Consider the following 115,343-nt stretch of genomic DNA (forward strand, 5'->3'; position numbering starts at 1 on the left):
AGTTCCATAGCCATTACATAAGCATCGTTATCCTTCATGACCTTTGCTTGTATTAACTCTTCGAATATACTCTTTTGACCTGCTATAGGCATATCTATAAAGATCTTCTTATATAGCTCTGCAATCTTGGGATTTCTGAATTGTTCAATAATTAATATCTGCCTAAAATGCTGAATCCACGGGTCCTTTGTCTGATACCGAAACATCATCATACAAGAATCTACTAGATTGTCAGAATTCAAATGCCTAATATCCACTTTCGTATATTGTTGTTTAAACCGCTCGATACTCTGTTCCACAATTGTGTCAAAGATTGCTTGCTTGCTGCTAAAGTGTTTATATAATGCACTATCTCTTACGCCTACCGCAGCCGCAATTGTTCTAACAGATACACTTTCAAACCCATTCACAGCAAACAGTTTCAATGATTCTTCTATTATTCTTTCTTTAGTTGACATGTCTATCCTCCTCTAGATAAAGGTGAGCAAGTGCTCACATTTATTATATGTTAGCACTTGCTCACTTGTCAATATCTTTTTATTCAATTTATTTACAATCATTCTATAATTTACTTGACTATTTGTGTGAAGCTAAGCTAGAACGAGTTTTACGTTGAATATAGCAGCTAGTTACGTCTCCAAATCTTAGAGTGCGAAGATTGAGTTATTGAATTGTACTCAATACTTTTTTGTTATTATCGCGATATACTAGTAATGTTAACAATCCTAATACTACAATTGTAATTAACATAATACTATTTGAATCCATATTACCTAATACAGCAATTAATACACCTGGAACTGCTATGATTATCAAAGATACGAGCATAGAAATGAATCCTGCGCCACTTTGTTTCACGACTACAGCTTCTGATTCCCAGTTAAACATCGGCATCCGCAAATTGATTGCTATCCCCACAACTGACATAAACAAGATATACACAATTGGAACTAACACCAGCATGATATAACCAATTATTGAAGTTCTTATCGTAAAAAACAAAATAATTGCTGACAAGAATACAAAAGGATATCCAATCGTCAGATTCACTAGAATCTTACTATCTAATACTGTTTTCGTACTAACTGGCATGGACTTTGGTATCCACCATTGCTTACCTTCCAAGGAGATAGAACATATCGTTGTAGGTATAAGGCAGCACATACCAGCCATTACAAGTGGCAATGCCTTGTGAATGACTCCCGTCATTTGTAAAGTCTCTTCTAATTCATCAACACCCATAACACGCATCGCAATACATGCAACGACCATCATAATATAACCAATTGCAGTATTCATTACATAGATACTGGAAGAAAAATATCTTCGTAATTCTTTTTTATAAAATGCCATCAATGCTGAACTCGCTTTCATCTCTTTCATAACGAAATTATTCTTTGTGGCCCTTGCATTTATCGCACTACAGATTTCAACAAACTTCCACTGCACAATTAATACTAATAACAAAAACACACCTATCGATATAAGAACAAATGCTAAAAAGGATACCATATCCTGATTGATTATCCCTTGGGAAAACAGTCGTGCCGGAGGATATAATGCATAGATTTGTTTTGTTAGAATCGTTGACAATTTAGCCAAAGCTCCTGTATCAATATTCGTTGATTTTGATGACATACCAAAGGATGCTACCAGTGCTGCCATTGTTAACATCGTTGATAGTACTATTGTAACTAGGTTTTTATGTTTCATCCTTGAGCTAATAGCAATGATTAATGCACCAATTGCAGTTGCTATCGTCATAGGAATTAATGGTAACAAAAAAACACTAATAGCCATCATTACATAAAACCAACTATTGGGTCTTTGATAGATTCCATACACGATCGAACTGGGAACTACCGTAAGTAAACTTAGAACTACATTACCGATGTACATACTGATAAAACGACTTGCAACAATCGCCGCTGGTTTAATTGGTAGCGAAATAAGCATCTCGTAGGACTTCATCTGGAATAAGATGCTTCTTGCTTTCAGTATAGAGAATACTAAGATCACCAAACTTGTTATCATTAATATGTAAGCAGGTATGATATCAGCTAAACCAATCTGATTCAAACCATATGCAAGCATAGTAATATAGGTTACTCCCATACAGGCAAGTATTAGGAATGAAATTGCCAACATCCACACGTTTGTTACCTTCTTCTTATCCTTTGAATATCTCGCTACATTAATTCCCCATGTATTGCACAGTGTTACGCCTACCAGCTTTCTAATCTGCTTAAGCATGATCAGCTACCTCCATGAATACATCTTCTAGTGACTGCCCCTTGGTAAGTTCGTTCGTGTTGCCTGATGCCATTAGTTTTCCATTCTTAATAATCGCAATTTTATTACAAAGTTTCTCCGCTACATCAAGTACATGGGTAGAGAAAAAGATTGCGCTACCTTGCTCACATAAGCTACGCATGGTATTCTTAAGAATAATAGCCGCCTTAGGATCTAAACCAACGAATGGCTCATCAAGTATTAGTAATTTAGGGTCATGTATCAATGCAGATATGATTGCTAATTTTTGTTTCATACCATGGGAATACGATGAAATTAAATCGCCTAATACACTGGTAATTTCAAAATCATTCGCATATCTTCTAATCTTATCTTCCCTGTCTTTTGCTGATACCTCGAATATATCACCAACAAAATTCAGATATTGAATCCCGGTTAGATGCTCATACAAATCTGGATTATCGGGTATATAGGCTAACTTCTTCTTACAATTAATTGGGCTCACACGAATGGATTCACCATCAATTAATATGTCACCTTCATCAAAATCAATAATTCCAACAACAGCTTTGATTGTAGTCGTTTTACCCGCTCCATTATGCCCGATAAAACCGTAGATATCACCCGCCTGAATATCTAGGCTTAAGTTTGAGACTGCTTCTTTACCACCCTTATAACGCTTAGTAATATTCTTAATTTGTAACATGATCTCTCTCCTCTTCTTTCTAACTTTCTTTCAAAACATCTAAATTAACTATCTTACTCTTCTTCACATGGGGATAGTATAAATGTAAACCTACGTTCTTTTCTGTCCTTAGAAGGTTTATTATCTACTCCCCGTTTAATTACCTGTCCTATCTCGTCTAACATCTCGCGCAATTCATCATCGGATAATAATAAAGTCGATGTGGATAACGATAAGATATCTTTAATTGGATCAGCCTCTTCATCTTCAAAATAATGTTTAAAAGATCCCATTAATGATAATAAAGTAGATTGAATCAAACCCGATACTTCATCCTTTTGATATCCACCGTATGCCTCCTTTGCAAGCCCATACGTCTTTTCAATGGTTCCTCTAATTTTGTTTTCTTCCACAACGGTGATACACTCGGCCTCTAACAAGATTCTTAGATGACGATATAAACTAGCCTGAGGTATATCTTGTAATTCCTCTAACATCTGACTTGTAGTTGCTGTTCCTCTCCTAATCAACAATTGAATTACACGTTGCCTAATTGGATTCATAATAACTTTAGTAAAATCTTTATTCATATAATCTTTACACTACTTTCTCATTAACTTTTTATTTTATTGTTACCACTTTTGATTATATTATCATTTTTAATAATATTCAAGTACTTTTTATAGAAATTACCAAAAATGGTATTTAAACTATGCACTTGCTTGTTTTATTATTTTTTATATTGCTATATACATAAATAAGCAAAGAATGATGCTACCAAATGATCATTTTTTTGGCATCTTTCTTTGCTTATTTATGTTTTATTTTTATTTCATTCATGGTACAAATATAGTCTACTTCATGAACTTATCAATTGCTTCAGATAGTTGATGAATGGCTTGATGATCCTCTTCTTCAATGGCTTCTACAATACAATGATTGATATGATTCTTCAAAACTACCTTACCTGTATTATTAATGGCCGAACGAACTGCTGCTAATTGAATTAAAACCTCGCTACAATCCACATCATTCTCCACCATTCTTTTAACTGCTTCTAGATGGCCGGCTGCTCTAGATAATCGATTCACGATAGCCTTTTTCTCTTCTGCACTATGAACATGCTTATGAACGTGCGTATGACCATGCATCTGATTATCCTTATGACCATGGCTATCTTCATGCGATTGCATTTGCTCATGAATATGCGTATGCATTTTATTATCTTCCATATCGTCTTTATGGATTTGAGTTCCCTTTGTCTGTACTTTTCCCATATTACCCCCCTGGTTCTCTTTACCTTAATTATACTGGTTTTTACCTATTAATCAACCAAATTCTCATGGGTTTTAAGTAATCTACTCTAGTAGATAACCAGAAACAATACCAATTAATCCAGACACGCAAATCACCCAAACTGGATTTGATTTTTTGTACAACATAAATATGGATACTATAATAATACCGATTGAAGTTAACACCCCGCTACTGGAAACTATTGTTTCTGTACTGATATGAAATACCGATTTCCCAATTGATAGCGCTGCTGCTGCAATTAGACCAACTACTGCTGGATGTAGACCATTCATGCAACCATTCACTATTTTGCTTTCTTTGAACTTGTCGTAACATTTTGCTAATAGAAGTATGATGATAAAGGATGGTAATACAACACCTAGTGTAGCTGAAATCGCACCAAAAACTCCTCCTACAACACTACCTACATAAGTTGATACATTAACGGCAAAGGGTCCTGGTGTACTTTCACTAACTGCTACGAAATTAACCAGCTCATCAAGTTCCATCCACTTATTATTCATTACCTCCTTCTCAATAAGAGGTAGCATTGCATAACCACCACCGAAGGTAAACAATCCTATTCTAAAAAACGAAATAAACAACATAAAATATATCATTGTGAATCCTTTCTAGCCATAATACTGCTAAAACAAAACCCAATTATAGCGCATAGAATAAGAATCAAAATTGCACTGGCGTTAAAAAAACCTACACTGATAAACGCAGCCACCATGATACTATAGCTAAACCAATTTTTCTTACATTGTTTATACATAGAATAGCATGCGCTTAAGATAAGAACGAAAACTCCTGCACGAATCCCTGTAAATGCATATTGTACAGCACGGAATTCTTCAAATTGCTTCAAGACAAAAGAGATGGCTAATATAATTAAAAATGATGGCAATGTTACTCCCAGTGTTGCCATCATTGCTCCAAAAACACCACCCAATTGATATCCTACGAAAGTAGCCGAATTAACCGCAAAAGCCCCAGGCGTTGATTCTGATACCGCAATGATGTCCATCATGTCTTTTTCGTCAATCCACTTTCTCTCAACAACTTCTCTTCGTATCAATGGTATCATTGCATAGCCACCACCGAAGGTAAAGGCACCTATCTTAAAAAATGTTAGGAACAGTTGCCCATATTGTTTCTTCAGCCCCATTTGATAAACCTCCTTATTCGAATAAACACAAGACACATTCTATTCATGTATAAGACATAGAGCGATTCCGCCATCGTCTAAATGAATAAAGCTGTTAATTGTTATCAGATAAGTATCTTTTCTTATCTAATACCAAATAACAGCTTTCTTTATTCCTAATTATCTTCAATTTTTAGAATACTATCCATTACACTATATGCATTGAGAAAAATTGCTGGTCAATGGGACATATTCTCCACCAACCTTATTCATTATTATAGCCCCGTATAAGAGAGCCAATTAAAATCAGCAAAACTATTGCTCTCTCTACCTTTTGACGTGATATACATGCCAATCGTACAACCTACAAATCCACCAGCCACTTCTGTACTCAGGGTATTCGTGTTAATGTTCTGTGCAAGAACCTGTTCTTTCCCATCTTGCTTATAACGGATCGAAAGTACTTGATCTTGTCCCGATACTGTAATTACTAGTGGTCTAGGCATAATTTCTTTCCTACCAAGTTCAAAACTCTCTTCGTTGTTTCTCATCAACGCTTTCATATAGGTCTTATCGTCCTCTTTCACCACTGTAACTGTTAAATAATATTCATTACTTTGTACAATTGCCATACCAGCTTCTTCACCTTCCACGATGTTACAAGTTAGACGAGTAGAGGCTTGGAAACGATGATGTTGCTGTCTCACACCTACATAAGTAGAGCTAACTAAATCATCAATTGTTTCCTTACGGGCATGCATTCTTAGAATCCCTTGTTCTGGAAGAATCTCATATGCCGATTCATCAGGGTTGTGTAAGAATACGAAGTGTGGATCCCACTTTTTTTCATAGAAGTGATAACAGTGATTATGATATGTTTGTTCTTGTTCTTCCAATGGCACCTCAATTTCATCTGTTATGATTCCGAATCCTTTATTCACCACCGGCCATCCATCTTCCCAATCTACTTTAGCCAAGAAGGTTTCTCTTCCCATATTACAATAGCCTTGTTTTGGTCTTGATGCTAATAATACCATATACCATTCACCGTTCTTATCCTGAACCAAATCACCATGACCTGTATTAATAATGGGATTATTCTTTCCAAGGTGTCTATGAGTAACAATCGGATTTCTCGGACAGGATTCATACGATCCAAACAATTCCTTACTTCTTGCGATGGTTACGGAATGCTCAAATCCTGTTCCACCTTCTGCAATCATTACATAATAATAGTCACCTATTCTGTATAGATGAGGTCCCTCTACCCAATTGGAAGGATTCATAGAACCTCTCCAAAGGACACGAGAGTTGCCTAATAAGATACCTGCTTTTAGATCTAATTCCTGAATCCATATTTCACAGTCTCCCCAGTAAGCTTCACCGTCAGAATTGGCTCTTTGTCCCACATAATACGCTTTACCATCTACATCAAAGAATAACGTTGGATCAATTCCATCGGCACCCACTAAGAAATACGGTTCTGACCAAGGACCAGCTGGGTCTGTTGCTGTAACATAGAAGTTACCACCACCGCCTACATTGGTGGTTATCATATAGAATGTTCCATCATGATAGCGAATACTAGGTGCAAAGATACCACCAGAATGCCATTGATCATCAAGACTAACTTGACTCTTTCTTGTTAATACGTTACCTATTTGAGTCCAGTTTTTCAAATCTCTACTATGAAAAATCGGTACTCCAGGGAAATATGTAAATGTAGAATTCACAAGGTAAAAATCTTCTCCAACTGCACAGATGGATGGGTCTGGATAATAACCAGGTAGGATTGGATTTGTCACTTTCATATAAATAACCATGCCTTTCTTAAAACCTGCGAACTTTTGGTCGCAGGAACAAATTTGCTTGTTGTTATATTCAAAAGTATAGCGATTTTCACCTTGTAATTCTTCAATTGACTTGCTAATAACTAGTACAATTCTGCTTTGCTTATCAATTCTTGACTAATTAGTTGTCTGTCTCATCCCATGGATAGATTACGCCCCACTCTTTACGAAGAGAATCCATTAATTCCATCACCTTAATTGTTTCTGCATGTGGCATCTGTGGGCATTCCAAAAGACCATTTTTCATCGCTTCTACACAAGCTTCCACCTGATACTCATAGCCAGTTATTTGATCCTTAAACGTTTCTTTCTTAAGTAATTCATCATTACTATTATACACTCGAATCTCTTCACAGTTATTTATGTTCTGAATCTCCATATAACCTTGTGTCCCACTAATGATTCCCATTCGATTGGTTCTTGCCATGAATGTGCTATGAAGAGAAGCCATCTTCCCGTCTGCATAAGATAAGGTAATTGTATTCATGCTGTCCACATCAGTGTCCGTTATTATCGCAGTTGAAGATACCTCTGAATAATTAGAACCAAGAACCATACAAGCAAAATTAATCGGATACACTCCCAGATCAAGTAACGCTCCACCTGCTAATTCTGGTTTAACTAAGCGCTCCACTTGACCAATCGCATAGCCTAGATTCGCAGTTACAGAAGTCACATCACCAATTATTCCACTATCAATAACTGCCTGTATTCTTTCTCGACTTGGCATATATCTTGTCCAAATTGCTTCTGTAATAAATACTTTCTTTTCCTTGGCAAGCGAAAGAATTTCCTTTGCTTGTTTTGCATTGGCGGTGAAGGCTTTCTCACATAACACAGGTTTCCCATGTTCAATACATAGTTTAGCATGTGCATAATGATGGGAATGGGGTGTCGCAATATAAACCAATTCTACCTCATCATCTTGCACGAGTTCTTCGTACGAACCGTATGCTTTCTCAAATCCATTCTTTGTGGCGAACTCAGTGGCTTTATCTAAATCACGAGAAGCTACCGCATAGCTTTCAATACCTGTCATCTTACTTATCGTACTCGCCATAGTCTGCGCAATATTCCCTGCTCCAAGAATTGCAAATTTCATATTCTTATACCTCCTTTTATCTATATACTACTTATTATACACGTATATCCTGTGTATTACTATAAAAACACGCTATCATAAACTCACTTTTTCGTACATTCACTTTATCTTAAACTTACGTAATATATATTCTAATAAAGAAAATATGCTCCTCCTTGTAGTCAGTAGTAGTTACAATCGGTATTGCTTATCATAACTAACTACCACAAAGGGAGCACATCAACTTGTGAATGTTTTCTACCAATTACCTATTCCTGTTACATAGCTTCACGTAATTTTTTAGCAAGCTCTTCACACGTTTCATCATCAATCATAACTTTACCACTATTCATGGTAAATGTTCCACCCCATTCGCTTCCACCTTCGTATTTGGGAACTAGGTGAAAATGTAAGTGGTGCCCAGTATCACCATATGCACCATAATTGATTTTGTTTGGCGAGAAAGCTTTATGCATAGCACCAGCTACTTTAGCAATTTCAGCAAAATAATCATTTCTTTCTTCATCTGTTAAGTCAATTAATTCGCTTACATGTTTTTTATGAGCTACTATTACACGACCTGGATTGCTTTGTTCCTTAAAGATAAATACCAGACTATTCTCCATCTCAATTGCTAAGTATCCAAATGTAGCTACTAGCTCGCCCTGCATGCAATAGGCACAATTCTGATCTTTCATACTACTCTCCTTATGTAATTCAATTCGTATTTTGCCAAAAGAATCAGATAATAACTCCTGCTTTCATAATAACATAAACCAAAGAAAATAACCATCTTGTTAAACAAGTTTTGGTCGTAAGTTTACTTAGAAATATGTATTTACTTCCATTCCCTAGGATAATTCTAAGTATTCGTTACTTGTAACTTTGAAACATTGTGGCTTTTTATGCGTAAGTTCTTCGCTCCGCCTATCTGGTTGTGAATCACCAACATAGATCGAATAGGTTCCAGGTAACACCACTCGTTTGCCTTCCTCATCACATAAGGAGAAGGCTTCTATTCCCAAATGAATACCTATATGTTTCGTTCCACCTATAGCTAATGCTACTTTCTTAAAGGCTTTAAGTCCTGCATTTGGCGTATTCTCACGCTCTGCTTTCACATAAACTTGAACGGTTTCTCTTGCATCCATATTTCCTGTATTGGTTACATCACAAGTGATTTCAACGCCCTCCTTTGTTATTACATCTGAAGATAAAGCCACATTTTCAATCTCAAATGTAGTATAGGATAGTCCATAACCAAATGGATAAAGTGCCTCGTTCTTCATATAACGATAGGTTCTATTCTTCATAGAATAATCCGTGAAAGCAGGTAATTCTTCTGTGGTACGATAGAATGTGATTGGTAATTTAGCTTCTGGTGAGAACTCACCGAATAACACTTCTGCAATTGCCTTACCACCTTGTGCACCTGGATACCAGCCTTGAATAATTGCCGGTATGTGTTCCTCTGCAAAGTTAACTGCTAATGCACTTCCTGATAAAATCACTAAAACAACTGGTTTTCCTGATTCATACATTACCTTTAATACTTCTTCTTGTAAACCTGGAAGACTCAGATTCGGTTTATCTCCACTTGCGTATTGATTACCTTCGTCCCCTTCTTCTCCTTCTAATCCAGAATCTAATCCAAGGCAGGCAATCAAGACATCACTTTCCTTGCAGATTCCTCTTACTTCAGCAATTCGATCATTTTCTTTTCCCAAACCGCTAATTCGGTCTTTATATAGATGGCAGCCTTCTGAATATAAAACACGAACATCATCACCAAGATAATCCTGAATCCCTTCATTAATCGTTACATAACGAGATGCTGTTCCTTCATAATTACCAACTAGTGCTCTTCTGTTATCTGCATTCGGACCAATAATCCCAATAGTCTTAATCCCATTCTTATCAAGAGGTAGTAAGTTTCCTTCATTCTTTAGCAATACTAAGGTCTTTCTAGCCGTATCAAGATTCTTTTCCTTCATTGCTCTAGAATCTACAATTGTATAATTAATTGCGTTGTATGGTACTTTCTTAGGCTCATCAAACAATCCTAACTTCATTCTAGTTGTGAACAGACGCTCCACAGCAGTCGTTACTTGTTCCTCTGAAACCTTCCCTTCCTTAACAGCTTGCGCTAGATATAGGAATATATTCCCACAATTTAAATCGCAGCCCATAGAAACAGCTAAAGCTACCGAATCAACTGCGGAGTCCGTTACATGGTGATATTCATGAAAATCTTTAATTGCCCAACAATCCGATACTACATGACCATCAAATCCCCATTGCTCTCTTAAGGTATCTTTTAATAAAAACTTACTTCCACAGCAAGGTTCGCCGTTCGTCCGATTATAAGCACCCATCACGGTTTCCACTTTGGCTTCCTTCACACACGCTTCGAAGGCTGGTAGATACGTCTCCCACATATCTTGCATGTTAACTTCTGCATTAAACGAGTGACGAATATCCTCTGGTCCTGAATGTACTGCAAAATGTTTTGCACAAGCAGCAGTCTTTAGATAATTCTCATCCTCTCCTTGAAGACCTTTTATATAACTAACTCCTAATCTAGCAGTTAAATAAGGGTCTTCCCCATAGGTTTCATGACCGCGTCCCCATCTTGGATCTCTGAATATGTTTACATTTGGAGCCCAAAAAGTAAGTCCTTTATAGATATCCGTATCACCAAATTCTTGTTGCATATTAAACTTCGCTCTGGCTTCCGTTGAGACAGCATCTGCAACCGATTCAAGTAAGTCCTCATCAAAACTTGCTGCAAGTCCAATGGCTTGTGGGAAAATCGTTGCTACTCCGGCTCTTGCAACTCCATGTAATCCTTCATTCCACCAGTTATATGAATTAACACCAAGTCGTTCAATTGCTGGTGCTCCATGTAACATCTGAAAACATTTTTCTTCTAGTGTCATCTTACTTACAAGTTCTTTTGCAAGTTCTTTATATTCTTTGATCTTTTGGGTATTATGTACTAATTCTGCCATAAAATTCACCTTCCGTATTCGTTTTTTTATCATATATTAATAAATTCCAATATAATATCCTCACAAACATTACTGCTCACTATCTAAATCAACACAAATCCTTAATAAATCGTTCTATTTTTTGTGTCTATAATTCCTGATTTACGATAAAAATACGTGTTAATCTGATCTCTCCATTCCTTTGCGAGGCGTAATTGCTCCTCTAGACGAGGCACCATTCTATTATAGACTGCTAAAGGTAAATACTCTTTAATCTTATCCAAAGCCTTCATCATATTTTCTACATTTTCAACTCCATCAAAATGTGTATCATAGATATGTTGAATTACGGACTTTCCGCTTTTTAATATATGGGTATATGATACATGATGAAAGAATAAGAGTAATTCATCAGGGCATGTTTCAACTGAATTGTAGGTGCTTGCCAAAGGCTCTTGATACGTAATCGCATACCCTGTTCCCCTCTCACTTCGGTCCACTCCAATCCCTAGATGATCTGCTCGGTGGTAAGTTCCCCAACGATCATATTCATAACCATCTACATTAGGACCATAATGATGATTGGGATTTACCATCCAACCGATTCCAAGTGGTGCTGTATATTGTTCATAGATAGGCCATGACCTCATTAATATATCTGTTATTGTAGTAATCATCTCTTTATTGGAACCAAAAGTCACTTCTACCCATTCCCTAGCGATATCCTCTGCAGTACAATCCTTTTGATAGGCTAATCTACCAAAACCATATAGATTCGCTGCTGCCAAATCATGTCCTGTCCAGTTTGAATCATTCCCTGTATTAGCAACTGCCGCAATACCGCAATTCTTCTGATTTAATGCTTGACCGCTAATGATTTCTCGAATCGTGTCTTTCTGATCTTGTAGATATGTATGGAACTGTAATATTTGTTCAAACATCGGTATAAGATAGCAAATATGTTTCTGTTGTCCTGTATATTCTTGTGCTATCTGCACTTCTAACATTTGATTTGTATGATGTAATGCCCCAAACAGTGGTGTAATCGGTTCCCTAACTTGAAAGTCCATTGGTCCATTCTTAATCTGCAAAATCACATTGTCAAGAAACTTACCATCTAACGGTTTGAAATTATCATATCCTGCTCTAGCACGGTCTGTTACTTTGTCTCTCCAATCTTGCTGACAATTATATACGAAGCATCTCCATATGATTAACCCTTCAAAAGGTGCTACAGCTTCCGCTAGCATATTGGCGCCGTCGGCATGAGTCCTTCCATATGTAAAAGGCCCAGGTCTTCCCTCTGAATCTGCTTTTATTAAGAAACCTCCAAGGTTTGGAATATTCTGATAAACTTCCACCATCTTTTCTTTCCACCAAGTTCTTACTTCTTCATTTAAAGGATCTGCACTATGCAAACCACCAAGTTCCATAGGTGCTGCAAAATTCAAACTTAGAAATAATTGAATCCCATATTCTTTGAAGATACTTGCCATTGCACGAAGTTTATCAAAATACATATCACTAATCAAATCAGTTGCACAGTCCTTCACATTTACATTATTAATAACTGTGGCGTTGATCCCAACCGAAGCTAGTAACCTAGCATACATTCTTGTTCTTTCATTCACCATAATTTCATTGTCCTGAAAGAAGAAAGAATTCCCTGCATATCCTCTTTCAATACTACCATCTAAGTTATCCCAATGGTTTAACATTCGATATGGAATATCTGGTTCCATCTTATAATCTATGTTTCTAACAGACTGATTTCTTTGTAAATAACGAATTAATTCGAATACACCATATAAAAAACCTTTACTATCTCCTGCTTGTATTACGATAACCTGTTCTTTCGCATATATATGATACCCTTCTTTTTGAATACTTTGATCAGCCACGAAATAAATACCCGAATTCATATTGTATTCTTCCCGCCCATTAGGATTATGTATTCTATCACAATCAATTCCAAGAATTTCTTTAACTGCTAGTTGTAATTCCTTAATTGCGGTTTCTATTACCAAATCTGATTCTCTAACATAGATGCAACAAAAGAATGTACAATCCTTATAATTACTTAATCTATGGTATTTTAGCCAAGCTTTTTCATATTCCATAATACTTTGTTTACTCCTTTTCACATGAATAAATGGTTGACTCTCCTTACATTTGATTTAGTTTGTATTTCAATTTTTATAAGATTGAAGTATAATAAAAATAATGTAGCATTAATAATTAACAAAGTGAGGACAATCTATGATTGAAACATTACATGGCATACGCGAAACCGTTAAGTATCATGATTTGCCTGGTATTAAGTTATATCTAAATAGAGAGGCTGAGAATTATCCTTCTCATTGGCATACTGCTTTGGAGATAATTATGCCGTATCATAATTCTTACACCATTATAGTTGATGACACTTCACATACAATCAGAGAAGGTGAACTCTTTCTCATTGCACCAGGAACTATTCACCAATTGCAAGCACCTTTAACTGGAGAGCGTCTGATACTTCTCATTGACTATTCACAGATTTGCAACGTGAATGGTATGACAGCTTTACTACCTTCCTTACGCCCTTATGTTTTAATTAACTATGAAGAATCGAAGCAAACTCTTCAAACTTTACAAGGTTCTCTTAATGCCATTTATCAAGAATATGTACAACCTTCTCCGTATAAAGAAGCAAGTCTCAAAGCACTCATCATTCAGTTCTTTGTTTCCATTGGTCGTTATAAAATGAATGCTACAGAGAAGTTTCCTGGAATTGCAATCACAAAACAGTATGAATATATCGAGAAATTCATGCAAATCTGTGATTTCATAACTGCTCATTGCACAGAAAATCTTACTGTGGATGAGTTGGCTGTCTTAGCAGGTTTTAGTAAATTTCATTTTATTCGCTTATTCAAGCAATTCACCAATGTTACTTGCTATGAATATTTGATACAAAAACGAATTGAACTTGCAGAACGCTTACTCATCGAACCAAACTTAACAATTACGCAAGTTGCTCTGCAATCTGGTTTTGGAAGTCTCTCCTCTTTTAATCGAGTATTTAAGGTTTCTAAAAATTGTACACCAACCGAATATAAAAACTTGAACTTACATAAGAGCATATAATAAGCTTAATCGATACTTCTTGCAAAAGGTGCCATTGGTAAACCTACTTCATTATAGAGAAGGGCACCTTTTGCAGCATTAGAATGACAATATCTAAGATGTCTTGGTCTTCCTTCCCTCTCCCATTGTAAATAAATTCTGTCCCCTGCAACTTTTGCTTGAACGGTTTCATAAACTGCCTCATCACCTGCTACTTGAAAATCAATTAAATCTTCTACCGGTCTATGTTTTCCACTGATTCGATCCTTTATTAATAATTTACTAACATGGCCACACGTAATTATAATCTCTGTCTGTTTCTCTTTAGAAACGACATCAATTTGTTCAATGGTTGGTCCACTATATTCCATATTCATTCCATATTGTTTTGCACAGACAAGTCTCGCAAGACGTTCACCAACCTCCTTTTTATTCAAAGGGTGGAGATCATTATCTTCTCCTAAATCAATCGCACAAACCATTCCCGTGTTCTCAATTTTTAATAGACGTTCTTGTTCTTCTCTAAGCTCAGGCCACCCACTATTTACTTCATCTAAATCAATAGTAAAATTAGGCAACTGTACATAATAAAATGGAAAGTTACCATGATTCCATCTTTCTCTGTAACCACGAATCATCTTAGTGCCAAGTGCCTCATAATTATAAGGATCGTCTGTATTCCCTTCTCCTTGATACCATATTACACCATTTATAGCATATCTATGACAAGGAGCCATCATTCCATTATAGAGTCCGGTTGGTTTCCAGTTCACAAAATCGGTTGGTGGTATCTTACCAGCATACGCACCGATTCGGTAACACCATGTACCAGTAAGATCAATAAACTCCTCCATCTTATGGTGTTCTCCAGTGAATATCTTGTATTCCTTATTTGGAGTAAATCGACCTCCTCCATTCTCACATTTAACACGTATTGTAATAGTATTTACACCTTCATGAAGAACTTCCTCTGGTATGTTATATTTTCTAGGTGGATATTGATACTCTGTTTTTCCAATTAAAACTCCATTTATATAAACCATATCACTATCAACTATTGTTCCAAGGCATAAGTTTACCTTCTTACCAACCATACTTTTTGGTATCATTAAGTCTTTCTTAAACCATACGACTCCGATGAAATCTTTTAATGGAGTATACTCAAAAAATCCAGGTAACTCCATCTTATCCCATTCGTTTGTATAACAATGATTTTTATACCATTTTTCTTTCACTCCAATGTCACGCTTATCCAAATCGTCATGCCATTCCGTCATCTGTTGTTCGTTTTTGTTTTGTTGATGCTTTACAAATGAATCATCAGAATAGGTATCTGCTAAATCTAAATCTTTTTTAAAATTAGCTAGCATATCCCGACTCATCCATGATTGTATTCTTGAACCACCATAACTAGCATTAATCAAACCTATTGGTACATTAGAATTCTCATATAAGAATTTACCAAAGAAATACGCAGTAGCTGAGAACTCTCTAATTGTATCTACCTGCGCTTCCTTCCAATTGCCACCTAGAAGTTCTTCCTTTTCCTTGTGAAAATCACAACATTCTAAAATCTTAAACTGTCTTACATATGGCATACTGACATTCTCAATTTCCTCTGGATATTGATCTTTCACCCTCTCCATAGGCAATTCCATATTGGATTGGCCGGCACAGATAAACACATCACCAATACATACATTTTCAATGCAATATTCTTCCGCTTCAGAATCTCTTATTATAAGTTGACATTCTGTCGATTCTTCCTTTGTATCAATCCATATCTCCCAATATCCCTCTTGATTAACAATCGTAGTACTAACTTGTTCCTTCTCTTCTAATAGTCTTAATAAAATTACAGTAATCTTCCTACCAGAACTATCATATCCCCATATACGTACCTGGGCATTTCTCTGTAAAATCATTCCATCACTAATTAAACTTGGTAACCTTAAACAACCCATAGTAACAAATACTCTCCTTAATTTTTATGTGTATAGTATTAATGGTGCCCATTAGTATCTATGGACCTTAGTAACACAGGCATTCCTATATAGCAATGTCTGCTTTGTATAATTATATCTGATATTTAAAATGTTTAAAACATGCCGCTTGTTCTGATTCTTCTCCATTGGCTGTCGCATACAATCCTACTGTACACCCAACAAATCCACCTGCAACTTCTGTCGAAAGTACATGAATATCCACAGCTGAAACTACCGGAACTTCTTTTCCATTCTCAACGATTCCCATAGTTGCCTGTAATCCTTCTAATCGAATATAGATTTCCGTTACTCCTCCTGCTATACTGCATTCTCCTAGCAGACGATCCTCACTAAATTCACATACAATCATATATGCATGTTCTTTATCTAACTCTATTCGTAAATGATATGCATTACTTTGCACCAATACCATTCCTGCTCGTTCATTTCCTTGCAGATTGTCGGTAACAAGTTTTACTGCAGCTTGAAAATTATGATGTTCTTGTCTAATACAAATATAGGAAGGACTTGCTTCTTCTTTTAATGTTTCCTTCCCACAAGTTAACCATAAACCTTCCTTTTCTTTCAATTGATACATATCCTTGTGTGGATTACGAAGAAATAAGAATTCGTGTCCCAATTTGTTAATCGTAGTAAAATCATAATCTTTCGCTTCACCAAGAGCGGCAACCGAATCCTTATTACGATATGTGTATGATTCCTTGTCAGTCATTGGATTCCATTCTGGCAACGCAATCTCTACCTCTTTAGTCAACATACCTACGAGAGGATTTACAACTGGCCAATCGTTTTCCCATTCAACTTTAGCAAGGAAGGTTTCTCTCCCCAAAGTTGTATAACCATTTTGTTGCCTAACGGCTAACATAACCATATACCATTCACCATTCTTTGTTTCAAACAAATCTGCATGCCCGACATAACGAATTGGATACTCTTTCCCAAGATGACGATGTGTCAATATAGGGTTACAGGTATTATTCTCGTAAGGGCCGAATAGATCACGGCTTCTACAAATCGTCACGGCATGATCTGGACCAGTTCCCCCTTCAGCATGCATAATGTAGTAATAACCATTTTTCTTATATAGATGTGGACCTTCTGGCCAAATAACATTTCTCATAGCGCCATTCCACACATCCATTGGTTCTCCAATTAGTTTCATCTCATTTATATCAAGTTCTTGTATCCAGATATACCAATCTCCATTGTACTTACAACCATCTGGATTTGGACGTGTCCCTGTATAATAACATCTTCCATCCTCATCAAAGAATAAACTTGGATCAATTCCTTGTGCCCCTTCCAGATAATATGGTTCTGACCATGGTCCTTCCGGATTTTGTGCAGTCACTATGTAGTTCCCACCATGTGATACATTAGTACAGATAACATAAAACATGCCTTCATGATAACGAATGGTTGGCGCAAACAAACCTTGTGAATGTCCACTTCCCTGCAAAGGAAGTTGCGATTCTCTATGCATTGCATTCCCAATCTGTTCCCAATGTACCAAATCCTTACTATGAATAATTGGTAAGCCTGGAAAATAAGCAAACGTTGAGTTCACTAAATAGTAGTCCTCTCCTACCGCGCAAATCGATGGATCCGGATAGAATCCTGACATTATGGGGTTTTTTGCAATCACTGTCATCTTCTTTTATCTCCAATCTATTGTATTTATCACTTTACATAAATATTTACTTACCATATTCTATAATTCCCACTTAATGCAAGGAATGCAAAGAAGTAGAGGCAATTGTCATAATATCTTCTCTCACCTGTTCTTAATGGCATATCAAAGAAACGTTGCACCCATTCCTTATAATGTGTATCCTTTGCAGCAAGAGAAGCCTGCGCTATGGTAGCAGTAATTCCATACGGATGCAGTGCCTCCTGTTCAATTACGGTACCATCTACTTCGTATATCTTATATGTTTCTCCCTTTCTTACCACACCAAGATAATGTTGAATACGATCTACTGCTATTCTCTGTCCACAGTCAATACCAAACCATTCATAGTCTAAACCAATGTTCGCAGCTGTACGGTATGCATCACTGTAGAACCAGTCATGTCTTTCTTGTCCCCATGCCAGTTTCCTACTCATTGGACTGCCATCAAATTCAGCATACTCAGCACTAAATCCAGTAACGGGGTGGCATGCTTTAGCTAGATATTCACGACTAGCTGCCGTTGCCTTCTTCCAAAATTCACGATCTTCTTCATAAGCCCACTGTGAAAACAATTCATAAAAATGTGGCAAATGATAAGAAGGATCTGTAAAATCGATACCAGGAACAAACAGTATTTGATAATTGTCTCTATTCCACATTGGATGTCCTGCTCTGCCATTCTCCCCTTTGTGGATACAAGCTCTTAAGATTTCCTTAGCTTCCTTAGAATACGCAAAGATTTCCTCACCGTCTCCCCATCTATGAGATGCGAAGAACAACGCCATTGCAAAGAACTCTTCTCCATCCGGTGCAGGACCATACGCATTCTTCCTGCCGTCGATAGCACAAGACCATGCAAAATATCCTTCATTCTCACCAGAATCCATCCACATAAACGTCTTCGCCCATTTCCATAGGCGGTCAAATTCTTCTTTCATATTCAACTGAACACAAATCATCATAGCGTAAGACATTCCCTCAGTTCTCACATCATTATTACCTGTGTCTACAATATATGCCATGTCCTCCCCGCATTCAAAATATAACCGCTCATCATCTGGTCCATAGAAAAATGTCTGTTTGATCTCTTGTAAACGGTTTTTAATCTCTTCTTCTTTAATTCCGATTTCATAAAACATATTGCGATAGTTTTTTTTCATATCTTCACGTCTCACTGTCCTACCTAATAAATATAGTGGAGTGAGTCTCCTTTCTAATGACTTAAATATAGATAAAGTTGCTAAATCTTGCATTACCACCTATTTGCTTCGTTGCATATGCAAACAAACCAAAACGACATCCTGTAAAATGATCCATCTTAAAGTACAGCTTCTGCTTTACCCCGATTTGTACAAATTCTGTTCCATTGTGATAGTAGAATATTGCTTCATCCGCCATATTCTGAAAATTCACCTCTACCTTTACTCTCACCTTACCTTGGTTCACTACTACCACTTCCCATTCATGCCCTTGAGAATTGTCTTGTTTCATTGCGCTTAAAGACTCATCGGTTGACTCCCTGTTCTTCATGACCAAATAGTACTTGCCCTCTCTTTTTGTAACTGCAACCATACCATAGCATCCCTGTAAAGCACATAGTCCTGCATAATCACCTTCCAAGGTACCCTCTGCATCAATCGTAACTTCAGCAAAACACCTTGGGAATAACATTCTTTGCGTTAAAGTATTCCTTGCTTGTGTTAGATTATTACACAACTTCGCTGTTGTAATCTGATAATATCCCTCTTCCCCATTGAACAACATATTGTCCCTATCTGGTTCATGATTAAATTGCCATTGCTTTTTCATAGTGTATTGATCTTTCCCTGTAGCCATAAAATCATCACTACCAACCAATGGACTATATGAATAATCGGGTCTTGTACTTTTTGTTATAATTATTTCAGGTACCTTTCCTTTCTCACCAAAGATAGGATAATCATTTTCCCACGTAACTGGAACCAGTACAGGAATTCTACCTACTGCACCATGGTCCTGAAATAATACACCATACCAGTCTCCTTCTCTGGTATCTACGATTCCCCCTTGTGCTACACCCTGATTACAATAACCTCTATCATCATCAAGTACATCACCTCCAGTGAATTCTCCCTCCAATGATGTTGCACAAAAACATGCTTCTACACGTTTCCACATATCTCGTCTGGAGTGTATGAAGAATACGTAGTATTTTCCATTTATTTTATACATATGTGAACCTTCGTATCCTAATCCAGGATGTCCCTCATCATTAACAATAAGGCGGTGAAGGCCTCCCTCCATTGGTGACGATAAATCTTCTTTTAATTGTGTAATCCATATTTCTTTATTTCCATATACGATATATACTTTATCATCATCATCAAAGAAGAGTGAACAATCATGATAAAACCCTTCTATACTACGTTTTTCCCATTTATTCTCGATATCCTTAGCTGTATAGAGATATGTTTTATGTGTATCGTTTGCTACAAAACATATGTAATAGGTACCCTTGTTGTATCGTATAGAAGCTGCCCACATACCTTGTCCATAGATATTTTTTTTCCTTCCATACATTGTCCCTCTGTACTATCCAATGTTTCATATACATAAGTTGCATGCTCCCAATGGATTAAATCATAAGAACGCAATATTTCACACCCTGGCATAAAGTGCATTGTTGTCGATACCATATAATAGGTATCTCCAACTCTAATCACATCCGGATCGGGATAATCAAGTTTAATAATTGGATTAGGATTCATAGTAATCCTCCTTGTCTTAATATCAATACACATTTCATCACTACTAATTATAATGAACTTCTCATAAAAGGTCTTATTTAAAATTGCTTACTACTAAACACAAATTGCTATTTTAAAACGTACTCACACACTATAAACAAAATGCATCTAATACGTAACTACCTTCTTTTACAAAAGCGATATATTGATTTATATCTGCATGTACCTTCACTGTTTGCTTACAAACTTGTATTTTATAAATCAAAAAAAGCTCTACCTCAGTAATAGAGCGTTAATCCAAAGATTTGCACTTCAAACTTGACATAGAGCAAAAAAAACAATCTTCACACCACTGCGAAGATTGTTTTTTATCATTTTATTTTATTCAGTCCTTCATTAATTATAAGATAAAAATCTTAGTAATTCTCTGCTTTAACTTGGAAATAAGCTTGTGGATGGTCACATACTGGACAAATTTCAGGTGCTTGTTTACCAACAACAATATGTCCACAATTTGAACATTGCCAAACAGCATCTCCATCTTTAGAGAATACTAGTCCACCTTCAATGTTAGCTAACAACTTACGGTATCTTTCTTCATGTTCTTTTTCAATCTGACCAACAGCTTCAAATAAGTACGCAATCTTATCAAAACCTTCTTCTTTGGCTTCCTTAGCAAAAGTTGCATACATATCAGTCCACTCATAATTCTCGCCATCGGCTGCATCTTTTAGATTTGCTATTGTGTCTGGCATACCATCATGTAATAATTTGAACCATATTTTTGCATGTTCTTTTTCATTGTTTGCAGTTTCTTCAAATAACGCAGCAATTTGTACATACCCTTCTTTTTTCGCTTTTGAAGCATAGTATGTATACTTGTTTCTTGCTTGTGATTCTCCTGCAAATGCTGCTAATAGATTTGCTTCTGTTTTCGATCCTTTTAATTCTGACATGTTTGTTTCCTCCTTTGATATAACTAAAGTAATCATATGAAATTAAAGTAAATACCATAAATTTCATCATTCCATTTTATTATATCATAATTTACTGATTTTTTAAATGGTAAACTACAAAAGCAACACATATAATCTTTTATCAGAATTTTATCATTTTTTATCGTAACTATCTAAAAAGGAGTGGACAATACCCTTTTGTTTATATGATATTAAAGTGTCAAGACTTACATTATGGATACTATTAAAGATATTCGTTTCAATTGTTGGATTATCTTTCTTGAGCTTCTTAATTAGTTGTTTTACTTCTTGGCGTTTTGATCCACCACCACCATTATCACAGATAGTACAATGTTCCGTGAATCGACATGCACATTGAATAAATTCTAAGTCATTGTAGTTCTTCCATGCTATTACATTCTCTTCTAAGATACAATACATTGGACGGATTAACTCCATTCCTTCAAAGTTAGTACTGTGTAGTTTCGGCATCATTCCTTGAATCTGTGAACCATATAACATACCCATTAATGTGGTTTCAATTACATCACTCATATGATGTCCAAGGGCAATTTTATTACAACCAAGTTCTTTTGCTTTCGCGTAAAGATTTCCCCTTCTCATTCTGGCACATAAGTAGCATGGTGATTTATCAATTTCATTAACAATATCAAAGATATCCGTTTCAAACACTACAATTGGTATCTCTAATAATTTGGCATTACTTTCAATCTTCTGTCGATTAATTGGGTTATATCCTGGGTCCATTACAAGATACGTAACTTCAAAAGGAACTTCTGTGATTCGTTGTAATATCTGCATCAGCTTAGCTAATAACATAGAATCCTTCCCACCAGAGATACATACCGCGATGTGATCCCCTGGCTGAATTAGCTCATATTTTTTAATAGCTTGTACAAAGGGTGTCCATATTTCTTTTCTGAATTTTTTATTAATACTTCTCTCTATTAATTGACAAGTTGTTAATTCTCTACTCATATCTAATTATTTCTCCTACTATCTAATTATTTCTGCTAATTTTCGTTATCTTATTGATTTGACTAGGTTTACTTTATTCTTAATTGGAATAGCATAGATTAAGCTTCTCTATGAAATAATCTAACTCTTCTTTTGTTGTCATATGGCTAATACTTATTCGAAAAGAAGACATTGCTCTCTTCTTATCCTTGGTTATTGCAAAAACTGGTTTAGAAGGCGTAGTCTTTACAGAACAAGCCGACTTTGCCGATAAGCAAATTCCATATTCTGCAAGTCTTTCTTGCATCACATAACCACGTATGCCTGATACACTGATGTTAAGAATGTGTGGTACGCTTTCCATCGGACTATTAATTACTACGAACTTCATAGTTTTAAGTTGACTGCGTAGGTACGTATTGCTCTCTTTTACAACCTCATATCGTTTTTCAAACTCCAAATCGGATAATTCTAACGCTTTTTGAATAGAAGCTGCCAAAGCAACAGCTGGCGTACCACTGCGGTAAATCGTAGTACTTACTCCACCATGTATTAATGGCTCTATGATTAAATCCTTCTTCTTAATTAGAACACCGCAACCATTTAATCCATAGAATTTATGCGGAGTAAAACTTATGGTATCCGCAATATTACAATCAAATCTTACTTTCCCTATTGCTTGCGTTGCATCAATATGCAAACGACAATTAGGAAATTCTTTGATGATAGCTGCAATTTCTTCTAAGGGTTGAATAACACCTAATTCACTATCAACAGCACAAACTGTCACTAGTACCGTATCCTTTCTTAGTAGTTCTCTAAGACTTACAAGGTTAAGCGTACCATCTTTACCTATATCAAGCATATCTATTTCGTACCCTTGTTCTTGTAGATGCGTTAACGTACCACTTACAGAAGAATGTTCAAGTCCTGAAGTAATAATATGTTTTCCAATGTGCCTACTGCTTCTTGCAATACCTTTTATTGCTGTGTTATTGGATTCACTAGCACCTGATGTATATACGATTTCACTTTCAGCTAATTCTAGTCCTTTTGTCATACTTTCCGTTATGGAATCCATCTTATCTTTTGCAGCAAATCCAATTGGATGTAAGGAATTAGGATTTCCAAAAAAATCTTGATTCACCAAACAGAATTCTTGCAACACTCGTTCATCTGTAGGTGTGTTTGCTGCGTAATCTAAATATATCATACTAACTCTCGCCTCTTACTCTATTAAAATCAAAACAATTTTGTTACATTTTATTCTACATGTTTTATAGGAATAGTAGTATTATAGCATACATAATTATAGAAGGACAACATTTTTCACTAGACGACTTCTAATTAATCGTAAACTTATAGGAATACCTTTCTAAGCTCACGTAAAAAGGCGTAGATTGCCTATATCTACGCCTTTTCTATATTATTTGCAACTATATTATTTGTTTTTGGTTTTATAACTTAACTTTAAAATTGCTTCAATAATAATGTTATCACAGTTTCCCTAATGGTTTGAGTATCAAAAGCCTTTCGTAAAACTTCCATTCGTCAATTTGCACATATAAAACTTGAATTATGTTATGTCGAACGTAGTTCGATGAGCAGCTGTATGAAGTCGTTGGTATTTAGGCTCTGTATTTTAGAGCCTTATGTACCACTACGAACTTCATCCAAGCGAGAGCGTGTTGCGAGTGAACTACGTTTGGCATAACATGTTCATACATAAATTTGTGCAAATTGACAAGACCAAATTTAAAATTGGCTTTTGACACTCAAACCCCTAATTAAACTTATTACTATCAATTCTTACAGATGTAATCTGTTGTCCATTAACATATCCAAAACTTGTGAGTCCCGCTAGAATTATGTCATTCCATTTCTTTGCTGACACATGATGTATTGCACCATCGTCCAAAGTAACCGTATATTGACTGTCATCGTTGCTTTCACCTGAATACAATACTTTATACATGTTACTTCTATTAATAGCTCCAATCTCTTCTAGGGTATTAACCATCCTATAAATAGTGGCTTTACCGATATTTTGATCAATTTTGGAGGCTTGATAATAGATTTCCTTACAACAAGAGCACTCTTGCCCTAATATTATATCTAATATTAGCAATCGTTGTTTGGTAATTCTACAGCCACTTTCCTTTAACTTTTCAATGATGCGTTCTTTCTGCATCTTTGATCTATGATAGCTTCTTCTATCCAGCGAATCTTTATTACTACATGTACATTGTTGTGTTGCCATATATATAAACATCTCCTTTGCTAAGTCTGGAGATCTTGTGTATAACACAAATCTCTGGTTGAAAAACATGGTTTTTCAGCCTTATCTAGTTTCTATCGCGGGAGACAAACAACTGAATTACGAACAATGTCCCCCACAGTGCTTACAATCTCCACCGCATACCATTGATTTACCTTTTTTCTTTTCCTTAAGCATGTGCTTAATAATTAATGTTACGATGCCGACAAGAATTCCACCAACAATAATAGTACCCATTGTTACATTCCCCTTTCTAATCAAAAGAATTTGTTCATTGCTTAAAGCAATGTTTGAAGAAACACCGTTACCTCAAATTATGCTCTCTTTTTACTAGGTCTTACTAACAAGAAAATGAATGCAGCGATTATCGCAAATGCTACAACTGTTCCAATTCCAAATACACCAGTTGTAATTAGTGTTCCAATTTGATAGATACAAAGAGAAGCAAGATAAGCCAAACCAGTTTGATATCCAATTGCAAACCAGAACCATTTTGCATTGTTCATCTCTCTTTTAATCGCACCCATTGCTGCAAAACAAGGTGCACACAATAAGTTAAATACTAAGAAGGAATATGCTGCTACGGTTGTCATACTTGAAGCAAGTGTGCCCCAGATTTCGTTTCCATCTTCTGCCACTTCCGCAAATCCATATAATACACCAAAGGTTCCAACAACATTTTCTTTGGCTATAAGTCCTGTGATAGCTGCAACAGTTGCTTTCCAGTTACCCCAACCAAGAGGAGCAAAGATACCTTTAATTGCGCCACCAATTGCTGCAAGTATACTGTGATCAATCTCTAGATCATCTAACATTCTAAACTTTCCATCAACGAAGCCAAAATATGTTGCGAACCAAACTATGATTGTAGATAGTAAGATAATGGTTCCTGCCTTCTTAATAAAGGACCAACCTCTCTCCCACATGCTTCTTAGAATGTTACTAACAGTCGGCATATGATAAGCTGGTAATTCCATAACAAATGGTGCTGGATCTCCAGCAAATAATTTGGTTTTCTTAAGTATAATTCCTGAACAGATTATTGCTGCAATACCAACAAGATAAGCACTTGGTGCAACCCACCAAGCTCCATCAAATAAAGCACCTGCAATTAAAGCAATAATCGGTAACTTCGCTCCACATGGAATAAAAGTTGTTGTCATAATTGTCATCTTACGGTCGCGGTCACTTTCTATTGTCCTTGATGCCATAATTCCTGGAACGCCACAACCGCTACCAATTAGCATAGGAATGAAAGATTTTCCGGATAATCCGAATTTTCTAAAGATACGGTCCATGATGAATGCAACCCTTGCCATATATCCACAAGCCTCTAAGAAAGCTAGGAATGCGAATAGAATTAACATCTGTGGTACGAAACCTAATACTGCACCAACACCACCAACGATACCGTCAAGTATTAAACCTTGTAACCAATCTGCACACCCAATTGCTTGTAATGCAGACTCTAATATGACAGGAATACCTGGAACATGTAATCCAAAGAAACTCCATCCTTCTCCAAACACACCATCATTGGCCCAGTCAGTAGCCCAGGTTCCTACGGTAGTAACAGACACATAATACACAAGGAACATAATTGCAGCAAATATAGGTAGGGCAAGGAATCGATTGGTAACAATATGATCAATCTTATCAGATGTTGTTAATTTCTTGTGATTTCTCTTCGTACAACAATCTTTAATAATAGAAGAGATAAATACATATCGATCATTCGTTATAATACTCTCTGTATCATCATCCAGTTCTTCTTCAATCTTTGCAATCTCTGCTGAAATATCAGGAACCACTTTTAACTTGGTATTAATCTTTTCATCTTTTTCCAGTAATTTGATTGCAAAAAATCTTCTTTGACTTTCTTCAACTTCTAAAGCTAATTTTTCTTCTATCTCTACTAAAACAGCCTCCACTTCATCTGAAAAGACTTGCGCTGCTTTCTTTTTGCTACTTAATTTATCTGCTAGCTTTACAGCTTTCTTAGCTGCTTCTTCAATACCAGTTCCTTTTAGTGCTGAAATCGTAGTAACCTCACAACCTAATTCCTTGCTTAACTTGTCGATATGTATACGATCGCCATTCTTCTCCACTACATCCATCATGTTAACAGCTATGATTGTTGGTATTCCTAACTCTATTAATTGTGTCGTTAGATATAGATTTCTCTCTAAGTTAGTACCATCAATGATGTTTAGAATAACATCTGGTCTTTCATCAATAAGATAATTTCTAGCTACTACTTCTTCTAATGTATATGGAGATAAGGAATAGATTCCTGGAAGATCCATAATCGTAACATCTTCTCCTTGATTTACAAGGTATGCTTTCTTGAGCTTACCTTCCTTCTTCTCAACAGTTACACCAGGCCAGTTTCCTACGAATTGGTTCGAACCAGTTAACGCATTGAATAATGTTGTTTTACCGCAGTTAGGATTTCCTGCTAACGCAATCTTAATCGCCATTGTATTCACTCCTCTTTTCTTATTCAGCTTCTCTTATTCTTCTACTTCAATCATCTGCGCATCTGCTTTTCTTAGAGATAGCTCATATCCTCTTACCGTTAATTCCATCGGATCACCTAATGGCGCAACCTTTCTTACGAATATCTCAACACTTTTTGTAATTCCCATATCCATAATTCTTCTCTTCACAGGGCCCTCTCCTGTAAGCTTTTTAACTATTACTGTTTTCCCACTAGGAATTTCATTCAATGTTTTCATACTTCAAATCCTCTCCCTATCTGTTATGTAAATCACGTTTGTTAAACTAATATTTTTCTAGCCATATCTTCGCCAATTGCAACTCTTGAATCTTTCACATTCACAATAACGTTGCCTTGTATCTTAGATATTATCGTTACCATTCCGCCCATTACAAATCCGAGACTTTCTAAAAACCTCTTCGTCTCTTCTTTTCCTCCAACTTTTTTAATTACTTTTTCTTCACCAGGTTCGATCATTGTTAATGGCATACTCTCATCTTCTTTCTTCAAATTAATCAACATTAGATTTTGATAATGATTTTCATTTACATTTATATGGTTAGTATACTCTAACTGATATTCGATGTCAATAACTTTTTGTAAAGATTTTGAAAGGTTTCTGAAAATATTGAGTGTATACACTCGTTGCATATCTTAGGATTCTATGATATACTAACTAAAGTTTTATAAGTACTATGTAGTCGCTATAAAACTTAGGAAGTAAGATATTATGGGAGGTTAACAATGCACATTAACGAATCAGCTGAAAATTATTTAGAAACCATACTTAGATTAAGCGAAATACTTCCTGTCGTTCGTTCGGTCGATATTGCCACAGAACTTGGCTTCAAAAAATCCAGTGTTAGTGTAGCTATGAAAAATCTTCGTGAAAATAACTACATTACAGTAACGGATGCGGGCTTCATCTATCTAACAGATGCAGGCAAAGAAATTGCTGAGATGATTTATGAAAGACATGATATACTATCTGGTTGGCTTGAAGCTTTGGGAGTAGACAAAGAAATAGCTTCCGAAGACGCTTGTAAGATGGAGCATGTATTAAGTAAACAAAGTTTTAATGCAATCAAAGAGTTTGTAAATGCTAATATATTAAAGACTCAATAATATTAAAATAAAGTAGCTATTCAGAACCTAGTTTTTTCAGAACTTAATGCACCAAATTGAATAAAATATATTCAATTTGGTGCTAATTAACAGGATTACAAATCTTTCTTATGGTTGCTGAATAGCATTATAAAGTTACACCTTTTCTATTACAATCGCTCTACTATATAGGCTAAGTAACAATAAAAAATTCTTCTCTGCATCACTAAAATCATAATCCATGATTTCTTTTATTTTCTTTATTCTATAATTCACTGTATTCCTATGTGTATAACTCTTTTCTGAAACTGACTGTATACTTCGATCACATTTAAGATATGTTTCTAAGGTAGTAACATAATCTGTTCCATGTTGTTGGTCATAATCTAGTATTCTTTCTAATTGCTCCTTTATTAAGTCTACAAGTACGTTTCGATCCCTTACTTGAAAAAGTACTTTATAGATTCCCATTTCTTCATAATATACTAAGGACTTTCCTTGCACTTTAGCTAACTGGGCTGCTTCTGCTGCCTGTTCTAACAAGCTTTGAAATCCAGTAGTTAAAGAGTTACTGGCACTAACACCAACGATACAATTTCTATACCCAAGATCACATACCTTCTTATATAATAATTGTGCATATTCATATGCGTCCTCCTGGCTAGAAGCTTGATAGATTACATATAATGTCTTCTCTTGTTTTATAACCGAGACACTTCGTTCTCTACCTCCCCACTCATATCCTATCAGTCGTATCCATTCGTAATTGCTAAGATTCGTTATATTTGATTCGTAATCTTGACTAGAACTCTTCATCTCAATTTGAACTACCGTTGAACTAGCATCTGGCTGATACCCATTATGGTCTAATATCTCGGAATCTGGATTCTTCTTGCTCAAGATACATTCATATAAGATATTGCTTATATTTTCTTGTTCTTGACGCTCCTTCAATATCAGATTACAACATTCTTGCATGATATCCACTAGATGAACTTCCCATGGCATAGTAAATAATGGGAACCTATTCTCTTCACATAAAGTAATAACTTCATCTGGGACTTTTTTTATGTATTTACCTATATTAATTATTAATGCAGAAGCATTGGATTTAATCAGCGATTGAATCATTCTAATTAAATCCTTTGTTTCCTTAATCCCCATCCCTGTAGTTATAATCAATTCCTTGCCTCGAATAAAATCAATCGTGTTCGCATCTTCCACGTAATGAACCCACGATATAATGGGATCATAATTATCCGTATTCCTACAGGTCAATACGTTGTATTTTTTCGCTACGGTATGCATTAATAAACTCAATATCATAATTTCCCTCCATTCGTGTTGGCAGCACAATTACAATGGTTATATTCAGGCTATTCGTTCATTGTATCCCACCATTTCTTGTGCTAATATATCCACAATATAGAGAAATCTGTTTCTTGTCAAGTATATCCAGCTATCTCAATATCAACTTTACATAGTAAATCAAACTAGGAGGAATCAATATGTTAAAGAATGCATTACCTAAGATTATAACCAATACGTTACCAGGACCAAAAGCCGCTGAGATTATGAATCGTCGTAAAGATGCAGTACCAAATGGAATCCGTTGCACCTATCCTTGTGTTATGAAACAAGCCGCAGGAGCCATGATTGAAGACGTGGACGGGAATCTCTTCTTAGACTGGATTGGTGGTGTTGGCGTACTTAACGTTGGTCACTGCCACCCAAAACTAGTTGCTGCTGTGAAAGCACAATCCGAGAACTTCTTTCACGGTATGATCAATATCGTAACTCATGAAGGTTATGTCGAATTAGCCGAAAAACTTGCTGCTACTGCCCCCACCCGAGGTACTTCTAACAAAGTGATGTTTGCCAACAGTGGTGCCGAAGCCGATGAGAATGCGGTAAAGATTGCCAAAGCCTATACAAGTCGTCCCAATATCATTGTCTTCTCAGGTGCATTTCATGGAAGAACTCTTTTAACGATGACAATGACTTCCAAGAAGGCATATTCTATGGGTATGGGTCCGTTCCCTGACGGTGTATATCGCGCTGAATATCCTTATCTATATCGCGCACCTAGTAATATGTCGGAAACAGAAGCAATTGAATATTATACTAACGCTCTTTATAAAACCTTTGAGGAAGCTTCCCCTACTGAATATGTGGCTGCTATTGTTATGGAACCTCTACAAGGAGAAGGTGGATTCATTCCTGCCCCCATTGAATGGGTTAAAGCGGTTCGTAAAATATGTGACGATAATGGTATAGTTCTAATAGCCGATGAAGTACAAACCGGATTTTGCAGAACTGGTAAAATCTTCGCTTCAGAATACTGGAAAGATGCTGGCTGCGAGCCTGATATGATTGCCACCGCCAAATCAATCGCAGGAGGTGTTCCTTTAAGTGCAGTTATTGCTCGCACAGAGCTTATGGACAGTGTGAAACCTGGAATTGTTGGTGGTACTTACGGTGGTAATGCACTAGCTTGCGCTGCTGGTCTGGCGGTACTTAATGTTATTAAGGAAGAACATCTTGTGGAACGTTCTTGTGAGATTGGTGCGACATGTATGGAGCGCTTTCATGAATGGCAAAAAAAATACCACATTATTGGCGATGTCCGTGGACTTGGCGCTATGATTGGTATCGAATTTGTGAAGGATAAGACAACCAAAGAGCCTGCAACCGAATTGGTAAACGCAATTATTAGCTATGCTGCAAATCATGGTTTACTAATTGAGAACGCAGGTGTCTACTGTAATGTAATACGTTTCTTAGCACCACTTGTTATTACAGATGAGCAATTGGAAGCTGGTTTTGTGATCTTTGAAGAAGCAATTGTTACTTGTATGTAATGGATTGTTATCTATGGAACAAGACTCCTCAGGCATTTCATTCCATATCGATCCCTAAACGAACTAAGAAGGAGATTCTATTATTTTATGAATACATTTAAATTAACCCCAACGATTACTGAATATCCAACTTGCTCATCCTTCTTTCAAAACTTCGACTTTGATAAAGACGATCTGCTTTTTATTAGTAATACTATTTACTCAAAGTATTTCAAAGGTCACACACGTGATGCAACCATACTATTTCGTGGTGATTATGGTAGTGGTGAACCAACGGATGAGATGGTGGAACAGATTTACCAAGAAATCAAAGACCTACCATACAAACGTGTCATAGCAATCGGTGGTGGTACCATTCTTGATACAGCTAAATTATTCTGTCTTAAGACGTTCTCACCCGTGCTTGACTTATTCGACCATAAGATTCAACCTATTAAAGATAAAGAATTCATCGCTATCCCTACCACCTGCGGAACTGGCAGTGAAGTTACTAATATCTCGATTTTGGAGCTGATATCCCGTCAAACTAAGCTTGGTTTAGCACATGATGCTTTATACCCTGATGCTACAATTCTAATTCCTGAATTGTTAGAAGAACTTCCTTTCTCTGTCTTCGCAACAAGCTCCATTGACGCCTTAATCCATGCCTTAGAATCATATCTTTCGCCTAAAGCCACTGATTTTTCTAGACTGTACTCTGTCGAAGCCACAAAGTTGATTCTTTCTGGATACATGCAAATCAAGAAGGTGGGACCAGGGACTCGTATTCCGTTACTCCATTCATTCCTCATTGCGAGTACCTATGCTGGAATCGCCTTTGGTAATGCTGGAACTGGAGCAGTCCATGCTATGAGCTATCCCTTCGGTGCAAACTATCATGTTCCACATGGGGAAGCGAATTATATAATGTTTAGTGAGGTCTTTAAAAAATACCAAGAACTATCTCCAGACGGTGATATTGCTAAGCTAAATGAAATCATCGCTGACACTATAGATTGTTCACCAAGTGAGGTTTATTCAGAGCTAGATGATTTGCTCTCCCTATTAATAGAAAAAAAGCCACTTTGTGAATATGGTGTTTCACAAAGCGACTTACTTTCCTTTACAGAGAATGTTATGACGAAACAAAATCGACTAATGGCGAACTGTTATGTTCCATTAAGAGATGACATGATTTATTCCATATATGATAACCTTTTTAATACCTTATATCGAAACCACTAGTTTGTAACTGTATCTTTTCCTACCTTAGACATCTTCTCTAATTGAAGGACCTCGATATAATAAAACGGGCCAAATTCCTTATCAAATCCTTCTCGAAGGACACCAGTGACCTTTATCCAATCTTTTACTGATACAAAACTAGATAAATCTTCGTTTGTTACAAATTCAAAAGAAACATATCCTCCCTGGCAGTATGGACAATCAGGTCCATACCTGCCAATAAAATCATAGGGAGCAAAATCATTAATATAGTATCCTTCTATTTCAACAACTTTTCCCTCATATTGTTCAAAATTCATATACCAGTCATTAATTTGAGTGGAATACATAGTATCACCAACAACAATATCCACTTCTCCATTAAAGCTCTCCTGATCTGCTTTGATATCACAATCGTAGATGGATTTGTTTTTCGTTACGGCATTATCATATTTGGGTTCATATGTTAAATCTGTACTCGGTACGTTCTCTTTTGCTCCTTCCTCCTGTGGGTTTTCTTTGTTACTCTCTTCATTGTAATACGCATCACTGTTTTCCTCCTGCTCTTCATATAAGGTACCATCTGCCTGATTAACATCATTCTTTGTCAGACTTTGATTGCCCTTGTCATTATTCCATATACTTGTCTTGCTATGTGCACCTTTTCCTTGACTTTGATTCTTACAACCGCTCAATGTCAAAACCAGAACGAAAAGACAAACCAACATAAAAGCTTTATTTTTACTCATAGTTATTCCATTACCTTTCTTTTCGTTTCTCATATACCAAGCATATTAAAAAGACCACCATATTCACGATAACAATGCTTGATCCTGTTGGTGCAGAATATTGGTACGATATATATACCCCCACGCAAAAGCATATAACAGAGATAATTACTGCTACAATAGTTACTGACTTAAATGTTTTACAGATACGCATTGCACTTAAGGAAGGGAATACTAAAAGGCTTGATATTAACAACGTTCCCATCATGCGCATTCCTAGAACTACTGTGATGGCCGTTAATAATGCGATAATCATATTATAAAAATCACTCTTTGTACCAGTCGCCTTAGCGAAAGTTTCATCAAAGGTCACTGCGAATATTCTTGGATAGAATAGTATATACAAAATCAAGACTACAATTGATAATCCAATGGATATCCGTACATCGGATTTACTCATAGCAAGAATACTGCCAAACATGTAATTGCATACATCTGTGTTCATACCCGTCGTTAAGGAGACTGTCATTACACCAACTGCCAACGCTCCACTACACATTAGTGCTGTTGCAGCATCCCCTTTTATCTTATTACTTTCATTCATACGCAGTAGTAAAAATGCCGCCAGTACACAAATCGGTATGGCTATTGCAAGTGGAGTAAGATTAGACACATAAGCTATGGCAAGTGCAGCAAAACCAACATGGGATAATCCATCTCCAATCATAGAATACCTTTTTAGTACAAGACTTGTTCCTAATAGCGCAGAACAAAGAGAAACTAAAATACCTACAATCAATGCTCTTATCATAAAAGAATAAGAAAACATATCCATGATATTTTGTATCATTTTCTTTCCCCTCCTGTCATAAAGCGTACTCCAAGTTCGGTATTCATATATTCACCCATTGTTCCAAAAAACAACTGTGAATTACCTAATTGTAAGATATGAGTTGCATGTGCCGTAGCAAGCTGTACATCATGTGATACCATAATTACAGTAATGTTATCTTTTTGGTTTAGCTCTTTAACGATATTATACAATTCTACTGTCATTATTGGATCTAATCCCGCAACAGGTTCATCAAGCAACAACATTTTTTTAGTTGCACATAGAGCCCTAGCTAACAAAACTCTCTGTTGCTGTCCTCCTGATAGTTCTCGATAGCATTTTCCCTTTAGCGGAAGAATCCCCAGTTGTTTCAACTTCTGAAGAGCTATCTTGCGATCTTCTCTGTTGTAAAACGGGCGTTTACCACACTGATTCAAACGTCCCGACAATACTACTTCCATTACGCTAGCAGGAAAATCTCTTTGAATCTGTGTTTGCTGTGGTAGGTATCCTATTTCGGTCTGACTAAGTCCATCTCCCGTTTGAATCTGCCCGGCTGATGGCTTCTTTAGATTTAAGATTCCTTTCATAAGTGTACTTTTACCCGATCCGTTTTCTCCCAGAATGCAGAGATATTCTCCTTGATTTAATTCGAAATTCACACGAGTTAATACTTCCTTTCCCTCATATGAAAAAGAGACATCCTTACAAGTTAATACACTCATTTAATTCAATGCCTCCTTAAGAACATGGACGTTATGTTCCATCCTGTCAAGATACGTAATCCCTGCTTCAAAGTCTTCCTTGGTTACATTGTGTACGGCATTTAGCTGCTCACTTTTTGCACCTGTCTCTTCGCAGATAGAGTCGCATATCTTTCCATTGGACAATTCAATGTGGAAGACAACTGGTATTGCATCTTCTTTGACTTTATCTGTTAAGAAAGCAATTGTAGCGGCATTAGCCTCCGTATCGGTTGAGCAACCTGGGAATGCTGCATAATAAGTCAGTCCATACTCTTCAACCAGGTAACGGAATGGGAATCGATCTCCCACTATAATTTCCTTTCTTTTTGCAGTATCAACTACCTCTTTGAATTCTTGGTCAAGATTCTCTAGTTTCTTAGTATAGTCATTGGTATTGCGTATATAGTCCTCTTTATTAGCCGGATCGATTTCACATAAAGCATCACATAACTTCTGTACAATTACAATTGCATTCTTAGGAGAAGTCCAAACATGTTCATCATATTCAACTTCTTCCTCACCATCTCCAGCTTCTTCTGCTTCTGATGTCATTCCTTCAACAGTTTCCTCTTCCACTAAATCAACACAATCCATTAACGTAACAATCTTGGTATCTGTTGTATCAATGGATTCCAGAATAGACTCTACCCAAGAATCCGAATCACCTCCAACATAGACGAATAGATTGGCATGTTCTATGTTTTTTATGTCTTTTGGCGTTGGTTCAAAACTGTGACTTTCCGCCCCCGGTTTTAATAACATAGTAAGATTAATATGATCACCAGCAATCTGCCTTAAAAAGTCATACTCAGGAAAGATGGTTGCTACCACATTTACTTTATCTTCATCTGCTTTATTTTCCTTACCTTTGTTTTTATCTTTGCATGCACTTAAAGTAAGCATAGCAAGAAGCATAACTATACCAAATATAAAATATTTATTTAATTTTCTTTTCATAATCACACATTTCCCTTCTATATTACCAAGTAAAACAGGCAATAATGAGCCTTATCTAATTACCATGGTTTTTGCTATAATAGCACTATAGATAAAAAAGAGCACAACAATAAGACGGTCTTTAGATACCATCTTTTTCCGTGTACTGTGTGATTTCAATCGTCCATTCTTACCTTATCATCAATGGGATTTCGTTTTAGAATATAACCATAAGAATCGTCAATATGTATACGTTTGACAATCAATAGAACAATTCCAAATACAATTGTTGTTAACATCCCCTGCAATAATTTTTCAATCTGATTCATCAATTGAAGTTCATGACAGATTGTACAATCAGCTCCTGTACAATCGTGAAACTCATGCGTTGCAGTAAAAGTTACAAAATAGAATAATACAAAGGTAACACTAAAAGCAATCAGAATAGTAATATATCTTTTCATCATTAATTTATAATCCATATTACTGAGGCCCCTTTATATTATTTTGTGCTAGTACGGTACACTGTTGTATTACCGTAAGACTTAATTGAATTTGAAATTGGTTTTCATTTTAGACTATGTTTAAACATAAGTCAAGTATATTATTTTATCCACTGCTATTATTGCTACTTCACCCTCGGCCTCAAAGGATGATAGTTTTAAGGATTTTCCTCCATGATTTTTTTAATATGATCTGCTGTTTCTAAAGAGATTGCATCAAATAAGCGATTTTGCTTTGTTGGCATTGTCTCTAGATAAATCTCACGAATGCTTTCATTCACACGCTTTACATCTTCCTCTAATTCTCTTGCTGACAACAATCTACAACCTTGCCCTCGTATAATCACCTGTTCCACTCCATCAGAAGTCGCTACTGTAATGTTATATTTACGCTTGTTCTCATGAGAGAATCTCTCGATATATTGATCTGCAGTTTCTGCCTCCTTTGTAAAGACAATATGAATATTATGATAATCCATAATCTCCGTCATATGTCCCTGTACGCGGTAAGCATCATAAACTACGATAAGATTACATTTCTTAATCGCTTGGTAGTTACATAAGATATCTTGTAACTTTCCTCTCGCACTGTCCATGTTTGTCTGAGCAAGCGCATTCAGTTCCTCCCACGCATAGATTATATTATATCCATCCACCAATAGATACTCCTCTAAAACCTCAGCCTTCTTATAGGTTCGTACAACTGGTGAAGCATTACTCTCTGTCTTCTTACTGGAATTACCTTTATAATAGTTGACCCTTCCCCCACTGTTTGCATAGAAAGTACGATTAAGAATGTGATCGATCTCATCCGTGTCAATCCACCTCTCTTGATAGGAGGTCTGTACCTTACGTTCCTTATCTACATTGCCTGTATTCTTTCTTAATGCATCTAGATAACTTTCCACATGCATATAATCTTTTACTTCATCCCAGCTTACAACAAATCCTGCTCCATGTGAACAGAATACAGAACCCGTTGGATTCTCTAGATCTTTCTCTGCATCATAACCAAGCGTTTCAATTACCTCGTTTTCATTGTGGCACGGCTCATATCCTTTTAGGTCACAATATAGCCTCCCATGACCACCTGTATAAGCAATCACTTCCCTTTGATAATCACGCATAGTAACAACAGGCGCACTACCTACTAGGGTTGCCATACCTTCCTTTGTTTCTGTTATCTCAAATGTTCCATACATCTTCTCAATATCCGTCATGGCCCTACCAATTACTTTCTCTGGAACTTCTAACTGGAATTCATAATATGGCTCTAATACTATCGAATTAGCTTGTTTTAACCCCTGTCTAACTGCGCGGTATGTTGCTTGTCTGAAATCGCCACCTTCTGTATGTTTTTGATGGGCACGACCTCCCACTAAGGTTATCTTCATATCTGTAATACCCGAACCTGTCAAAACACCCAGGTGTTCCTTCTCCTCTAGATGGGTTAGAACAAGACGCTGCCAATTTCGGTCCAAATCATCTTCACAACAATTTACACCAAACTGTAGTCCAGATCCTGGTTCACCGGGTTCTAAGAGAAGATGCACTTCTGCATAATGTTTTAACGGTTCAAAATGTCCAACCCCCTCCACGACATCTGTTATGGTTTCCTTATAAACGATATTACCTGTTCCAAATTCTACGTGCACTCCAAATCGTTCTGCAATTAAACTACGTAATATCTCGATCTGTACCTCACCCATGATCCCTGCTTGAATCTCTTGTAGATTCTCATCCCAGACAATATGAAGTTCTGGTTCCTCTTCTTCTAGTTGACGTAATTTCGGTAACATGGAACTGGCATCGCATCCCTCTGGTAACCTAACTTGATAGGTTAGTACGGGTGCTAGAATCGGTGCCATAGACGCCTCTTCCACACCAAGCCCTTCTCCCGGATGTGTATCTGTTAGTCCCGTTACTGCACAGATTGTACCTGCGTTAACTTCAGCCACCGTTTCATACTTCACTCCAGAATAGATCCGAATCTGATTTACTTTTTCTTGTTTACTGGTTAATACATCTTTTACTTTCAGGCAACCACCAGTAATTTTCATATACGTAAGTCGATTGCCTTGTTCATCTCTTGCAATTTTATATATCTTTGCACCAAATTCTGTCGGATAGATTGGAGCTAACGTATATTTTTCAAGTCCATTCATTAATTCTTCTACACCCTCTAACTTTAGGGCAGCACCAAAGAAACAAGGGAATACCTTTCTCTTTTGGATCATTTCTCTTATCTTGTCTAATGCGATACTTCCAGATTCCATATATTGTTCTAACAATGTTTCATCACACATTGCTATATTCTCAAAGAATTCTTCTGCCCCTATATCTCCAAACTCAATACAGCCATCATCTAACACATGCCTTAACTCTTCGATTACTTTTCCCTTATTCGTTCCCGCTTGATCCATCTTATTCACAAAAAGAAACACAGGAACCTTATATTTGTCTAATAATTTCCACAAGGTTCTTGTATGACCCTGAACACCATCTGCACCGCTGATTACTAGGATTGCATAATCTAATACTTGAAGCGTTCTCTCCATCTCTGCTGAGAAATCCACATGCCCTGGAGTATCAAGTAGTGTGATTTTGGTCTCTTTCAGGTTGAGTACCGCTTGCTTTGAAAAGATTGTGATTCCCCTTGCCCTCTCTAGGGTAAATGTATCCAAGAAAGCATTACCATTATCCACCCGTCCAAGTTTTCGTATGCTTCCACTCATATACAACATGCTCTCTGATAAAGTAGTTTTACCAGCGTCAACATGTGCTAAAATTCCTATTGTTAATTTCTTCATCTATATTCTCACTTCTTCTTTTTTAGGCCGACATAGTATCTAACTACGTAGTAGGCTCTATTGATCATTCCGATATCGTAATTTTATTATATATTACTCAAACTTCGTACATAAAAAACTTCAATTAAAGTGGGGAATTGCTATATTCATAAGAAAAACTATCTGAACACGTCAGCACTGTACTGACTACGTGTGAAAGCTAAGCGAGAGCGGGGTTTTCGCTGAATATGGCAGTTAACTACTCTTCGCAATCTTCAAGTACGAAGTTTGAGTTTATTATTAATTCTATTCTAACATAATCTGCTTCGGAAACCAAGAATTGAGTATATGAAATGATAGGATTCAGTATCAAAAGGTCACAAACAACGTTGGAGACGTGATTCACTATATGTAATTAGTCATTTTTTAGATAGCGATCAAAGAATTGTAAGATTGACGAATTCAGCTTTCTTACAGTTTTATCAACATTAAGAGTTATATCTTGTCCGAATACCAAGGTAAGCGGTGGGCATGAATACGCCAAATCTGTTAGTGTCATATGCCCAGCGCCTTGTATATAGATATGTTCTTCTACGACTCTATCATCCGATAACATCTTATAGTTTTCTTCATACTGAGTCCATTTGCTTAGATTCTTCCAGGAACTATCGCTATATACATTCAATACGGGAACTGGATATGGCTCCTCCTTCCATAGGAAAGTATTGTCTTTCACCCCAATAATATCACACATGTAAGGTGCTTCTAGAACAACTACGGCTTTCACATCCTCTCGATCCCGTCCTACCCCTGCTGCTGCAGAACCTCCCATAGAGTGTCCCATTACACCGATTGCTGATGGATCAACTAGTTGATATACATATTCACCTTCATCTATCTTTGCATTGGATAGAATCGTATCAATGACAAAATTCATATCTCCTGTACGTACAGACATCCATTTTTGGTAGTACTCATAGCTTTGTTCTTTATTCTTCTTAGCATTCTCCTTCATTGTTTCAGAACGAAATGAGGAAGACATTGGTATCTTCTTTCCCTTCTTATCTTTCGTTTTAAAACATTGATATGTATGGTCGATGGCGCAAACCACATATCCATGGCTTGCTAATTCCTCATATAATGCCACATTGCTTTCTTTCACACCAAACGTACCATGAGAGAACACAATCAAAGGTGATTCACCATAATTCTCCTTATCCATTTCTTCTGGATACCAGAACTTCACGTTAAGCCAACGATTCTCCTTTTGATTTGAATACGTTTCTAAACGGTTTTTATCTACATAAGTTGTAGTGAAGGTTCCTACTACATATTCTCCAGTAGGTTTTGGTAGTTCATATTTAGGAAAAAGCATAAGAATAACTGTAGCAACAAGTAACGCTACTCCTCCCAATATACAGCAATATCCTGCAGGTGTATGATTTGACTTATTCGATATACAAAATACAATGAATATTATTTCTAATAAACAACTAATTCCTAAGATTATTGTTCTCACAATTTAACTCCCCATTCATTCTATAAATTTTAATAACTAGAACAAGTATACAATATTTTTCTATAATATAACAGAAAAAAGACCTAACAGAACCTAGCATCGATTCTATTAAGGTCTAATCATACTCATTGATATATTATTTTAACTGAAACCGATTAACCAATTCCGTCATGGATATTGCCTGTGCAGACAATTCTTCACTGGTAGCTGATGTCTCCCCAGCTGTTGCAGAATTTGATTGTATTACTTCAGAAATCAGCTTGATTCTTGTTTTCGTTTGTTTCATGGAATCCGCTTGTTTCATAGAGATGACACTTAATTCCTTTGAAGTTTCTTCAATCACCTTTATTCCTGTAACCACGGAATGAATAGACATTGCTGCCTTCTTAGCAACCAAATTTCCTTCTTTGATTTCTTGAATTGACCCTTCAATTAACTTTCTAGTAACAACCGCAGACTGGGCACTCTGCTCTGCTAATCTTCGTATTTGCTGTGCAACAACTGCAAAAGCTTTTCCTTCTTCTCCTGCTCTTGCCGCCTCAATTGCTGCATTCAACGAAAGTAAATTCGTTTCTTCTGCGATATCTTCAATTTCCGAAATAATATTCTCAATCTTGTGAGAAGTTTCATCAATTCGCTCCATCGCCTTAACCATGAATTCCATTTCTAAACGACTATGATCTGCTTCCTTTGCATACTGCTTTGCCTGATTATATGAAAGTTCTACATTCTTTGCAGTCTTTTGAACTCCTTCTGATAGATCTGCTATGGATACTTGAATTTCCTCCACAGACTTCGCTTGGTTTGATGCACCTACTGATAGACTTAAGGCGGCATCTGCTAAATTTCCTGAACCAGACGACACCTGGTTTGCTGCATCATCAATAAGATGTAGAGTTTCATTCATTTGAACGTTTAATTGATTCATCGCTTCCTTTAATGTAATAAAACTTCCCACGTAACATTCTTCCATCGTTGAATGCCCCGCATAATTCCCATTTGCCATCTCTCCAAGCAATCGTTCTGCATCTTTGATAATAAGATTTAGATTCATAGCCATACTCTTTGCCTCTTCTACAATTTCTGCTACTTCATCTTTTGAATCCACTTCTGGGAAGGGTGAAGATAGTTCCCCTCCCGCAAATGTTTTTAAGCGTTCCGATAATTCTCCCAAAGGTTTTGCTATCCCCGCTGCAATGCGATCTCCCAACTTAACAGCAATTACAAACGATAATACAATGACTATTATTATAACTATTATAAGAACAATCTTTAATATCTCTAATATCATCTCTAGTTTATTACCACGTTCTATATATATATCCATGAATTCTGACATATCCGTATGTACTTGTTCATATATAGGATCTAGTTCCTCTACAGCTCTCTTTTGTGCCTCTATGCTTCTAGATTCATCTGATGAATTCCCAAGCTTTAGAATGTCATACTCTGTAACCCAGTAGTTTGTAAGTTCTTTTTTAATTCTATCATAAAGGATTGTTTCTTCATCCGTAGTTAAGATTTCTTCTAACTCCTTTATATATGTATTAAAACTTTCTTTATTCTTATCATGAGTAGCTAATGCTTCTGCAACTACATCTTTATCTGTATAACCAATAATAGAACGAGTAGCACTTCTACAATCAGCAAAAGTAATTAAAGCTTTTCCTATATCACCTTGTGAAAAGCCATAATTTTTCAATGCATATGCATATTGATTTGTTATTACTATCATTGTAATACACCCTAATATACCTGCTATGCTTGTAATTGCAGAAATCAAGATATAAGAACTTGTAAGCCGCTTTTTTATCCTCATCTTCTTAAACATAATTGTAAGCATGCTCCTTTCCCCCTTAAGCTCTCCTTTTACATTCTAAAAGGATAACCGTTAAAATCCTTGACGAATGCTTAAGCATTTTTAATGGTTATCCTTAGATGTTTTTCTCTATGTAGTTATATTTTTCATTAATAAACTCTTATCCAATGCTTCTTTTATGTTACTCTTATGTTTATCTTATATTCCTATATATCATCGTTATCCTCTGACATTTTTTCAGTACTTGTATTCAAATCTTCTTCATACGTTTCAATAATAGGGGAATTTTTCATCTCTTTCGCTTGTTTTAATGTTGCATAAAAACCATAGCCGATTGCTCCAACTCCAATTACACCAAATGCTATTATAAAAATCATCAAAAACGTATATTCATTTCCGGCACTATTTAATCGGTTTTTAAACATACTAACTGCTAAGAATATCAGATATACTCCTGCCATAGAATAGATAGCAATTCTTCTTTTATCCTTCATGATACATTCCCCCATTCTTTCAATTACTGTGATTATTTATGACTACGTCCTTCCTAGCCATAAACGGTACTCTCGCTGCTTATTATTTACGAACTAGATATTTTCTCATATCAATTGCACAAGCAATTAAGATAATTAAACCTTTGATTATATATTGTGTGTTCTGGTTGATGGATAAGAAATTCAATGCAACGAAGATGATACGAAGTAAGAATACTCCTAATACAACGCCTCGAATCTTACCAGTACCACCTACGAAGGAAACACCACCAATAACACAAGCTGCAATGGCATCACATTCATAGTTAAGTCCAGTGTTAGCTTGGTTTGAGCCTATACGAGCAGACTCAATAAATCCTGTAATTCCATACATACAACCAGCAAGTGTGTGTACCATAATTGTTGTTTTCATTACGTTTACACCAGATACATTGGCTGCCTCTGGGTTCGATCCAACTGCAAACATATTCTTACCAAAGGTCGTCTTGTTCCAGATAAACCACATGATTGCTACAACAATGCACGCATACCATACATAGTTTGGAATCGGAACTCCGAATAAGGAAACCACACTACCTGTTACAAATGTTTTGAATGATTTATCTAGACCGGAAAGTGGTTGACCATTGTTTCCATTAATCATGATGTACATTAATAATAGACCGTATACGATTAACTGCGTCGCTAATGTTACGATGAATGGATGCAGTTGAAACTTTGCAACAAAGAAACCATTGACCCAACCAATAATACCACCGACAATAATAACTATAAGAATTACTAATGGAATTGGTAGAACTGGTAAATTAGGGAACATTTTCGTTGCATAAGTTGCAGATTGCAGCAACGAAGCGGAGATACATGCTGTTAAGCCAACAATACGACCTGCCGATAAGTCAGTACCCGTTAATACGATACAACCTGCTATACCACATGCAATCGGAATATTCGCTGCTGATAACGAAACGATATTAACAATTGAGTTTACTGTTAAGAAACGTTGATTCTGCGTGTATGTATAAATTACAGCAATGATAAGGAGTATATATAGCGCATTATTAATTAAAGCCTCCTTCCAAAAATTGAATTTATCTTTCTTATCCAGTTCCTTATAATTAACAAAGCCTTGTTTTACGTTGGAAACCATATTCATTTTTACACCCATGCATATCACAATTTTCTTGTGATACTGCTAAAACAAATAGGTTGAAAGCAAGCAATGCATGGCTCCTTTCATAAGATTTTTTATTCTTTCAACCCGTTCCTTCTTATACATACTTAGCTGCTAGAGCCATAATTTCTTCTTGTGTTGTATCAGTAGCATCGACTTCACCAGCCAATCGTCCACCTGACATAACAAGAATTCTATCACACACACCAAGGAGCTCTGGCATTTCTGATGAAACCATGATAACTATTTTCCCTCTATTAGCCAAATCTAATATTAATTGATAAATCTCATATTTGGCACCAACATCAATGCCACGAGTAGGCTCATCTAATAATAATACCTCTGGATCCGTTAACAACCATCTTCCTAAGATAACCTTTTGTTGGTTACCTCCTGACAGGGTCTTAATCTTCGTCTCTTGACGTGGCGTCTTCGTACGCATTGCATCAATCGACCACTTTGTATCTTTCATCATTGATTTCTCACTCAGATATAGATGATGTTTCTTATGCTTTTTCAAGCTAGATATAACCGTATTCTCTCTGATACTTAGAATTCCGAAGATGCCAGTTGAACGTCTTTCTTCTGTTAACATTGCAAATCCATTCTTTATAGCTTCTCTTGAATTTCTATTAAGGACTTCTTTTCCGTCCAATTTAATAGTTCCTGACTTCCTAGTTGCGATACCGAATATATTCTCAAGACACTCTGTACGACCACTTCCATCAAGTCCTGCTAACCCGATGATTTCACCTTTTCTAACAGAGAAGGATACATCGTTTAATAAGGAATACTGTCCCGTTAGATTATTTACCTCGAGCGCGATTTCACCAGGTTCATTTGTCTTTGGTGGGAATTGATTATTCAGTTCTCTACCAACCATAAGCTTAATAATTTCATCGATTGTAAGATCCTTAGCAGGTTTTGTTGCTACATAAGTTCCGTCACGCATAATCGTTACTTCATCGGATATTTTTAATATTTCCGCCATCTTATGAGATATGTAGATAATTCCACAACCTTTGTCACGTAACATATTTATAATCTGAAATAAATGTTCTACCTCTTCTTCAGTTAGTGAGGAAGTAGGTTCATCAAATACAATTATTTTCGAATTAAATGAAACAGCCTTTGCTATCTCTACCATTTGTCGTTGTGATACTGGCATAGTACTCATGATTTTTCTTGGATCAACATCGATTCCAAGTTCTTCAAATATCTTCTTCGTATCATTGTAGATTTTTCTCTCATCTACCATTAATCCAGCTCGCTTAGGGTAACGTCCTAACCAGATATTATCCATTACATTACGTTTTAGTGCCTGATTTAATTCTTGGTGCACCATAGCTACACCATTTTCCAAAGCTTCCTTTGAATTCTTAAAGTTAATTTCTTTACCTTCGAGTTCGATTGTTCCACTATCTTTCCCATATATTCCGAATAAACATTTCATTAATGTAGATTTTCCTGCTCCATTTTCTCCCATTAATGCATGAACGGTTCCTCTTTTCACTGTTAACGAAACAGTATCCAAGGCTTTGACACCCGGGAACGTCTTACAGATGTCTGTCATTTGCAACAATACGTCCTTCTCCATGGTCTGCCTCCCATCTTTTTATCTTATTACTTTTCCCTGAATAGTAAGAGAAGGCGACCACCATCTCTTAATGGTCGCCCTATGTTGTTAATTACATTACTCTGTTACTTATTCTCCAGTATACGTTGCATATGGAATATAGATCTTGTTACTAACATTTGCTGAGATGTTATAAGAATCTGTTCCATCCATTACGTTCTTACCACCAGCTGCATTTTGAGTTAAGAATGCGATACAGTCTGCCATACCTTCTGCATCTTGTTTAATCGTACCAGTCATCTTACCATCTGCGATTAATTGTTTTGCTGCATCTGTAGCATCTACTCCGAATACAGGAATTGTTTTACTAGTTCCGTCACCAAGATTATATCCTTTAACATTTAAAGCAGAGATTGCTCCTTCTGCCATACCGTCGTTGTTACAGATAACAAGTTCAATCATATTACCATTTTCTTCATTAAATTGTGAAAGGTTTGTTGTCATATAGTTGTTTGCTGCTGTTGCACTCCATGTACCATCTTGGTCAACTTGGTAGCGATCCGAGTTTGAAGAATCAAAATATTCTAATTCTGGGAGATTATTTGCCTTTAATACTGCATTCGCATCTTCTACACCATATTGTGTACGATAGATTGCTTCTACGTTACCGAGTTGTCCCATAAACATTGCATAGCTGATTTTTCCATCACCATTTAAGTCAATTGAATCAAAGTTTTTAACAACATATTCACCAATCATAGTTCCTTGCATATGACCAGCTTCTGGAGCATCTGTTCCTACAAAGGCACATTTGTCATAGCTTCCAAGTACCGTTCCTTCTTCTGCGTCACCTTCCACTGCACGGTTAAAGAAAATAATTGGAATACCTGCTGCTGATGCTTTATCTACAATTGCTTGTGATGCATCAACGGATCCTGATGTAACAATGTTTACAATAAGTAATGTAGCTCCAGTACTGATTGCTGTATCAATTTGTTCATTCTGTGTCGTTTGGTTACTGTTTGAATCATAATCCTGATATGTAACACCTAGGGAATCTAGTTGTTTGTCAAGTGCAGTACGAACAGAAGCAATGTAAGTATCAGAATATGTATAATAGAAAACTGCTACGTTGGCATCTGACAAGTCTGCTTTATCACCTGCTGTGTCTACTACATTCTCTGCCTCATTATCTGCTTTTGATGAATCTGTACTTGTTTCCTTGGTTGAATTGTTTTTTGGAGTATTGTTTTTAGAACTACTACAACCAGTAAATAATGTAACCGCCATTGTAAGACATAACATTGTTGCTAAAAATCTCTTTTTCATATAATCACCATAACCTTTCTAAAGTATGGCGACTTTGTGCAAGTCAACTTGTTGACTTTTGGCACCCAATCGCCGTGTGAAAGATTTATCTTTCACACTATCCTCCTCTTCCTAAAAGAAAATGTAACTGATCAGTTATTATCTTTGTACTGTAAGGATATCATATTACATTTTTTAACTCCATGTGATTATGTACTATGAATGTATGAAATTTTACTGTGTTTTGTCTACTTTAACCAATCCTAATGCTTATATCGTAATAAATTATACAAAAAGAGCGTAAATCTGTCGATTTTACGCTCTTTTTTCGTAATATGTAACACATCTAATCAAAAGGGAATAGGATTCTTTGACACTCTTCATCAAACATATTATCCCTAGTGATCAGCTGTGTTGATGTGTCTATTCGTGTTTGCTTTGGCGATTGATTATTAATTAGCCTATATGCACATTCTACACCTAAGTATCCCATTGCATAAGGGTTCTGCACAAGTAATGCATCTACTACACCCTTTTCTAGCATCTCTACGGATACAATATTACTATCGAATGCTATAACCATTGTTTCATCCGCCAAGTTCTCTTCTTCAATTGCATACCCAACACCAAGACTTGTCCATTCATTAAAGGTTACGATAACATTAATCTGCGGATGTTGACGTACCATCCACTTGGTTTCATTCTTGGCATCTTCAGACGTTGATAATACATTCCTTGAATCAATTATGGTTACTCTTGAATCCTCTTCTACTGCATCACGAAATCCTTGTTCCCTCTCTTGACCATTGGCTGAGTTCTTATCAAAATTAACTATTCCTACGTAAATCGCTTTTTCTGTACTTTCAAGCACTTTCTCTCCTGCTTTTTTTCCTGCTAAGTAATTGTCCGTACTGATTCGACAACTTACCCTATCACTATTCACATCACTGTCAATAACAACAACCTTAAGCCCTTGGCTTACTGCATAGTTAATTGCTTCTGCGCAGGCATTATAATCAACCGCCGAAAACACAATTGCATCTACTCCGTTTTTCACTGCCTTATTAATTAATTCATTCTGCTTCTCATAATCTTCCTCATTATCTGGACCTTCGAAAGTGATTCCTAGATTATACTCTGTACTTGCTGCATTCGCGCCAGAGAATACGGACTTCCAAAACTGAGAAGTTGTAGATTTCGTAATAACAGCAATCTCTTGTTTGTTACTATCAACAACAGCTTTACCATTCGAACTAAGTGAATTCCATATGAAGATACAGCCACCAATACAGATTATAAGAAATAGGATCGCCAACACTACATATAAAACTTTCCTTAGTATTCGTTTTCCACTATTTTGTACCATATCTGTCCTCCTGTATCTTAGGTATCAAAATAGAAATCTCTGTACCCACATCCAATTCACTTTTTATCGTGACTCCATATAGATCCCCAAAGTAAATCTTAATTCGGTCATTCACATTCTTAATACCAATTCCTGTTTTGTCACTGGTTTCTCTTTGTAGTATCTCATTGCATTGTTCGTCGGTCATTCCTACACCATTATCAATTACACGAAGCACAATATCCTCTTCTAGCCCGCTTACCTCAATGGTTATGATTCCTTTATCCACCATATCAAGACCATGATAGATAGCGTTTTCAATAATGGGTTGCAGAGTTATCTTGTTACATAAGTAAGATAAACACGCTTCATCGATGTTAAAATCATAGCTAAATTGGCTCTTATACCGATACTTTTGAATCTTCAAATAACTTTCAGCATGCTGTAATTCTTTTTCTAACGTAATAAGTTCATGCCCTTTACTTATACTAATTCGGAATAACTTTGCTAAAGAACTTACCATCTCGACCGCTTCCTCGGAACGATGTTCCTCACACATCCACGCAATAGAATCTAACGTATTATACAGAAAATGTGGATTAATCTGGGATTGTAATGCATTCAGTTCTGTCTTACGAAGGCTGATTTCTTCTTGTCTAACTTTTTCCATAAGACTTTGAATCTGTACAACCATATGCTCAAAAGAATCTGACAGAGCCGCGATTTCCCTAGTTCCATTAATGTGAGTATATTTAAAGTTCTCAGCATCACTCTCAAAACCGCTCATTGCTTTAGCAAGACGATTAGCAGGTCTAGATATTAACCTAGAGATGAACAATCCGATTACAAATGCCACAATTAGGACAACCACAAGTAACACAGCAACTATTTGAATCATATTCGTTACTTTACTTGTTATTAGCTCGTCTACATAACTCACACCTACGACTCTCCAATCACAATTTTCAACCGTATACATCGTATACATTACATTGGATTTGGTATAATGACCATCTTCTAGGTTTGCTAATTCCTTCGTATTCTCTTCCTTCAAACCAGAATAGATTAATTGTTGCTGTGGATGATAAACTATGTTTCCACTCCCATCCATAATAAAGCAGTACCCATGTTGTCCAATACCTACATCATCAATGTAGTTTGCAATATTAGAGAAACGAATATCCATTGTTATCTGCATCCTCTCCCCTTTGGGATTATCCATTACATGTGATATGGTAACAACCCATGGATAATATCCTTCAAGAAGGGAATTCACATGCGGAGTGGATATGTTTAATATCTTTTTACTCTCTATAATCTTATTATACGATAGATTTCTTATAGTCTTATCCTTTAATTTGAAGTCACCTGACCAACAATTCATTAGATTACCATTCGTATCATAAACAACCACAGAAACTACATCGGTATGAATCTTTAACAAATTAGTGAAGAAATCATTCTTTGTCTTTTCTTCCATACTGATATTATCTCGTATGCTTTCCATGATTTCACCGATATCTTCTGTGTAGTTTGTTATTGTGTTCTGAACTTGTACGATTGCTTGTTCACTGCTAGTAATAGCACTCTGCTCCATAGATACTTGGTAAATCTTAATTAAGGTTACTAACACAATTACTACCGCAAATAAAATAATACCTATCACTAACGTAGTCATAATTGTTGATAAGGAGACTCTGTTTAAGCGAAGTTTTGGATCAACCTCTTTTTTATTATTTATCTTTTTGTTATTAGGTTTCTTCATTGTTTCTCCTACACATAATAGGCGATTCCCCAGTATATTTTTTAAAACAATAACTAAAATAATGTTGATCACTGTAACCGCATTTTTCTGAAATCTCTCTAATTTTCATAGAGGAACATAGGATTAAATCCTTCGCAATCTCAATTCTTTTCTTCGTTAGTAACTCAATAAATGTACTATCTGTATATTTCTTAATCAATGCACTTAAATAATTGGGACTTACCGCAATCTCATTACTTATAGAGACCAAGGATAAATCTGTATCCATGTATTTTCTCTCTATTAATTCAAGAGCTTTTTCACAAATTACCTTACTACTCTTTTTTCTCTGTTCTGCTATTAAGTCCCTTGCGGATAAGCAAAAATCAATATAACGCTTACGTATCTGTGAAGAGTCAGCCATAAACATCTGATTCAAAAAAGAAATATGCTTCTCTAGCTCCGTTACCGCATCGTCTTCTGCTACTGCGTAAACAATACGAAATACTTCCGATATCAGCTGTGTCATCATAAAATTGGCTACCACCTGTGATATACATCGCTTATCCATTGTATCAAAAAAGGCATTCAGATAATTCTCTAACTCTTGTTTCGTACCCCCTCGAATTAGGCTTTCAACTTCACTGATAGAGTCCTGAATCTTCTCTAAATCAAAGTCTTCTGTTCTCTCTACATCAGATATGAAATATACACTTGTTCCACTTCTTCTAGAATATCCAATCGCATTCATCGCCTCAATATAAGCCTCATGGGCACCAATTATTTGTTTTACTGGTCTACTAATTCCTATAGAACAAGATAATTTCATAATACGTTTTACATTCTGTGCGATCTCTTCAACCGCAATATGTAGATACTTATCAAAATCTGATAACGTGGCCATTAATAGAGATACCACTTTGCCTTCTGTATAAAAACTAACATGCTTTATGTACTTACGTAAGATACTATCAATAGCATTCACACTTGCTCTAGTAGTACAATTATTGTCCTCTAAATCCAATATACTAGTAACTACTACGGTATAATGCAACTCACTATTCTCTTCCTTTAATAAACCGTATGAAACTGCTTCCTTCATAATTTGATCGTTCTTACTTTCCTTGTTTCTCTCTTGATATCCATCAAGAATTAATGACATAAGGAAGCTAGAACCTTCTACTTGTTCAGAGTTTTGTGATGCAAATTCGCTGAATTTATCATCAATCTTACTTTTAATTCTCTTTAACTCTTCTGTTAGACCTGCTGATGTTATCGGTTTTAGCATATAACTCACAATATTATATTGTATTGCTTGTTGTGCATAGCTAAAGTCATCATACCCACTGATGAATGCAATTTGCATCGCTGGTCTAATCTCTCTTACTTGTCTTGCAAGTTCAATACCTGATATAAAAGGCATTCGAATATCGGTTAATAACAAATCTGGTTCTAGTTTTTCAACTAGCTCTAGTGCTTCTGCTCCGTTTTCTGCTTCCCCAATAACAGAAAATCCAAGGCTTTCAAAGTCAACCTTCCGGATTAGTGCACGACGTAGTTCTTCTTCATCATCTGCTACTACAACTGTATACATACCATTCTCCTTTGGTTTACATTATTGTACAGTATAATAATAATACGTTTTATCAAAGCAGTAAATAGAAATATAGGCTAGACCTAAAAAATCAACCTTTCGGTTGATTTTTTAGGTCTAGATTTATATATTGTATTCTTATAGTAATTCTTTGATTTTTGCTTCTACGTGTTTCATATCTTCTGTTGGTTCAAATCGTTCCACTACATTCCCAGCTCGGTCCACTAAAAACTTCGTAAAGTTCCATTTGATGTCTGGTTCGTTTTTAAAATTAGGATTCGCTTCACCTAATAGATTTTCTAACACAGAAGTTAACTTATGGTTTGGATCAAATCCCCCGAAACCTTTTTGTGAAACAAGATGTTTGTATAATGGAATGGCGTTTTCACCGTTTACTTCAATCTTCGAGAACTGAGAATATTTAACACCATAATTTAATGTACAAAATTGTTTGATATCTTCATCGGTTCCAGGTGCTTGATTTCCAAACTGATTACAAGGGAAATCTAGAATTTCAAATCCTTTGTCCGCATATTGGTCATATAATTTCTGTAATTCCTCATATTGCGGAGTAAATCCACATTCTGTTGCAGTGTTTACAATCAATAACACCTTTCCTTCATAATCTTTTAATGAAACCTCAGTTCCATTCTTTGCTTTTACTGTAAAATCATAAATATTCATATGCTTCTTACTTCCTTTCTTTTATTATATTAATAGTAAAACAGACCTACGTACATATCCGATCCTATACATAAGAACGTTTTATATTTATTATATTACCAAAATCATTAACCAAAAATCTTTTGATCAATATCAAGAACTGTAATCTCGCGTAGGACTTCCACACAAGCATTATTCATTTTACCATACACATCATCCATAATAGCACCCATACCAGATGCAATTTGACAATTATTATCCATGTCACCTGTTTGCTTAGAAACAGTGATCGGTGCTTCTTCTAAAGAAACTAATACCTGCTTAAGATTGACCGCCGAGGAATCCAGAGGGAAATAGTATCCTCCTTCTTTACCTTCCTTCGTAGCAATCAATTCTGCTTTTTTTAATTTTGCTAGAACTTTTCGTAGCCTTGCCGGATTTGTACAAACATTACTAGCTATTTGTTCACTACTTTGGCAATCTCCTTTATGGTTAAGAAACACAAGTGCATGTACTGCTATCGCAAACTCACTCGTCATATTAATGATTCCTTTCCCTTGCTGACATTTCTGCACGTTTTTTATAGTATACTCCTTTTCCATATAAATAAAAACCCTAATGCCATACGATTCCAGTATTTTTTCTTCTATCAATTTTGCTTATATATCTATCTTACTACATTGAGAATAAATCATTCAAGGCTTCTGTCATAGTTGGATGCGTAAATATTTGATTTTTTAATTGAGAAGCATCTGCGTTATAGTCCATCGCCATCTTAACAACATTAATCATCTCATACGATTCTTCACATAGAAGCATAACTCCTAGAATCTTGTCTGTATCTTTGTGTACAATAGCTTTTAGCATTCCCTCCGTACGTTTCAAAACTTGTGCCTTTGGTATTGCTGCTACTGGCATCTTCAAGACCCTTATCGGAATATTTCTTTCCTTTGCTTCTTTTTCATTCATTCCTACTCTTGCATACGGAGTATCAAGAAACACGGAATATGGAATGTTCTTCCTCGTCTGTCTTGTATATGGTACTTTATTAACTGCAGATTCACCAACAGATAAGGCTCCCTCTATAATACGATAATCATCTAATGAAAGATAAGTATATTGCGCTTCTCCAGTCACATCACCCATAGCCCAGATATTCGGTACTGATGTATGTAGATATTCATCCACTACTATTGCACCTCTCGCATCCATATCTACGCCAATACTATCAAGGTTCAATCCCATCGTATTCGGTTTACGACCAGTAGCAACTAATATAGCGTCCGCTTCTTTACGATACTCTGTATTATTCTTAGTAAATACTACTTCATTCTCTTCCACACGAATATTCTGTACACCAAGTTCAAAACATATACCTTTCTTTGTCATAATCTCTTTGATGCTATCTGCTATATCCTTATCTTCCTTTGGTAAAAATCCTTCTTCTCGTTGAATTACAGTAACTTCAGAACCAAAATTATGATACATAGAAGCAATCTCAAGTCCAATATAACCAGCACCTATAATACATAGCTGTTTAGGAAGATTTCTATTCTCTAATAATGTCTCACTTGTATGGACATATGCATTCCCTTGTATACCTTCAATAGGTGGAGTATTTGGTGTAGCACCCGTATTGATAAAAATCTGATTTCCTTCTAAAACTATTTTTTCATCTTGCATCTCTACATTAACTTTGTTCTCTGATTCAAAACTTGCTTCTCCATGATAGATTGTTATGTTTTCAAATTGATTCAGCTTATCATAGTTTTTTCCTCGTAACATAGTTACTAATGTATTCTTATCCTCTATTGCACGCTTATAAGCCTCTGCCTTTTCATCAAAACCTCCTTCTTCATTGGCTACTTGATGTGCTTTTTCTCTTAAGAATTTGGTAGGAATACAACCAACATTGATACAAGTTCCTCCATACATCTTCTCTGATTTCTCAATAAGTGCAATCTTTTTGTTCTGTTTTGCTAAGGATGCTGCTAATGTTTTCCCTGCTTTTCCAAACCCAATTATAATGACATCATAAATCATATTCAACCTCCAACTACGATCTTATTTGTTATTTTATAACTGTAATTATAATTGTTACAGTTTAATATGTCAAGACTTTAAACTTCTCTTTTCAACTTATATTCTTATCCTTTATCTTTTTATTTTTCGTTTCATTTGGATATAGAATATACAAGTTGATATTGGTCAATCAAAAAATCGCCTTCGAAGATAAACTTCATAAGGCGATTCAACGGACAAATATCTAGTTAATTACTTTAGTACTTTATATAACAACTCATATAACTTCAAAGCTTCTTCTGGACTCAAATCGATACAGCTTCCTACCTTGCTAGGGATATCTACTGCCTCTTCCCTTAACTGTTTTCCTTGACTTGTTAAAGTTACATCTAGATTTCTCTCATCTTCCTTTGATCTAGAACGAGATACATACCCCTTGGCTTCCAACTTCTTAAGTACAGGTGTTAAAGTACCAGAATCAAGATATAGACATTCTCCTAGTTCTTTTACTGTAATTTTACTCTTTTCCCACATCACTAGCATTACAATATACTGTGTATAAGTTAAATCTATTTCATCAAGAAATGGTTTATAACGTCTTACTACTTCTTTTGAGCACGCATATAACGGAAAGCATAGTTGATTTTCAAGTTTTAGAAGATCATACTTATTACTCATTCAAAACCCTCTTTTCTTTTCATTGTTTACAATTTAATTTACCATACCTTCTGCTCAATTACAATTCCTTATTGTAGTAACGAATTCTACAATGCCTCTAACAACTCTCTAACCTTATATTCAACATCTCCCATGTCCTCCGTCGGTTCAAATCTTTCAATTACCTTACCTTCACCATTAACTAGGAATTTAGTAAAGTTCCATTTAATATCAGGCTCATTCTTATAGTTGGGATTTGACTGTTTTATAAAATCTTCGAAAGCTATCGCCTGCTTATTATCTCTATTGAAACCTTTGAAGCCCTGTTCTTTTACAAGGTATTGATAGAGGGGGATTGCATGTTCACCCTTAACATCAATCTTAGAAAACTGCGGAAACTTAATCCCAAACCTAGCGTCACAAAAAGTAATTATTTCCTCGTCGGTACCCGGTGCTTGATTTCCAAACTGGTTACATGGGAAATCTAATATTACAAATCCAGCATGAGCATATTTCTCAAACATATCTTGTAATTCATCATATTGTGGTGTAAATCCACATTCTGTTGCCGTATTAACGATTAACAATACATTACCCTTATACTTTTCTAAAGAAACTTCCGTTCCGTCCTTTGCAATAACCTTAAAATCATAAATATTCATCTAAATCACCTTTCCTTCCAAATATCATATAGCTTTATAGTAGTTTACTGATATACTCTTCAATTTTTATGGGTTCAACTGTTGGTGCAAATCGTTCAACAACATTACCTTTTCTATCAATTAAAAACTTTGTAAAATTCCATTTAATTTTATTCCCCATGATACCATTTTTCTGTTTCTTAAGATACGTATACAAAGGCTCTTCATTCTTTCCATTGACATCCACTTTATTAAACTGTTGAAACGTTATTCCATATCGCATAGTGCAAAATGTAGCAATCTCATCACTGTCACCAGGTGCTTGATGGCCAAATTGATTACACGGAAAATCTAATATCTCAAAACCTTTATCCTTATATTTATCATATAAATCTTGTAAGCCATTATATTGTGGGGTAAATCCACATCCTGTTGCCGTATTAACAATCAATAAAACTTTACCTTCATACTGTTTCATATCTAGTAAACTGCCTTTATTATCTTTGACTTTATAATCGTATAACTCCATAAACTTCTCCCTTCAATTTAATTTAATTCGATTTTTATAAATTTAATTTTATACAATTTAATTTTACTTGTCAATATTTATTTTACAATTAATACAAAAACAAGGCTATGTACGTATAAAATACATGGTACATAGCCTTGTTTTCATCATTATTGCTATATATACTACGATGCTAGATTACTCTTTGCCTAGCTGAATCCATTTCTTCTTTTCAAAGCTTGCTCTTTTTGCTTACTTTCTTACAACACTGATTCTTTCACCAATGTGATCTCCCTTTGTAATCTCATCAACCATTGCAACTGCATAATCCGCATAACTGATGATACTCTCTCCCTTACTGTTTAGGGTAAACTCTTCTCCTGCAAGGATATATTCTCCTGTCTTTTCTCCATCTGCCTGAAAATCTCCAGCAGGACTTAAGAATGTCCATTTTACATCTGATCTTAGACGAAGTTCTTCCAATGCCTTTCCTTGAGCCATCGCCAACGGCTTAAACATCTCAGGGAAGTCCGGTGTCTCCATTACCTGCATAGTATGCTCCGGATTAACATAGAGACTTCCGGCACCACCTACTACCAAAAGGCGAGTCTCCTTTCCTGAAAGTATGTCACAAAGATGTTTTAAAGAAGTACTATGCTGTGGTAATGTTTCTGGAGTCCAAGCCCCAAATGCATCCACCACTGCATCAAACTGCTCTAAATCAGCTGTTGTCAAATCATAGAGATCCTTATTAATGACCCTATTTGTCACTGACTTGTTTTCGCTTCTTACGATTGCTGTTACATCGATTCCCCTTTCTACTGCCTCTTTAACGATTAACTGTCCTGCTTTTCCATTTGCACCTACAACTGCTATTTTCATATTCATTACCTCCGATGTATGTTTTGCTGTAACTTTGATTGTTGTAACACTCATTGTTACATCTAATATATCACCTCCACGTTGTAATGTCAATAGTTACAACAGCAAAAAAATAAAAGACATCTCTCCAAATGCCTTTTTTATTGCTTTATTCAGTTAGGACGACGGGGCAACTTTGAACCTCGAGTTCAAAATTGCCCCGTCGTCCTAGCTCTTTGCTAAGTATCTTAAGGTATCGTTCATTACATCCTGCAATGTGATAGATGCCAGTTCTTTCTCCATGGCCGATTGTACCCTCTGCAATTTATCATCAAGAATGTGATGAATATTCCTACCGACAGGACATTTCGGATTCGGATTCTCATGAAAATGAAATAGTTCTCCTTCTTCCACACATTCTACCGCTTGATAGATGTCAAGGAATGTAATCTCATTAAGTGCCCTTGCGATAGAAGCTCCTCCGCTACCGCGCACAACATTCACAAGCCCCGCTGCTTTCAACTGTGCCAACAGCTTTCTTATAATAACTGGATTTATGTTCGTACTAGAAGCTAAGAAATCACTAGTAATCTTATATTCTTTTTCAAAAGTATTTATACAGGCGAATATATGAACGGCAATTGTGAATCTGCTAGATATCTGCATATGAATTGTCCTCACTTTCGTTTTCCATACATTCTACTTCGTTTCTAATGTAATGTCAATTGTTACATCCTCTATTTCACAATCAATCAGTACTTGTCAGATTGATTGATCTTGGCAGTTAATATAAAAGATTTCATATTTATATTTTTCCATTCCATAACCTTAAAACCTTTTTGTTCTAGCATAGGAATAATCTCTTTTTTCCCATAGATGTGATAATCCCCGCTATCAGAATATCTCAATGTCCAATTAAACAACCTAAGGATCCACCCAAATGGAGCTGTTGGATCACCTAATATAAATATTCCATCATCGTTTAATACTCTTTTAATCTCATCTAAAACTATTAGGGGATTGGGATAATGGTGAAAAGACGCATTACAGATGACTACATCAAACATTTTATCTTTATAAGGTATTTGTTCTGCATCACCTACTTGAAATTCTGCTTTTTCTTGTAGATAGCTTTTTGCTTCCAAAACCATATTCTCTGATAAGTCAACACCAAATAATTGAGCATCTATTTTATCTGATAATAACGATATTACATTTCCATTCCCACATCCTAAATCTAAAATCTTGGTTGGTTTATCTTCCATTGATACTATTCTTTCTATAATCTCATGATACATACAATTTACGTACTTTCCATCATGACTGTTATTATAGTCTTTAGCAATATCATCAAAGTGACTTTTAGAGCTTTCTTTCACATTCACTATATTATTCATAAAGCACCTCCATCATTGAATATGTGTCATTGACATATATTCATTCAAAATCCATTATAATACCCTGGTAATACCCAGGGTTTAATAAATTAATTTGTTGACTAAATCAGTTATTATACGTATCTTATCCTCTGTTGATATTGAATCATCATTAATAATTGGCATCTGTCCGTGAAGAATAAAAAGTCCCATGCTCTTACAATTCTCTACTTTGATTACCCTATTTTCCTTCAGTCTTTCTAACATAGCAATCATATGTGATTGTGTTACCTTCAACATCTGGTATTCCAATTGTTTATGAAACAGTTCATTTCCTATTCCATGAAAGAAATCATGATATCTTTCTCTTCCGTCTGTTTGCCTAAATCTTATAGCCAACTGCTTCATATATTCTTCTATAGAGTCATATTCAGCGTCTAAGACCTGTATGATAGGTGCAGCACATTCATTGGCATATAATTCCAGAGCCGTATAATACAACTCTTCTTTTGATTTGAAATACCGGTAACATAAACCAGATACTACATTCATCTCTTTTGCTATATCGGTCATCGTTGTAGCTTCGTATCCCTTGCTTGCAAAAAGTTTCATCGCAGTATCAATCATTTCTCGTTTTCTTTCCTCTGGTGGCTTTGAAACTCTCATTCCTTCTCCTTTCTTCCTTATTTTAGATAATATCATTCAAGTGATTTTTTGTCAATGACATTTATTCATTCGTTTAACAAAACATCTAATAAGATGTATTCTATCGAGGTAACTTTTTCATCGTTACAACAAGTAAATTAATTAGACTACAAATTTCGCTAGTGACATTTCATTGTTTCATGTATAATGTACTTAACTTGACAACGCCAATTTGAACTCACCTTCAGAAACGTACATCGGTGCTATCTGATGGCAGGTAATAAATCGGACTTTATAAGGAGATATTTTATGGCAAAAGCAAAAGTAATTGTCTTTGACTTATTCGAGACATTAGTTCATGATATTATATTTGATTTTACTTCTGGCTTATTGTATTTATACGAATATATTCTATTAGAAGGTACAGATAAAGAAGAATTCCTATATTACGCAGATACCTATTGGAAAAACCTTTATGACAAAAGAAGCGAAGAGCATTCCGAGCTACCATTCGAAGAAGAACTTTTAGATTTTCAAAAAAAATATGGTTTTAAAGTGAATTGGTCAATTGAAGATATCCAATACAATTGTGCACTTGCAATGAATACTACCGAGTTATTCAATGATACTGTTTCGACCTTAGAAAAACTAAGGACATTAGATATACCCGTTTATTTATTAAGCAATTGCATATTTAAAAAGAATGTAATGCAAAGATTTATAAGACATTATGATTTGGATCAATATTTTGTTAATACATATTTTAGTGCAGATTACAATGTGAAGAAACCTCACAAAGATTTCTTTCAAGTTGTCTCCCATGATATAAGTATTAATAATTATAGTATTCAAAAAGAAGAGGTCTTCTTCGTTGGGGATAGTTATACGGCGGATGTTCTTGGTGCTAAGAATTTTGGATTTACCCCTGTATTCATTAACCGTAACCAAATGAATGGAATGAATACCGAAAATTATTATGAAATTAATTCTTTAAACGAGTTGTTTCATTTAATCTAGTATATATGTAATCGAATATATTTCTGATGATAGTATCAAATAGTTTATCTTAAACTGATTGTTATTCAACAAAAAAGCTATGTAAACCAAATGTCTTTATCGTTTACATAGCTTTTTTATGATTCTAATTATCTTATATAGATATATTATTTAATACGATTAAAAAGCTCCAAAGCCAGGATATACTGCACTAGCTCCTAATTGCTCCTCGATACGTATAAGTTGATTGTATTTAGCAACACGTTCACTTCTACTTGGAGCTCCAGTTTTAATCTGGCATGTATTCAATGCTACTGCTAAATCAGCGATTGTAGTATCTTCTGTTTCACCAGAACGATGTGATGAAATTGCTGTATAACCAGCTTTATGTGCCATCTTAATTGCTTCAAGAGTTTCTGAAACAGAACCAATTTGATTTAATTTGATTAAGATTGAATTACCACAGCCCATTGTGATTCCTTTTTGTAATCTTTCTGTATTTGTTACGAAAAGATCATCTCCTACAAGTTGAATCTTATCACCAAGTTCTTTCGTCATAAGTTTCCAACCGTCCCAATCTTCTTCATCAAGACCATCTTCAATTGAATAGATTGGATATTTCTCACATAATTTCTTCCAATGTTCAACTAACTCAGCAGAAGTAAACTTCTTACCACTCTTTGGAAGTAGGTATTCACCTTTTGTACCTGTTTTCCACTCACTAGACGCAGCATCCATTGCTAGAACGAAATCTTTGCCTGGTTCATATCCAGCTTTCTTAACAGCTTCAAGTATAACTTCAATTGCTTCTTCATCACTAGCAAGATCTGGTGCATAACCACCTTCATCACCAACACCAGTTGCAAGACCTTTGCTCTTTAATAATGCTCCTAATACATGGAATACTTCAGTACACTGACGCAAAGCTTCTTCAAAGCTCTTTGCTCCTGCTGGCATAATCATGAATTCCTGTACATCTACTGTATTAGCAGCATGTGCTCCGCCATTAATAATATTCATCATTGGAACAGGAAGTCTGTTTCCATTAACTCCACCTAAGAAACGATATAAAGGAATGTCTAGTGACATTGCAGCTGCTCTAGCACATGCAATTGATGTTGCAAGTATTGCATTCGCACCAAGTTTTGATTTATCTTTTGTTCCATCTGCTTCGATCATTGCACGGTCAATAGCATAAGTATCAGATGCATCCATGCCACATAGCGCATCATTTATAATAGTATTAATATTCTCTACCGCCTTGGATACACCTTTTCCTCCAAAACGATCCTTATCTCCATCACGTAATTCTAGTGCTTCAAATTCTCCAGTAGAGGCTCCACTAGGTGCAGCACCTCTTCCAATTGTTCCATCTACCAAATATACTTCTGCTTCTACTGTTGGGTTCCCGCGGGAATCTATTATCTCTCTTCCAATTACTTTTTCAATCTCTAAATAATTCATAGTCTCACCTTTCTTTGAAGTAATCCTTCTACTTTGGTCCAATTTCAAAGTAGAAGGAGTTCAAATGATTTATTCAGTTAGTTTCATCTAACTTGGTTATATTTTACCACATATAAAGTTATTATTCAATACGTAATAATAAAAATAATCATTATTAATTTTATATTCATATACCATTAAGAAACTAAACTCCTATATAACTTTTTTCTTTCATAATTGTCTAATTTCCGAATATAACCTATATTGTATTATCCAAGTGCAACATCAAGTACCATCATTACTGCAAATCCAATTGCAAATCCCCAAGTACAGATATCTGTCTTATCATCTTTTGAAGCTTCTGGTAACAATTCTTCAATAACTACATAAATCATAGCACCTGCAGCGAATGAAAGGAAATAAGGTAATGCTGATGATATCACATTTGACATTAATAATGTAATTCCTGCAGCAATTGGTTCTACAACACCTGATAACATCCCGTATGTGAAAGATTTTCTCTTCGTATTTCCTTCTGCTCTCAATGGTAGTGAAATAATGGCACCTTCAGGGAAATTCTGAATAGCTATACCAATTGATAATGCAAAAGCAGATGCTACCGTAACCGTCGAACTATCACCTAATAATCCTGCAAACACGACACCGACAGCCATACCTTCTGGTATATTGTGTAATGTCACTGCTAACACAAGCATAACTGTGTTGCTCAACGTCGTTTTAGGACCTTCCGGTGTTTTCTCATTCAAATGAAGATGCGGTATAATTTGGTCTAGTATAAATAGGAATGCAATTCCTAAGAAAAAACCAACAACAGCAGGGATAAAAGATAATTTCCCCAGGTTCTCTGACATATTTATAGATGGTATTAATAAAGACCATACAGATGCTGCAATCATTACACCTGAAGCAAACCCTAGCAATGCTCTTTGAATTCCATCTTTAATCTTATTTTTCATAAAGAACACACATGCTGCTCCTAATGTTGTTCCTATAAACGGTGTTAATAAACCTATTACATATTCCATATAATCAACCTCCTTTTTGATTCTTTTATCGTTAGTACTCTAACTAGGTATAATTATATCACATTTTTTTTAATTGTATAGGTTCATGATTATAATATCCTTATCCTTTATCATTAACGTATCTGCTAAAAAGCATACTATTCCTAGTCCACCCATTGCTAAAATTTTATTCTCCTACACCTGATTTCTAAAAGTTTTCAACGTTACGTTATAACACTCATAAATTATATTCAAACTAAAAAAGAAAAGTTACCAACAACTGATAACTTATCTTTATCATACAATATATTCTGTTTTCTATTCTTGATATCCCGTATAACTATCTGTTTCCAAAATTTCATTTGCCTTTGCAATAGATTCTTTTGAAGGCGGTCTTACATCTGATAACGGATACTCTTTCCCTAATTGTTCCCACTTGAATAAACCGAGTGTATGATAGGGTAGTACCTCAAATCGTTTTACTGCTTTTAATGTTTTCACAAATTCACCAAGCTTAGTTAGATCTTCTTCTGAATCTGTGATTCCTGGTACTAATACGTGTCTAATCCACATTGCTTTACCTTGTTCTGATAGGTACTGTGCCATATCAAGAATATTCACATTACTCCAACCAGTAAGCTCTTTATGCTTTTTGTCATCAATTTGCTTAAGGTCAAGCATGAATAAGTCCGTATATTTCATTAATTCGTTAAACTTGCCAAAGAAAGGTTCTTCCCTTGTGAATGAATTACCCGATGTATCAAGCACCGTATTCACTCCATTTTGTTTTGCAATCTTAAATAACTCAGTGACAAAATCAATCTGTAAAAGAGCTTCTCCACCACTTACAGTTATGCCACCTTTTTCTTTCCAATACGTACGGTATCTATAAGCTTTCTCGAAAGCCTCAGATGCCGTCATCTCTATTCCACCCTTCATATCCCACGTATCCGGGTTATGACAGTATTTGCATCGCATATGACATCCTTGAAGAAAGAATACATATCTTACTCCAGGTCCATCAACAGAACCAAAACTTTCAAAAGAATGAATAAGTCCCATGTTTTTCGCCCCTTTCAAATAAAGGCAGGTAAATCTGCATAACAGTATCTACCCGCCTAATAAATTATCTTACTAATAATAGATTACCTTTGGCAATGCTTACTAACATTACTAAACGATATCCATTGAAGTCTTAGTATTACATAGCACCATGGAATGTTCTTGAGATAACATCCATTTGTTGTTCTTTAGTAAGATCAATAAACTTAACAGCATAACCAGAAACTCTGATTGTGAAGTTAGCATATTCTTCTTTTTCTGGATGTTCCATAGCATCGATTAATTTTTCTTTACCAAATACATTAACGTTAAGGTGGTGAGAACCTTGTGCAAAATATCCGTCAAGAACGTTAACAAGGCTTGTTACTCTTTCTCCTTCGTCATGTCCTAATGCTTCTGGGTTGATTGTTTGTGTATTAGAGATACCATCAAGTGCCCATTCATATGGAAGCTTAGCAACTGAGTTTAATGAAGCAAGAAGTCCTGAATCTTCTGCACCGTAACTTGGGTTTGCTCCTGGTGCTAAAGGTTCTCCAGCTTTACGTCCGTCTGGCATAGATCCTGTAGCTTTACCGTAAACTACGTTTGAGGTAATTGTTAAGATTGAAGTTGTTGCCTCAGAATCTCTGTAAGTGTGACGTTTCTTAAGCTTAGTAAGGAATGTACGAAGTAATTCAACTGCGATGTCATCTGCACGATCGTCATCGTTACCGTATCTTGGGAAGTCACCAGTAACATCATAGTCCACTACGATACCGTCTTCATTACGGATTGTTTTAACTTTAGCATATTTGATAGCACTAAGTGAATCTACAACATGAGAGAATCCTGCAATACCAGTTGCAAATGTACGTCTTACATCTGTATCGATAAGAGCCATCTCAGCTGCTTCATAGTAATATTTATCATGCATGTATTGAATGATATTAAGTGAATTAACATAAATTCCTGCTAACCAATCCATCATTACATCATATTTCTTCATTACTTCATCATAATCTAAGTATTCGGAAGTGATTGGTTTGTATTCAGGTCCAACTTGAACTAATGTTTTTTCATCAACACCACCATTGATAGCGTATAATAAACACTTAGCAAGGTTAGCTCTTGCACCAAAGAATTGCATTTCCTTACCTGTTTGTGTTGCAGATACACAACAGCAGATTGAATAGTCATCGCCCCATACTGGTTTCATAACATCATCGTTTTCATATTGTACTGAACTTGTATTGATTGAAATCTCAGCTGCGTACTTCTTAAAGTTCTCTGGTAAGTTTGGTGAGTAAAGTACTGTCAAGTTTGGTTCTGGTGATGGTCCCATGTTTTCAAGTGTATGAAGGAATCTGAAGTCAGTCTTAGTAACCATTGAACGACCATCAACACCCATACCTGCAACTTCAAGTGTAGCCCATACTGGATCACCTGAGAATAATTGATTGTATGAAGGAACTCTTGCGAACTTAACCATTCTGAATTTCATTACCATATGGTCGATAAGTTCTTGTGCTTCATCTTCTGTTAGAGTTCCGTTCTCTAAATCTCTTTGAATATAGATATCAAGGAATGTTGAGATACGACCAACACTCATAGCTGCACCGTTTTGAGTCTTAACAGCTGCTAAATAACCAAAGTATAACCATTGTACAGCTTCTCTTGCATTCTTAGCTGGTTCAGAAATATCATAGCCATAAGAAGCAGCCATTTTCTTCATATCTGCTAATGCTCTATATTGATTGAAGATTTCTTCTCTTTGACGGATAATTTCATCTGTCATTGTTCCGTCACCACAGTTTGCATGGTCTTTTGCTTTTTCTTCCATTAAGAAATCAATACCGTAAAGAGCAACTCTTCTATAATCACCTACAATACGTCCACGACCATATGTGTCAGGAAGTCCTGTTATAATTTTGTTACGGCGAGCTTGTCTGATTTCTGGAGTATATACATCAAAAACTCCTTGATTATGTGTTTTGTGATATTCTGTAAATATTTTATGAAGTTCTTTATTTGGCTCATATCCGTATGTTGAACAAGCTTCCTCAGCCATCTTAATACCACCATATGGCATGAATGCTCTCTTTAAAGGTTTATCTGTTTGTAAACCAACTACTTTTTCAAGATCTTTAGCAGATTCATCAATATATCCTGGGCCATGTGATGTGATTCCAGATACAATGTCAGTATCCATATCAAGCACGCCACCTTTAGCTCTTTCTTCTTTTTGAAGTTCTTGAAGTTTACCCCAAAGTTTATTAGTCGCTTCTGTAGGATCTGCTAAGAATGAAGAATCACCATCATATGGTTTGTAATTGTTTTGAATGAAATCTCTTGTATTAACTTCTTCTTTCCAAAGTCTTCCTTTAAATCCATCCCATTGTTCTTTTTGTAACATATCTTTTGTCCTCCTTATATAAACTATTATATGTGTACTGTGTATTGTATATTGTATACACAGAATGATGTAGTGACAACCCTGTTGTCAAATAATGAATCTATACCAATATATATATCACTATTTCAGATAAAAATCCAGTAATTTTTCCCCAGTATTTAATTTTGTACAATTTCTGATATTATTCCTGTATATCCTTCAAATTCTCACTCCTATGCACAAAACGGGATATACTTATACAGCATATCCCTTAATTAATTTCTTTCTTATAAATCTTCGCCATTGGTTTCAATTACACGTTTAAACCACTCAAAAGATTTCTTCTTACTTCGATTCAAAGTTCCATTACCGTCATTGTCTTTATCGACATAGATAAAACCGTAACGCTTCTTCATCTCTCCTGTGGTAAAGGAGATACAATCAATACAGCCCCATGGGGTATATCCCATCAAGTCTATCCCATCAAGTTCAACGGCCTTCTTCATTTCGATAATATGGTTCTTAAGATATTCAATACGATAATCATCTTCTACATATCCTTGTTCATCTGGAGTATCTATAGCACCAAATCCATTTTCCACGATAAAAAGTGGTTTCTGATAACGCTCATATAGAAGATTTAGCGCGTATCTAAGACCGATTGGATCAATCTGCCACCCCCAGTCAGAAGCCTTTACATAAGGGTTAGGAACGCTACCTGGGAAGCCATCTAATCCATTCCCTTGCACCACCGCATCTGCTTTCACTGCGTTTGTCATATAATAACTAAGACCGATATAGTCTACGACTCCTTCTTTCAGAATCTTCGCATCTTCCGGTTCCATATGAATATGATACCCTTTTCGTTCCCATTCTTTATAAGCATATGACGGATATTCTCCTCGTACATGAACATCACCAAATAAATATCTATCATGCATCGATTCTAAAGAATACATCATGTCATCTGGATTACAAGAATACGGATATAACGGCACACAAGCGAGCATACAACCAATCTGAAAATCTGGATTAATCTTATGTCCCTCCTTAACCACTAAGGCACTTGCAACTAATTCATGGTGTACCGTTTGATACATACACTCTTCTGGATTTTCTTCTTGATTGAAAATTACACCTGAGTTTACATAACCGAATAACGGATATTCATAATTTTTCTGGTTATTGATTTCATTAAATGTCATCCAGTACTTAACTTTATCTTTGTAACGTTCCATAACAACTTTGGCATAATGTACAAAGAATTCGATTAACTTTCGGTTCTTCCAACCGCCGTACTCTTTTACTAGATGATATGGCATTTCAAAATGTGATAATGTAATTACTGGTTCGATTCCGTATTTTAGTAATTCATCAAATAAGTCATCATAAAACTGTAATCCTTCTTTGTTTGGCTCTTTTTCATCACCATTTGGGAAGATACGAGTCCAAGCAATAGAAGTTCGGAAGCATTTGAATCCCATTTCTGCAAACAATTTCACATCTTCCTTGTAATGTCCATAAAAATCTACCGCTTCATGATTTGGGTAATAGCAATCTTCTAACACGCCATCTGTTATCTTGCGATCTACTCCATGAGTACCCCCAGTTAGAACATCTACGATGCTAACTCCTTTTCCACCTTTGTTCCAACCACCTTCTACCTGGTGGGCGGCTACCGCACCACCCCAGAGAAATTTATCTGATAACATAATCATGCACCTCTATTTCTGTATTTCTAACAATTCTTGACCTTGTACCACGTTTGAAACTGCCAATGATTCTACACTTTTATACTCTTCTGTATTAGATACAATCACCATTGTAGTTGTTTCGAAACCTGCTTTTGTAATCTCTTCTAAAGAGAATGTGATTAAGAGCTGCCCCTTTTTCACTCTATCGTTTTGTGAAACATGTACCTCAAAACCTTTTCCGCCCATTCCTACTGTATCGATTCCAATATGAATTAGTAATTCTTCCCCAGAGTCAGACATAAGGCCTATTGCATGTCCTGTTGGAAAAAGTGCTGCTACTGTTCCATCAAAAGGTGAATATACTTTGCCTTCTTCTGGTATGATAGCCACGCCCTTGCCCATAGCTTCACTCGAGAATGCATCATCATTCACATCAGTAAGGGCAATAACTTTACCACTTAGAGGTGAACTAATTCTCGTTTTGCTAGCTGTTACAGATACTTCTGCAGGTTGTGACGTTTTTACTTCTTCCCTAGCTTCTACTTTTGTTTCTTCTTTTGATTTTACTTTTGAATCCTTTTTTACTTCATCTTTATCTTCTTTAAAACCTACCATCATAGTAAGCACCATTGCTAGTACAAATGATATAATAATTGATATAACGTAACCTAGGAAGTTTGACATATATCCTTCTTTAAAATATGCTGGAAGTGTCGCTATACCTGGCATGTTATATCCCCATGAATATGCGCGGAAAGCTCCTGCTATACCACCACCCACGGCTCCTGCTATACAACCACAAATCATTGGTGTCTTTAATCTTAAATTAACACCATAGATTGCTGGTTCTGTGATTCCAAACAATCCTGTAATTGCTGCTGGTAGTGAAACTTGTTTTAATTCTTTATCTTTCGTACGGAAGAAAACTCCTAAAGCTGCACCTGCCTGTGAGAATACGGCAGATCCTTGAATACCTGTGAATGTATCGTATCCAAGAGAAGCATAATTACCAACTGTAACCGGAGTGATTCCCCAGTGCACACCGAAGATAACCATTACTTCCCACAATCCGCCAACGACAACACCCGCAACAATTGGACTTAAATCATATAAGGAATTATAAACGTCACCGATTGCTCCACCTACCATATTTCCTAATGGACCACATACTAGTAATGTTAGTGGCACCATAATTGCAATTGTAAACATCGGAGTGAATAGGTTTCTAATTACTATCGGTAACTTCTTATCAAAAAATCTCTGTACATAAGATGTAATCCAAATTGCTAGAATAATTGGTATAACTGTAGATGTATAACTAAGCATCTGAACTTTGATTCCTAAGAATGTTAGTGATTCACCTGCATTCACCATTGCAATATAATCTGGACTAACTAATGCACAAGCTATTACTATACCGATAAATTCATTTACTTTAAATTTCTTTGATGCAGTTACAGCAATCAACACTGGTAAGAATGTAAACGCTGTCCAAGAGATAAAATTCAAAATCTTATAGGTTCCCCAGCTTGTATCCATTACATTCATTGCTACTAGTACCCCAAGAATACCTTGTAAGATACCGCATGCCGCGAGTGTATATAAAAACGGTGCAAAAATACTTGAAATTACATCAATTATCCTGCTGACTACTCCTACTTTTTGAGCTGGTTCGCTACTACCTTCTTCTATAGTTACGAGCTTTATGACTTCTTTGTAAGCATCCTGTACGTGATTACCAATAACGACCTGATATTGTCCTCCTGCTTCTACTGTCGTAATGACTCCAGGAATCTTCCTTACAGTATCCGTATTAATATTCTTCGCGTCTTTTAATATAAAACGTAATCTTGTGGCACAATGAGTTACGTTCCTAATGTTCTCATCCCCGCCTAATTCCTTTACCAATGCTTTCGCAGTGATACTATAATCAATTGCCATTGAAATTTCCTCCTTTAGTAACTTGAACTTAATATATCATAAACCAAAGCATCCTTGCTATACTCATGGAGCCTTCTGACTTGTGTTCCATGCATTTGTAATTTGTTACACAAAAGAAACAACCTGTTTTTTACCCTATAATTGTTAGGACTATCGTAAAAAGCCGATACAACACTAGTATATCTTTGTTGTATCGGCTTTATTTACTATAGTCCTTATTTAATACTTCGCGCTAGTGTTTCAATTAAGAATAGCACCGGAACCTGCGTAGTAACGTTTAGTTCACCACCAACTTTTTGCTCTTCTATATAATACGACAGATTCAAATCTGATATTTTAGCAAGTGTGCATGAATTTTTATTGGTAATGCTTAAGATTTTACAATTATGCTGTTTGAATTCATTGATCATACGGATTACTTCACTCACTTCACCTGAAACAGATAATGCTATAATCACTGTATTGTCGAGAATATCTTCTAAGACCGGATAATAAGGATCATCAATACTCTGTGCAAATTTTCCTACATTAGAGAAAAATCTTGCTCCATATTTACCAAGGATTCCAGAGGTTCCAACCCCTACAAAGATTACTCTTTTTGCATCTCTAATCATCTGAACAGCATCATTCATCACCTGCTCCCATGCAGTTGTCTCTACACTTTTAAAATAATGTTGTAATTCCTCAATATCATCTTTGGATTGACGACTACATTGCTCATTTAAGTATAATTTAAACTTCACGCGAAACTCTGAGTAGCCATCGCACCCAAGCTTTTTACAGAATCGAATAACCGTTGACGTTGAAACATGTACTGCCGCCGCTAAATCTCTTACTGTCATATATCTTACTACCTGTTTATTCTTAATAACATAATCATAAACAAGTAATTCCAAATTATTTAACTTCTGAATATTATCATAGCTGAACATACGACCGTCCTCCTAGATTGATTATACAAAATTCAAGAGCGTCTTACAAGTTTATAAATCAAACAAAAATTTCTTATTTGTATGCGTGAGTAAATCTATTTTATCGGTATCCTAATTCCCCCTACCAAAACAAAAAATAGAAAGTACGCATAAGGTACTTTCTATTTTCAAACTAATATTTTTATTATTAAAATTTATATTTATATATTATTATTTATAATCTATATTCTAAAATTATATAATCAAAACTATATTAGATTACATGTATATCTGGTATCTTATAATAACTTTCTTATATTATTTTTGATACCAACAATACAGACCATAACGAAACCTAAACCGATAATTGCTATTTCCATATAATTCGTACCTCCTATATTTTTCTCCACGTTTGTAGTTAGTCACAACTAACTCAATTGAAGTATAACATATATTGGTACAAAAAGCAATATCGAATGTAAAAATATTATTGACTAATTAAAGTAGCAATTTCACTTATCCCTTTCTTACCGAAATGAATCGTTTTATCATTAATAATCATGCATGGCACACTCATAATTTGATATTTCTCTTTTAATTCAGGATAGTGCATTAAATCAATCATCTCTGCCTCAATATTACCCGAAAGAGTTGCAGCCTTCTGTGCGGCCATAACTAACTCCGGACACATCGTACAAGATAAAGAAACCATAATCTTTAGATTTACTGGTTTTGATACTTCTTTTATCATCTTTTCCACATCTGGATCAATTTCTTTTCCAGGACCTGCAACATTGTATAACGCAATTATAAATGAGTTGATTTCATGTCCTCCTGGTACTCCATGAAACTGTATTCCGCTACTAGTACCATCGTCATAACAAACTTCAATTGTTGGAAGTAAACGTGTACTAACTTCTTCCTCATTCCCCTCGGTCCAAGTAACTTTGTCAGTTAAACTAGTAAACTCCTCAACAAAACCTCTTACTTCTTCTGAGACTTTTCTATCATCCAACCAAGTTTTTAAGATAACAGGCTTTTCGAATTTTTCAAATACTCCTCTTAGCTGATTCTTAATCTCACTACTTAAAAATTCACCATCTGTTGAATCCTCATCAGTATTATGATTACTTTCAGCCTCTGGCTGTTTACTAGTTTTCTTAGTGATTTCTAACTCCGGTATGTTAAGTTTAGCATGTAAATCAGATACATATTTCTCCATAGAAGTAGCTGCAATTGCACCGTCTGAAACAGCTGTAACTACTTGCCTTAGATTCTTAACACATACATCTCCAGCAGCAAAAACTCCATCTATATTTGTCTGTTGATTTGCATCTGTAAGGATATATCCTTGCGCGTTTAATTCCACTGACTTCGGTAACCAGTGTGTGTTAGGTACATAACCTGCGAAAACAAAGACTCCGAAGCTTTCATTTTCCTTAGCCTCGTATGTCCATTCATCACCCGTTATGTTATCACGAAATCTAGCGCTCTTTAGCTTACTATCTCCCTTTAATTCCACGACCTCAGTATGAAATACTGTTGATATTTTATCATTGCCCTTCAATTGATCTGACACCGTTTTTGCACAAGTAAAATCTTCCTCTCGCACAATTAAAGTAACAGATTTTGCATATCTTGTTAAGAAGATTCCCTCTTCTACCGCGGCAAATCCTCCTCCAATCACGAAAACATCCATTCCAGTAAAGAATTCTCCATCACAGGTAGCGCAATAAGCAACTCCTCTTCCTTGGAATTCTTTTTCTCCTTCAAAACCTAGATTTCTTGGATTGGCTCCAACCGCTAATATGACTCCTAATGCCTTGTAGTCTCCCTTGGTAGTACGGATTATCTTGACATCGGATTCTAGTTCCATCTCCTGAACCTCCGCCATCAAAAATTCTGCTCCAAAAGATTCTGCTTGCATTCTCATACTATCAGTCAGTTCCTTGCCACTTGTCTTCTTAACTCCAGGATAATTAATAATCTCTGCTGTAATTGTAATCTGTCCACCCAGTTTTTCTTTCTCTATAACAAGTACTCTATATTTCGCTCTCGCCATATAAAGTGCAGCTGAGAGACCTGCTGGACCTCCGCCTACAATAATCAGATCGTATAGACTTCTTAAATCTTCCATAAGCGAACCTCCTTTTTATAATACCCCGTTCTTAAAAAGAAACGGGGTATTATTATTCTATGGTTAATTTTACATATCCATTAGATTAATCCAACAAGATCAAGACTTGGTTTCAATGTTTCTGCGCCTGGTTGCCATTTAGCTGGGCAAACTTGATCCCCATGTTCTGCAACGAATTGAGATGCTTGTACACGTCTGAATAATTCATCTGCGTTTCTTCCTACGTTGCCAGCAATTACTTCATAAGCAACAATTTTTCCTTCTGGATTTACGATAAAGCTTCCTCTTTCAGCAAGACCATCTGCTTCAATCATAACATCAAAATCTCTAGCTAATGCACCAGTTGGATCTGCTAACATTGGGTAATTGATTTTTTTGATTGTCTTTGACGCATCATGCCATGCTTTATGAACGAAATGTGTATCGCAAGATACAGAATAGATTTCACAACCAATTTTTTGGAAATCTTCATATTTGTTAGCTAAGTCCTCTAATTCTGTAGGGCACACAAATGTGAAATCCGCTGGATAGAAGAAGAACACTGACCATTTACCTAAGATATCTTCCTTCTTAACTTCTTTAAACTCACCACCTACAAATGCTTGAACTGTAAAATCTGAAACCTCTTTATTAATTTGTGACATAATAAAATCCTCCTTGATGTTTGAAATTGTTTTAACTTTTTATTATTGTTATTGTTTTTTGTATTGATATTGATTTGTTTTTTATTGGTTAGTTCTCTCTAACTCATGAATATATAATAACACGTACAATTAAAAATTGCAATACTAAAATTAATAATAATTACTATTATTATTTTAGTATTAAAAAAACAACCTCTCAAAGATTGATATGCAAATTATGAATACCTACTATCCATACATCTACATACCAACTATGAAGGTTGTCTTTACTTTTATTATCTATATTTTTATTATCTTTAATTTTGTTTACTTCCCTGTTTAGCTACTGCTTGCATTTTTTCCTGAATAGCTTTTTGATCCCCTAGATATTCCTTACTGATAAATCTTCCTTGTTCATCAAGTTCATAGACAAGTGGGATACCTGTTGGGATATTGACATTCATAATTTCTTCCTTAGATAACCCTTCTAGATATTGAACTAGAGCACGTATGGAATTACCATGTGCTGCAATCAGTACTCTCTTTCCTGCCTTCATATCCTTTGCAATATATTCTTCGTAATAAGGTACTACTCTGGCAATGGTATCTTCTAGGCTTTCTCCAAGTGGTAAAAGATCTTTTTCTTCCTGACGATATTGTTCTTGTAACCTAGGATTTCTCTCATCTGCTTCATCTAGAAGTGGAGGTGCAACATCATAGGAACGTCTCCATATCTTTACCTGATCTTCTCCATATTTATTAGCAGTTTCTTCTTTGTTTAAGCCTTGAAGTGCTCCATAGTGACGTTCATTTAGTTTCCATGTCTTTATTACGGGAAGCCATGTCCGATCCATCATATCTAATGCAAAATTAAGGGTATGAATTGCTCTTTTCAGATAAGAAGTGTAACAAACGTCAAAATCAAAACCATTTTCCTTCAATGTTCTCCCAGCTTCTTTTGCCTCTGTTTGTCCTTTCAAAGACAACTCCACATCTGTCCAACCAGTAAACAGATTTTGTTCATTCCATACGCTCTCACCATGTCTTAATAATACTAATTTCATTTAAATTACCCCTTTCATGTTTTGGTTAGCAAAATCTAACCTATTAAATTATGTTTTACTTTTCAGAGCCATCCTCACTTTTTTGAAGAATATTCTCCATTGTATGCCATGCCAAAAGAGCACATTTTACTCTTGCTGGCATATTGGATATGTTTTTAAATGCAATGGCATCTTCTATTTTTTGTAATTCTTGCTCATCTGTAATTTCTCTTTTGATCATAGAGATAAACGTAGATATAATCTCTTTTGCTTCTTCTATTGTTCTTCCTTTAATAGTATCTATCATAATGGAAGTAGAGGCCTGTGAAATAGCACAACCATGTCCCGTAAATCCCATATCTTCTATTTTGTTTCCATTTAATTTTAGCTCTAATTTAATTTCGTCTCCACAATTAGGGTTATGGCCCATTTCGCTATAGTCTGCTTCCGCTATATCTTTCTTGTTTTCTGAATACATACTATGTTCCATAATTAAATCATTATATACATCACTTAAGCTTTCCACCATACCATATCTCTTCCTCTCTGTTATTTATTTTTTCATATATTTTTCAAACAGTTTGTAGGTCTTCTCAATACCTTGCACTAACTGGTCGATATCTTCTTTCGTGTTATAAAAAGAAAGACTTGCTCTACAAGTGGAATCTGTTTGTAGGAATCTCATCAGTGGTTGTGCACAATGATTGCCTGAGCGTATAGCCACCTTATTAGAATCTAAGATACTGGCCACATCGTGGGGATGTATTCCCTTCATATTAAATGAAATAACACTAGAATGATTCTCCCTATTTGGCGTTACATATAGATTCATATAATCGAATTGTGATAGCCTCTGTAGTGCATAATCGGTTAATTCCTGTTCTATTTTATGAATGGTCTCATATCCCAGATCATTCATATAATCTATGGCAGCACCTAATCCAACCACTCCTCCTACGTTTTGTGTTCCTGCTTCGAATCTGTTAGGAAGAGGTGCGAAGGTTGTGTCTTGCTCATACACATATTCTATCATATCGCCTCCCATTAGGAATGGAGGCATTTTATTCAAGATTTCTTTTTTTCCATACAGTACTCCAACTCCTAATGGCGCTAGCATCTTGTGTCCAGAGAATACTAGAAAATCTGCATCTAAATCCTGTACATCTATCTTCATATGTGGAATACTTTGAGAAGCATCCACAATTACGATTGCTCCTTTTTTGTGAGCATATTCGATGATTTCCTTAACAGGGTTAATGGTTCCTAGAACATTTGATACATGTGTAATACCAACAATTTTAGTTTGATCTGTAATTTTACTTTCTATTTCTTCTTGTGTTAGTTCATATTGCTCATTAATATACATGTATGATAACTTACTCTCTGTTTTTTTCGTTACCATTTGCCAAGGAACTAAATTAGAATGATGCTCCATAATAGATATAACAACTTCATCTTCTTTTTTCAGATTTTCCATTCCATAGGAATACGCAAGTAGATTTAGGCTTTCTGTTGCATTTTTTGAAAATATAATTTCTTCCGATTCTTTCGCGTTAATAAATCTTGCGATCTTTTGCCTTGTTTCCTCATACAGATTTGTTGCTTCAACACTTAGCTCATACGCTCCTCTGTGGGGATTCGCATTATATCTTTGATAAAACTCTTCTACTGCTTTTATTACTTGTTTTGGTTTTTGTGTTGTTGCACCACTATCTAGATATGCTATATCTCTATTTTGTAAAAGTGTAAATTCTTCTCTTATCTTTCCTATATCCATTATAGCATTATTCCTTCCTTGTCTAATCTAATCTCTTATCAATCTCGGCTAGGATTTCTTCTCTTAACTCTTCTTGTTCTATTCTTTCAATAATATGCGAAAATTTCGCTTTAACAATTAATTTCATTGCTTCTTTTTGGCTAAATCCTCTAGTCATAAGATAAAACAATTCTTTCGAATCTACTTTTCCAGAAGCTGAACTATGATTACCTTCTACATCTTCTTCTGTACATAATAACATTGGTAATGCTTTTGATTTCGCTTTATCCGATAATAGCATACAAAATTCGTTTTCGTTTCCTTTCGCCTTTTTGGCTCCCGTTTTAAAATCTAGGGTACCTTTGAAGCTTTTCGTTGCCCTGTCCTTTAAAGCACCTTGCACTTCTATATCTATATTCGTTTTCTCACCGTACAGATGAGCCATATAATTTATGTCTATCTTTTGGTCTTCCTTTCCAAGATAAATACTATTAATATTACCCTCGGAATTGTTTTTCTCCAAATTCACGTAGTAATTAGAAACACTACTTCTTCCACCAAAATCTACTGTGATAATATCTACTTTTGCCGATTCTTCTACATTACTTTCTAGACTAATGAAATTCCTAGAATCTTCATTTAACAAATTAATCACAATAACCCGAATATCTGATTTCTTCTTTGCTTTAATTCTACAGATTCCATTATGATAATCTTTCTCATGCAAATCAGCATTATCCTTACTAGATTTATACTTAAGGATAACTGTTCCTTTGCTTCCTTCTTCTGCTAAGATTTCTATGTTATCAACTAAGCAATGATCCTTTCCTTGAAAATCAAAAACAAGCTCTACATTTTCTTGATTCTTCTGATCCATTACAATTTTAATGTTTTGGTTTGATTGCTCATTTACTTGGTCTTCTAATATCTCTCCAACTCCATATATCAATGAAGTATCCTTAATTCTTTCGTTTGTTGTTACCTGCCCTGCCCTATCTTTTATCGTTACCGAATCAAACGCAGTGATTTCTTCTGGAACCGTGAAGTCATCTAGGACAATGTCATTAATTCCGAATTTCACACTTGTCCTAACAGGTGTCTCATTTAATCTAATTTTATCCATCATCCAATCGCCCCTTCCAATTCTAAATTAATTAAGTTGTTCATCTCCACTGCATATTCAATAGGAAGTTCTTTTGAAATCGGATAAGCGAATCCTCTTACGATCATTGCTTTCGCATCTTCTTCAGATAACCCTCTTGACATTAGATAAAATATTGTCTTATCGCTTATCTTACCTATTTTTGCTTCATGAGAGAATTCTACATCATCTGTTCGAATATCGTTTACCGGAATGGTGTCGGACTTTGATAAACTATCAAGCATAAGTGATTCGCAGGATACTGAACATTTTGAATTCTTAGCATTTTCGCTTATCCTTACTAACGATCTATAGGTACAAGTTCCACCGTTTTTGGATATTGATTTTCCATCTATAACACTAGAAGTATTTGGTGCGTTATGTACCACCTTAAACCCATTGTCTAGATTCTGTCCTTTACCTGCGAAAGAAATTCCTGTGAATTCTGTTTTTGCTCCTTCTCCATTTAAGATACTCATCGGATATAACATCGATATTTTAGAACCAAAGGAGCCGGATACCCAGTCAACCTGAGCATTCTTTCCTACAATCGCTCTTTTCGTATTCAGATTCAACATGTTCTTCGACCAGTTTTCAATAGTTGAGTATCTTAGGTATGCATTGTCTTTGACATACAGCTCTACACATCCTGCATGAAGATTTACCTTATTGTATTTTGGTGCCGAACATCCTTCTACAAACTGAAGACTTGCTCCTTCGTCCACGATAATTAAAGTATGTTCAAATTGTCCTGCTTCTGGCGAGTTTAGTCTAAAATACGATTGAAGTGGTATATCTACTTTTACCCCTTTTGGTACGTATACGAAGGAACCACCTGACCAAACCGCTCCATGCAATGCTACGAACTTGTGATCACGAACGGATACACATTTCATAAAGTACGGCTTAACAAGTTCCGGATAATCTCTAACTGCGGTTTCCATATCTGTATAGATTACCCCTTGCTTTACTAATTCCTCCTTAATGCTATGATATACTACCTCCGAATCATATTGTGCACCCACACCTGCTAAGGATTTTCTTTCTGCTTCTGGGATTCCTAAACTTTCAAAGGTGTTTTTGATATCGTCTGGTACATCATCCCAGCTACTATTTAATTTAGATTTTGGCTTTACATAAGTCGCAATTTCGTCCATGTTCAATTCAGAGAGATCAGGACCCCAAGTTGGTAATTCCAAAGAATTATATACCTCTAAAGCCTTTAATCTAAATTCTCTCATCCACTCCGCTTCTTGCTTTTGATTAGAGATTTCTGCTATGATATCAGGCGTAAGGCCTTTCCTTATCTTGAATTCATACTTGTCTTCATTCTTAATGTCATATATATTTCGATTAATTTCTTCTACATTCGTCTTTTTCATATTAACAGCCTTACCTTTCACATTATTTATTCTAATTTATATTTTCCATATCCTTCTTTTTCAATCTGACCTGCCAATTCTTCTGTTCCTGTTTTTACAATTTTACCGTCAACTAAGATATGAACATAATCTACTTTCAAGTTTTCTAATATTTTTGCATTATGTGTAATTATTAGGACTGCATTCTCATCATTCTTATACATTTGAATTCCCTTTGAAACAGTTCGTATAGCATCTACATCCAGTCCAGAATCTGTTTCATCTAATATGGCAAGTTTTGGATTCAAAACAAGCATCTGAAGAATTTCATTTTTCTTTTTTTCTCCACCAGAGAACCCAACATTTAGATTTCTCTCCATATTACTTGGATTTATATCTAATTGTTCCATATATCCTCTTATCTCTTCTTTAAATGGCATTAATCTTACAGGCTTACCTGTCATTTTGTTTCTTGCATATTTCAAAAAATTAGTTACCGATACACCTGGTATCTCTTCCGGTAATTGGAAGGACATAAAGATTCCTTTTCTAGCAATTTCATCTGTTTTTGAATCAGTAATATCCTCTTCTTCAAAAATTATTTCACCGTTTTCTTTTTCGTAAGTAGGATTGTTTAATATAGAATGTGCAAGAGTTGATTTACCAGCTCCGTTCGGTCCCATAACGATATGAACTTCTCCTTTGTTTATCTTTAAGTTTAGTCCTTTTAATATTTCTTGTCCTTCTGCATTTACATATAGATCTCTAATATCTAATAAAGTATTATTCATAATGTATCCTTCCCTTTCCTAAAAATGAATTGATTTTTTTCTTCTTCCACAATCGAGACATCTTTCATTGTTAATGTCATAATCACATTTCAAGCCTTGAATACCTAGTGTGTTTTGTACATATTTAGCTAATTTATTTAGTGTATGATCCTCCATACTTTTTTTTATTTTCTCTGCTTCTATTTTTGCCTCTTCTGTTTCTATTTCTAGTAATTCGGTTAAAAACAGATAGACTATATCATAAGCTTCTAACACTTTTCTTGCAGTTTTTGTTCCTTCATCGGTCAACTCTATTTTTCCATATACTTCATAATTTACTAGTCCATTTTCAGCAAGTAGTTTTATGGCTTTATTCACCCCTGCTTTGGTACATTGCATCTTTTGGGCTATATCTGTTACTCTGATTTCTCCCTTTTGGTTTTGTAGAACGTACATTGTCTTGATATATTCTTCTAAAGATTTTGAAATTCGCATCATACGCCTCCCTTTTGTTAACCTAGGTTAACATTACTTCTTTTTTTATAGTTTGTCAAGTACATATTCAATACAGAGTGTAGCCACATAAGATACATCCACCTATATTGAAAGTACTAACCTCTTTCAACCTACAAAAAAACGACATGAAACCAATTTGGCTCCATGTCGTTTTTCTTATTCCGTTAAACGATATCCGTACAAGTACACCTCCATAATTACAAGTACTATCTGTATACAAATAGATATTTTTATATTGAACTCTTATAAGTATTTTGCTGCTAACTTTCCTAAATTCTCAGGATATTCCTTACGATATTCTTCATAGGATAATCCTAATGAAGTAACCTCTTTACCTATATCAACTAAGAATTCTGGAATATCATCTTCTACCATAACTCCCATTTCTTTACCAAACTTTTCTTCTCCTATAAGCTCACAACCATCTTCATAGACTGCGAAAGCAAATTTCGGTCCATCTACAGTTGGTTTTTTGCCACCTCTAAACCCAAGGGTGCCGGTTTGATGAGCAGAGCAAGAAGATGGGCAACCAGATATATGAATCGGAGGAAGTACCTTGTCGTTAAAATTCTCTTGTTTCACACGTTCAATACAAGCATCTAAAAGAGCTTGTGATTTTCCAATTCCTACTTGGCATATTGTTGCACCAACACAAGCAGTGGATCTTTCAAAAAGGGTATTAGCTCCGTCTTTTGTTGCTTCTAATACTCTATGCGCTTCTGCTGCTGTCAGATTAATTACATACACTCCTTGATCAGGTGTTATACGTAATTTAACTTCTTTCATATTACTAATAACTTCATAAATCTTCGTAAAAAATTCTGGGTTAGGATTTCCTCCAATTGGATGATACTCGACAGCATAAAGCCCTTTTTGTTTCTGTTTTATAATTCTAGGATTTGAGATTTCACCATCACCAGTTTTATTTATTACATCTGGCTTTACGTTAATATCAAGTTTTTCATTCTCTAGATTATAAGCTAATTTTTCTTGGTATACATTAATGAAGCCTTCAACTCCAAGTGAGTCCTGCAAGAATCTTGTACGAGATGCTGCTCGATTCGTATAATTACCATGTTCGGTAAATACATCAACCATAGTTTTAATGTAGTACAAGATTTTCGATGGTTCTACATCTTTTGCTACACATACTCCCATCTTAGGTTTAATTCCAAGTCCCCCTGCTGCATATACATCAAAAGTTTGGTTTTCTTTTGCAACAAATCCCAAATCACGGAAGGTTGCATGTGTTTCATTCTTTTTAGAATTAGTGAAACATACCTTTAACTTTCTAGGAAGTTTTACCTTCTTGATAAAACCTAGAAGATAATCTCCAGCTTCCTTTGCATAAGGAAGTGGATCAAAGTATTCCCCTTCTTCTACCCCAGAAAGTGGAGAACACATAACATTTCTTGGGAAATCCCCACCCCCGCCTCTAGTTATAATACCATGATCAAACGCTTCCTCAATTAGACCACATACCGAAGCTTCCGTCAGATTGTGAAGCTGTATTGATTGGCAGGTCGTAAAATGTACCAGGTCTATGTTATACTTTTTAACACTATCAGCTACAAATTTCACATTTTCTTTGTTCAACTCTCCGCCAGCGAATCTCAACCTTAACATATTATGCTCACCACCTCTTTGAGCATAACTACCAAAACCACCAGAGAACGATTTATATTCTGGTACCGTAATTTCTTTTTGATAAAACTTTTTTGTCATTTCATGAAATTCTTTAAGATCTTCACGAAATTCTTCCACATGATTTTTCGCCATTAAAATACCATCCTTTTTCTATAAATATTATCTTTCATAATGAATGCACTAAGTGTAATCATTACAGTCCATAACAATAGTATACCAAATTATTCCCTTTAATTCAAACTAGACGTTATCGACTTACGTACCACAATAGGTTTTGTATCCACAGTCATGCAAATCAGATGGCGTTTCATAGTATTCGTTTCTATTATTATAAGCAAATGGATGACTAACTGCAGAAACAAGGTCTTCAACTGCACTATAATCCTTATGTTCCACAGCTCGTTCAAGTGCTTCTTCTACTCTTTCATTTCTTGGAATTACTATTGGATTCCTATTTTCCATCAACGTTTTCGATTCCTCTAGAGATTCATTCTGTTCCTTACGACGTTTTTGCCATAATCCATACCACTTTTCAAATTCTTCGGAATCCATTAATTCGGACTGTGTTTTCAAATCCAACGTTAAATCCCGAAAAGTATTCGTATAATCTGCGCGATACTTTAACATAATGCGTAACAACTCTTCTATCAACTGCTCGTCTCCATTAACAAAATGGAACAAACCAAGTTTCTCCCTCATTCCTTTATACCAGAACGTACGGTATAACGTGGAAAATTGATCAATCTCTGTCTGTGCAATTTGAACCGCTTCCTCTTGCGAATTCGCTAACAAAGGTAGCAGAGCTTCTGCAAATCTGGCTAAGTTCCAAGCAGCCATCTTTGGTTGGTTCTGATAAGAGTATCTTCCACTAGTATCAATGGAACTAAAAACCGTTTCTGGTTTGTAACGATTCATGAATGCGCAAGGTCCATAGTCAATGGTTTCCCCACTTATTGTCATATTATCTGTATTCATTACACCATGAATAAACCCAACTAATTGCCACTGAGAAATTAATCTTGCCTGCCTTTTTACCACTTCCTGTAGCAAATACACATATGGTTGATCCTCCGTCTTCCCTTCCTTATAATGTCGCTCCAAGGTATAATCCGCTAAAGCTTTTAGTGCTTCTTTATTCAACATACGATTTGCATACTCAAAAGTACCCACTCGTATATGGCTCTTAGCCATTCTTACTAATATAGCACCTGGTAAACCCGTTTCTCGCAGAACACTTTCGCCCGTGGTTACAACTGCTAGACTTCTTGTGGTTGGGATACCAAGCCCTTTCATCGCTTCACTAATAATATACTCCCGTAACATCGGACCAAGTGTTGCTTTCCCATCTCCTCCTCTAGAATACGGCGTTCGTCCAGAACCTTTTAGTTGTATATCAAACCTTTCTCCCTTACTTGTAACATATTCTCCTAGAAGAACTGCTCGTCCATCTCCTAACATTGTGAAGTAACCAAACTGATGTCCTGCATATGCCTGCGCAATTGGTGTTGTTCCTTCTATTATTTTGTTTCCCGCAAGTACTTCTGATCCCTGTGGTTGCAAAAAGAAGTCAAGGTTTAACCCAAGTTCAGTTGCTAAGGCGTTATTCCAAATCACCATTTCCGGTGAAGGTACTTCCCATGGCAATTGTTGAGAATAAAACTCTTTGGGCAAGGTTATATAAGTATTCTCTAATTTTATCTCTGACTTATTCACATATCGTTCTTTCATGATTAACCATTCCTTTACTTAGTAACTACTATTTATATTTAGTAGTGTTATCTCATTGTCATTGATTATTCGTAAAGCTGAATAATTATTAGAAGCATTCCTAATCTATGGTAATAAGAACGAGGTGCAACAAGCCTCCTCGTTCTTATATGATTAATTATTATATCGGCAGACTATCTCTGACACATAACGCTCCCCAACCTACTTGTGGATTCGGATATGTATTAAATCCAGGTAAATGTCTTGCTCCTTTTATTAAATAAGCCTTTAGTTTTTCTCCGTAAAGATATTGATCATTTCCCTTAACGATTCCCCACTGCATCAACATTGCAGCACTACCAGTGACAAATGGCGTTGCAAAAGAAGTACCAGTATACGTGGAATAACTTGAATTCGGTGCGGTTGACGTAATATCCACCCCCGGTGCTACGATGTCAGGCTTAATTGTTTCTCCATCTCTAGTAAAACCACGCCCCGAGAAATTAGCATAACTATCCGTACTGCCATCATAGGCACCTACAGTAATAGCACGAAACGTAGTCGATGGTATCGTCAGGGTAACATCTGGTGTTGGACGCAAAAATCTTGTCTCCGCACTAATTGCATTACCTGCTGGCAACCAAAAATCATAATTACCTACAACAATATTTTCTCCATTTAACCGAATCTTCCATATACCAGTTGCCACTCTTTCCATTACCGGAATAAATTCAAAGTAGATTTCTTGCGCTTTGTTGAACGGAATCGGCTCTCCATAATAGAATAATACCCGCGTATTGTCAACTACAAAGCTTTGCGTTCCCTGAATCTCACGTATTGGACCTACTGTTACATTACTTGGACTGGTTATCTCAATGGACATAATATCATTATAATTTTTCCATAGCTGCAAATTGAACGTTCTCTCATATTCCGACACAGCAAGCTCTATAATCTGATTGCTACGATTTTGAACAAATCCATTTGTGTGCCTTGCCGTTGCTCCTTCGTTTCCGGAACCTATAACAATATTACTCTTCCAAAGGTTAGCAATATCATTAATGTAATATTCTAGCAATGATCTTCCATCATGTGAACCATAATTATTACCGAAGCTTACATTAACCGCAATCGGTTGCCCTATTCGAATGGCATTGCGGATGCAAAAATCGATTCCTTGCATCAATTGTGTCGTATTGGGAAAAGACAATGGAGTAGGGGCTCCTAATTTCACTATAATCATATTGCTCTCAGAGGCTACTCCTCTATTCCTACCGTTACTTGCTCTTCCATTCCCACAAGCAATTCCAGCAACTCCTGTACCATGTCCCGATAAATCTACGCTCGGTACAATTGCCAATCGTTGTGCTATATTTCTTTCAGCCAAAGCCTCGTTTATGTTCTCACGTGTATATAAGGTCCCTATATCATAACCTTCCGGGGGCGAGCCTTGAATTGTCTGGTCCCATAGCATTTCTATTCTTGTTGTTCCATCGTTATTTCGAAAATCCGGATGACTATAATCTATTCCGGAGTCAATAATTGCAACTATAACACCTTCCCCAAACAGATTAAATTGCGGTAACTGTAGTTGATTTATACAAGATTCTGCTCTACCATTTGCCACTGCGAAAACAAGTCGTTTCGGTTTTTCTATGAATTCAATTTCTTCATAAGTACCAAGTCGAGTTATAAGATTCTCTGGTATTATAAGGATTGCATATTCATTCAGTAGTTCCACAGCACTTATATGCAGTTCGTCACGTATACGTTGAAGACTACCAGTATATTTAACAATTAATTCCCAGGATTGTACCTCTGGTAAAAACCCAACATCAAGATCAAGTGTTTGTTCTCTCGTTTCTTGACCCACATCAAGTGCAAGATTCAGTTGATTATCTCTTTTTCCACTATTCATAATCGTTCACCAAATTATTACTTATCTAGATTATATGTATCTACCCTACTATTCAATTCACGAATTCTTTTCTACAAGAGATTATAAAATAGCATCAGACTTCATATAATAAACTCTGAAATCTGATGCCTCCTAGGTAGTTGCGAAATGATTTATCTTTATATTTAGCAACGTCCTCATTCATTTAAACGTTCTTATTAACACTTGATAAGATTGCCAGATTCATAAATGAATCGACTTTGTCTTCAAGATTATCGCCATTCAGTACTCTATCAGCTTCTAGTCTTTGGTGATTATCTTTACAACGAAAATATAGTTGTTCTTTCTCAGCCTCTGTTAGTCTTTTATTATTCTCAATGGCTACCGGGAATGCCCATAAACCTATGCCAAAATAGTCCATACTATAACCTCCTATTTTATCTGATAGGTTTATTGTCCCTTAGATTATATCTTTCTATTCAATAACAATTTCAAAAAGTCTAGCCATAACCTGTTTTTCAAATGTAACTGTTAATTTCATCTTCTCCATATCATATACGAATTCAGTTTCTTCTTTCACAGGATAGATACATCTTACTTCCTTTATGCTTTTACCTTCTGCACATAGGCTTTTCTCTAAATTAATCTCCCAGATATCTTCTTTGGCATATCGTTTCCATACAGCAAGATATGCTTTATTCTCATTCTTAATTCCAGAACATAACCAAGTATCTTTGTTATCTGCTAAACCATTCGGCCAGAATGGTAGGGAATCCTTAATATTGTTTCTTATGTCTTTATAACATGCAATGCCTTCTTTCACAAGAGCAAGTCTCTCTTCTGACAATTCTGCAAGATGTCCACTTTGATGAATTCGCAATAACATAGAATTAATCATATTAAAGATTACTTCTTCTTTATCACCATTCTTCATTGGATAAGACCATACCGCAGCCTGTTCTGGCGTCACACCTGTAATGGCATTGGCGGAGATTGTAGCATAATTTCTATAATCTTCTTGATCCGATGTGGATTGAATGCTATAACGACTTAGTAAAGCGTAGTCAATTCGCAAACCACCACTAGAACAGTTCTCAATAACTAGATCTGGATATCTTGCAAATACTCCATCAAGCCATCTAAGATATGCTCTTTCATGCTCTAATAAACCTTGCCCCACACTATCCGCATCAAGTTCTGTTCCAGCACCTGGCTCAATATTATAATCCATCTTAATATAGCCGGCACCATAATCACGTACAACACGGTCGATTACTTCATCTACATGGGCAATTACTTCTGGATTTCTAAAATCTAACTGATACCTGCTTCGGTCGAATACTCTCTTTCCATGGCGTACGAAAAACCAATTATCTGGTACTTTCTTTGCTTTCTCACACTCGATGCCCATTACCTCAAGTTCAAGCCAAACGCCTGCTATCATACCTTTACTTCTGATATAATCAGTCACTTCCTTAATTCCATTAGGAAATCGCTCTTTACTTTCTTTCCATTCTCCTACACTATCCCACCATTCTCCTGGTGCATACCAACCAGCGTCAATAACATAATACTCGCATCCACTATCTGCTGCTGCATCGATTAATGGAAACTCTTTCTCTGTGGTAGGATCTCCAAAGAGACAATTCATATAATCATTAAAGATAACTGGTAATTCTTCATCATCTCGATTCGGTCTACGGATCATACGACGATATTTTGTTAATTCTCCCATAGCAACATCGAAGTCATCTTTAGCTACACCAACTGCAACTGGAATGGATTCGAAGGATTCCCCCGGTTTTAAAACCTTGTACCATTGTGACTGTATCTCGGTTGGACCACTTACATTAAGGTAGTAATTATTATTCTGGTCACCAATTTCATAATGCCAAGAACCATTATGCTCTATCTGCCAATAAAGGCTTGTATGTGCCTCTGTATTCTCAAGATATCCCATAGGTAGATATTTTTTAGTAGACCAGTTTCCCGTATTGGTAATCTCAATTACTTGAGAAGTTCTTTGGGTCACTGTTGGTTGTGTCTGTGCCATACCAAGATCAGAAAAGCTGAAGTTCTTCCAGCTCATCTCTTTTTGCCAGCCATTGTAAGGAATCCACATATTCATCTTATCATCAGATGACAACGCACCTTCTTTCTCAATTCCAGTATAACAAAAGGAAGATATGTATTCTAAGGTCTGTGCCTCGGTTCCTACATTCGTGATTTGGTTATGAAATCTAACAACAGATGTACCCTTATAGAATTGCATGGTTGTAACCACTCGTGTTTTGGTAACTGCGGTATCCTCTTGTATTATTACAAGCTTTCTACCAATTTCATTATTCGTATCTTCCATATCAACATATCGTAGAAGGTAACCTGGTGCGGTAACGATATGTTTGTTACCATGTTTCTCAAATGGTCTGTTATATCCTGCTAAATTAACCTGCACTAATTGAAAGGCTTCTTGTATATACTGCTCTCTTCTACTGACTTCTTCCGGTTTACATTCTGCAGATGGCCTACATAAATCCTCCTCATTAAAGTCAGTATGCGAAAAATGAAGTAATTTAAATTGATTATCTTTCGTTATTCCAAATACAACGTTAATCCCGTTTTCCTTAATCTTAATATATTTCATACGCTTATCCTTTCTTTATCTATGTTAGGTTTCGAGAATCAAAAGACCATCTATAACCTTTTAACCCTCGAATCCTTGTAGTCATTAAGAGATGATAACCTAAGTCTTTTTCAATTTATTTACTAAAAACTATAAGAATCGCTTAATGAAGTAACAGTAACTTCTGGTATTCCTACATAATCAGTAGGAAGTACCCCCGTAACTATATGTTCTTTCGTATCTGTTAGATGAAAGAAATTATCCGATAGAATCACATTTACCCCATGAACTGTAATTTCAGTAAATAATGCCAATGCATCACTCTTTAAAGTAATTTGTAACGTGTCATTTACTCTGGTCGTACTACAGTTAATGGAAACATACTTTAAGTTCATATGTTTATATGGTTTTAATACTTCCACTTGCGAACTAGTTGTACCATCTGAATGATGGAACTTAGCTTCGATAAACACCTCGTTCTCTCTGCCTTTTACATATGGATTCACATCAATTCCTTCCGTAAATGCAACACCAAACGCTTTCGTCTCTATATCTGCTGACCATTGATGAATCACGTTACACTCCATGTCCTTCACATATAATTCTACCCGCGAAGTTGTATCTGCAAAAGACTCATTCTGTACATATGGAATAAAGCAAGTTTCTTCTCTTTTCAAACTACCAAGTATATCTGCATAGAAATGTCTAGCCATATAATGCAGTGCTTTCCATCTTCCAAAATAATCAATACTTGCCCATGAAGCCACTGGCCAATTGTCATTAATCTGCCAATAGATAGACCCCATACATCTTCCTCTGTTTCTTCTAAAGTGTTCAACTCCTGCTTTGATTGCAATCCCTTGTAACACTTGACTTACATAGACTAAGCTAGCAAAATCTCTTGGATACAAGAAATTGTCTGAGATATATCTAAGAATCTTTGAATTAGCGGCATCATTCTTTTGATGACTCTCCATTACTTCCGAGAATATGTTCCTATCCTCTGGTAACGTGAAAGATTCAATTGTCTTCATACAAGGGAAGGATTGAAATCCAAATTCTGAACAAAACCTAAAGTAATAATTCTCATAATCACTAAAAGGCTTTTCACCATGCCACACATCCCAATAATGTCTATCACCAATATCATCACTATCCGGATTGTCAAATCCCCCACCTGACGACGGAGATGATGGCCAATAGAAGGTCTTATCATCCTCTTCATTGACTATAACCGGGATTAACTCTTCAAACAAAGTAAGATAATCCTGTCTAAGCGCATCAGAATGGTCACAAAAACCACCCCAATGATCCCAAGCTGATTCCATTTCATTATTCCCACACCAAAGACCAAGGCAAGCATGATGTCGAATTCTTCTTATATTATCCCTTATTTCCTCTTCAATCGTAGCTTTTAAGCCATTGGTTAACTCATATACATTACAGGCAAACATAAAATCCTGCCATACAATCAACCCTTTTTCGTCACACATCTCGTAGAAGGTATCCGATGGATAATAACCTCCTCCCCAAACTCTCAAACAGTTATACCCTGCTTCCACAGAAGAGTCAATTAGGTATTCCATACGATTAGGTGTAATCCATGAGTAAACACAATCTTCCGGAATATAGTTAGCACCCTTCGTAAATATCTTAATTCCATTCACGCAGATAGCAAATTCCTCTCCCCAGGAATCTTTCTCTCTACTGACGGTCAATGTTCTAAGGCCAATTCGGTAACTTTTTTCATTAAGAATAGCTCCTTTATTGGTTAATGTAGCCTTTAACTCATATAGTGGCTGTTTCCCATATCGGTTTGGCCACCAAAGTTGCGGCTGTTTCACCAAACACATATTATTATGGACGCTAATTTGATTCCCATCTGGTGTAATCAGTACATATTCCACTTCTAAATCTGGTAATAATTTTTTTGCTTCTTCCAGACGCATTCTCTCACCAGATTCTAGTTTAACCTCTGTATCTACGGTTAGTTGAACCATTCCAGCATCATGTTTTTGGTCAACTTTAACATCTTCTAGACTTGCCACTTCATAACAACGAATATATATGTTCCTCCAGATTCCCATATCTGGTAGTTGTGGACCCCAATCCCATCCAAACATAGAATGTGCTTTCCGTATATATTGATTTGCTTCCATAGCACCACATGCAGTGAAATGTATCTCCTTACCTTGTTCCGGTACATGACTCTCAATATAGTTTATCGGTGAATATATGTGTATACGAATGGTATTCTCTCCATTCACTAGTGCATCATTACAAGAAATCTGATATCTTACATGCATGTTATTTACTGACTTAATCAATTTATCATTCATATAGATATCTGCAATGGTATCAATACCCTCACACATTAGTTCATATATTTTTCCTTCTTCCTTGTGGATAGAAAAACTTCTAGTAAAGATGAAATCATTACGTAACATCTCTCTTGTAAAATATTCATTGGTTCGGTAATAAGGATCCTCTAATAACTGATTATGAAGTAAGCCAGATAACACGGACCCCGGAATCCGAACACTGCATTCCGTCACACTACAATCCTTATTGACATTCGTTTCAAAGGCTTCTCCATCAGATCTCTTTAGAAGCCAATCTCCATTCAAACTAATAATTTGTTGTTCCATACATATTCTCCTTATCTTACATGTATAACTCTGTATTTTTCTATATGTAATCCGAATTAATTTAGCTTCCCTGTAGCTTAAATTAAATATATCAATTTAATTAATTTACTGCTATAATAATCTTATCTAATAATTGTACAAATCTATTCTGTAGGTGATATTATGAAAACTCTTTATGAAAAAATTGATATGATTAACTCTCCTTTTGAAGCCTTCTATGTAACAAAAGAGAATTTTATTGAAAAGATAGCTGCCCATTGGCATTACTTTGTTGAGATTATGTATCTTGTAAGCGGAACCGTCCAAGTTAACTGTGACAATATAGATCATCATCTAAACGCTGGTGATTTAATATTCTTTCATCCCGGCTCCATTCATAGTATATATAATCCCTCCGACGATATGCATTATGCCATTATAAAGCTGAATCTAAGTAGTTTGCACACGATTGGTGATCATTTTCTTAAACCCGTTGCAATTATTCGAACCGCTAAGGGCAACGAAAAAGCTCCAATCCATGTACAACAAGAAGAGCTTAAAGCTCTACCAATAGCTGATTGGTTCAAACGATGTATCACCGAATTATCAAAAAAGGCATATGGATATGATATCAGCTTTTACTCTACTGTTTCTAACATACTAATTGAAATCATTCGAATCTGGAAACAACATGGTTTTGTGGTTGAACAAACTTCACCAGCAGCACCGAATATAGGAACGATTCAAACAATCACAGAATACATAGATGAACATTCCCAGCAACCGCTTCGTGTTGATGAACTTGCCCATATGTGTGATATGAGTTATTCTTATTTCGCAAAAAACTTCCAACTTCTTTATGGGCAATCTTGCAAAGAATATATCGCTTCCATTCGTATTCGAAAAGCTAAGGATCTTCTTATCTATACTGATCTGGATCAAAATTACATTAGTCAAGACACCGGTTTTTCTGATTGTAGTCATTTTATCCGTGTTTTTAAACAGAAGGAAGGAATCACACCAAAGCAGTTTAGAATCAAACACATCACACACCAGTAAAGAGACAATCTTCAAGGTTTTATGTGATTTCATGGATATTTCATATCCGTGTTACACCAACCATATGAAGATTGTCTCTTTACTAATATATTTCTTATCCTTTTACAGCACCGGCAACCATTCCTTTAATTATCTGTTTACTAAACACAAAATAAAGAACAAGGATTGGTGACATTGTTAATAACATCGCTGCCATAATCTTCGGGTAATCCGAAGCAAACTGACCAGTAAATTGCGTCATAGCAAGTGGTACCGTTTGGAACTTAGTATTAGAAATCAATACCAATGCAAACGAGAATTCATTCCAACAAGCAAAGGTCTGTATAATTGCAATCGTTGTTAGGATTGGTTTCGTAACCGGTAATATAATGCTGAACAAGGTACGGCTAAAACTACTTCCATCGATTGCAGCCGCTTCTTCAAGAGCAACTGGTATCCCCTTTACAAACCCTTCCACCAGAAATATTGCAATCGGTAATCCAAAAGCTACGTAAGGTATAATTAATGTATACCATTTATCCGTTAACCCAAAATTCTTAAAAACAATATAAATTGGTACCAACAGGGAATGAATTGGAATTAACATCCCCATTAAGAACATTACATAGATTACTCTATTTAGTTTGAACTTTATTCTTGAAATAATATAGCCTACAATGAATCCACAGGTAACAATCAATACTATAGATATGAAAGTAGTTCTTAAGCTGTTAAACATGGATTGATAAATATGATAATCTGGATTAGTAAGTACTTTCGTATAATTACTTATAGTAGGGTTTGCTGGTAAACCAACGATATCAGCATTGAATACACGCTTCTCTTTCAATGATGAATAAAACATCCATATCAATGGGAAGATACAACTTAATGAAAATATAATCAAAATCAAGTTAACAAAAACCTTAGAAAACATATGTCTTGATTGTTTTTCCATTATGCCACCTCCTTATCTTTCGAGAAGTAAGTAATTAATTTTTGTGAGCCAAGAATAACGATTAAGCTCAATACGAAAATACCAATTGAAATTGCACTACCATATCCCATATTTTGTTGTCCAAATGAAACTTTGTACCCATAGAGTGCCATAACCATAGAAGATCTACCTGGACCACCTGAAGTCATTACATAAATATGATCGAATGCTTTCATGTTACCCGCGATACATAAAGTAACACATACTAACAATGTATTCTTAATTAAAGGAAGTACGATATATATAGCTCTTTGGAATGCATTCGCACCATCAATCTCTGATACTTCAAAAATCTCTTGGTCAATGGACGATATGGCTGATAAGATAATAACCATATAATAACCGATAAACTGCCATATCAATGGAATTGCAATAAGTAACATTACTAACTTAGGTTCATTCAACCAAACTTTAGCAGAATCTCCTTTGCCGATTAGATCTAATAACCAATTTAATAGACCTCTTTTGTAATCATAGATCATGCTCCAAATGAATCCAATCGATACTGCTGCAATAGTACTTGGGAAGAAACCAAATGTACGATGAATTCCTTTTAACTTTGTATATCTTGAATTAATCATTAATACGAATATAAACGCTAAACCAATCTGTCCAATTATACAGGCAATAACCAAGTAAATATTATGTCCAAAAGCACTCCAGAAGTTAATATCTTTAATCAATGTTATGTAATTTTCAAGACCATTAAAGGTTTTATTAGGGCCACCTTTCCAGTTAAAGAAACTATAATAGAACGCAGTAGCCAATGGTACAAAAACAGAAAACACATAAATAAGAACTGGTATAAGTAAGTAAAAGAATACTACTCTTTTCTTGGGACGTATGGAACTAAGCATAGACTCCCTCCTTGTATCCGATAGAATAATTGGTTCTCATGATGTTTACTCACGAGAACCAATTCATTCATTAATATTGTCAAGTCAACTTGAGTAGATTAATATTTTAATAATTTTCTTCGTAAGCTTTTTGTGCGTTTGCTGCAACTGTTTCTGGATCAATTTCTCCATTAACCATTGTTTGTAAATCAGTATTTAATACATCCCAAACTGCACCAGTTAAGAAAGAGTCATAGATTTCACAACCTGGATTTTGGTAGAAATTATAGAAATCAGTTGTGAATTGATCAAATTTACTCATATCTACAGAATCAACTTTTGTCAATGCTGATAAAGCATAGTTTTCTGCAACATATGTTGAGAAATCTGAACCAGTTAATTTGTAAGCTAAATCGATACAAGCAGCTAATTTGTCTGGATCATCAGCAACTTTTGCATTGATTGCTACAGCATAACCCATACCAGTGTTGTGAGTATTTGTTGAACCTGAAGCACCAGCAGGTTGAGGGATTACAGCAAATTTAGTTCTAGCATATAATTCTGGATCGCTTTCTTTTAAAGTAGCTCCGATATAAGAGATATCCCAGTTACCGCCGATTACTGCTGCTGCAGATCCGTCGATGTAGTATTCTCTCGCATCTTCGTTAGTTATTGCATTGAAGTCCTTATTAAATACACCTGCTTGGAAGATTTCTTGTGTGAATTTTAATGAATCTACGAATGCTTGATCTGTGAACTTAGCACCAGTTTTTTCAATAATTGAGTGATACCAGTCAGAACCAGTAAAACGATCACCTACTGTTGATAAGAAACATGAGTTCATATTCCATTTGTCTCTGTTACCAAAAGCAACTTCTGTAACTTTCTTATCATCAAAGAATGCTTTTGCGCTTACGATCTCGTCCCAAGTAGTAGGGAATGCATCAAATCCTGCTGCTTTCCAAAGTTCTGAATCGTAAGCTACGATTGCACAAGAACCTTCACAAAGTGCTGGTAACCCATAAGTTTTTCCATCATATTGGAATGGGTAGAATTTACTTAAATCATATTGAGCTGCATATGGAGAAGTATTAATAATATCTGTCATATCTAAGATAAGACCTTGGTCAGCCCAAGCTTTTGTATTCATACCTTGTAATAAGAATACATCTGGTAAGTCATTTGCGCCTGCTAAAGTGGCAATTTTACTTTTATATTCATCATTTGCTAATACATTTTGTTCAAGCTTGATGTCTTTATGAGCATCGGCCCATTGTTGGTTCATAGTACGGAATCCATCAGATCCACCATTTCCTTGTGCTTCTTCTGATGTAGAGAAATGCATAATGTTAATTGTTCCTTTGTAAGCTAATTCACTAGACGAAGTATCTGTCGTCGTTGTGTCTGTCGTAGTGTCATCTGTTTCTTTCGTATCATCTGTTTTAGTTTCATTCGTAGCAGTTTCTGTACTATTCGTATCTTTTGTTGCAGAATTATTATTCTTCTTTCCACAACCAACTGCCATTGAAGCTACTAATGTTACACATAACACTAAACTAAGTAATTTTCTTTTCATAACATCTTCTCCTTTTATATGTTTTTTAGTAATCACTTTCTGCAACCCCCATCTTATGTGCAGTAGTTATTTACTAACTAGAGTATACCAAATTTTCTCATTATACAGAATAGACAATTCAATCCTACTAATTGCATATTTTTGTTGTCATTTTTTCTTAATCGTTTTAGTATAATTCCTTTATTTTCAGGGAATTTTCTTGTTTAAATGGACATAATTGATATATGATTAGTACTTTTTTGAACTCTTCATAACGTTCTATTCAAAATTGTATAATAAATCACTATTCTTTTAGTAATTCTATTTACACGTTTAAGAATCAAAAAAGAACGATTTTCCAAAACAAAATATGCTAATCACGCATACTATATTTGGGGAAAATCGTTCCTATCATTGCTTATTTACTACATGTTCTATATTCACTTGGCGTCTTATTCGTATGCATTTTAAACACTCGACTAAAGTAAAATGCATCTTTATATCCTACCAATTCACCAATTCTACTTACTTCCATGTCTTTATACTGTATTAAAAGCTGTTTTGCCTGATTAATACGTAACGTTGTTAGGTATTTCGATGGAGATTGGCATGCTATTTTCTTAAATACTTTCCCAAGATATTCTTGAGAGAATCCTATTGAATCTGCCAATGAACGAAGCGATATGTCTTGCATATAGTTCTCTTTGAAATAATTAACCATTAATGTATAGATCTCTTCTTGTGATAAATCATGTTGCTTATCTGATAGAGTTCGAATCCTCTGTGACTTCGCATCAAAATAGTTCACTATTTCTACTAAGGTTTCTCTTAGTTCTTCCGTTCGTATCGGCTTTAAGATATAATTATGTACATTATGCCGCATTGCCTCTTTCGCATAAGAAAACTCATCGTATCCACTTAATATTATAATCTTTGTATCTGGATACTTTCGATTGACATATTTAATAACTTCTAAACCATCACATTGAGGCATGCGAATATCCGTTATTATTATATTGGGTACTTCCTTTTCTACAAGTAATATCCCATCTACCCCATTACTTGCCTCACCTAGATATACAAGTGGTAAACCTAAACTTTCGATTTTCTTTATTATATTCTTCCGAATTAATGGTTCATCTTCAATTACAATAAACTTATAAGTGATTTCCGTATTCATTAAACTTCCCCCACCTTTCCACTACAAGACATTCTTCTCCTTAACTGTCTCAATCGGTCCGCCTAATATGAATTTCGTACGTCCTGGATAGTGATTCACAATTGTAAACATTGCTTTCTCACCGTACAATAATTTCATACGTAAATACGTATTCTTTAGTCCCATCCCTCCAATTTCCATGTTATAGAATGCATTTTTCTTAGTTTCTCTAAATTCCTTAAGCAACTTTTCTTTCTGCTCATCACTAAGCATTCCTCCATTATCCTCAATCTCAATTCTCCAATTCTTTCTTCTCTTAAACGCTGAGATTTTTAACACCCAAGGTGGCTTTTTATTAAACCCATGCTTGAATGCATTCTCAACGATAGGTTGTAGAATGAGTTTTGGGATTGGGACCTCTTTTACAGCATCAGATATATCACATATGTATGTAAGATCCTCACCATACCGAATCTTCATACAATCGATATACTTTTGTATACAAACTAGTTCCTCTTCAAGCGGTACTTTCATCTCTTTCGTCGAAGATATATATCTGAAATAATCACATAAGGAATTACATAATTGAATAATCTCCTCATTCATCTCCTCCTCTGCCATTATACTCATATGAGTAAGGCAATTATAGAGAAAATGAGGATTAATTAATGACTGTGTCGCGCTTAACTTTGCTCTCGTCTCTTCTGATCTAGACAAGAGCACTTCCCTTGAAGAGTCCTTTAATTGTTCATACATCTTTCGAATTGCCTCACATAATTGGTGAATCTCAATTATATTACTATCAATTTCATTGATATGTTCATTCTCTTCGTCAAGAACAGAGGTTATTGTAATCTGCCTTGTGGCATCTTTAATTTTCCTTAATGGCCTAGTTATCTTTCTTGATAACATATAACATAAAACAATAACCATAAGGACCGTTATAAATCCAGCACTAACGAATACCACTCTATATTTATGTAAAGGATAATAAATCGACTGGCGATTTTCATATACTAGAATCGACCAATTATAGCTATCGATTACTTGATAAGTAGCCAAACTCTTAATATAATACTCGGTTCGGACCCATTTGCTTATCAGTGGCTCCATATTATTATTTTTAATAATATTATAATTTTTTGTATAGTTTTCACCAGATCCATTGTAAGGATAGACGGTTTCACCACGATCATTGAATATAAAGATTGAGGTATTCGGATTTTGCTTTTTCAATCGATCCACTAAGGAAAATAATCGTTCACAGTCCTGAATAACTTCTACAAAACCCACTTTTTTCCCGGTCCCATTATTGAATAAGCGTACAAGAGTTATGTACATATGATCTTCCATAAACTTATAAGAAGACTGACTGAATCTGATTTTTTCTGGAGCCGTAAAATATTTTTTTCCGTTAAGAGACAAAGCCTTTTCATACCAGCTTTTGTCAAGTAGACGTACATCGCTCATGGAATCACTTAATCCCGTACCAATACATTTTTGATTCAAAGTATAGACATTAACTTGAGAAGCAGAATTTATATTCTGCTGTGCTGCATTCAAAGCAGCATAGATTTGTAACATAGGAAAGTTAGAACTCTTCTTTGAGATACTTCCTAATTCCCCTTCTGTTTGATTTAGCCCCACAGAATCTCGAATAACATCCGAATATACTACGTTCGTTGCTATACTAGACATCTTGTTCAGCTCTGATTCAACTGCACTTTGTATCGAGGTGCAGAATGTTGTAGTTTGATTTTTCGCATCCATATAGATATTAGACTGGTATACTGCATCGATTACTACGAAAAATATCCCAAGTACAAAAATAATTCCACCTGCATAAATCCAAAATAAATATACAATCTGTGAATACTTTTTCTTTCTCATCAGTTTTTTCATATGAATACCCACTCTTATATTATTTTATTAGCTGAGATTGAATCCTATCTATTATCTAACAATAATGACACTTTTATGTATTACGATATTTCTAAATTAGTATAATTACACAAGAAATCCAACTGTAATTACACATCTATGATAATTTATGTGATACACTTTGTCAACTAAAGGAAAATTATTTTCTCCCAGTTAGGTAATAGACGGCTACCTGTGTACGATGTGATAAATTCCCTTTCTCAAGTATAACACTAATGTAGTTTTTCACAGTTCCTTCGCTTAGAAATAACCGATCAGCAATGCCTCTGTTTGATAATCCTTCAGCAATTAATTGTATAATTTCAATCTCCCGAGCGGTAAATAAGTTAGCATCAAATCCCTCTAAAGGCTTACTGCGAAATTCCGTAACGTTATGAAATACCTTCGCATCTAGCGAATGTATCCCATTGTAAACTGACTTAATCGTTTGTTTCAACTGTTCTGGTGTATGATTCTTAATTAGGTATCCAGCAGCACCATTCTGTAATGCAGCCTTAACCAGTTGATCATCATCAAATGTAGTTAGAATCAGAACTTTTCCTATACCTCTTCTTACAATCTCAGCCGTTGCTTCAATTCCGTCCATTACGGGCATCTGAATATCCATTAATATCACATCTGGCTGGTATTCCTTTGTTAATCTCACCGCTTCCTTACCGTTTGCGGCGCAGCCCAGAACCTCGAATTCTTCATCAACACTTAAGATTATCCGCATTCCATCTCGTACAAAATCACTATCATCTGCGATAATTACCTTAATTGGTTCCATCTCTTCCCCCCTCTAGTTCAATAGGAAATAACATCATTATCTCAAACCCAGCCTCACCCTGAATATTCAAGAAACCATTCACCGCCCGCATTCGATTTTTCATTCCCTGAATCCCCATTCCATCTTCTATTCTTTCACAGCCTCTTCCGTTATCTTGTATGTCACATCGAATTCTTTGATTCATTACATGTATCGTAATCCGTATCTGTGTACATTTAGAATATTTCAGGGCATTGGATACTGCTTCATATGTATTGTCCAGAATAATCTCTACTACTTTATCTGGAATTCGTTTTTCGTCTCCCTCAATCTTAAATTGCGCTTCAATTCCGTACTTTTCTCTACATTCTTCACAAAGACTTACTATCTGAATAATTGCCAGTTGTTTTTTAGAAGGTTTCTCCTTACGAAAAATCACTCTAATCTCATCCATGCTACCCCTTAGATGATCAATTACTCCTTGTATGATATACTTACTTTCTTCAGGTTTTTGTTCAATTAGAACTTTGGCTGCTTCTAACTGATAAACCGATCCATTAATACTATGACCTAATCGGTCATGAAGCTGTTGAAACAGTGTTTCTCTATCCTCAAGAATTTTGTTTTCTGAATATAGATTTCTTTTTTCCATCTCCTTCTTAAAGCTCTGTCGTTGTAGATCCATATCTTCTTTCAGCTCATATTCTTCCTTAGCCGAGCTATTAATATAATCATTACATTTACGTATAACAATAGTATTCTGATAGTAAATTACTAGTAGCAAGGAACAAAACATAAACAGATTACTTGTAGAAACCTCCGTTTGAAACAACGTAAGATAACACAAACCGCTTATCCAAAAATTTCTGTCCCAATATGCTACACAATCAAGATATACAATGATAGCCCAAGGTGCAATCGCTCCTAATCCATTATAATATGCCATTATGGCTATAACCAAAAGTGATAGTGACAGCCAAATCCATTTCTTACTTTCCTGTAATTCTAAACCAATTGTTACAAATACAAAAACAGCAACAAGTAACCATTCTAGTCCAATGGACCAAAATGGTTTCACCTCATTGCTAATGGAATACAGTATTACACTCAGACAGATCAATAATTTAATTACTATAAATTGATTTCTAGTGTTTTGTTCATTCACGATATCACCCATTTCTTTCAAGCTCAATATTAACATAATTTCTTAATTTTGTCGAATATATCCATTAAGAATCCTTATTCTTTTTCTTGTATCTTAAGGCTGATCATGCTAATAGTAAATAATACTATCATGAATGCTAGAAAGACTAGCGTATATTGTGTAAATGCTCCCTTCTTACCAGTCATAAACATCTCCGTTGACTTAATAAACCATCTCTGAGGAGTAAACATAGATATTCTCTCAATTGTTGATCCTGGTATAACTGGAAAGTATAATCCTGCAAGCAAACTTGTGAATGACCAGAGAGTAAAAGAAAAGAAAATCGTACCTAAAAAATTATTGAAAAGAACCCCGATTACTAAACTAATAAAATTGAATAAAATACCTTGTAATAAAACCATTCCTAAAAAGGCACTATAAGGAATGCCTACATTCGTTCCCATAGTCAAAGCAATTCCGACCCCAAATACAATCACTTGTATTATAGCTGTTAAAAGAATCAAACATACTTTAACCATAATATAGCATCGGTTTGTAGTAAGCGATAATTTTACTCTATTAATTGTTCGATTCTCATTTTCTTTAATTAATATATCTACAATAAAAACTCCGCTAAACACAAAGCTAATAATTAAAAAAGATAGTGCATATCCTATTCTTGATCTATCATTCTGTTGTCTTTCATTTAATACAACGCTATCCTCATCCTTCAACATAATGACGTTTTTATCTAACTCTTCTTCTGCCATCTTGTTTAATACAGTTTCTATGTTACCTCCATTCTTTACAGCAGTCTCGTATGCGTTGTGAATCTTACTACAATACCATTCAATATTAGTTTCTAGTAATCCAATTCGACTATCATCATAACCTTTTATAATTTTGATTGGTGCCTCTTCTCCCTTATCAAGCGCATCTAAGAAATCTTCCGGTATATAAAGAATCGCCCTTATTGTAGAAGACTCCATCGTTTTCTTTGCATCTTTTAAAATATCCTCATAGGATTCCTTCTCAGGTTCTTTACTATTATTAACCAGATATAATTTATATGTATTCGTCTGTGCTAACTCTTGAAGCAAATATGATGAAACATCTGATTCACTATAATCATATACTTTTACTGTCAATTTTATATTTTCCATATCAGCTGTATCACTAATACTTTTCCATTCCATTATTCTATTGGTCTGCTCTCCCCCTTCTTTTGCAATGGAGCTATCCCCGTGCATTATTATTACAGCCAAAATCGGAATGAGAAATATACAGCATAGATACCCCTTGCTTCTAAGCAGAAGTTTTATATTTGTCTTCAGCATTACTAGGAAACCTCTCATGACTACTCCTCCATTTCCCTTTTTATTAATAGCACACTTGCTAAACTACATATAACAATCATTCCTATTAATATACAAACAGCCGGTAAGGCATAACTACTATGTCCCATTGTTCTGAACTCCACAAGGGTTCGATTAACATAATACATAGGTGATAACTTAACGAATATGTCAGGTGCAGTATTCATCATATAATTCTGAAAACTACCGCCATAGAATCCCATAAACCACACACTTGAGAATACTATAATTACACTTACAGCCAGATTTTTAACAATGTGTAAGGCTAGAATACCATATGCTGAAGATGCCACTGCTAATAGAAATAGAATCCCAATCGTTTCCGGATAATTGCCAAATCGGTTGCCGACTATAATATGTGACAACACCATTGCACCTATCAATTCTATTGATATACCTAATGTACAAGGAATTAGCTTCGCCAAATATACTTTAAAGTTCGAAACTCTAGCCACCTGCATTCTTCTAATGATACGATTCTTCCTCTCACTACCAACTACCATAGAAATCGTTACTACACCACACATCGCGAAATATGTAAGTTCAATGATCCCATAATAGTCAAAGGATGATGGCATTGGTATAACATCAATAGTAACGATCTCACTATAGCTCACTTTCTTTTTTTCAATATCCATTTTAGAAATATTTTGCATCTCTTCAAACATTGTAGTGATGACATTCTCTATTATACCTAGCTGATTTTTATATTTATTATATTCATATATAGTATAAGAATCGCTACCTATTAGTAGAAAGGCTGCGATATCATTATTCTTAATTACTGACTCTATCTGAGTTTCATCAACTTGGTACCTATTAATCTCTATACCTTCCATACTATTTTCATTTTTCATCTGGTCTAGAAACCCTTTATATGGGGAGTCATCATCAACGGAATAAGCAATCTGCATCGTATCTGTCTCCGAATAGATATGTAACATATCTTCAAACACACCAGACAAAACCCACATAACACCCACTGGTGCCAACATCATACTGATTATCAGTACTTTATTTCTTAGAATTAATTTGAGATTATTCTTTATGGAAGTAAATAGCATCTTAGAATCCTCCCTCCGTATAATCTCTTAATTTCTTACCCGTCAAAGTTAGGAAAACTTTCTCTAGCGACATCGATTCACATGGTTGGTCCGATACCATCTTCACTAATTCTTCCTTGGTTCCAATAGCAATGATTTTCCCATTATCCATAATCGCTACTCTTGTACAGATTGCTTCAATCTCCTCCATGTAATGACTTGTATAGATTACCGTAGCTCCCGCCTTATTTGTCTCCCTGATTTTCTCTAGAATAAAATTACGTGATTGCGGATCAATTCCTACAGTTGGCTCATCGAATATCAATAGCTCAGGCTTATGACCTATGGCACAAGCAATATTAAGTCTTCTTTTCATTCCCCCAGAAAAATTCTTAGCAAACCCTTCCCTTTTATCTTCTAGTCCCACAAAGCGAAGTGATTCTTCCACCCTCTGCTTTAATTCTTTTCCCTTCAAACCATACAAGGAAGTAAATAACTCTACATTCTCCCATGCTTTTAAATTCCCATGAATTGCAAGCTCTTGAGGGATATACCCCAGTTTTGCTTTTACCTTATTCATGTCTTTCTTTGTATCATATCCAAACAATTGAATATTCCCCATTGTTGGCTTCTTAATGGAACAAACCATATTCATCATAGTGCTCTTACCCGCTCCATTAGGGCCTAGTAAACCAAAGATTTCTCCCTCCTCTATAGCTAGAGATACATGATCAACTACGGTTTTGTTATCATACTTCTTTGTTAATCCATCTAAGACTACAATTTTATTTTTCTTACTTCTATCCATAAATAATCTCCCCTCCCTCTTAGGCCAATCATTCTGTCGACCTAGTTTTTAACTTAACTATATATTACAATACTAACATCTTCATAAATAGTGAAAAAAGCAATGAATCATATGACAAAAGTCATATATTCATTGCTTTAATTAGTGCGTTGCTATCGATTGGAGATGAATACCTCATATGCTTTTAGTAGTAATCCCAATTGTTATAATATATAATATTGTTTAATTGATACATAAATTATAAGTGAATTGTTTCCTGCCGAAGCAGAATTGTTAAGAAACTAATACCCTACATAAAAGAACAATAAAAATCGGGTATAATTAATTCATCTCAACTATACTTTAAGCAGGAAGGAGGATGAAGAATGGAATATTTGCATAGAATGAATGATGCCCTAGATTATATTGAAAATAACTTGGCTGGAGAGATTGACTACGAACTAGCTGCTAGTAAGGCTTATTGTTCTGCTTTTTATTTTCAAAGAATGTTTTCGTTTATAGCTGATGTTACATTATCAGAATATATTCGTCGCAGGCGTTTAACACTTGCTGCTTTTGAATTACAAAACAGCAAAGTAAAGATAATTGACCTTGCCATAAAATATGGCTACGATTCGCCTGATTCTTTTACTCGAGCATTTCAAAAATTGCACGGAGTTACACCTTCAAAAGCGCACAATACAGGTATAGCCCTAAAAGCCTTTCCTCGCATTACCTTCCATATTTCGATTAAAGGAGATGTTGAAATGGATTACAAAATTGAGGAGAAAGAAGCTTTTAAAGTTGTAGGAATCAAAAGACATTACAAAGGACCTGAGGATAATGCAAGTGTTGTCGGATCATTATGGGATGAACTTAATGAAAAAGGATTACTAAAAGTAATATCTGATTTGTCGACCGGGGCTCCGAAAGGTGTTCATGGTTTCATCCACGTATTAGGTGATGAAGAAGTTGATTATATGATTGGCAGTATATCCGATAAGGAGCCACCAGAAGGAATGCTTATCCAGGTAATACCAAAATCTACATGGGCAATTTTTGAATTAACCGGTCCAGTTAATTCAACCTTGGAAATTGCTTGGAAAAGAATTTTTACCGAATGGCTTCCAACTTCTGGATATAAATATGCAGAAGCAATTGATATCGAATGTTTTCCATATGAAGGCTTTAAAGGAGCCGAGGATTATAAGTTTGAAATATGGCTTCCTGTTATTAGAACTCAAGTTTAATGATTGTATATATCGATTACACCTTCGGAAGACTTTCAAATTTCTCATTACATGAAAAGAGTGTGGGTTCCATTTGTATTAGAGGGATGTAAAGATAAAGAAAAACTTTTTCTAGTTGGATGAACAGAGATATTTTGTTTGCACAAGAAGTACAACGACAATGCAATGAAGAAAAATATGTTTCTATTATAAATGATGGATGCATAGAACTTGATGAATTAGTCAACAAAGTTGTTGTACATTTTTGATTGGGTGATTACTATGAAAAGGAAAGAGAACATATTGTATTTTACAAATGTTGGTTTATTGAAATAATAAACCAAAGGAAAGGATAATCGAGAGATTGTTAGATAGAGTATGTCTAACAACCTCTTTTTCTATGATTTATGGGATTGTGGACTTCGTAAATAGTTTGTTCAAAAAAACAAGCAGCCGACAAGTGAGAAAGTTAAATGCATACCCATATTTTAAGTGTAGGTAAAATTAAGAAACGGAATAATTACAAACAATATACTTACACTTTTTCGCCAACCACTTATACCAAATCGAGTAGGAGAATAATCATTAATTGATTATTCGTCCTCTCACACCACCGTGTGTACCGTTCGGTACACGGCGGTTCAATAGAATTACCTTACTTGTAAATATCTTTCAGTTAATGTTATAAATCCTTCTTCTCTAAGGTATTTGTTCGTAAGAGTTGTTGCTAGAATTGGGCTATTGGAGATTCTCCAGTAGCCTTTTCTTGTGTTCGCATGTTCCCATGCTATCCAATTCATCGCACCTAACTTTACTAGGTTATCGTGTTTCGTTTTAATCTTTTTCCACTGTTTCCAGTAGCAAAGTCTTATACGTCTCCTTAACCATTCATCAAGTTTTTTTAAGCTACTTCTCATATCTGCAAGTTTAAAGTAACTTACCCATCCAACCATTAGTTGTCTTAGTTTCATAGCTCTAAATTCCATGCTCATTGCATTACTTCTTCCTGTGAGGTTCTTAAGTTTCCCCTTTAATTTCTTGATTGACATCGGATGAACTCTTATTCCCATTTCACCTTTTTTTGTATAAAAGGTGTATCCTAGATATTTTAGTTTCCATGGTCGGTCTACCTTGCTCTTTTCTTTATTAACTTTAAGCTTTAAGTCCTCCTCAATAAACTTTGTGATACTTTTCATAACTCGTTCAGCGGACTTTCTTGATTTTACGTATACATTACTATCATCTGCGTAACGGCAGAATCTCAATCCTCGTCTTTCCAGTTCAATATCTAGTTCATGTAACATAATGTTGCTAAGTAGTGGTGACAGATTTCCGCCTTGTGGTACTCCCTCTGTAGTAACAGTAGTTAGTCCTTTTTCCATTACTCCTGCATTTAGATACTTTCTTATCAATCCGATTACACGTATATCCTTTACTTCTTTATAAATCAATCCGATTAATTTATCATGATTAACCGTATCAAAGTACTTTTCCAAATCTATTGTTCAGTCCTTCCCAATGGTCACATGTTACCCTTGGTACTATGACCTCTGCTGACCCCTTAGAGTTCGGCCATACATCACTGTATGGGTTGTTGTTTCAAAGTTCATTTCCACAACTTATCCCTAAGGTCTCCCCAGGTAAGAACGCAATCTTCCTCTCCATCTATCCGCCATATTTACACCTTTTGTCTTCGAGTAGCTATTGGGCTTTGACTTGTCTTGCAGCCTTACCCACAAAAGTATGCCTTGTATATGATTTCTGTTCGTCGAACCAGAGATTTGCCCACGGACTTCCTTCAGATTCCACCTCACGATGGACACCCTTGTCTTAGGCTATACACTTTCCACTACTAGGACGTGTTAGGGACTTTAACCCTTAAGATTACGCCCATGCTGGGCGCACAAGAAAGGGTATGTCGGATTCCTCCAACACACCCTAAAATACTTGATAGTATTGATTTTACTGTATTTCTGATTAGCCGAAGTATCTCTTAAGAAGTCCCTCGAATGCTTTACCATGTCTTGCTTCGTCTCTAGCCATTTCATGAACTGTGTCATGGATTGCATCAAGGTTAGCAGCTTTCGCACGTTTTGCAAGATCGAATTTACCAGCAGTAGCACCATTTTCAGCAGCTACTCTTAATTCAAGATTCTTCTTAGTGCTATCAGTTACAACTTCACCTAATAATTCAGCAAATCTTGAAGCATGGTCTGCTTCTTCATATGCAGCTTTTTCATAATATAAACCGATTTCAGGATATCCTTCTCTATGTGCTACACGAGCCATTGCAAGGTACATACCAACTTCAGTACATTCTCCAGTGAAGTTATCTCTTAAATCTTTAAGAATATCTTCGCTAACACCTTGAGCAACTCCAACCACGTGTTCAGCAGCCCAAGTCATTTCACCTGCTTGTTCTGTAAACTTATCCGCTCCTGCTTGACAGATTGGACATTTTTCTGGTGCAGAATCTCCTTCATGAACATAACCACAGATTTGACATACAAATTTTTTCATTTTATTCTCTCCTTATTTTCACATTATATTAAGATAAATATTAATATTAATATTAATCAATAATAGTAATCATTACTGATATTATCATACACTTATTGAGAAACTTTGTCAAGTATCTTTTTAATAATTATCTACTTTTCAATTAATCCTCACACGACGTAGGCCAACTTCTGCCTTGATGATGACTTACCATCAATTACTACCATACATTCTACCAATCAACAAGGAACGGATTCTTCTAGGAACTATAAGTGCAGCTTTATTATGAATACCTGGAAGTATAACATTCTTTCCCTTCATCAGTCCACGAAAACCAGCATCTGCAACCTCTTCTGCTGACATGGATAGTTTTAGCTGTTGCTTTCCCGCACGCCTTGCAAAATCGGAAACCGTTGCTCCCGGACACAAGGTACTAACTGTAACCCCATATCTTTTAACCTCTACTCGCAACGCTTGAGAAAAATTCAATACAAAAGATTTGGTTGCATAATAAGTTCCTATATATGGTCCTGGTTGGAACGCTCCATTTGATGCAACATTCAGGATTTTTCCAGATTTGCTGCTCACCATGGCCTTTGCAAAACAGTGTGTTAACAAAACGAGATTATTCATATTAAGTATCATAATTTCCTCTTGTAGCTTTCTCTCACTTCGAATAAATTCTCCTGCATATCCAATTCCAGCATTATTAATAAGTATACCAACTTCTATATTCATAGCTTGTACCTTCTGATACAGCTCTTTTGCTGCTCCAATTTTGCTAAGATCCTGAACAATCTTAATAATCTTCTCGGAACTTGAATCGACCTTGTTACACGCAGTCTGCTCATTAACATTAGGATAACTAGCTTTTTCGCTATTAGCTTTTTCACTGTTATTAGCTTTACTATTATTAACTTTACTGTTATTAGCTTTTTTTTCACAATTTAATAGATTGTCTTTTAACTCAGTACATACACGACTTAGCTTTTCATCATTAGAAGATACCAGTATAACTGGGTACCCTTCACTTAAAAAACGCTTTGCAAACTCGTAGCCAATCCCACTTGATGCACCTGTAATTAACACATATGGTTTCATAGGCTTCCTTCATCCTTCCTTTCCCGCTAGCCCTCGCTTATCTATATTGTACACTACTTTACTATTTGATACTATGATACTATATAACTGTTTCATCTGATAATATAAGTAGAAAGCACTCTTCCATTGAAAGGTTTTATATGATATCCTTTTCTATAGATGATTTATATCATATATATATTACAAAAGATTTATCTACAAAGGAGTTACACATGAAAATACAAAAACGTCTATATCTAGTATTAGCTGTATTCTTAGTTTTCTTCCTAGGAGGTTGTTCACTCGAAACCAACAGTACAGATGCAACTAATCCTTCTAATGCTATGAAAGTTCATTACATCGACACGGGAGAATCTGACTCGATTTTAATTGAATCGGAGGGTCATTATATGCTAATCGATGCAGGAGATGTTGATGATAAGGACACCATTGTTAATTATCTGAAAGAACACAAAGTTGAGAAACTAGATTATTTTATCTTAACCCACCCTCATGCAGATCACATTGGTGCTGCTTCTGAAGTTGTTAATACATTTTCCATTGGTAAGATTATCATGTCACCAAAAACAAATAATACGAAAGTATTTGAAACTTTGCTAGATACCATTGCTAAGAAGAACCTTAAGATAACAAAACCTGTTGTGGGTGATTCCTATACGATTGGAAATGCAAAGTTCACTATATTCGCACCTAACTCTATGGATTATGGTTCGAACCTAAATAATTATTCCATCGGCCTACGATTAGTAAATGGAGATAACAGTTTTCTATTCATTGGCGATTCGGAAACCGAAGCTATAGCAGATATACTAGCAAGCAGACAGACACTTGATTCTGATGTTCTTCTTTGTGGACATCATGGTAGCAAAACAAGTACTACCGCTGATTTATTAAAAGCCGTTACACCTACTTATGCCGTAATCAGTGTTGGCGATAACTCATATGGTCACCCTAGTGACTCAACCCTTAGTTTATTAAAGAAAAACAATATTAAAACCTATCGTACGGATGAAAATGGAACGATTATAGCGACGAGTACTGGTAGCAAAATCACTTTCAGTGCGAAAGCTACCGATCTAAGTAACGCTAACACTTCAGATTCAAACAAAGATGATGCCACTAGTAATAAATCAAATGTCGTTTATATTACGGATTCTGGTAATAAGTATCATAAATCAGAATGTAGTTACCTTAAGAATACCAAAACAAAAACTACAGTTGAGAAAGCAAAAAATGCAGGCTATGAACCTTGCAAGATATGCAAACCAGCTAGTTAAGTCGATTACGTAGTTGACCTTAGAAAGGAGTTTATAATGACATATATCATAGATCGTTTTGAAGGTTCTTTTGCTGTGTGTGAACAAGAGAATGGTAGTTTCATTACCATTCCTCGCTTTCACTTACCAAAGGAGGCAAAAGAAGGCGATTGTATTCAATATATTGATAATACTTATACAATTAACGAAGATGAAACGAATGCCAGAAGTATCCGAATCCAAGAAAAATTGAATTCTCTTTGGGAAGACTAGCAAAAAGTTGCTGATACAAAGTTAACTGATTATAAACTCAGCAAACGGTTAACTATTGTAACAGCAACTTTTCACTTATCAATTATTTATCTAAACATAACATCTCCGTATAAGCAAGTAGGAATGGTCCTACTCCTTTGGCATCATCCTTAACGATTGGTTCTGACATGTAATAATCATATGTACCTGGACGATTTCCAGCTCCACCTAGACCCGCTACTAAACAGATTCCTCCAAGGTGCAGGTTTCCTTCTTCGATATTAAGATACTTATCACAAACACCATTAAAGGCTTTCATACCATATGCTGTATATGATTCTGGTAGGAAGCCTAATCTTACCCCTTTTAATAAAGCATATGCCATAATGGAACTGCCACTGGTTTCAAGATAGTTATGTTTCATACCACCAAGATTAACAACTTGATACCACATACCACTTTCGTCTTGGTAACGTAACATGGAATCCATTAAATCCACGAAGATCTTTTTCATCTTCTCGTATGGCTCACTTGCAGATGGATCTGCTTTATCCAGTGTATCAAGTAATGCCATCGCATACCAACCAAGTGCACGTAACCAATAATTTGAAGATAATCCAGTCACCTTATCACACCAAAACATCTCTCTAGAAGAATCATAGGCATGGAAGTATAAACCCGTTCTTTCATCTCGCATGTTCTTAACTACCTGAAAGAACTGGTTATAGATATCATCATAATTCTTCTTCTCATTAAATCTAGTTTCATATTCCATATAGAAGGGTTGTCCCATATATAACCCATCTAACCAAACTTGATTTGGGTAGATGTTCTTATGCCAGAAGTTGCCTTCACTGGTACGAGGCATCTTTTCAATCTGACTATAAACCAAGTCAATTGCTTTTCTGTATTTTTCTTTACCTGTTAAATCATATAATTCAAATAATGTCTTTCCTGCATTTACATTGTCAATGTTTAGTTCTTCTACCGAGTACCCATCAATACTTCCATCTTCTCTAACACGATAGTCAATGAACTCATCTGCGAATTTGAAGTATTTCTTCTCCCCAGTGATTGCATACATCTCAAGAATCGCTTTAATCATGCAACCGTCAATATAATTCCAATCAGCTGGTTTTCCTTCTAGAATCTTTTCAATATTCCAAATTGGTTTTTCTGGTGTACTCTTCTCTAGTAACTCATCAATATACTTAAATATGTTGTCTTGCAAAACCTTATCCATACTTCTCTTTCCTCTTTTCTTTCTAAAATGTAAGCACTTACATAAACTTAATACTATAATAGTATATGCAACGCCTACCTGTCAAATAGTTCTCAAAAGAGTCACATAAAAGTATGTTTAATGTATAATAAATGTTCGAATTTATTCATCGAATTCTACGATAACATAATACCCTCGATCTGTTTTTTCTATTTCTTTCACAATCCCAAACTTTGATTTAATACGTTCTCCTGGTCCAATACAGCCCGACATAGCAACTGCCGGTTCTATGATATAGTAATAGTGAAACGATTTCTTCTCTAAGATTTCAACCTTATCACCAGCTTTTACAAGATTCTCTCTCTCCATCTTGAATTTAACTTCTCTCATATTATAATAATACTCCTTTCAAAGAACAGGAGACTTATACAACCTGAGCCCCTGCCCAATTCAAATCAATACAATACACATCCTCCTCAAGTGGTGGTAATTCATCTGTCACGATATTTAATACATTCTGATACATTGCTTGGTCAATATCTATTCCGTCAATATCTTCTTTGTACATTAATGTGAATTCCAAGCTTCCATGCTCACTTCTACGATAGAAAAAGATATCTTGAATCGTATCATTCTCTACATGTATCTTTGCAAATGTTATTAATTTTAGTAATTCGATCGCTCGGTCGTTCAGATTTGCTTCAAATACACGTACTTTCTCTACGAAAGTGTCTGCTGTTTTGCATAATCTCATCGTAAAATCTTTGAACATTTCCTTCTCATCTTCTGTGATGCAACTTACATCACTAGCATTTGGGCGCAAAAACACCACGAATTCCTTCTCTATGTTACAGTAATACGTTGGGTAGACTAACTTAACTTTATGACCACAACTTTCACAGTCCCATTGTAAAAAAGAGGCACTCATAACTTCCTCTTTCTTATTAGGGCCTAATTGTTCATAACAAGTTACCATATGTTCCGATTTACAACTTGGACATGTGAATGGGATCTTTTTTTCTATACTTTCCATACTTCTCAACTTTCTATTTGAATATTCTAATCTGTTTTGCTGTCATTGAATCAATTGTTGCTACGATTTTTTCAAGTAACGCTAATAATTTCTCTGACAATGCAATTGTTTGCTCATACTGTTGTTTTGCCTTACTTTCATCATGGGCCCTAACGTAACCAAGAATCGTGTCTCCCATTGCGTGGAATTCTTTGTGCAGTTTGTCCACTTCTCTCCAATCATCAATGATTGCAGGATGATCGATATGAATTGCATGATAGAAATGTCCGAAAGCACATTTGTTAGAGTTTGTCTGAATAGGTAGCACTTTCATATTCTCAACGATTATACTCATATTCGCAAGCCAATCTTTATGTGCTTTCATGGCTTTTTCAATAGCAGTTCTAAGCTCATCATTTGTTACCGCATGTTTTCCAGAACGTAACCCTTCATACAAGGAAGAAACGATTTCCGTTAATTGATCATCTATTTTTGAGATGCCCTTTGCAAAAGTAACACTTTCAACAGCATCTTTATGAATACTCTTAGTCATCTCGCTTAATTGTTGTGCATCATCGCTTGAACTCTCCATTGCTATATTAATCTCTGTAGCTGCAACTTTAATTCCCTGCATAGAAGTATACACGGTATCGACGTTTTCTATAACATCTTCTAATACTTGTATGTTACTTCCTATTGTTTGTGATACCGCATCTATCTTCTCACTCATCTGACTTGTTGAAGTTAAAGCGCGCTCCATACTAGCTTTTCCTTCTTCTGCTGCTGTATGAATACTTGACACGAAACCTCTCATACCTTCTAAGTTATCTTTCGTATTGTCAGCAAGATTACGAACTTCTTCTGCCACAACAGCAAATCCCTTACCATGTTCTCCAGCTCTTGCTGCTTCAATCGCTGCATTTAATGCTAGAAGATTTGTCTGGTTAGCGATGCCTTGTACACTATCAACAATTTTACCAACGGCAACAGCTAGTTCAACTAACTGTTCAATCTTGTCATTCATCTCTTTTGTATCAGTAACTACTTCTTCCTTTAATGATTCAACTTCTACAAGAAGTTCTCTACTTTCGCTGTTCTTAGTCGACAGATTCTTTGAATCATTCGATAGATTCTCAAGTGTCACTGTTGTTTGATCTATTGTATCTGTAACCTGATTCATTGTTGCTGTAGTTTCTTCGACAATCGCAAGATTTGAAGCACTAAGAGCTTCCAGATCTTTCGCAAAATCCATCAATTGATTTGAGATATGTGTCATTCCTACATCGAAACTACTTAATGTAGCTGCTACTTCAAGTACACCTTTCGCTGCTTGTGACATTCTCCTTTCATTGACTAATAATTGGTCAAAACGTTCAATAACCTTCTTATGTACGGGATGATCACTCCTTGGCAAAGTTACTTCTTTTCCTGCTAATGCCTCATCTACATACTCCAATAACCCTACCATTTCGCAACAAGATTTTGTCTTTTTAGAAAAAACCATTTTAACTCCTCCTTCGTAATTCCTATTATTATAAGCTAAACCTAATGGGTCCTGATACCTTCATTATAGAGTAATAGAATCAGAACCCGTATATCATTAATGATTAAATAAATTGACTTCTAATTCATACGTCAATTTGTAATTTTCTAGCGTACAGTTTGATAATCATACTCTGAAAATCTATGATAAAACGCTCCCATCTCGCCTAAGCTAAAACAGTATCGAAAAGAATCTAATACATCATTCTCATAGTAGATTACATAATCAAATTCTTCATCTACCGCTTTCTCACAAATAACGTTTGGCGACCTCTTCTTGAATACTTCTAGGATTTGTTCAATTGAACAGGTAGGTTCTTTCAACACTTCCATTAAATTAAGCAAAAAGGTACTTCCTTTCTTCTGCTCATGAACATACTTCGTTCCTTCTGCTGGTATACCGATGCAAAATCTCTCCTCATTATTGCTTAGATGCACCTTACCCAGATGGTCCTGAACCGTTTCACGCCATGCTATTAGAAACTCTTTCGCTTCTAATATAGTAGGTAGCGATAACTTCACAAGATGTTCTAACGAATCTCTATTATAATAGATTCGTATCATTTCCTCTGTATAGCCTAATTTCACTTGCCATTCATGAATCGTATCAATAACATTATTCTCAAGCAGTTGGTATGCTTCCTCTTTGTTCATTCCAACCTCCATCTTCTAAACCTCCCATCACTGTTGTCTCAACCTATTTTTATTATATTATACTTGATCTCTCTTTGTAGTCCTTCGCTTGAAGAATTCTTGCGGTAACTCGAATACAAATGTAATTCCAAGAACAATAGCAACCCCAATCTTGAATGTCTCAAATCCTTTCGCTGTTGCAAGACTATATTGTTCCATAATAGTATAGTATGCCGTCCAATAAATTCCTGCGCCTGGCACAAGAGGGAATATTCCAGATAACAAAAATATCGTTACTGGACAGCTCATCCTTGTTGCCAAATGCCTACTTAAATAAACAACTACACAAGTTGCTATAAAACAAGATATCACAATTCCAGCATATTTTGAAAAAATCAAATAAAAAAGCCAGCCTGTCCCTCCAACCAATCCGCACCATGGGTAATATCTCTTAGGAACACTAAATAGTAAGGAAAATGCAATCGTGCCAAATGTAGCGGCTATAAATTGTCCTATCATCCGATTCCCCCCATAACTTTATGATATACAGTAATTACAATTCCAACCCCTAAAGCAATGCAGAATGCTATTAATAACGCATCCACTAATCGAACAATCCCACTAATATAGTCTTCATTAGATATATCTCGTATAGCATTCGTAAATGCCACACCCGGAACAAGCGGAATAATAGAACCTATTATAATATGATTTAGGTTGTCCCCCATTCCCAATCGGTATGCCAGAATCGATAGCGTTGTTGAAAACATGCCACCACTTAGATTTAACATAATCTTTGTCATTCGCTTCTTTCTCCTTGACATAATGCCAAGAAACACCCACAACAAACCTCCTACTAGGAATGCTGTAAGACTATCAAATATCGAACCTCCAAAGAGATATGCAAAACATCCACTACCAACACCCGCTGCAATAACCTGCGCTACTTTAGGGTTCTCAGGCATGTTTTGTATTTTATGTAGCTCTTCTATTGCCTCTCCCGGCGTGTATTTTCCCGTTTCTATTTCTCTAGACAGCTGGTTTACTGCTGCAACTTTATCCAGATGTGCCGTACTTAGAGGAATATGCTTCACATTGGCATAGAAATGCTTATCATCCTTTTCCTCCGTAATGAATATTCCACTACTTAGTACAAACGAACTATTCCCTTCCAATCCATATGATTTTGCTATTCGCTCAATCGTCTCCTCTACACGAAAAATCTCAGCACCATTCTGTAATAAAATCCTTCCAGCTAAAGCTGCGGCATCTAAGCCTTCATTACCCTCCATCGTTTCACCCTTACCTCTATCAAAATATCAGTATTTCTTAAATTTATTACACAACATCTTTAGTCACGTCCTATATTATAACTAGTATAATAAATAAAATCTACTACATATTCTAAATGATATCAATAATTTATATCATGTATTTGCCGGCGTGGAACTATTTAACCAATATCCGTTGTAAAGGATCGAAAATGGCATAGATTTCAATCTAATTGT

At 35.6% G+C, this 115,343-nt stretch carries 102 protein-coding genes (1 of these 102 cut by a window edge); 9 read left to right on the plus strand and 93 right to left on the minus strand.

All coding sequences use genetic code 11. The annotated features are described in order from the left end of the window. The 12 genes from BUB90_RS02195 to BUB90_RS02250 all read right to left on the minus strand — a co-directional run. Window positions 1-458, minus strand: partial view of a TetR/AcrR family transcriptional regulator gene (locus BUB90_RS02195; RefSeq protein ID WP_073282274.1) — the 5' portion only. It extends 118 nt beyond the left edge of the window; the window shows 458 of its 576 coding nt (coding positions 1-458); it begins with the start codon at window positions 456-458; its stop codon lies off the left edge, out of view. Window positions 459-663: 205 nt separating this feature from the next. Next, window positions 664-2,253 (minus strand): putative ABC transporter permease subunit, encoded by a 1,590-nt coding sequence (locus BUB90_RS02200; protein ID WP_073282276.1) that lies wholly within the window; start codon window positions 2,251-2,253, stop codon window positions 664-666. After that, window positions 2,246-2,959 carry an ABC transporter ATP-binding protein gene (locus BUB90_RS02205; RefSeq protein ID WP_073282278.1) on the minus strand — a complete coding sequence of 238 codons (714 nt, stop codon included), beginning with the start codon at window positions 2,957-2,959 and terminating at the stop codon, window positions 2,246-2,248. Before BUB90_RS02205 ends, BUB90_RS02200 begins: the two co-directional genes overlap by 8 nt. Window positions 2,960-3,012: 53 nt before the next feature. Beyond that, window positions 3,013-3,528, minus strand: coding sequence for a helix-turn-helix domain-containing protein (locus tag BUB90_RS02210; RefSeq protein ID WP_073282280.1), 516 nt, complete (start codon window positions 3,526-3,528; stop codon window positions 3,013-3,015). A 264-nt stretch (window positions 3,529-3,792) separates the two neighbouring features. Further along, a complete protein-coding gene (locus tag BUB90_RS02215; protein ID WP_073282579.1) occupies window positions 3,793-4,170 on the minus strand; it encodes a metal-sensing transcriptional repressor in 378 nt (125 codons plus the stop codon). 126 nt (window positions 4,171-4,296) lie between these two features. Then, window positions 4,297-4,854, minus strand: a complete 558-nt coding sequence (locus BUB90_RS02220) for a chromate transporter (RefSeq protein WP_073282282.1) — start codon at window positions 4,852-4,854, stop codon at window positions 4,297-4,299. After that, window positions 4,851-5,405 (minus strand): chromate transporter, encoded by a 555-nt coding sequence (locus BUB90_RS02225; RefSeq protein WP_073282284.1) that lies wholly within the window; start codon window positions 5,403-5,405, stop codon window positions 4,851-4,853. The genes BUB90_RS02220 and BUB90_RS02225 overlap by 4 nt, the downstream gene beginning before the upstream one ends. Before the next feature lie 254 nt (window positions 5,406-5,659). Continuing rightward, on the minus strand, window positions 5,660-7,195 hold the full coding sequence (locus BUB90_RS02230; RefSeq protein WP_073282286.1) for a glycoside hydrolase family 43 protein: 1,536 nt from the start codon (window positions 7,193-7,195) through the stop codon (window positions 5,660-5,662). A 160-nt stretch (window positions 7,196-7,355) separates the two neighbouring features. Then, window positions 7,356-8,336, minus strand: a complete 981-nt coding sequence (locus BUB90_RS02235; protein ID WP_073282288.1) for a Gfo/Idh/MocA family protein — start codon at window positions 8,334-8,336, stop codon at window positions 7,356-7,358. A 257-nt stretch (window positions 8,337-8,593) separates the two neighbouring features. Next, window positions 8,594-9,013 carry an HIT family protein gene (locus tag BUB90_RS02240; protein WP_073282290.1) on the minus strand — a complete coding sequence of 140 codons (420 nt, stop codon included), beginning with the start codon at window positions 9,011-9,013 and terminating at the stop codon, window positions 8,594-8,596. A 153-nt stretch (window positions 9,014-9,166) separates the two neighbouring features. Next, window positions 9,167-11,326, minus strand: coding sequence for a glycoside hydrolase family 3 C-terminal domain-containing protein (locus tag BUB90_RS02245; RefSeq protein ID WP_073282292.1), 2,160 nt, complete (start codon window positions 11,324-11,326; stop codon window positions 9,167-9,169). 101 nt (window positions 11,327-11,427) lie between these two features. After that, window positions 11,428-13,425, minus strand: coding sequence for an alpha-glucuronidase family glycosyl hydrolase (locus BUB90_RS02250; RefSeq protein ID WP_073282294.1), 1,998 nt, complete (start codon window positions 13,423-13,425; stop codon window positions 11,428-11,430). Between the two features lie 139 nt (window positions 13,426-13,564). On the opposite strand from BUB90_RS02250, the gene BUB90_RS02255 reads away from it, so the two are divergent. Further along, on the plus strand, window positions 13,565-14,434 hold the full coding sequence (locus tag BUB90_RS02255; protein WP_073282296.1) for an AraC family transcriptional regulator: 870 nt from the start codon (window positions 13,565-13,567) through the stop codon (window positions 14,432-14,434). 5 nt (window positions 14,435-14,439) lie between these two features. On the opposite strand, the gene BUB90_RS02260 is transcribed toward BUB90_RS02255, so the two are convergent. The 13 genes from BUB90_RS02260 to BUB90_RS02315 form a co-directional block, all read right to left on the minus strand. Further along, window positions 14,440-16,377, minus strand: a complete 1,938-nt coding sequence (locus BUB90_RS02260) for a sialate O-acetylesterase (protein WP_073282298.1) — start codon at window positions 16,375-16,377, stop codon at window positions 14,440-14,442. Window positions 16,378-16,489: 112 nt separating this feature from the next. Continuing rightward, window positions 16,490-18,070: a glycoside hydrolase family 43 protein gene (locus BUB90_RS02265; protein WP_073282300.1), complete on the minus strand. Its 1,581-nt coding sequence runs from the start codon at window positions 18,068-18,070 to the stop codon at window positions 16,490-16,492. Between the two features lie 50 nt (window positions 18,071-18,120). Further along, entirely contained in the window at window positions 18,121-19,251 is a 1,131-nt protein-coding gene (locus BUB90_RS02270) for a glycosyl hydrolase family 8 (RefSeq protein ID WP_073282581.1), read from the minus strand. A 61-nt stretch (window positions 19,252-19,312) separates the two neighbouring features. Continuing rightward, on the minus strand, window positions 19,313-20,650 hold the full coding sequence (locus BUB90_RS02275; RefSeq protein ID WP_330393725.1) for a glycoside hydrolase family 43 protein: 1,338 nt from the start codon (window positions 20,648-20,650) through the stop codon (window positions 19,313-19,315). Further along, window positions 20,560-20,838 (minus strand): family 43 glycosylhydrolase, encoded by a 279-nt coding sequence (locus BUB90_RS24195; protein ID WP_330393726.1) that lies wholly within the window; start codon window positions 20,836-20,838, stop codon window positions 20,560-20,562. Before BUB90_RS24195 ends, BUB90_RS02275 begins: the two co-directional genes overlap by 91 nt. 395 nt (window positions 20,839-21,233) lie before the next feature. Beyond that, entirely contained in the window at window positions 21,234-21,773 is a 540-nt protein-coding gene (gene rbr, locus BUB90_RS02280; protein ID WP_073282301.1) for a rubrerythrin, read from the minus strand. 153 nt (window positions 21,774-21,926) lie between these two features. After that, window positions 21,927-22,772, minus strand: coding sequence for a tRNA 2-thiocytidine biosynthesis TtcA family protein (locus tag BUB90_RS02285; RefSeq protein ID WP_073282302.1), 846 nt, complete (start codon window positions 22,770-22,772; stop codon window positions 21,927-21,929). Between the two features lie 79 nt (window positions 22,773-22,851). Further along, window positions 22,852-23,964 carry a cysteine desulfurase family protein gene (locus tag BUB90_RS02290; RefSeq protein WP_073282305.1) on the minus strand — a complete coding sequence of 371 codons (1,113 nt, stop codon included), beginning with the start codon at window positions 23,962-23,964 and terminating at the stop codon, window positions 22,852-22,854. 570 nt (window positions 23,965-24,534) lie between these two features. Further along, entirely contained in the window at window positions 24,535-25,011 is a 477-nt protein-coding gene (locus BUB90_RS02295; protein ID WP_073282307.1) for a Fur family transcriptional regulator, read from the minus strand. 117 nt (window positions 25,012-25,128) lie between these two features. Beyond that, entirely contained in the window at window positions 25,129-25,266 is a 138-nt protein-coding gene (locus tag BUB90_RS02300) for a FeoB-associated Cys-rich membrane protein (protein WP_073282309.1), read from the minus strand. 77 nt (window positions 25,267-25,343) lie between these two features. Continuing rightward, a complete protein-coding gene (feoB, locus tag BUB90_RS02305) occupies window positions 25,344-27,509 on the minus strand; it encodes a ferrous iron transport protein B (RefSeq protein WP_073282311.1) in 2,166 nt (721 codons plus the stop codon). Window positions 27,510-27,542: 33 nt separating this feature from the next. After that, complete coding sequence (locus BUB90_RS02310; RefSeq protein ID WP_073282313.1) at window positions 27,543-27,767, minus strand: FeoA family protein; 225 nt, start codon at window positions 27,765-27,767, stop codon at window positions 27,543-27,545. A gap of 41 nt (window positions 27,768-27,808) precedes the next feature. Beyond that, window positions 27,809-28,018, minus strand: a complete 210-nt coding sequence (locus BUB90_RS02315) for a FeoA family protein (RefSeq protein WP_073282583.1) — start codon at window positions 28,016-28,018, stop codon at window positions 27,809-27,811. Window positions 28,019-28,273: 255 nt separating this feature from the next. Between BUB90_RS02315 and BUB90_RS02320 the strand changes: the two genes are divergently transcribed. Continuing rightward, on the plus strand, window positions 28,274-28,654 hold the full coding sequence (locus tag BUB90_RS02320; RefSeq protein ID WP_073282315.1) for a metal-dependent transcriptional regulator: 381 nt from the start codon (window positions 28,274-28,276) through the stop codon (window positions 28,652-28,654). A gap of 135 nt (window positions 28,655-28,789) precedes the next feature. On the opposite strand, the gene BUB90_RS02325 is transcribed toward BUB90_RS02320, so the two are convergent. Continuing rightward, window positions 28,790-29,959: a PucR family transcriptional regulator gene (locus BUB90_RS02325; RefSeq protein ID WP_073282318.1), complete on the minus strand. Its 1,170-nt coding sequence runs from the start codon at window positions 29,957-29,959 to the stop codon at window positions 28,790-28,792. A gap of 182 nt (window positions 29,960-30,141) precedes the next feature. Here BUB90_RS02325 and BUB90_RS02330 point away from each other — a divergent pair, with 182 nt between their 5' ends. Both BUB90_RS02330 and BUB90_RS02335 read left to right on the plus strand, forming a co-directional pair. Further along, complete coding sequence (locus BUB90_RS02330; protein WP_073282320.1) at window positions 30,142-31,494, plus strand: aspartate aminotransferase family protein; 1,353 nt, start codon at window positions 30,142-30,144, stop codon at window positions 31,492-31,494. Window positions 31,495-31,581: 87 nt separating this feature from the next. Then, window positions 31,582-32,718: a 4-hydroxybutyrate dehydrogenase gene (locus tag BUB90_RS02335; protein WP_073282322.1), complete on the plus strand. Its 1,137-nt coding sequence runs from the start codon at window positions 31,582-31,584 to the stop codon at window positions 32,716-32,718. Here the strand turns inward: BUB90_RS02335 and BUB90_RS02340 are convergent. The 25 genes from BUB90_RS02340 to BUB90_RS02460 form a co-directional block, all read right to left on the minus strand. Next, on the minus strand, window positions 32,715-33,446 hold the full coding sequence (locus tag BUB90_RS02340; protein ID WP_139241682.1) for a TIGR03943 family putative permease subunit: 732 nt from the start codon (window positions 33,444-33,446) through the stop codon (window positions 32,715-32,717). The two genes, BUB90_RS02335 and BUB90_RS02340, sit on opposite strands and share 4 nt — an antisense overlap. 10 nt (window positions 33,447-33,456) lie before the next feature. Beyond that, window positions 33,457-34,275: a metal ABC transporter permease gene (locus tag BUB90_RS02345; protein ID WP_073282326.1), complete on the minus strand. Its 819-nt coding sequence runs from the start codon at window positions 34,273-34,275 to the stop codon at window positions 33,457-33,459. Continuing rightward, window positions 34,272-34,982 (minus strand): metal ABC transporter ATP-binding protein, encoded by a 711-nt coding sequence (locus BUB90_RS02350; RefSeq protein ID WP_073282329.1) that lies wholly within the window; start codon window positions 34,980-34,982, stop codon window positions 34,272-34,274. Before BUB90_RS02350 ends, BUB90_RS02345 begins: the two co-directional genes overlap by 4 nt. Beyond that, complete coding sequence (locus BUB90_RS02355) at window positions 34,983-35,960, minus strand: metal ABC transporter substrate-binding protein (RefSeq protein ID WP_073282585.1); 978 nt, start codon at window positions 35,958-35,960, stop codon at window positions 34,983-34,985. Window positions 35,961-36,115: 155 nt separating this feature from the next. After that, a complete protein-coding gene (locus tag BUB90_RS02360) occupies window positions 36,116-36,421 on the minus strand; it encodes a hypothetical protein (protein ID WP_073282331.1) in 306 nt (101 codons plus the stop codon). 179 nt (window positions 36,422-36,600) lie between these two features. Then, a complete protein-coding gene (locus tag BUB90_RS02365) occupies window positions 36,601-39,252 on the minus strand; it encodes a translation factor GTPase family protein (protein WP_073282333.1) in 2,652 nt (883 codons plus the stop codon). 394 nt (window positions 39,253-39,646) lie between these two features. Next, entirely contained in the window at window positions 39,647-40,750 is a 1,104-nt protein-coding gene (locus BUB90_RS02370) for an alpha/beta hydrolase family protein (protein WP_073282335.1), read from the minus strand. Window positions 40,751-40,886: 136 nt separating this feature from the next. After that, window positions 40,887-42,593 carry a methyl-accepting chemotaxis protein gene (locus BUB90_RS02375; RefSeq protein ID WP_242952462.1) on the minus strand — a complete coding sequence of 569 codons (1,707 nt, stop codon included), beginning with the start codon at window positions 42,591-42,593 and terminating at the stop codon, window positions 40,887-40,889. 182 nt (window positions 42,594-42,775) lie between these two features. After that, a complete protein-coding gene (locus BUB90_RS02380) occupies window positions 42,776-43,063 on the minus strand; it encodes a hypothetical protein (protein WP_084139032.1) in 288 nt (95 codons plus the stop codon). Between the two features lie 82 nt (window positions 43,064-43,145). Beyond that, the gene (locus BUB90_RS02385) at window positions 43,146-44,216 is read right to left on the minus strand and encodes a galactose/methyl galactoside ABC transporter permease MglC (protein ID WP_073282590.1); all 1,071 of its coding nucleotides are present in this window, start codon (window positions 44,214-44,216) and stop codon (window positions 43,146-43,148) included. Window positions 44,217-44,331: 115 nt separating this feature from the next. After that, window positions 44,332-45,831 carry a sugar ABC transporter ATP-binding protein gene (locus tag BUB90_RS02390; RefSeq protein WP_073282339.1) on the minus strand — a complete coding sequence of 500 codons (1,500 nt, stop codon included), beginning with the start codon at window positions 45,829-45,831 and terminating at the stop codon, window positions 44,332-44,334. A 108-nt stretch (window positions 45,832-45,939) separates the two neighbouring features. Next, window positions 45,940-47,139, minus strand: coding sequence for a galactose ABC transporter substrate-binding protein (locus BUB90_RS02395; RefSeq protein WP_073282341.1), 1,200 nt, complete (start codon window positions 47,137-47,139; stop codon window positions 45,940-45,942). Window positions 47,140-47,464: 325 nt separating this feature from the next. Beyond that, on the minus strand, window positions 47,465-48,484 hold the full coding sequence (locus tag BUB90_RS02400) for a substrate-binding domain-containing protein (protein WP_073282343.1): 1,020 nt from the start codon (window positions 48,482-48,484) through the stop codon (window positions 47,465-47,467). Beyond that, window positions 48,471-50,228: a sensor histidine kinase gene (locus tag BUB90_RS02405; RefSeq protein WP_084139033.1), complete on the minus strand. Its 1,758-nt coding sequence runs from the start codon at window positions 50,226-50,228 to the stop codon at window positions 48,471-48,473. The genes BUB90_RS02400 and BUB90_RS02405 overlap by 14 nt, the downstream gene beginning before the upstream one ends. Continuing rightward, complete coding sequence (locus tag BUB90_RS02410) at window positions 50,215-51,801, minus strand: response regulator (RefSeq protein ID WP_073282345.1); 1,587 nt, start codon at window positions 51,799-51,801, stop codon at window positions 50,215-50,217. The genes BUB90_RS02405 and BUB90_RS02410 overlap by 14 nt, the downstream gene beginning before the upstream one ends. Before the next feature lie 138 nt (window positions 51,802-51,939). Continuing rightward, complete coding sequence (locus BUB90_RS02415) at window positions 51,940-52,485, minus strand: glutathione peroxidase (protein ID WP_073282347.1); 546 nt, start codon at window positions 52,483-52,485, stop codon at window positions 51,940-51,942. Window positions 52,486-52,592: 107 nt separating this feature from the next. Continuing rightward, window positions 52,593-53,003 (minus strand): RrF2 family transcriptional regulator, encoded by a 411-nt coding sequence (locus BUB90_RS02420; protein WP_073282594.1) that lies wholly within the window; start codon window positions 53,001-53,003, stop codon window positions 52,593-52,595. A gap of 136 nt (window positions 53,004-53,139) precedes the next feature. Continuing rightward, entirely contained in the window at window positions 53,140-54,507 is a 1,368-nt protein-coding gene (locus tag BUB90_RS02425; RefSeq protein ID WP_073282349.1) for an FAD-dependent oxidoreductase, read from the minus strand. 231 nt (window positions 54,508-54,738) lie between these two features. Next, complete coding sequence (locus tag BUB90_RS02430) at window positions 54,739-55,164, minus strand: MarR family winged helix-turn-helix transcriptional regulator (protein ID WP_073282351.1); 426 nt, start codon at window positions 55,162-55,164, stop codon at window positions 54,739-54,741. Between the two features lie 86 nt (window positions 55,165-55,250). Next, complete coding sequence (locus tag BUB90_RS02435; protein ID WP_073282353.1) at window positions 55,251-55,805, minus strand: glutathione peroxidase; 555 nt, start codon at window positions 55,803-55,805, stop codon at window positions 55,251-55,253. Between the two features lie 34 nt (window positions 55,806-55,839). Further along, window positions 55,840-56,313: a glutathione peroxidase gene (locus BUB90_RS02440; protein ID WP_073282355.1), complete on the minus strand. Its 474-nt coding sequence runs from the start codon at window positions 56,311-56,313 to the stop codon at window positions 55,840-55,842. 231 nt (window positions 56,314-56,544) lie between these two features. Next, window positions 56,545-57,174, minus strand: coding sequence for an NAD(P)-dependent oxidoreductase (locus tag BUB90_RS02445; RefSeq protein ID WP_073282596.1), 630 nt, complete (start codon window positions 57,172-57,174; stop codon window positions 56,545-56,547). A 207-nt stretch (window positions 57,175-57,381) separates the two neighbouring features. Continuing rightward, window positions 57,382-57,819, minus strand: a complete 438-nt coding sequence (locus tag BUB90_RS02450; RefSeq protein WP_073282357.1) for an Rrf2 family transcriptional regulator — start codon at window positions 57,817-57,819, stop codon at window positions 57,382-57,384. A gap of 86 nt (window positions 57,820-57,905) precedes the next feature. Beyond that, the gene (locus tag BUB90_RS02455) at window positions 57,906-58,550 is read right to left on the minus strand and encodes a class I SAM-dependent methyltransferase (RefSeq protein ID WP_073282359.1); all 645 of its coding nucleotides are present in this window, start codon (window positions 58,548-58,550) and stop codon (window positions 57,906-57,908) included. Between the two features lie 81 nt (window positions 58,551-58,631). Then, window positions 58,632-59,195: a TetR/AcrR family transcriptional regulator gene (locus BUB90_RS02460; protein ID WP_073282361.1), complete on the minus strand. Its 564-nt coding sequence runs from the start codon at window positions 59,193-59,195 to the stop codon at window positions 58,632-58,634. A gap of 288 nt (window positions 59,196-59,483) precedes the next feature. Between BUB90_RS02460 and BUB90_RS02465 the strand changes: the two genes are divergently transcribed. Continuing rightward, the gene (locus BUB90_RS02465; RefSeq protein WP_073282363.1) at window positions 59,484-60,191 is read left to right on the plus strand and encodes an HAD family hydrolase; all 708 of its coding nucleotides are present in this window, start codon (window positions 59,484-59,486) and stop codon (window positions 60,189-60,191) included. 159 nt (window positions 60,192-60,350) lie between these two features. On the opposite strand, the gene eno is transcribed toward BUB90_RS02465, so the two are convergent. The 22 genes from eno to BUB90_RS02575 all read right to left on the minus strand — a co-directional run bounded on the left by eno (window position 60,351) and on the right by BUB90_RS02575 (window position 90,486). Then, entirely contained in the window at window positions 60,351-61,634 is a 1,284-nt protein-coding gene (gene eno / locus BUB90_RS02470) for a phosphopyruvate hydratase (RefSeq protein WP_073282365.1), read from the minus strand. 248 nt (window positions 61,635-61,882) lie between these two features. Further along, complete coding sequence (locus BUB90_RS02475; RefSeq protein ID WP_073282367.1) at window positions 61,883-62,659, minus strand: ZIP family metal transporter; 777 nt, start codon at window positions 62,657-62,659, stop codon at window positions 61,883-61,885. A 297-nt stretch (window positions 62,660-62,956) separates the two neighbouring features. Beyond that, window positions 62,957-63,700 carry a pyruvate formate-lyase-activating protein gene (gene pflA, locus BUB90_RS02480; protein ID WP_073282369.1) on the minus strand — a complete coding sequence of 248 codons (744 nt, stop codon included), beginning with the start codon at window positions 63,698-63,700 and terminating at the stop codon, window positions 62,957-62,959. A 139-nt stretch (window positions 63,701-63,839) separates the two neighbouring features. Continuing rightward, complete coding sequence (gene pflB / locus BUB90_RS02485; protein ID WP_073282371.1) at window positions 63,840-66,092, minus strand: formate C-acetyltransferase; 2,253 nt, start codon at window positions 66,090-66,092, stop codon at window positions 63,840-63,842. A gap of 266 nt (window positions 66,093-66,358) precedes the next feature. Next, on the minus strand, window positions 66,359-67,789 hold the full coding sequence (locus tag BUB90_RS02490; RefSeq protein WP_073282373.1) for a 6-phospho-beta-glucosidase: 1,431 nt from the start codon (window positions 67,787-67,789) through the stop codon (window positions 66,359-66,361). Between the two features lie 6 nt (window positions 67,790-67,795). Next, window positions 67,796-69,706 carry a beta-glucoside-specific PTS transporter subunit IIABC gene (locus tag BUB90_RS02495; protein ID WP_073282375.1) on the minus strand — a complete coding sequence of 637 codons (1,911 nt, stop codon included), beginning with the start codon at window positions 69,704-69,706 and terminating at the stop codon, window positions 67,796-67,798. A gap of 215 nt (window positions 69,707-69,921) precedes the next feature. Continuing rightward, window positions 69,922-70,638, minus strand: coding sequence for a MurR/RpiR family transcriptional regulator (locus BUB90_RS02500; RefSeq protein ID WP_073282377.1), 717 nt, complete (start codon window positions 70,636-70,638; stop codon window positions 69,922-69,924). A 466-nt stretch (window positions 70,639-71,104) separates the two neighbouring features. Continuing rightward, complete coding sequence (locus BUB90_RS02505) at window positions 71,105-72,754, minus strand: FAD-dependent oxidoreductase (protein WP_073282379.1); 1,650 nt, start codon at window positions 72,752-72,754, stop codon at window positions 71,105-71,107. A gap of 80 nt (window positions 72,755-72,834) precedes the next feature. Then, window positions 72,835-73,398: an alkyl hydroperoxide reductase subunit C gene (ahpC, locus tag BUB90_RS02510; protein ID WP_073282381.1), complete on the minus strand. Its 564-nt coding sequence runs from the start codon at window positions 73,396-73,398 to the stop codon at window positions 72,835-72,837. Window positions 73,399-73,694: 296 nt separating this feature from the next. Further along, the gene (gene gpmA, locus BUB90_RS02515) at window positions 73,695-74,441 is read right to left on the minus strand and encodes a 2,3-diphosphoglycerate-dependent phosphoglycerate mutase (protein WP_073282383.1); all 747 of its coding nucleotides are present in this window, start codon (window positions 74,439-74,441) and stop codon (window positions 73,695-73,697) included. Window positions 74,442-74,496: 55 nt separating this feature from the next. Then, window positions 74,497-74,949: a Fe-S cluster assembly sulfur transfer protein SufU gene (gene sufU / locus BUB90_RS02520; RefSeq protein WP_073282385.1), complete on the minus strand. Its 453-nt coding sequence runs from the start codon at window positions 74,947-74,949 to the stop codon at window positions 74,497-74,499. A gap of 24 nt (window positions 74,950-74,973) precedes the next feature. Then, entirely contained in the window at window positions 74,974-76,197 is a 1,224-nt protein-coding gene (locus BUB90_RS02525; RefSeq protein WP_073282387.1) for an aminotransferase class V-fold PLP-dependent enzyme, read from the minus strand. Window positions 76,198-76,219: 22 nt separating this feature from the next. Further along, window positions 76,220-77,299: a SufB/SufD family protein gene (locus BUB90_RS02530; RefSeq protein ID WP_073282601.1), complete on the minus strand. Its 1,080-nt coding sequence runs from the start codon at window positions 77,297-77,299 to the stop codon at window positions 76,220-76,222. Beyond that, the gene (sufB, locus tag BUB90_RS02535) at window positions 77,299-78,699 is read right to left on the minus strand and encodes a Fe-S cluster assembly protein SufB (protein WP_073282599.1); all 1,401 of its coding nucleotides are present in this window, start codon (window positions 78,697-78,699) and stop codon (window positions 77,299-77,301) included. The genes BUB90_RS02530 and sufB overlap by 1 nt, the downstream gene beginning before the upstream one ends. 26 nt (window positions 78,700-78,725) lie before the next feature. Continuing rightward, a complete protein-coding gene (sufC, locus tag BUB90_RS02540) occupies window positions 78,726-79,469 on the minus strand; it encodes a Fe-S cluster assembly ATPase SufC (protein WP_073282389.1) in 744 nt (247 codons plus the stop codon). 18 nt (window positions 79,470-79,487) lie between these two features. After that, entirely contained in the window at window positions 79,488-79,943 is a 456-nt protein-coding gene (locus BUB90_RS02545) for a metal-dependent transcriptional regulator (protein WP_073282391.1), read from the minus strand. A gap of 264 nt (window positions 79,944-80,207) precedes the next feature. Continuing rightward, a complete protein-coding gene (locus BUB90_RS02550; RefSeq protein ID WP_073282393.1) occupies window positions 80,208-81,743 on the minus strand; it encodes a nitrite/sulfite reductase in 1,536 nt (511 codons plus the stop codon). A 123-nt stretch (window positions 81,744-81,866) separates the two neighbouring features. Next, entirely contained in the window at window positions 81,867-83,339 is a 1,473-nt protein-coding gene (locus BUB90_RS02555) for a protein adenylyltransferase SelO (RefSeq protein WP_073282395.1), read from the minus strand. Between the two features lie 160 nt (window positions 83,340-83,499). Then, window positions 83,500-85,236: a S8 family peptidase gene (locus BUB90_RS02560; RefSeq protein ID WP_073282397.1), complete on the minus strand. Its 1,737-nt coding sequence runs from the start codon at window positions 85,234-85,236 to the stop codon at window positions 83,500-83,502. A gap of 184 nt (window positions 85,237-85,420) precedes the next feature. After that, a complete protein-coding gene (locus tag BUB90_RS02565) occupies window positions 85,421-85,636 on the minus strand; it encodes a hypothetical protein (RefSeq protein ID WP_073282399.1) in 216 nt (71 codons plus the stop codon). Between the two features lie 54 nt (window positions 85,637-85,690). Beyond that, window positions 85,691-87,859: a glycoside hydrolase family 36 protein gene (locus tag BUB90_RS02570; protein WP_073282401.1), complete on the minus strand. Its 2,169-nt coding sequence runs from the start codon at window positions 87,857-87,859 to the stop codon at window positions 85,691-85,693. A 122-nt stretch (window positions 87,860-87,981) separates the two neighbouring features. After that, the gene (locus BUB90_RS02575; protein WP_073282403.1) at window positions 87,982-90,486 is read right to left on the minus strand and encodes a beta-mannosidase; all 2,505 of its coding nucleotides are present in this window, start codon (window positions 90,484-90,486) and stop codon (window positions 87,982-87,984) included. 162 nt (window positions 90,487-90,648) lie between these two features. On the opposite strand from BUB90_RS02575, the gene BUB90_RS02580 reads away from it, so the two are divergent. After that, window positions 90,649-91,524, plus strand: coding sequence for an AraC family transcriptional regulator (locus tag BUB90_RS02580; protein WP_073282405.1), 876 nt, complete (start codon window positions 90,649-90,651; stop codon window positions 91,522-91,524). 94 nt (window positions 91,525-91,618) lie between these two features. Here the strand turns inward: BUB90_RS02580 and BUB90_RS02585 are convergent, their stop codons facing one another. From BUB90_RS02585 to BUB90_RS02630, 10 genes are all read right to left on the minus strand, one after another. After that, entirely contained in the window at window positions 91,619-92,461 is an 843-nt protein-coding gene (locus BUB90_RS02585) for a carbohydrate ABC transporter permease (protein ID WP_073282407.1), read from the minus strand. Beyond that, window positions 92,461-93,357: a carbohydrate ABC transporter permease gene (locus tag BUB90_RS02590; RefSeq protein ID WP_073282410.1), complete on the minus strand. Its 897-nt coding sequence runs from the start codon at window positions 93,355-93,357 to the stop codon at window positions 92,461-92,463. Before BUB90_RS02590 ends, BUB90_RS02585 begins: the two co-directional genes overlap by 1 nt. A 106-nt stretch (window positions 93,358-93,463) precedes the next feature. Next, window positions 93,464-94,912 (minus strand): type 2 periplasmic-binding domain-containing protein, encoded by a 1,449-nt coding sequence (locus tag BUB90_RS02595; RefSeq protein WP_073282412.1) that lies wholly within the window; start codon window positions 94,910-94,912, stop codon window positions 93,464-93,466. Window positions 94,913-95,309: 397 nt separating this feature from the next. Next, entirely contained in the window at window positions 95,310-96,071 is a 762-nt protein-coding gene (locus tag BUB90_RS02600) for a response regulator transcription factor (protein WP_073282414.1), read from the minus strand. A gap of 21 nt (window positions 96,072-96,092) precedes the next feature. Beyond that, window positions 96,093-97,952, minus strand: a complete 1,860-nt coding sequence (locus tag BUB90_RS02605; protein ID WP_084139038.1) for a cache domain-containing sensor histidine kinase — start codon at window positions 97,950-97,952, stop codon at window positions 96,093-96,095. Between the two features lie 178 nt (window positions 97,953-98,130). Next, window positions 98,131-98,760, minus strand: a complete 630-nt coding sequence (locus BUB90_RS02610) for a response regulator transcription factor (RefSeq protein WP_073282416.1) — start codon at window positions 98,758-98,760, stop codon at window positions 98,131-98,133. Next, complete coding sequence (locus BUB90_RS02615) at window positions 98,747-99,904, minus strand: sensor histidine kinase (protein WP_170865424.1); 1,158 nt, start codon at window positions 99,902-99,904, stop codon at window positions 98,747-98,749. The genes BUB90_RS02610 and BUB90_RS02615 overlap by 14 nt, the downstream gene beginning before the upstream one ends. Before the next feature lie 74 nt (window positions 99,905-99,978). Further along, the gene (locus BUB90_RS02620) at window positions 99,979-101,238 is read right to left on the minus strand and encodes an ABC transporter permease (protein WP_073282420.1); all 1,260 of its coding nucleotides are present in this window, start codon (window positions 101,236-101,238) and stop codon (window positions 99,979-99,981) included. Between the two features lie 2 nt (window positions 101,239-101,240). Next, window positions 101,241-102,323 carry an ABC transporter permease gene (locus BUB90_RS02625; protein ID WP_073282422.1) on the minus strand — a complete coding sequence of 361 codons (1,083 nt, stop codon included), beginning with the start codon at window positions 102,321-102,323 and terminating at the stop codon, window positions 101,241-101,243. A gap of 1 nt (window position 102,324) precedes the next feature. Continuing rightward, a complete protein-coding gene (locus tag BUB90_RS02630; RefSeq protein WP_073282424.1) occupies window positions 102,325-103,110 on the minus strand; it encodes an ABC transporter ATP-binding protein in 786 nt (261 codons plus the stop codon). Between the two features lie 365 nt (window positions 103,111-103,475). On the opposite strand from BUB90_RS02630, the gene BUB90_RS02635 reads away from it, so the two are divergent. Continuing rightward, the gene (locus BUB90_RS02635) at window positions 103,476-104,339 is read left to right on the plus strand and encodes an AraC family transcriptional regulator (protein ID WP_073282426.1); all 864 of its coding nucleotides are present in this window, start codon (window positions 103,476-103,478) and stop codon (window positions 104,337-104,339) included. Between the two features lie 629 nt (window positions 104,340-104,968). On the opposite strand, the gene BUB90_RS02640 is transcribed toward BUB90_RS02635, so the two are convergent. The 3 genes from BUB90_RS02640 to BUB90_RS02655 form a co-directional block, all read right to left on the minus strand. Continuing rightward, window positions 104,969-105,814, minus strand: a complete 846-nt coding sequence (locus tag BUB90_RS02640) for a reverse transcriptase domain-containing protein (RefSeq protein WP_242952464.1) — start codon at window positions 105,812-105,814, stop codon at window positions 104,969-104,971. Between the two features lie 481 nt (window positions 105,815-106,295). Beyond that, a complete protein-coding gene (locus tag BUB90_RS02650) occupies window positions 106,296-106,838 on the minus strand; it encodes an NADH peroxidase (RefSeq protein WP_073282431.1) in 543 nt (180 codons plus the stop codon). Window positions 106,839-107,030: 192 nt separating this feature from the next. Continuing rightward, window positions 107,031-107,918, minus strand: coding sequence for an SDR family NAD(P)-dependent oxidoreductase (locus BUB90_RS02655; protein ID WP_073282433.1), 888 nt, complete (start codon window positions 107,916-107,918; stop codon window positions 107,031-107,033). Window positions 107,919-108,130: 212 nt separating this feature from the next. Here BUB90_RS02655 and BUB90_RS02660 point away from each other — a divergent pair, with 212 nt between their 5' ends. Together BUB90_RS02660 and BUB90_RS02665 are read left to right on the plus strand one after the other, a co-directional pair. Next, a complete protein-coding gene (locus BUB90_RS02660) occupies window positions 108,131-109,195 on the plus strand; it encodes a ComEC/Rec2 family competence protein (protein ID WP_170865425.1) in 1,065 nt (354 codons plus the stop codon). A gap of 36 nt (window positions 109,196-109,231) precedes the next feature. Continuing rightward, window positions 109,232-109,447, plus strand: a complete 216-nt coding sequence (locus BUB90_RS02665) for a DUF3006 domain-containing protein (RefSeq protein ID WP_073282437.1) — start codon at window positions 109,232-109,234, stop codon at window positions 109,445-109,447. A gap of 82 nt (window positions 109,448-109,529) precedes the next feature. Here BUB90_RS02665 and BUB90_RS02670 read toward each other — a convergent pair whose 3' ends face one another. The 7 genes from BUB90_RS02670 to BUB90_RS02700 all read right to left on the minus strand — a co-directional run bounded on the left by BUB90_RS02670 (window position 109,530) and on the right by BUB90_RS02700 (window position 115,127). Next, complete coding sequence (locus tag BUB90_RS02670; RefSeq protein WP_073282439.1) at window positions 109,530-110,669, minus strand: glycoside hydrolase family 88/105 protein; 1,140 nt, start codon at window positions 110,667-110,669, stop codon at window positions 109,530-109,532. Between the two features lie 141 nt (window positions 110,670-110,810). After that, the gene (locus BUB90_RS02675) at window positions 110,811-111,038 is read right to left on the minus strand and encodes a hypothetical protein (protein ID WP_073282441.1); all 228 of its coding nucleotides are present in this window, start codon (window positions 111,036-111,038) and stop codon (window positions 110,811-110,813) included. Window positions 111,039-111,072: 34 nt separating this feature from the next. Next, complete coding sequence (locus BUB90_RS02680; protein WP_073282443.1) at window positions 111,073-111,681, minus strand: CpXC domain-containing protein; 609 nt, start codon at window positions 111,679-111,681, stop codon at window positions 111,073-111,075. A 13-nt stretch (window positions 111,682-111,694) separates the two neighbouring features. Next, window positions 111,695-113,164, minus strand: coding sequence for a methyl-accepting chemotaxis protein (locus BUB90_RS02685; RefSeq protein ID WP_073282445.1), 1,470 nt, complete (start codon window positions 113,162-113,164; stop codon window positions 111,695-111,697). 146 nt (window positions 113,165-113,310) lie between these two features. Further along, window positions 113,311-113,868 (minus strand): DUF3877 family protein, encoded by a 558-nt coding sequence (locus tag BUB90_RS02690; protein ID WP_073282447.1) that lies wholly within the window; start codon window positions 113,866-113,868, stop codon window positions 113,311-113,313. A gap of 45 nt (window positions 113,869-113,913) precedes the next feature. Further along, window positions 113,914-114,354: a threonine/serine exporter family protein gene (locus BUB90_RS02695; RefSeq protein ID WP_073282450.1), complete on the minus strand. Its 441-nt coding sequence runs from the start codon at window positions 114,352-114,354 to the stop codon at window positions 113,914-113,916. Next, a complete protein-coding gene (locus BUB90_RS02700; protein ID WP_073282452.1) occupies window positions 114,351-115,127 on the minus strand; it encodes a threonine/serine exporter family protein in 777 nt (258 codons plus the stop codon). Before BUB90_RS02700 ends, BUB90_RS02695 begins: the two co-directional genes overlap by 4 nt. Between the last annotated feature and the right edge of the window lie 216 nt (window positions 115,128-115,343).

The sequence above is a fragment of the Anaerosporobacter mobilis DSM 15930 genome (genome assembly GCF_900142955.1).
In the GTDB taxonomy this organism is placed as follows: Bacteria; Bacillota; Clostridia; order Lachnospirales; family Lachnospiraceae; genus Anaerosporobacter; species Anaerosporobacter mobilis.

What these genes read in the sequence shown, in the direction of transcription:
- BUB90_RS02200 (WP_073282276.1), bottom strand. Translation starts at nt 2,253, where the DNA reads ATGCTTAAGCAGATTAGAAAGCTGGTAGGCGTAACACTGTGCAATACA.
- BUB90_RS02205 (WP_073282278.1), bottom strand. Translation starts at nt 2,959, where the DNA reads ATGTTACAAATTAAGAATATTACTAAGCGTTATAAGGGTGGTAAAGAA.
- BUB90_RS02210 (WP_073282280.1), bottom strand. Translation starts at nt 3,528, where the DNA reads ATGAATAAAGATTTTACTAAAGTTATTATGAATCCAATTAGGCAACGT.
- BUB90_RS02215 (WP_073282579.1), bottom strand. Translation starts at nt 4,170, where the DNA reads ATGGAAGATAATAAAATGCATACGCATATTCATGAGCAAATGCAATCG.
- BUB90_RS02220 (WP_073282282.1), bottom strand. Translation starts at nt 4,854, where the DNA reads ATGATATATTTTATGTTGTTTATTTCGTTTTTTAGAATAGGATTGTTT.
- BUB90_RS02225 (WP_073282284.1), bottom strand. Translation starts at nt 5,405, where the DNA reads ATGGGGCTGAAGAAACAATATGGGCAACTGTTCCTAACATTTTTTAAG.
- BUB90_RS02230 (WP_073282286.1), bottom strand. Translation starts at nt 7,195, where the DNA reads ATGAAAGTGACAAATCCAATCCTACCTGGTTATTATCCAGACCCATCC.
- BUB90_RS02235 (WP_073282288.1), bottom strand. Translation starts at nt 8,336, where the DNA reads ATGAAATTTGCAATTCTTGGAGCAGGGAATATTGCGCAGACTATGGCG.
- BUB90_RS02240 (WP_073282290.1), bottom strand. Translation starts at nt 9,013, where the DNA reads ATGAAAGATCAGAATTGTGCCTATTGCATGCAGGGCGAGCTAGTAGCT.
- BUB90_RS02245 (WP_073282292.1), bottom strand. Translation starts at nt 11,326, where the DNA reads ATGGCAGAATTAGTACATAATACCCAAAAGATCAAAGAATATAAAGAA.
- BUB90_RS02250 (WP_073282294.1), bottom strand. Translation starts at nt 13,425, where the DNA reads ATGGAATATGAAAAAGCTTGGCTAAAATACCATAGATTAAGTAATTAT.
- BUB90_RS02255 (WP_073282296.1), top strand. Translation starts at nt 13,565, where the DNA reads ATGATTGAAACATTACATGGCATACGCGAAACCGTTAAGTATCATGAT.
- BUB90_RS02260 (WP_073282298.1), bottom strand. Translation starts at nt 16,377, where the DNA reads ATGGGTTGTTTAAGGTTACCAAGTTTAATTAGTGATGGAATGATTTTA.
- BUB90_RS02265 (WP_073282300.1), bottom strand. Translation starts at nt 18,070, where the DNA reads ATGACAGTGATTGCAAAAAACCCCATAATGTCAGGATTCTATCCGGAT.
- BUB90_RS02270 (WP_073282581.1), bottom strand. Translation starts at nt 19,251, where the DNA reads ATGAAAAAAAACTATCGCAATATGTTTTATGAAATCGGAATTAAAGAA.
- BUB90_RS02275 (WP_330393725.1), bottom strand. Translation starts at nt 20,650, where the DNA reads ATGTATGGAAGGAAAAAAAATATCTATGGACAAGGTATGTGGGCAGCT.
- BUB90_RS24195 (WP_330393726.1), bottom strand. Translation starts at nt 20,838, where the DNA reads ATGAATCCTAATCCAATTATTAAACTTGATTATCCCGATCCGGATGTG.
- rbr (WP_073282301.1), bottom strand. Translation starts at nt 21,773, where the DNA reads ATGTCAGAATTAAAAGGATCGAAAACAGAAGCAAATCTATTAGCAGCA.
- BUB90_RS02285 (WP_073282302.1), bottom strand. Translation starts at nt 22,772, where the DNA reads ATGAGTAGAGAATTAACAACTTGTCAATTAATAGAGAGAAGTATTAAT.
- BUB90_RS02290 (WP_073282305.1), bottom strand. Translation starts at nt 23,964, where the DNA reads ATGATATATTTAGATTACGCAGCAAACACACCTACAGATGAACGAGTG.
- BUB90_RS02295 (WP_073282307.1), bottom strand. Translation starts at nt 25,011, where the DNA reads ATGGCAACACAACAATGTACATGTAGTAATAAAGATTCGCTGGATAGA.
- BUB90_RS02300 (WP_073282309.1), bottom strand. Translation starts at nt 25,266, where the DNA reads ATGGGTACTATTATTGTTGGTGGAATTCTTGTCGGCATCGTAACATTA.
- feoB (WP_073282311.1), bottom strand. Translation starts at nt 27,509, where the DNA reads ATGGCGATTAAGATTGCGTTAGCAGGAAATCCTAACTGCGGTAAAACA.
- BUB90_RS02310 (WP_073282313.1), bottom strand. Translation starts at nt 27,767, where the DNA reads ATGAAAACATTGAATGAAATTCCTAGTGGGAAAACAGTAATAGTTAAA.
- BUB90_RS02315 (WP_073282583.1), bottom strand. Translation starts at nt 28,018, where the DNA reads ATGCCATTAACAATGATCGAACCTGGTGAAGAAAAAGTAATTAAAAAA.
- BUB90_RS02320 (WP_073282315.1), top strand. Translation starts at nt 28,274, where the DNA reads ATGCACATTAACGAATCAGCTGAAAATTATTTAGAAACCATACTTAGA.
- BUB90_RS02325 (WP_073282318.1), bottom strand. Translation starts at nt 29,959, where the DNA reads ATGATATTGAGTTTATTAATGCATACCGTAGCGAAAAAATACAACGTA.
- BUB90_RS02330 (WP_073282320.1), top strand. Translation starts at nt 30,142, where the DNA reads ATGTTAAAGAATGCATTACCTAAGATTATAACCAATACGTTACCAGGA.
- BUB90_RS02335 (WP_073282322.1), top strand. Translation starts at nt 31,582, where the DNA reads ATGAATACATTTAAATTAACCCCAACGATTACTGAATATCCAACTTGC.
- BUB90_RS02340 (WP_139241682.1), bottom strand. Translation starts at nt 33,446, where the DNA reads ATGAGTAAAAATAAAGCTTTTATGTTGGTTTGTCTTTTCGTTCTGGTT.
- BUB90_RS02345 (WP_073282326.1), bottom strand. Translation starts at nt 34,275, where the DNA reads ATGATACAAAATATCATGGATATGTTTTCTTATTCTTTTATGATAAGA.
- BUB90_RS02350 (WP_073282329.1), bottom strand. Translation starts at nt 34,982, where the DNA reads ATGAGTGTATTAACTTGTAAGGATGTCTCTTTTTCATATGAGGGAAAG.
- BUB90_RS02355 (WP_073282585.1), bottom strand. Translation starts at nt 35,960, where the DNA reads ATGAAAAGAAAATTAAATAAATATTTTATATTTGGTATAGTTATGCTT.
- BUB90_RS02360 (WP_073282331.1), bottom strand. Translation starts at nt 36,421, where the DNA reads ATGGATTATAAATTAATGATGAAAAGATATATTACTATTCTGATTGCT.
- BUB90_RS02365 (WP_073282333.1), bottom strand. Translation starts at nt 39,252, where the DNA reads ATGAAGAAATTAACAATAGGAATTTTAGCACATGTTGACGCTGGTAAA.
- BUB90_RS02375 (WP_242952462.1), bottom strand. Translation starts at nt 42,593, where the DNA reads ATGCTTACAATTATGTTTAAGAAGATGAGGATAAAAAAGCGGCTTACA.
- BUB90_RS02380 (WP_084139032.1), bottom strand. Translation starts at nt 43,063, where the DNA reads ATGAAGGATAAAAGAAGAATTGCTATCTATTCTATGGCAGGAGTATAT.
- BUB90_RS02385 (WP_073282590.1), bottom strand. Translation starts at nt 44,216, where the DNA reads ATGAATATGGTTTCCAACGTAAAACAAGGCTTTGTTAATTATAAGGAA.
- BUB90_RS02390 (WP_073282339.1), bottom strand. Translation starts at nt 45,831, where the DNA reads ATGGAGAAGGACGTATTGTTGCAAATGACAGACATCTGTAAGACGTTC.
- BUB90_RS02395 (WP_073282341.1), bottom strand. Translation starts at nt 47,139, where the DNA reads ATGAAAAAGAGATTTTTAGCAACAATGTTATGTCTTACAATGGCGGTT.
- BUB90_RS02400 (WP_073282343.1), bottom strand. Translation starts at nt 48,484, where the DNA reads ATGGTACAAAATAGTGGAAAACGAATACTAAGGAAAGTTTTATATGTA.
- BUB90_RS02405 (WP_084139033.1), bottom strand. Translation starts at nt 50,228, where the DNA reads ATGAAGAAACCTAATAACAAAAAGATAAATAATAAAAAAGAGGTTGAT.
- BUB90_RS02410 (WP_073282345.1), bottom strand. Translation starts at nt 51,801, where the DNA reads ATGTATACAGTTGTAGTAGCAGATGATGAAGAAGAACTACGTCGTGCA.
- BUB90_RS02415 (WP_073282347.1), bottom strand. Translation starts at nt 52,485, where the DNA reads ATGAATATTTATGATTTTACAGTAAAAGCAAAGAATGGAACTGAGGTT.
- BUB90_RS02420 (WP_073282594.1), bottom strand. Translation starts at nt 53,003, where the DNA reads ATGACGAGTGAGTTTGCGATAGCAGTACATGCACTTGTGTTTCTTAAC.
- BUB90_RS02425 (WP_073282349.1), bottom strand. Translation starts at nt 54,507, where the DNA reads ATGATTTATGATGTCATTATAATTGGGTTTGGAAAAGCAGGGAAAACA.
- BUB90_RS02430 (WP_073282351.1), bottom strand. Translation starts at nt 55,164, where the DNA reads ATGAGTAATAAGTATGATCTTCTAAAACTTGAAAATCAACTATGCTTT.
- BUB90_RS02435 (WP_073282353.1), bottom strand. Translation starts at nt 55,805, where the DNA reads ATGAATATTTATGATTTTAAGGTTATTGCAAAGGACGGAACGGAAGTT.
- BUB90_RS02440 (WP_073282355.1), bottom strand. Translation starts at nt 56,313, where the DNA reads ATGGAGTTATACGATTATAAAGTCAAAGATAATAAAGGCAGTTTACTA.
- BUB90_RS02445 (WP_073282596.1), bottom strand. Translation starts at nt 57,174, where the DNA reads ATGAAAATAGCAGTTGTAGGTGCAAATGGAAAAGCAGGACAGTTAATC.
- BUB90_RS02450 (WP_073282357.1), bottom strand. Translation starts at nt 57,819, where the DNA reads ATGCAGATATCTAGCAGATTCACAATTGCCGTTCATATATTCGCCTGT.
- BUB90_RS02455 (WP_073282359.1), bottom strand. Translation starts at nt 58,550, where the DNA reads ATGAATAATATAGTGAATGTGAAAGAAAGCTCTAAAAGTCACTTTGAT.
- BUB90_RS02460 (WP_073282361.1), bottom strand. Translation starts at nt 59,195, where the DNA reads ATGAGAGTTTCAAAGCCACCAGAGGAAAGAAAACGAGAAATGATTGAT.
- BUB90_RS02465 (WP_073282363.1), top strand. Translation starts at nt 59,484, where the DNA reads ATGGCAAAAGCAAAAGTAATTGTCTTTGACTTATTCGAGACATTAGTT.
- eno (WP_073282365.1), bottom strand. Translation starts at nt 61,634, where the DNA reads ATGAATTATTTAGAGATTGAAAAAGTAATTGGAAGAGAGATAATAGAT.
- BUB90_RS02475 (WP_073282367.1), bottom strand. Translation starts at nt 62,659, where the DNA reads ATGGAATATGTAATAGGTTTATTAACACCGTTTATAGGAACAACATTA.
- pflA (WP_073282369.1), bottom strand. Translation starts at nt 63,700, where the DNA reads ATGGGACTTATTCATTCTTTTGAAAGTTTTGGTTCTGTTGATGGACCT.
- pflB (WP_073282371.1), bottom strand. Translation starts at nt 66,092, where the DNA reads ATGTTACAAAAAGAACAATGGGATGGATTTAAAGGAAGACTTTGGAAA.
- BUB90_RS02490 (WP_073282373.1), bottom strand. Translation starts at nt 67,789, where the DNA reads ATGATTATGTTATCAGATAAATTTCTCTGGGGTGGTGCGGTAGCCGCC.
- BUB90_RS02495 (WP_073282375.1), bottom strand. Translation starts at nt 69,706, where the DNA reads ATGGCAATTGATTATAGTATCACTGCGAAAGCATTGGTAAAGGAATTA.
- BUB90_RS02500 (WP_073282377.1), bottom strand. Translation starts at nt 70,638, where the DNA reads ATGTTCAGCTATGATAATATTCAGAAGTTAAATAATTTGGAATTACTT.
- BUB90_RS02505 (WP_073282379.1), bottom strand. Translation starts at nt 72,754, where the DNA reads ATGGAAGATTTAAGAAGTCTATACGATCTGATTATTGTAGGCGGAGGT.
- ahpC (WP_073282381.1), bottom strand. Translation starts at nt 73,398, where the DNA reads ATGTCACAAATTAATAAAGAGGTTTCAGATTTTACAGTTCAAGCATTT.
- gpmA (WP_073282383.1), bottom strand. Translation starts at nt 74,441, where the DNA reads ATGAAATTAGTATTATTAAGACATGGTGAGAGCGTATGGAATGAACAA.
- sufU (WP_073282385.1), bottom strand. Translation starts at nt 74,949, where the DNA reads ATGGTGGAAAGCTTAAGTGATGTATATAATGATTTAATTATGGAACAT.
- BUB90_RS02525 (WP_073282387.1), bottom strand. Translation starts at nt 76,197, where the DNA reads ATGGATATAGGAAAGATAAGAGAAGAATTTACACTTTTACAAAATAGA.
- BUB90_RS02530 (WP_073282601.1), bottom strand. Translation starts at nt 77,299, where the DNA reads ATGGATAAAATTAGATTAAATGAGACACCTGTTAGGACAAGTGTGAAA.
- sufB (WP_073282599.1), bottom strand. Translation starts at nt 78,699, where the DNA reads ATGAAAAAGACGAATGTAGAAGAAATTAATCGAAATATATATGACATT.
- sufC (WP_073282389.1), bottom strand. Translation starts at nt 79,469, where the DNA reads ATGAATAATACTTTATTAGATATTAGAGATCTATATGTAAATGCAGAA.
- BUB90_RS02545 (WP_073282391.1), bottom strand. Translation starts at nt 79,943, where the DNA reads ATGCGAATTTCAAAATCTTTAGAAGAATATATCAAGACAATGTACGTT.
- BUB90_RS02550 (WP_073282393.1), bottom strand. Translation starts at nt 81,743, where the DNA reads ATGGCGAAAAATCATGTGGAAGAATTTCGTGAAGATCTTAAAGAATTT.
- BUB90_RS02555 (WP_073282395.1), bottom strand. Translation starts at nt 83,339, where the DNA reads ATGAAAGAACGATATGTGAATAAGTCAGAGATAAAATTAGAGAATACT.
- BUB90_RS02560 (WP_073282397.1), bottom strand. Translation starts at nt 85,236, where the DNA reads ATGAATAGTGGAAAAAGAGATAATCAACTGAATCTTGCACTTGATGTG.
- BUB90_RS02565 (WP_073282399.1), bottom strand. Translation starts at nt 85,636, where the DNA reads ATGGACTATTTTGGCATAGGTTTATGGGCATTCCCGGTAGCCATTGAG.
- BUB90_RS02570 (WP_073282401.1), bottom strand. Translation starts at nt 87,859, where the DNA reads ATGAAATATATTAAGATTAAGGAAAACGGGATTAACGTTGTATTTGGA.
- BUB90_RS02575 (WP_073282403.1), bottom strand. Translation starts at nt 90,486, where the DNA reads ATGGAACAACAAATTATTAGTTTGAATGGAGATTGGCTTCTAAAGAGA.
- BUB90_RS02580 (WP_073282405.1), top strand. Translation starts at nt 90,649, where the DNA reads ATGAAAACTCTTTATGAAAAAATTGATATGATTAACTCTCCTTTTGAA.
- BUB90_RS02585 (WP_073282407.1), bottom strand. Translation starts at nt 92,461, where the DNA reads ATGGAAAAACAATCAAGACATATGTTTTCTAAGGTTTTTGTTAACTTG.
- BUB90_RS02590 (WP_073282410.1), bottom strand. Translation starts at nt 93,357, where the DNA reads ATGCTTAGTTCCATACGTCCCAAGAAAAGAGTAGTATTCTTTTACTTA.
- BUB90_RS02595 (WP_073282412.1), bottom strand. Translation starts at nt 94,912, where the DNA reads ATGAAAAGAAAATTACTTAGTTTAGTGTTATGTGTAACATTAGTAGCT.
- BUB90_RS02600 (WP_073282414.1), bottom strand. Translation starts at nt 96,071, where the DNA reads ATGAATACGGAAATCACTTATAAGTTTATTGTAATTGAAGATGAACCA.
- BUB90_RS02605 (WP_084139038.1), bottom strand. Translation starts at nt 97,952, where the DNA reads ATGAAAAAACTGATGAGAAAGAAAAAGTATTCACAGATTGTATATTTA.
- BUB90_RS02610 (WP_073282416.1), bottom strand. Translation starts at nt 98,760, where the DNA reads ATGGAACCAATTAAGGTAATTATCGCAGATGATAGTGATTTTGTACGA.
- BUB90_RS02620 (WP_073282420.1), bottom strand. Translation starts at nt 101,238, where the DNA reads ATGAGAGGTTTCCTAGTAATGCTGAAGACAAATATAAAACTTCTGCTT.
- BUB90_RS02625 (WP_073282422.1), bottom strand. Translation starts at nt 102,323, where the DNA reads ATGCTATTTACTTCCATAAAGAATAATCTCAAATTAATTCTAAGAAAT.
- BUB90_RS02630 (WP_073282424.1), bottom strand. Translation starts at nt 103,110, where the DNA reads ATGGATAGAAGTAAGAAAAATAAAATTGTAGTCTTAGATGGATTAACA.
- BUB90_RS02635 (WP_073282426.1), top strand. Translation starts at nt 103,476, where the DNA reads ATGGAATATTTGCATAGAATGAATGATGCCCTAGATTATATTGAAAAT.
- BUB90_RS02650 (WP_073282431.1), bottom strand. Translation starts at nt 106,838, where the DNA reads ATGAAAAAATTTGTATGTCAAATCTGTGGTTATGTTCATGAAGGAGAT.
- BUB90_RS02655 (WP_073282433.1), bottom strand. Translation starts at nt 107,918, where the DNA reads ATGAAACCATATGTGTTAATTACAGGTGCATCAAGTGGGATTGGCTAC.
- BUB90_RS02660 (WP_170865425.1), top strand. Translation starts at nt 108,131, where the DNA reads ATGAAAATACAAAAACGTCTATATCTAGTATTAGCTGTATTCTTAGTT.
- BUB90_RS02665 (WP_073282437.1), top strand. Translation starts at nt 109,232, where the DNA reads ATGACATATATCATAGATCGTTTTGAAGGTTCTTTTGCTGTGTGTGAA.
- BUB90_RS02670 (WP_073282439.1), bottom strand. Translation starts at nt 110,669, where the DNA reads ATGGATAAGGTTTTGCAAGACAACATATTTAAGTATATTGATGAGTTA.
- BUB90_RS02675 (WP_073282441.1), bottom strand. Translation starts at nt 111,038, where the DNA reads ATGAGAGAAGTTAAATTCAAGATGGAGAGAGAGAATCTTGTAAAAGCT.
- BUB90_RS02680 (WP_073282443.1), bottom strand. Translation starts at nt 111,681, where the DNA reads ATGGAAAGTATAGAAAAAAAGATCCCATTCACATGTCCAAGTTGTAAA.
- BUB90_RS02685 (WP_073282445.1), bottom strand. Translation starts at nt 113,164, where the DNA reads ATGGTTTTTTCTAAAAAGACAAAATCTTGTTGCGAAATGGTAGGGTTA.
- BUB90_RS02690 (WP_073282447.1), bottom strand. Translation starts at nt 113,868, where the DNA reads ATGGAGGTTGGAATGAACAAAGAGGAAGCATACCAACTGCTTGAGAAT.
- BUB90_RS02695 (WP_073282450.1), bottom strand. Translation starts at nt 114,354, where the DNA reads ATGATAGGACAATTTATAGCCGCTACATTTGGCACGATTGCATTTTCC.
- BUB90_RS02700 (WP_073282452.1), bottom strand. Translation starts at nt 115,127, where the DNA reads ATGGAGGGTAATGAAGGCTTAGATGCCGCAGCTTTAGCTGGAAGGATT.